We start from the raw sequence: 113,068 nt of genomic DNA, 5'->3' as shown, positions 1-113,068 counted from the left end.
CCACGTGGTCGATGATCAGATCTGAGATGCAACGCGGCGGCACTCTGAAATTGGGGAACAACTGATTTCAGCCAGTGGTTGTGGAAGAACCGCTAGGTGGTCGTTGGCCCCGATGAAGTTGGAAAAACGCTCGGCCGGGATGTCCCAGCCGAGCGTTCAGCGTTCTGGTCGCGGTGGGGGAGCGGTCAGCACTCGCCCTTGATGCCGGCGTCCACGCCACGCTGGAAGTCCTTCTGGTCCTGCTCGGACTTGGTTGCCCAGTCCGGCGCGGCCTTCGCGAGGTTGGCGAACTCGGTGCCGATGGCCTCCGGCGTACTGCCCTCGCCGGTGATGCCTGCGTCCTTCAGGGTCTTGATGTACTCGCGGATCCCGTTGCAGGTGTCGTGGTAGATGTCGCCGGTCGGCTGCGGCGACTCGCCGATCGCCAGCTCCTCGACCGTGCTGGCGGCGGCGGAGTCGCTCGTCTTCTCCTCGGTGTCAGAGCTGCAGCCGACGAGGAGGAAGGGCACGGCGGCGGCCGCGACGGCGGCGATCAGGGTTCGTTTCATGCCCGTATCAGTACCAGACGATCGGGTCGGCTCCGACAGCGCACTCCCGTTCCGGCCGATCCCGGATCCGTTGTCCCACAAGAGCTAGTCGGCTGGAGCGAGCTCGGCGATCAGGGCCTCGACTCGCGACCGGATCTCGTCGCGGATCGGGCGCACCTGCTCGACGCCCTGGCCCGCCGGATCCGCCAGCTGCCAGTCGCGGTAGCTCACGCCGGGGAACACCGGGCAGCTGTCCCCGCAGCCCATCGTGATGACCACGGTCGAGGACTCGACCGCGTCGGCGGTGAGGATCTTCGGAGACTGTGCGGAGATGTCGATGCCGAGCTCGGCCATCGCCTCGACTGCGGCAGAGTTGATGGTTTCCGCTGGGGCGCTGCCCGCGGAACGGACCTCGATCGCGTCGCCCGCGAGGTGGGAGAGGAATCCTGCGGCCATCTGGGATCGGCCGGCGTTGTGGACGCAGACGAACAGGACGCTGGGTGTGGTTGCCATGATCGGCCTTTCGTCAGGCGGGGAGGTCTGCGGAACGGAAGCGCCCGCGCAGCGCGAGTGAGACATAGACGAGTCCGACGAGGACCGGGACCTCGATCAGCGGTCCGACCACCCCGGCGAGTGCCTGCCCGGAGGCGGCGCCGTAGGTGGCGATGGCGACGGCGATGGCGAGCTCGAAGTTGTTGCCCGCCGCTGTGAACGCGAGGGTCGTGGTGCGTTCATAGCCCAATCCCATTGCGGCGCCGAGGGCGTAGCCGCCGCCCCACATCACCGCGAAGTACACCAGCAGCGGGATCGCGATGCGGACGACGTCGACGGGATGCGAGGTGATCTGGTCGCCCTGCAGGGCGAAGAGGATGACGATGGTGAACAGCAGGCCGTAGAGGGCCCACGGCCCGATCCGCGGGAGGAACCTGCGCTCGTACCACTCACGGCCCTTGGCCTTTTCGCCGTAGCGGCGGGTGAGGTACCCGGCGAGCAACGGGATGCCGAGGAAGATCAGCACCGACTTCGCTATCTGCCACGGCGAGGTGTCGATGGTGGTCTGTTCCAGGCCGAGCCAGCCGGGCAGCACGGAGAGGTAGAACCAGCCGAGGGCGGCGAACATGATGACCTGGAACACCGAGTTGATCGCGACCAGGACGGCGGCGGCCTCGCGATCCCCACAGGCCAGGTCGTTCCAGATGATGACCATGGCGATGCAGCGGGCAAGCCCGACGATGATCAGCCCGGTGCGGTACTCGGGGAGGTCCGGCAGGAAGAGCCAGGCGAGGGCGAACATCAGCGCCGGGCCGAGCACCCAGTTCAGCACCAGCGAGCTGATCAGGAGCCTGCGGTCGCCGGTGACGGTGTCGAGCCGGTCGTAGCGGACCTTCGCCAGCACCGGGTACATCATGATCAGCAGGCCGAGGGCGATCGGCAGCGAGACGCCGTCGATCTGCACCAGCTCGAGCGCGGAGCCGAGGCCCGGGATCCACCGTCCGAGCAGCAGCCCGACGACCATCGCGGCGCCGATCCACAACGGCAGGAAGCGGTCGAGTGTGGAGAGCTTGCCGACGACGCCGGGGTGGCCCGCGGTGGCCGGGGGCGCGCTCACGCGGTCACCGCGGTGGCGGGATCGGCGTCCGCGAGCGCCGACGAGAGTAGGTGCAGGGCGGCGGGGATCACCCGGTAGTAGACCCAGGTGCCGCGGCGTTCGGAATCCAGCAGACCCGCCTCGCGCAGCACCTTGAGGTGATGCGAGATCGTCGGCTGGGACAGATCGAAGGCGGGGGAGATGTCGCAGACGCATGCCTCGCCCCCGTCGTGGCTCGCGATCAGGCTCAGCAGGCGCAGGCGGACCGGGTCGCCGAGGGCCTTGAACGTCCGGGCGATCTCGTGTGCGCGGCCTTCGCTCAGCGGTTCGCGGACCAACGGCGAGCACCGCTCGGTGACGTCGGTGAGCGCCAACTCTTGATTCGACATGTGTCTATATTGACATCTGTCTATGCAAGGGCGCTACCCGCCGTGCGCGATCCGTACCCCAGCCGGGGTACGGATCGCGAAAGTTGCGGCTACGCCGCCTGCGCCGACTGCTCCTCGGCGGAGGTGATGGCCGACCGCAGCAGGTCCGCGACGTCGGACACCAACCGCACCTCGACGGACTCGAGGACGTCCGCGGGGACGTCGTCCAGGTCCGGCTCGTTGCGGGCGGGCAGGAACACCGTGCTCAGTCCCGCCCGCTGCGCCGCCAGCAGCTTCTGCTTGGCGCCGCCGATCGGCAGCACCCGCCCGTTCAGCGTGACCTCGCCGGTCATGCCGACGTCCGACCGCACCGGCCGGCCGAGGGCGAGGGACACCAGCGCCGTCACCATCGTCACCCCGGCGGACGGCCCGTCCTTGGGCACCGCCCCCGCGGGCACGTGGATGTGGATGCTCCGGTCCAGGGCGGCCGGGTCGACGCCCAGTTCCGCCGCGTGCGCGCGGACATAGGACAGCGCGATCTGCGCCGACTCCTTCATCACGTCGCCGAGCTGCCCGGTCAGGGTCAGTCCCGCCTTGCCGTCGGTGGCGTTCGCCTCGATGAACAGCACGTCGCCGCCGAGCCCCGTGACGGCGAGCCCGGTCGCGACGCCGGGAACCGAGGTCCGCTCGTGCGCCTCGGGGGTGAAGCGCGGCCGGCCGAGCAGGTCCTTGAGTTCGTCGACCCCGATCACCACCCGCTCGGGTGCGACGTCGCCCGCGAGCCGGGTCGCGGCCTTGCGGAGCGCCTTCGCCAGCAGCCGTTCGAGCTGACGGACCCCGGCCTCCCTCGTGTAGTCGGCCGCGAGCTCGCGCAGCGCGTCTTCGGTCACCTCGACCTCGTCCGCGGTGAGTGCCGCGCGTTCGAGCTGACGCGGCACCAGGAAGTCCCGCGCGATCGCCACCTTGTCGTCGGCGGTGTAGCCGTCGACGCTGACGAGCTCCATGCGGTCGAGCAGGGCGGCCGGGATCGACTCCACCACGTTGGCCGTCCCGATGAACACCACGTCGGACAGGTCGAGGTCGAGGTCGAGGTAGTGGTCGCGGAACGTGTGGTTCTGCGCCGGGTCCAGCACCTCGAGCAGGGCCGCCGCGGGGTCGCCGCGGTAGTCCGAGCCGACCTTGTCGATCTCGTCGAGCAGCACGACCGGGTTCATCGAGCCGGCCTCGTTGATCGCGCGGACGATCCGTCCAGGCAGCGCGCCCACGTAGGTGCGCCGGTGCCCGCGGATTTCCGCCTCGTCGCGGACCCCGCCGAGCGCGACGCGAACGAACTTGCGCCCCAACGCCCGTGCGACGCTCTCGCCGAGCGAGGTCTTGCCGACGCCGGGCGGACCGGCGAGCACCATGACCGCGCCCGAGCCGCGGCCGCCGACGACCTCGAGGCCCCGCTCCGCGCGGCGCGCGCGGACCGCCAGGTACTCCACGATCCGGTCCTTGACCTCCTCCAGGCCGTGGTGGTCGGCGTCGAGCACCGCGCGGGCGGCCACGACGTCGGTGCTGTCCGTGGTGCGGACCGTCCAGGGGAGTTCGAGCACCGTGTCGAGCCAGGTACGGACCCAGCCGGACTCGGGGCTCTGATCGCCCGCCCGCTCCAGCCGGCCGACCTCGCGTAATGCGGCCTCCCGCACGGAATCCGGCAGGTCGGCACCCTCGACGCGGGAGCGGTAGTCGTCGGCTCCGTCCGCCTCGCCCTCGCCGAGCTCCTTGCGGATCGCGGCGAGTTGCTGCCGCAGCAGGAACTCACGCTGGCTCTTCTCCATGCCCTCGCGGACGTCGTCGCCGATCTTGTCGGCCACCTCGACCTCGGCGAGATGCTCCTTCGTCCAGTCGATCAGCACGGTCAGGCGCTCTGTCGCCGAGGGGGTTTCGAGGAGCTGCCGCTTCTGCAGGTCGGTCAGGTAGGGGGCGTAACCGGCGGTGTCGGAGATCGCCGAGGGGTCGGTGAGCCGGTTGACCGAGTCGATGACCTGCCAGGCCTCGCGGCGCTGCAGGACCGCGACCACCAGGTTCTTGTACTCGTGGGCGAGTTCGGTGGTCCGGCCGTCGGGCGCGTAGTCCTCGACGAGCTCGGCCTCGACCCACAGCGCGGCGCCGGGCCCGGTGACGCCGGTGCCGATGCGGGCGCGCCTGCCTGCCTTGAGAACCGCGGCAGGTGCCCCGCCGCTGAGCCTGCCGATCTGTTCGATGGAGGCGACCACGCCGAACGCCGCGTACCGGTCCTCGAGGCGTGGGGCGAGCAGCACGCGGCCGTCGCTGCTGCTGCGGGCCGCGTCGATGGCGGCCTGTGCCGGTTCGTCGAGTTCGATGGGGACGACCATTCCTGGCAGCACCACCGGTTCCGCCACGAACAGCACGGGAAGACGTTCGGTTGTTGTCATGACCCTGCCCTTCTGAAGTTGAGCGTGTGATGCTCAACCTCGTCGGCAGGGGGCCTGTTCCCGCCGGTGCGGCGTTTCGCTGTGGGCGGATATCGCGACGGAGCGTGAGGTGAAGGGTCCCGGTTCCTCGACGGCTTCGCCCCCTTCCGCGTGGGTCACGAGGCGGTCGAATGCCGCCTGGTCGCGTACACCAGCGCGCCCGCGCCGAGCACGGCCAGCCCGCTGAGCACGGAGGCGAGGGGCAGCGCGAACCCCAGCGTCACGCAGCCGAGCGCACCGAGGATCGGGACACCCGGCCACGCCCGGCCCTCCTCGCGGGTCAGCGTCAGCGCCGCGCAGTTCGCGATCAGGTAGTAGGCGAGCACGGCGAACGAGGAGAACCCGATCGCGTGCCGCAGGTCCGCGACCGCGGCGAGCACCGCGACGACCGCACCCACCAGCAACTCCGCGCGGTGCGGCACGCCGAACCGTGGGTGCACGGCGGCCAGTCCGCGCGGCAGGTGGCCGTCGCGCGCCATGGCCAGGGTGGTGCGCGAGACCCCGAGGATCAGCGCGAGCAGGGAGCCGAGCGCGGCGAGTGCCGCACCGACCCGGACCAGCGGTTCCAGCCCGGGTGCGCCCGCGGCGCGCACCACCTGCGCCAGCGGATCGGTCGCCGTCGCCAGCCCGTGCGGGCCAAGGGTTTTCAGCGCCGCCGCCGCGACAAGGGCGTAGACGACCAGCGTGATCCCCAACGCGACGGGGATCGCCAGGCCGATGGTGCGGCGCGGGTCGCGCACCTCCTCGCCGAGGGTGGCGATCCGGGCGTAGCCGGCGAACGCGAAGAACAGCAGCCCCGCGGCCTGCAGCACGCCCACGGCGCCGCCCGCTCCGCCGTCCGCCCAGCGGCTCGGCTCCGCGGAACCCAGGCCGACGACGACCACGACCGCCAGCACGGCGAGCACCACCGCGACCAGGGCCCGGGTCAGCAGCGCCGACTTCTGCACTCCCACATAGTTGACCGCGGTCAGCGCGAGCACCGAGGCCACCGCGACGGCATGCGCGTGCTCGGGCCAGGCGTAGGCCCCGACGGTCAGGGCGATGGCGGCGCAGGACGCGGTCTTGCCGATCACGAACCCCCAGCCGGCCAGGTATCCCCAGAACTCGCCGAGTCGCTCGCGGCCGTACACATACGTCCCGCCCGAGCTCGGGTACCGGGCCGCGAGCCGGGCGGAGGAGGTGGCGTTGCAGTAGGCGACGACCCCGGCGACGGCAAGCGCGAGGGGCAGCGCCGTCCCGGCGGCATGCGCGGCCGGGGCAAGGGCGGCGAAGATCCCGGCCCCGATCATCGAGCCGAGGCCGATCAGCACGCTGTCGCGGACCCCGAGCGTGCGGGCGAGTTCGGGCACCGTCACACCGTATGGGCGGATACGGCGCGGTGCCACCGGAAACCGGTTGCCGCGCGGGGTCAGCTGTACTCGGTGCCGTTGCCCCGGCCGCCCTTGAGCCAGCGCCCGGGCAGCCGGCCCGCGAGGTCGCCGAGCGGGCCAACCGCCGCGCTGAGGACGCCGACCGTCTCGCGGAGCAGTTCGATGCTGTCGCCCATCTTCTCGAGGTTGGGTGCCAGGGACGCCAGCGTCTCGGAGAGGCTGACGATCTGGTCGAGCGGGCCGCCCTCCGCGATGATCCGCTCGAGCGCGCCGTCCTCGGCCAGCAGCGTCTCGAGGATGCCGCCTTCCTCGATCGCGCGGTCGATGAGTCCGCCTTCACGGGTGAGGGTTTCGAGTGGTCCTGCGGTGGCGGTGAGGCGTTCGAGCGGTCCCTCCTCGGCGGTGAGCCGGTCGAGCAGCCCGCCGGGGGCGAGCAGGCGTTCCACCGGTCCGTCCACGTCGAGCAGTCGGTCGACGGGGCCGCCGGTCGCGAGCACCCGCTCGAGCGGCCCGCCCGGTTCGATGATCCGTTCCAGGGTGCCGCCGGGTGCGGTGAGCCGGTCGACCACGCCGCCCGGTTCGAGGAGTCGGTCCAGCGGTCCGCCGGGGCGCATCGCCTGGCCGAGCGGCCTCTGGTCCGAGGCGAGTTCGGCGACCTGTTGCAGCAGTTTCAGCGGTCCGGAGGGGTTGGCCGCGGCGAACCCGCCGAGGCTCGCCGCCGCTCCGGGGGAGGTCGAGGCGGCGAGCATGACGCGGGCGGCCCCGAGCGCGGTTTCGGCAACTCCCAGCGCCGAGTCGGTGATCGCGAGGCTGGCCCGCACCGGGAGTGTGACCATCGCCACCAGGTTCATGGGATTACTGTAACCCTGAGGTGACGGGCAACACGCCCGGTCCGGGCGCGGCGGGCTGTCAGTGCAGGACCTTGAGTCCGATCACGCAGCCGACGATGCCGAGGATCAGCAGGATCTTCACGATCGACGACGACTCGGAGCCGGTGATCATCGCGTAGGCGACCGTCAGGGACGCGCCGATCCCGACCCACACCGCATACGAGGTGCCGATGGGGAGGGTGCGCATCGCGTAGGCGAGCCCGCCCATGCTGATCACGAGAGCGACGCCGAAGATGATCGACGGGTTGAGCTTCGAGAAACCCTCGGACTTGCCGAGGGCGGTGGCCCAGACGGCCTCGAAGATGCCGGAAATGACGAGCACAATCCATGCCATGGTGTGATTCTCCCAAGGCACCGTCTTGTCGCTGGCCGGGTACGGTGCTGCTCGTCCGGGTGTCATGTTGACGTCTTTACCGTAGCAAACGAAGTGCGTCGGTCGCGGGTGTGTTCGGTCACCCTCGGCCCGCAGGCGCAAGCGCTAGCTCTGCGGCGCCCGCGAGATCTGAACGATCGCAAGGCGATTGCCCAGGCCGCCCGGATACGGCGAGATGCGCAGGCTGGACAGCGCCCACTCGTCCTCGCCGGTCCGAAGCCGGGCCACCGCCTCGACGGGCTCGACGGACCCGGCATCGAACCGCCTGCGGGCCAGTTCCAGCACGCCCTGATCGTCCGGGTGGATGATCCTGTCGCCGCCCTCGATACCGCGCCAGTGCACCCACGGGGCGGCCTCCGCCAACCACATGGTCAGCACCCCCAGTTCGGTCTCGAACAGCGCGGTGTAGATCCCGGCCCCCCGCATCACCTCCTGCATGCCGAGCTCGGCGAGCGTCGGCCTGCGCGGCTCGACCGTGTCGGTGACGTCATGCCAGAGCAGACGCAGGCCGGCCTGCCCCGGCTCGGTCCTGGTCCGCGCCCAACAGTGCCACCGCATGATCCGGCCATCGACGTGCAGCACGCTCATGTCGGCGTCCCATCTGCCGCCCGGCTGCGGGTTGAAGGCCAGTGCGAACAGCGATTCCGACTCGTCGAACTTGACCGCCTTGGCGTAGTACTCGGCGGGCGTCCGCTCGGTCACGTGATCCTCCGGCCGGACCCCGGACATCATCGAGGCCTCGAGCGTCTGCGCGATCATCAGGCGCTCGAGCAACCAGGAGATTCCGGAGGCGATCCGCGGCGGGGACGGCTCGACGTCGGCGTCCCCGATCCACAGCTGGACGCCGTGGGCGTCGCCGGACGGACCGAGGACCGGGAAGGCCTCGAGGTGGTACCGCCTGCGTTCGCCCCGCTGGCTCTGCGCCTCGAGGATCTCTCGACGTCGGCCGGACCGCACTGCCTCGACCAGCGGTTCGACCCGGACGTCGGGGCGGGGCGACAGCCGGCCGGTGGAGGTCCACGCGCGCACGGTTCCGCCGGTGCTGACCACGGTCGGCGAGTCCTCGGTCAACGTCTCGATCAGGTGCCATTCGTTCACGGTGTGTCGACGCTCCCGGTCATCGCGATCGGACCAGGAGGGTGAAGCCGCGTGGCTTGAGGGTGACCGCCTCCTGGATGTCGAGCGTGTACGCCGGATCGCCGGTGAACTCGTACCGCCGCAGCAGTTCCGCCATCGTCAGCACGGCTTCGTGGAGCGCGAACTGGCGTCCGATACAGGAACGGGGGCCGGTCCCGAACGGCCGGTACGCGTCGCGGGGCCGCTTGCGGACCTGGTCCGGCAGGAACCGGTCCGGGTCGAAGCTCTCGGTGTCGTTGCCCCACACCGGGTCCCGATGCAGCTGTGGCAGCAGCACGAACACCCAGGATCCCAGCGGCATCGGGTACCGGCCGCCGAGCATCGTGTCCTTTCGGACCTTGCGGAAGTAGCCCGGCGCGGCGGGCCACAGGCGAAGGGTCTCGTCCACCACCCGGCGCAGGTATCGCAGTTTCCCGATCTGATCGAAGGAGAGCGGGCCGTCGCCGGGGGCAACGGCGTCGATCTCCGCCCGGGCGGCGGCCGCGATCTCCGGGTGCTGCGCCAGGTAGTAGAGGGCGAATCCGAGTGTCCCTGCGGTGGTCTCGTTGCCTGCGACCAGGAAGGTGAGTACCTGGTTGCGGATGTTCACCGGGTCGAGGGATTCCCCGCTGGCCGGGTCGACGGTGCCCAGCATCAGGTCGAGGAGGTCGTCGTGGCCACCCGGCTGACGGCTCCGCTCCGCGATCACGTCGTCGACGACCGAGCGCATCAGGGCGATGTCGGCCTTGTGCTGCGCTGCGGCCTTCCTGCCGAACAGCTTTCGGACGAACGGCAGGTCGTTCGAGGTGCGGTTGATGTGTGCCAGTGCCCGCGACATGGCCGTCACGAACGGGTCCTCTGGCACTGGTCGCTCCGCGGGCTCCGCTCCTGCCGATTTCGTGAAGGAGCCGAAGTCGTAGCCGAACCCGGCCAGTCCGATCACGTCGAGGGTGAGCCGGTTCATGTCCCGGGAGACATCGACCGGGTCGCCGGTGGCCGCGGCACCGTCCCAGGCCAACCGGAGGCCGTCGAGGGCTCGGAGCATCGAACCGTGATATCTCCGCAGCGCGGCCTGGCTGAAGCCCGGGGCCAGGATGTTGTGTGCCTTGGCCCAGTTCGGCTCGTTGTTGAATGCCGTGAACAGTCCGTCTTCCGCGATGCCGCGGAGTTTGCGGATCGGCTGGCCGAGGGACTTCGCCCAGGTCGATTCGTCGTTGACCTCCGACACCAGGTCGACCCCCGAGACGACCACGAGGCGCTGGCCGACGATCTTGCGCTCGAAGATCGGGCCCAGTTCGGCGGCCATCCGCATTTCCTTCTGCACGGGCTTGGCCGGGTCGACGCTCAGCAGATCGCCCAGCACCGGTAGCCGGTGGCGGGGTATCGGGATGACGGCTGCCGGTCCCGCAGGCGTGGCAGGCGCCGGGTCGGTCGCAGGCGACGGCCCGGCGATGGCGTGCGGGCACTTGTCGGCGGTCACACCCAGAGTCTGCCGCATCGCCTGGTGTGTCGATCCGCGGTGTCGGCGGATGCGCGCGGGTGGGTCGTCCGCCGGGCGAATCCCTGGTGGGACCGCCCGGCGGGCGCCTCGCGATCCGGACCCCTCGAGAATGCGTGAGCACCCGATTTCCGGATCGAGTCGGAGGACGGCACGAAGGGGACGCCGGACGGCGTGCGTCCGGTGCTGTGACCGTCGAGGTCGGCATGGCCCCGGAGGATCAGGCGGGCCACACCGTGAGTGCTGCATCCGGTTCCGACGTCGACAGGAACCGGGGAACCCCCGGAGGGGCGCAGGACAACTCTAGCGCACGGGTACCCGAGCGACTCACAGGAAGTTCACAGCCGATGGCCAGACTCCTGGCAGCGATCACGAACATGATGGGGGAGTGAGCGCCACCAGAACCGAGGCCAGGGTGTTGGTCGTCGACGACGAACCGACCATCGTCGAACTGCTGTCGGTGAGCCTGCGGTTCCAGGGCTTCGAGGTCGAGACCGCCGCCACCGGGCCGGAGGCCCTCGACAGGGCGCGCGGTTTCCGTCCGGACGCGGTGATCCTGGACGTGATGATGCCCGGCATGGACGGATTCGGGCTGCTGCGCAGGCTGCGGGCCGACGGCGTCGACGCGCCGGTGCTGTTCCTCACCGCGCGGGACGCGGTGGAGGACAAGGTCGCCGGGCTCACCCTCGGCGCCGACGACTACGTCACCAAACCGTTCAGCCTGGAGGAGGTCGTGGCCCGGCTGCGGGTGATCCTGCGGCGGGCGGCGGGCGGCGGGCCGTCCGCCGAGTCCGCGCGAATCCGGTTCGCGGACCTCGAGCTCGACGACGACACCCATGAGGTGTGGAAGGCGGGCGAGCCGGTCTCGTTGTCGCCGACCGAGTTCACGCTGCTGCGGTACTTCATGGTCAATGCCGGGGTGGTGCTGAGCAAGCCGCGGATCCTCGACCACGTGTGGCACTACGACTTCGGCGGCGAGGTCGGGGTGGTCGAGTCGTACGTGTCGTATCTGCGGCGCAAGGTCGATACAGGGGACCGGCGGCTGATCCACACGCTGCGGGGGGTCGGCTACGTGATGCGCGAGCCCAGGTAGCCGTGCCGATGCCCCGGATACACCGGATACCGCTGCGGTTCACCCTGGTGGCCGCGGTGCTCGTGCTGTCCGCGCTCGGACTGCTGGCGTCGGGCGTTGCGGTGACCTCGGCGCTGGAGAACACGCTGATGGACCGCACCGATGCCATGCTGCACGACGCGGCGCACGGCTGGGCCCGGCCGCGGGCGGACCGTCCGCTGCCCCCGCCCCCGACCGAGCCGGGTCCGTCCCGCCCGCCGACGCAGTTCTATGTCCGGGCAACGCCCTCAGGAGGGGAGCCCCGGGTGATGATCAACGACGGGCCCGGCGCACCGGACCTGCCCGCGGACCCGGAATCGGGCCCGATCACCGTCGGCTCGATCGGCGACCCCGACGAGCACTGGCGCGCGCTGACCACCACCGGTCCAGGCGGCACCGTCACCGTGGCCGTCAGCCTCTCCGACGTCGACGCGATCGTCGACCGGCTCGTCATCCTCCAGCTCGGCATCGGCGCCGCGGTGCTGATCGCCCTCGGGGTCGCGGGCTACGTCGTGGTGCGGCGCAGCCTGCGCCCGCTGGTCGAGGTGGAGCACACGGCCGCGGCCATCGCGGCGGGCGACCTGCACAGCCGGGTCCCCGAATACGGCGGCAGGACCGAGGTCGGCCGGCTGTCGGCGGCGCTCAACGGGATGCTCGCCCAGATCCAGACCGCGTTCGCCGCCACCGAGGCCTCCGAGGAATCGGCCCGCCGGTCCGAGCAGAAGATGCGCCGCTTCGTCGCCGACGCCAGCCACGAGCTGCGGACCCCGCTGACCACCATCCGCGGGTTCGCCGAGCTGTACCGGCAGGGCGCGATGACCGACACCGGGCTGTTGATGTCGCGGATCGAGGGCGAGGCCGCCCGGATGGGTCTGCTGGTCGAGGACCTGCTGATGCTGGCCCGGCTCGACGCGCAGCGCCCGCTCGAGCGCGCGCCCGTGGACCTGCTCACGGTCGCATCGGACGCGGTCCACGACGCCAGAGCCGTTGCCCCGCAACGCGAGATCGGGCTCGAGGTGCTCGGCGGGCCCGGGCAGGCCGAGGTGCTCGGCGACGAGGCGCGGCTTCGCCAGGTGCTCGGCAACCTGGTGGGCAACGCGCTCAGCCACACCCCGCCCGACGCCGCGGTCACTGTCCGGGTCGGGACCGAGGGGCCGGATGCCGTGCTGGAGGTCGCCGACACCGGGCCAGGCCTCGACGCGGAGGCGAAGGAGCGGGTCTTCGAGCGGTTCTACCGCGCGGACACCTCGCGCACCCGCGAGTCCGGCGGCAGCGGACTCGGCCTGTCCATCGTGTCGGCGCTGGTCGCCGCGCACGGCGGCACGGTCGCGGTGGAGTCGCCGGAGGGCGGCGGCGCGGTGTTCCGGGTACTGCTGCCGAGGGTCGAGCGACCCGACTAGCCCACCGGTCCGACGGCGGCCGGGTGCGGCCCCGCCGAGTGTGCACCTGCGCGCGCGCCCACTCGGCCTTTGCGACAGCAGGTGCACACTCGGCGGAACCCGCGGCGGGGTCAGTCCGGGACGTTCGCCCCGTGGCCGAGCTCGCGCAGCGTCGCCTTGATGGTGGCCTGGGCCTCGTCGAGGGACTCCGGCGACGGGTTCGGGTCGGCGCCCGAGATGTTGAAGTCGCCGAGGCTGAACGCGGGGAAGACGTGCAGGTGCAGGTGGGGCACCTCCAGCCCGGCGATCAGCAGTCCGGCGCGCGGGGCGTCGAAGCCCTTGCGGACCGCCTGCCCGATGATCTGCGCGACCTTCGTGCACTTGGCGAGCACCTCACCGTCGAGGTCCTGCCACTGGTCGATCTCGGCGCGGGGGACCACCAGCGTGTGCCCCTTGGTGATCGGGTTGATGGTCAGGAAGGCGACGACGTCGTCGTCCTCCCACACGAACCGGCCCGGGAGATCGCCGGCGATGATCATGCTGAACACGGATGCCATGCGCCCGATTATGCCGGGTGACCCTGTTCGGCGGCGCCCGATGCGGTGGCCGCCGACCGCAGATGCGCCTTGGCGTCGTCGTAGCCTGCGGGGCTCGCGGCCTCGGCGGAGGTGTAGATCAGGTGCAGCACCCCGGTGGTGAACGTCTGGGCGGAGATGAGGCGCAGGGGGATCGGCGCGCCCTCCTCGAACAGCCGCTTCCCGCTGCGCAGCGCGATGGGGTGCACGAGCAGATGCAGTTCGTCGATCAGCCCCGCTGCAAGCAGCTGCTGGACGATCGACGGGGAGCCGCTCATGGCGATACTCGTCGCGCCCGGTTGCCGCTTGAGCTCGGTGACGGCTTCCACCAGATCGCCCTCGAGCTGTTCGGAATTGCGCCAGGTGAATTCGAGATCCTGCCGGGAGACGACGATCTTGCGGGCATCGCCGAGGGCCTTGGCCATGCCGGCGTCCTCGCCGCCCGCGGCTTCCCGCTCCGGCCAGGCCCCGGCGAAGCTGTCGTAGGTCTCGCGGCCGAGCAGCAGGGTGTCGGCCGACGCGAGCTGTGCGCCGACGGCCGCGCCCATCTCGTCGTTGAAGTAGGGGAAGTGCCAGTCCTGAGGTTCTCCCACGACGCCGTCGAGCGAGATGAACAGGCCTGCGGTGATCTGGCGCATGGAGTGCTCCCGAGAGGTGCTGTGGGGTGGTTTCAGACGACGTACTGGTCTGTACCGGTGAGGAATTCACCGGCCGGTGGGGTGAGCAGTGCAATGTTCGGGTTGTGGCTCAGCTTGGCCAGTTCCACATGCTGAGCGTTGGGCAGCACGGCGGTGATCGCGCGAGCGGCGGTGCGCAGCAGATCGTCGCTCTTTCCTCCTGAGATCACCAGGGTGGGGACGGTGATGCCGGACCAATCCGCCGCGCGCAGCGGTTCACCGCGCATGTAGTCGCCCATGACGGCCCAATCATGAGCTGCCGCAGGGGCTGTTGCCTTCAGGTTCTTCCAGAACGGCGTGAATCGCATGACGGCGACGAAGGGTCGGGGCATGCCCATGGCGTGGGTCATGTAGAACTTGACGACCTCGCCGCGGCGGTCCTCGGCAATCAGCTTGTGCAGTGTCACATCGAGATTCGCGGCGGGAACGAAGTTCTCGTGGTTCACGACGAACGGCGGCTCGAAGGCGATCACCTTGGTGATGCCGGGCACCCGGTCCGAGGCGGCGGCCAGCAGGGCGAGTCCAGCTCCGGAGGACCAGCCGAACAGTGCGGCGGACCCACCGGTCGCCTCGACCAGCGCGGCGATGTCGTCGATCTCGTTCTCGACGTCGTACACGCCCGGCGAATCACTGCTGTCGCCCCGACCGCGACGGTCGTAGTTGATGACGGTGAGGTGGTATTCATCGGCCAGCTTCTGGGCCAGCTCCACCATCTTGGGGAACTTGCGGTAGCTGAATGCGCCACCGACGAGAATCACGGTTCCGGCTTCGCCGCCGACATAGCGGTCGAACGCGAGCGTGATACCGGCTGGGGTGGTGATCGATTCCATGATCGGAGACCTTTCGTCAAATTCTGTCGGCACCGTGCGGTGGGTTCAGCAATAGAGACGGCGGTCGGCTCCGGTATTCATCGCCCCATGCAATGTGATGTAGATCACATAGTCGCTCATGGGCCGATTTCATCGAGCCGCGGGTGGGGGCCGCCGGATCCGCCGGTCTCGTGAGTGGCCGTGGACATTGCGGTGACTCCGGCGGACGATTAGAGGGCATGAGCTTGCGCCGTCGCCGAACGACCGTGCGCTGCAGCAAGCGTGAGTGCAGAGCGCGCCGCGGGCGGCCGGGAGTCGATACTCCACGCATCGGGAGAGAACCATGGCCACGAACCACAAGGGCATGATCGCCATCGACATCCGGGATTCGGTTCCGGACTGGGAACCGTATCTTCCTCGGCACGCTCCCGATGGTGCACCGAACGTCCTGATGCTCGTGTGGGACGACGTCGGGTACGGGACGATGGATATCTACGGCGGTCCGGTCGAGACCCCCACCATGCGGCGGATCGCGGACATGGGCAGTCGGTATTCGAACTTCCACACCACCGCACTGTGCTCGCCAACCCGGGCGTCGCTGCTGACGGGGCGCAACGCCACCACCAACGGCATGGCCACCGTCACCGAGATGGGATCCGGGTTTCCCGGTATCTCGACTCACATCCCGTTCGAGAACGGCTTCATCTCCGAGGTCCTCGCCGAACGCGGCTGGAACACCTACTGCGTCGGGAAGTGGCACCTGACGCCGGGTGAGGAGGCGAACATGTCGGCGGTCAAGAGCCGCTGGCCGCTCGGTCGCGGATTCGAGCGCTTCTACGGCTACCTCGGCGGTGAGTCGAGCAGCTGGTATCCGGACCTCGTGTACGACAACCACCCGATCGACCCGCCCGCGACCCCCGAGGAGGGCTACCACCTGGCGAAGGACCTGGCGGACAAGTCGATCGAGTTCATCCGCGACGCCAAGATGGTCGATCCCGACAAGCCGTTCTTCCTCTACCTCGCACCGGAGGCCGGGCACGCGCCGCACCACGTCTTCACCGAGTGGGCCGACCGGTACCGGGGCAGATTCGACGAGGGTTACGAGGCCATCCGTGCAGGCATCCTGGCACGGCAGAAGGAGATCGGCCTGCTGCCGCCGGACACCGAGCTCTCTCCGATCAACCCGCACGGGGAACCGTCGGCCACCGGACCCGACGGGCAGCTGTGGCCCATGCTCGACACCGTGCGTCCCTGGGACTCGCTCACGGCCGACGAGCGGCAACTGTTCGTGCGGATGGCCGAGGTGTTCGCCGGGTACATCTCCTACACCGACGACCAGATCGGCCGGGTGATCGACTACCTGGACGAGTCGGGGCAGCTCGACAACACCATCGTCGTCGTCATCTCCGACAACGGTGCCAGTGGCGAGGGCGGACCGAACGGCTCGTTCAACGAGTGGCGGTTCTTCAACGGGGTGCCCGACACCACCGAGGAAACCCTGCCCCATCTCGACGAGCTGGGCGGCCCGAAGTCGTACAACCACTACAACACCGGCTGGGCCTGGGCGTTCGACACGCCCTTCCCGTACTGGAAGCGCTGGGCCGGCTACGAGGGCGGCATCTCGGACATGTGCATGGTGGCGTGGCCGGCGAAGCTGCCGCCACGCAGTGAGCCGCTGCACCAATACGTGCACGCGGTCGACGTCGTTCCCACGCTGTACGAGCTGCTCGACATCGAGCCGCCAGGGATCCTCAAGGGCTACACCCAGCACCCGATCGAGGGACAGAGCTTCGCGGCGTCGCTGACCGACCCCGACGCACCGGGGAAGGCGACGCAGTTCTACACGATGCTGGGTCAGCGTTCGATTTATCACGAGGGCTGGCTGGCGTGCTCGCTGCACCCGCCGCTGTCCGGGTGGGGACACTTCGACCACGACGTGTGGGAGCTGTACCACCTCGAGGAGGACCGCGCCCAGACGACGAATCTCGCGGAGCGGGAACCGGAACGGCTGGCGAGGTTGGAGAGCCTGTGGTTCTACTACGCCGGCATCTACAACGGCCTGCCGTTGGACGACCGAAACGCCCTCGAACAGGTGCTCGCGGAGCGTCCGCATGCGGGCAAGCGCCGCGACCGCTACGTGTACTACCCGAACAGCGCGGACGTCCCCGAGGCCGCCGGGGTCGCGATCGCAGGGCGCTCTTACACGATCGCCGCAGGCGTCCGAGTGGACGCCGACGACGCCCAGGGTGTCCTCTTCGCGCACGGTGGGGTGGGCGGCGGTCACAGCCTGTACATCAAGGATCACCGCCTGCACTACACCTTCAACTGGCTCGGAACCGAACAGCGGAATGTCGTCGCCGACCGCGATATCGCCCCTGGCTCGCACGTATGCACAGCCGAGTTCACCGCCGACGGCAAGAACTCCGATGCCGGGAAGCCGGGCTTCGCCGGGACCGTCACGCTCTACCTCGACGACGAGCAGGTCGCCACCGGTGACATCGTGACCCAACCCGGACCGTTCAACCTGGTGGGTGACGGCATCTGCATCGGCCGGGACAGTGGCTCGCCGGTGACCCCGGACTACAAGGCGCCCTTCGCGTTCACCGGAGGCTCGATCGACAAGGTCGTCGTCGACGTGTCCGGCGAACGGTATGTCGACCACGAGGCGCAGGTACGAGGATGGTTTGTCCTGGACTGAGCGGGGAGCGCCGGTGAGACGCTACGTCCGTGGGCCGGTGCGCGTCGCTACCGTCCGCGTCGCCTCGGGTCACCGCTCGAGGGCGAGCAGGGTCCTCACGATCGCGAAGATCGCCACGCCACCGAACACGGCCGGCCCGGCGATTCCCTGACAACGACAGCGGGAGACCGAGCGATCATCGCCTCGCGCTCGCAGGAAGTTGCCAGCTTCGGTCCAGGGACACCACAGGTTCGGCCACGAGGGTTGGCCGCATGACGAACTCACTGGTCCGGGGCGCGACGGTGCCGGAACCGCCACCGGGCACGAAGACCGTCGCGCTCGACGTGGTGATCCCGGTGTACAACGAGGAACGCGACCTCGAGCGGTGCGTGCGGCGGCTGCGTGCGCACCTCGACGCGTCGGTTCCGTATCCGAGCCGGATCACCGTCGCGGACAACGCGAGCACCGACGCGACCCTCGCCGTCGCGGCGCGGCTCGCCGTCGAGTTCGACGGGGTCCGCGTGGTGCACCTCGACGAGAAGGGCCGTGGCCGAGCGTTGCGCACGGTGTGGGGCTCCTCCGACGCCGAGGTCGTCGCGTACATGGACGTGGACCTGTCCACCGACCTGAACGCGCTGATGCCCCTGGTGGCGCCGCTGGTCTCCGGGCACTCCGACGTGGCGATCGGTTCCCGCCTGACCCGCTCGGCGCGGGTGGTCCGCGGGCCCAAACGGGAGTTGATCTCCCGCTGCTACAACCTGATCCTGCGCGGGGCGCTGCGCACCAAGTTCTCCGATGCCCAGTGCGGGTTCAAGGCGATCCGCACCGACGTGGCCCGCAGGCTACTGCCGCTGGTGCAGGACACCGGCTGGTTCTTCGACACGGAGCTGCTGGTCCTCGCCGAGCGGGTGGGCCTGCGGATCCACGAGGTGCCGGTGGACTGGGTCGACGACCCGGACAGCAAGGTCGACATCGTCGCCACCGCGATCGCGGACCTCAAGGGGGTGGTCCGGGTCGGTCGTGCACTGGCCACAGGAAAGTTGCCCGTCGCGGCGCTGCGCTCGAGCATCGGTCGCGAACCCCTCGTCCAGGGCGTCCCGCACGGAATGGTCGGGCAACTGATGCGGTTCGCCGTCGTCGGCGTCGCCTCCACCGTCGCCTATGCCCTGCTCTACCTGGCGCTGCATCCCGCGATCGGGGCTCAGGCGGCAAACCTGACGGCGCTGCTGATCACCGCCGTGCTCAACACCGCCGCCAACCGCGCATTCACCTTCGGGGTGCGCGGCACGGCGGGTGCCGCCAAGCATCAGGCCCAGGGCCTCGCGGTGTTCGCGTTCGGGTTGCTGCTCACCAGCGGATCCCTGTTCGTACTGCACCGATGGCTGCCCGACGCCTCCAAGCATCTCGAACTGGCGGTGCTCGTCGCCGCGAACCTCGTCGCCACCGTCACCCGGTTCGTCGCCCTGCGCTGGGTGTTCCGCAATCACCACGAAGGAGTCACGCAGTGACCACCACCACCGACGCACCGACGGCCGTGACGGCGTCCCCCGATCCCGCGCCGCCGCGCCGCATTCCGGAGCAGTGGCTGCTGGCGGCGCTGCTGATCGGGACCGCCGTCGCCTACCTCTGGGGACTGGGTGCCTCCGGTTGGGCCAACTCCTTCTACTCGGCCGCGGTGCAGGCGGGTTCGGTGTCCTGGAAGGCCTTCTTCTTCGGCTCGTCGGATGCGGCGAACTCGATCACCGTGGACAAGCCGCCCGCCTCGTTGTGGGTGATGGCGCTGTCGGTGCGCGCGTTCGGCCTCAGTTCGTGGAGCATCCTGGTGCCGCAGGCGCTGATGGGGGTGGCCACGGTCGCCCTGCTGTGGGCGACGGTGCGGCGGTACTTCGGCGCCGCGGCCGGGTTGCTCGCCGGCCTCGTGCTGGCGCTCACGCCGGTCGCCGCGCTGATGTTCCGGTTCAACAACCCGGACGCGCTGCTGGTGCTGCTCATGGTGGCCGCGGCCTGGGCGCTGCTGCGGGGCGTGTCCGACGGCCGCACCCGATGGCTGGTCCTCACCGGCATGTTCGTCGGGCTGGGCTTCCTCACCAAGCAGCTGCAGGTGATGCTGGTGGTGCCGCCGCTGGCGCTGACCTACCTGCTGTTCGGACCGCCGAAGCTGGGCAGGCGGGTGCTGCAGCTGTTCGCCGCGCTGGCCGCGATGGTCGTCGCCGCCGGCTGGTGGCTGCTGACCGTCGAGCTCTGGCCGGCCGACTCCCGGCCGTGGATCGGCGGCTCGCAGGACAACTCGATCCTCGAGCTCACCCTCGGGTACAACGGGCTCGGCCGACTCAACGGCAACGAGCGGGGCAGTGTCGTCCCGGGTGGCAGGGGCGGAGCCGAGGCGATGGCAGGCGGTCCCCCCGGCGGGGGCGGCGGGATGTGGGGGAGCACCGGCATCACCCGCATGTTCGACGCGGCCCAGGGCGGTCAGATCGCGTGGCTGATCCCGGCGGCGCTGGTCCTCGGGGTGCTCGGGATCGTGCTGCGCGGCAGGGCGTCCCGGCCCGACACCCAGCGCGCCGTCATGGTTCTCTTCGGTGTCTGGCTGCTCGTCACCGGGCTGGTGTTCAGCTTCATGGCCGGCATCTTCCACGCCTACTACACGGTCGCGCTGGCCCCGCAGATCGCGGCGCTGGTCGGGGCGGGCGCGGTGCTCGGCTGGCGTCGACGCGATGCCCTGTGGGTGCGGATCGTTCTCGCCGTCACGGTTGCGATGACTGCGGCCTGGTCGTGGGAGTTGCTCGGGCGCAGCCCGGAGTTCGCGGCATGGCTGCGCTGGGTGGTGCTGGTTGCCGGGATCGCGTCCGCGGCCGCGCTGCTCGCGCCCCGCCTGACCGGGAGGGTGGCCGCGGTGTCGGCGGGCGCCGCCCTGTTCGCGGGCCTCGCCGGGCCTGCCGCGTACGCGCTCGACACGATCGCCTCCCCGCATGTCGGGTCGATCGTCTCCGCGGGCCCGAACACGGGCGGAATGGGCGGCCCTGGCGGATTCATGATCCGGGGGGAGGGGCACGGTCCAGGGGGGTTCGCGGGTGGACGCGGCGGGATGCCGCCGACCGGCGTCATGCTGCCCGGTGGGGTCGCCGTGCCCGACGGGATGGTCCCGCCCGGCGGCATCGGTGAGGGCGGGGCGGCGGGGTCGCCGGGCGGGCTGCTGCGCGGCAGCGAGCCGAGCGCGGAGTCGATCGCGCTGCTCGAGGCCGACGCCGACCGCTACACCTGGGTCGCGGCCGCCGTCGGGTCCAACAGCGCCTCCGGGTACCAGCTGGCCACCGGGGATCCGGTGATGCCGATCGGCGGCTTCAACGGCAGCGACCCCTCGCCGAGCCTGGCGCAGTTCCAGCAGTACGTGGCCGAGGGGAGGATCCACTACTTCATCGGGGGCGGCGGCATGGGCCCCGGCGGCGCAGGCGGCAGCGGTGCGGAGATTTCCGAATGGGTCGCACAGAACTTCGCCGCAACCACGGTCGATGGCGCAACTATGTACGACCTGACCGCGCCGCGGGTACAGGCCGGGCCGTAGTCTGAGGCCCGTGCGCGTACTCGTTATCGGCTCCGGAGCCCGTGAACATGCCCTTCTTCTCGCCCTCGGGCGCGACCCGGGTGTGACGGCCCTGTTCGCCGCACCCGGCAACGCCGGGATCGCGAAGATCGCCGAGCAGCACCCCGTGGACGTCGCGTCCGGGGAGGCCGTGGTGGCGCTGGCGCAGAAGGTCGCCGCGGACCTGGTCGTGATCGGCCCCGAGGTGCCGCTGGTGGTCGGTGTCGCCGACGCCGTCCGCGCGGCAGGGATCGCGTGCTTCGGGCCGTCCGCCGACGCCGCCCGGATCGAGGGCTCCAAGGCGTTCGCGAAGGACGTGATGGCGGCGGCGGGCGTGCGGACCGCGCACAGCGAGATCGTCGACAGCCCGGCCAACCTGGACGAGGCCCTCGACCGCTTCGGTCCGCACTGGGTGGTCAAGGACGACGGGCTGGCGGCAGGCAAGGGCGTCGTCGTCACCACCGACCGCGGCGCGGCCCGCGATCACGCCGCCGAGCTGCTCGAGACCGGGCACCCGGTCCTGCTGGAGTCGTACCTCGACGGGCCGGAGGTGTCGCTGTTCTGCCTGGTCGATGGCGAGACGGTGGTCCCGCTGCTGCCCGCGCAGGACCACAAGCGGGTCGGCGACGGCGACACCGGGCCGAACACCGGCGGCATGGGTGCCTACACCCCGCTGCCGTGGCTGCCCGAGGAGACGGTGACCCAGATCGTCGACGAGGTCGTCGTCCCGGTGGCCGCGGAGCTGGTCAGGCGCGGCAGCGGCTTCTCGGGGCTGCTTTATGCCGGGCTCGCGATCGGCAAGGACGGCCCCGCCGTCGTCGAGTTCAACTGCCGCTTCGGCGACCCGGAGACCCAGGCCGTGCTGGCGCTGCTGGAGTCCCCGCTCGGTGAGTTGCTGAACGCCACCGCCACCGGCACCCTCGCCGAGGTGGCCCCGCTGCGCTGGCGCGACGGTGCCGCGGTGACCGTGGTGCTGGCCGCCGAGAACTACCCGGGACGCCCCCGCACGGGCGACGTGATCAACGGCTCGGATGCGGACGGTGTGCTGCACGCGGGCACCGGCCTGCGTGAGGACGGCGCCGTGGTGTCCTCCGGCGGCCGGGTGCTCAGCGTCGTCGGGGTCGGGACCGACCTGACGAGCGCCCGCGAGGACGCCTACGCCAAGCTCGCCGAGGTGCGGCTGCCCGGCGGGCACTTCCGCCGCGACATCGGGCTCGCCGCCGTCGAGGGCCGCATCAGCATCTAGGTGGACGCTGGTCCAGGTCGCTTTAGCGTAAAACCGTACCGGTGATCGTGTTCTCGCACAGGCGTTTCCGCGATCCGTTCCGGAGTGTGAGCGACGGCCGGATTACCGAACGGTAACGTGCAACATCTCTCGTATAACAGGTTCCAGTTTTGTTGGCCCTGACAGAGAGGTTCCGTTGAGCGAGTACCAGGCGTCGCGCGGCAAGGCAGCGACCACTTTCAATCCCCAGCTCTCCCGCAGGAAGTTCATGGCGGCAACGGGTCTCGCGGTGGGGGCCGCGGCGCTCTCCTCCTCGTGGACCGCCGCGGCGGCGTCGCCGCGGCGCGCCCTCAACACCGGTGACCGGGTGCCTGCCCTGATCATCGGCAGCGGGTACGGCGGCGCGGTGGCCGCGCTGCGGCTGACGCAGGCGGGTATCGACACCCACATCATCGAGATGGGACGGGCTTGGACGACGCCCGGCTCCGACGGCAAGATCTTCTCCCCGATGCTCACCCCGGATAAGCGGGCCTACTGGTTGAGGACCCGTACGGCGCAGCCGGTTTCGCACTTCTCGGGTGGCTCGGTGGACAAGGACATCGAGAAGTACACCGGCGTGCTCGACTGCGAGAACATGGGCGGGATCAACGTCTACCAGGGCCGCGGCGTCGGCGGCGGTTCGCTGGCCAACGGCGGCATGGCGGTGACGCCCAAGCGCGGGTACTTCGAGGAGATCCTGCCCTCGGTCGACTCCAACGAGATGTACGGGACCTTCTTCCCGAGAGCGAACGCAGGTCTCGGCGTGAACAACATCGACCAGGCCTGGTTCGAGTCCACCGACTACTACCAGTTCGCCCGGGTCGGCAGGAAGACCGCGCAGCGCTCCGGATTCCAGACGACCTTCGTGCCCAACGTCTACGACTTCGACTACATGAAGAAGGAGGACGCGGGTCAGGTCGCCAAGTCCGCGCTGGCGGGCGAGGTCATCTACGGCAACAACGCAGGCAAGAAGTCGCTGGACAAGACCTATCTGGCGCAGGCATCGGCCACCGGCAAGCTCACCATCACCACGCTGCACGAGGTGACCAAGGTGGCGCCTGCCGCCAGCGGCGGCGGGTACTCGGTCGAGATGAAGCAGATCGACGAGCAGGGCAACACCGTCGCGACCAAGACGGTCACCGCGGACAAGGTCTTCTTCGCGGCGGGCAGCGTCGGCACCAGCAAGCTGCTGGTGGCGATGAAGGCGCAGGGTCACCTGCCGAACCTCCCCGGCGCGGTCGGTCAGGGCTGGGGCAACAACGGCAACATCATGGTCGGCCGGGCCAACCAGGGCTGGGACCCGACCGGTGCCAAGCAGTCGTCGATCCCGACGATGGGCATCGACAACTGGGCCGACCCGGCCGGTCCGGTCTTTGCGGAGATCGCGCCGTTCCCTGCGGGCACCGAGCTGTGGGTCAGCCTGTACCTGGCGATCACCAAGAACCCGGAACGTGCCCAGTTCCAGTACAACTCGTCGACCGGCAAGGTCGGGCTGTCCTGGCAGGCCTCGCAGAACCAGCCCGGCATCAACATGGCCAAGCGGGTGTTCGACAAGATCAATTCCAAGGAGGGCACGATCTACCGCACCGACCTGTTCGGTGTCTACAAAACGTGGGGCGACGGGCTGACCTACCACCCCCTCGGCGGATGCATCCTGAACCAGGCGACCGACAACTTCGGGCGGCTGCCCGAGTACCCGGGCCTGTACGTGATGGACGGGTCGCTGGTGCCGGGCAATGTCGGCGTCAACCCGTTCGTCACCATCACCGCGCTCGCGGAGCGGAACATGGCCACGATCGTCGCGAACGATCTGCACTAGATCCGTCCGAATCGGTGAACGCGTTCTCGTGAGAACCGGGGGCGCCCCGCTGTGGTCTCGGCCTGCGCGGGGCGCCCCCGGCGCGGGAGAAACGTTGAACAGTACTGGTGATAACGCTGCGGCACAGGAATTTCGAATAATCGGATATGAGCTGTGGGTTCTCGATTTATTACCGGTCGGTATTGCGAATCTCGATGCTGTTACGGCTGTATAACGAGTTCTACTTTATTGGCTCGTGATCAGAGAGGTTCCGTTGACCGAACATCAGGCGTCGCGAAGCTTTACGGCGACCACGAAATCGCAGTTCTCCCGAAGAAGGTTCATGGCGGCGACGGGTCTGGCGGCAGGCGCCGTCGCCCTCGCGCCGACCCTGAGCGCGACCACCGCCGCGGCATCGCCGCGCCGCGCCCTCAACACCGGTGACCGGGTGCCCGCCCTGATCATCGGCAGCGGCTACGGCGGCGCGGTGACCGCACTGCGGCTGGCGCAGGCGGGCATCGACACCCACATCGTCGAGATGGGCCGGGACTGGGGCACGGCCACCTCGGGGGTCTTCACCTCCACCACCTCGCCGGACAAGCGTGGATTCTGGCTGAGGGATCGCACGGCGCAACCGGTCTCGCACTTCATGGGCGTCTCGATCGACAAGCCCATCGAGAAGTACGTCGGAATCCTCGACTGCGAGAACATGGGCGGGATCAACGTCTACCAGGGTCGCGGCGTCGGTGGCGGCTCCCTGGTCAACGGCGGCATGGCCGTGACGCCAAGGCGCGGCTACTTCGAGGAACTGCTTCCCTCGGTCGACTCCAACGAGATGTACAACGTCTTCTTCCCGCGGGCCAACACCGGTCTTGGGGTCAACAACATCGACCCGGCCTGGTTCGAGTCGACCGAGTGGTACAAGTTCGCGCGCACGGGTCGCAAGACCGCCGAACGGTCCGGCTTCAAGACGGTGTTCGTCCCGAATGTGTACGACATGAACTACATGAAGCAGGAGGCGGCGGGCTCGGTCCCCAAGTCCGCCCTCGCCGGCGAGGTCATCTTCGGTAACCACTATGGCAAGAAGTCGTTGCCCAAGACGTATCTTGCGCAGGCCGCGTCGACCGGCAAGGTCACCATCACCACGCTGCACCGCGTCACCAAGGTCGTGCCGAGCGGGGCCGGCTACTCCGTCGAGATGGAGCAGATCAACGAGCAGGGCGGTGTCGTCGCGACGAAGACGGTCACCGCGGACAAGGTGTTCTTCGCGGCGGGCAGCGTGGGCACCAGCAAGCTGCTGGTGGCGATGAAGGCGCAGGGGCACCTGCCGAACCTCTCGGGCGAGGTCGGTCAGGGCTGGGGCAACAACGGCAACGTCATGGTCGCCCGTGCCAACCACCTGTGGGACGCGACGGGCGGCAAGCAGTCGTCGATCCCGACGATGGGCATCGACAACTGGGACGACGCCGGGGGACCGGCGTTCGCGGAGATCGCGCCGTTCCCGGCCGGAGCCGACCTGTTCATCAGCCTCTACCTGGCGATCACCAAGAACCCGGAACGCGGCCAGTTCCAGTACAACTCGTCGACCGGCAAGGTCGGACTGTCGTGGCAGGCCTCGCAGAACCAGCCCGGCATCAACATGGCGAAGCGGATCTTCGACAAGATCAACTCCAAGGAGGGCACGATCTACCGCACCGACATGTTCGGTGGGTACAAGGTCTGGGGTGACGGGCTGACCTACCACCCCCTCGGCGGCGCCATCCTGAACAAGGCCACCGACAACTACGGCCGGCTGCACGGACACCCGGGCCTGTACGTGATGGACGGCGCGCTGGTTCCCGGAAACCTGGGCGTCAACCCGTTCGTCACCATCACTGCGCTCGCGGAGCGGAACATCGCCACGATCGTCGCGAGCGACATGCACTGATGGCGAGGACGATCGGTACCGAATAGCAACACCCCCCCCTGCCGACAGCGGCCCCGAGGATCTGTTCCTCGGGGCCGCTGTCGCGGTATCGCTCGGGCAAATCGCCCGGGCGCGCTAGCCTCGTCCCGGTGCGAGCAGAGTCCGAGCGATCCCAGGTCCCCACCTTCCATGTCATGGACGTCTGGAAGGCCGCCACCGAGCGGGCCCGAACCCACGGCGACGTCCTGACGCTGGCCGCGGGGCAGCCGTCCACCCAGGCGCCCGGCCCGGTGCTGCGTGCGGCGCGCGAGGCCCTCGACACCCAATTACTCGGCTACACCGAGACGTTCGGGATCCTGCCGCTGCGGGAGGCGATCGCCGGCTACCACAGCACGAAGTCGTCGATCGCGGTCGATCCCGATGACGTCGTGGTGACCACCGGCTCCTCCGGCGCCTTCACGCTGATCTTCCTCGCGGCCTTCGACGCAGGCGACACGGTGGTCGTGGCGCGGCCCGGCTACCCGGCGTACCGCAACACGCTGACCGCGCTCGGCTGTCGCGTGATCGAACTCGACTGCGGACCGGACACCCGCTTCCAGCCGACCGTCGCGATGCTCGAGGCGCTGGACGAGCCGCCGGCGGGCCTGGTCGTCGCCAGCCCGGCGAACCCGACCGGCACCGTCATCGACCCGGCCGAACTCGCCGCCCTCGCGCGCTGGTGCGAGGACCACGGCACCCTGCTGATCTCCGACGAGATCTACCACGGGATCGAGTTCGGTTCCGGCACCTCGGCGACCGCGTCGGCATGGGAGACCTCGCGCGAGGCGGTCGTGATCGGCTCGGTCTCCAAGTACTTCTCGATGACCGGCTGGCGGCTTGGCTGGATGCTGGTGCCCACCGGGCTGCGGCGGGCGCTGCAGCGGCTCGCGTCGAACATGACGGTGTGCCCGCCCGCGATCTCGCAGTACGCGGCGGTCGCGGCCTTCACCGACGAGTCCATGGCCGAGCTGGACGGGCACGTGCGGCGGTACGCGGCCAACCGCGACCTGGTGCTGGCCGCGCTGCCGCGGCTTGGCATCACGGACTTGGCCCCTGCCGACGGCGCGTTCTACGCCTACGCCGACATCGGACACCTGACCGACGATTCGACGTCGTGGTGCGCGGAACTGCTCCGGGAGACCGGGGTGGCGCTGGCGCCGGGCGTCGACTTCGACACGGTCCGCGGCGACCGGACCGTGCGGATCTCGTTCGCGGGCGCGACGGCCGATGTCGAAGAGGCGCTGGAGCGATTGGGGCGCAGTGCTGCACTCGGACACTGACGGGACGGCGGCCTCGCCCGCACCCGCTCCAGCGAAATCGACTCGGCGCAGCGCTTCCGCTGGCACGATGGGCCGGGTGTCTTCCGCGGCGACTCCCAAGGGCGAACGACGCCGGATGGCGCTCGTCGAGGCCGCGGCGGATCTGATGCTCGAGGGCGGGTTCGAGGCGGTCCGCCATCGGGCGGTGGCCCAGCGCGCCGGCCTGCCGCTGGCGTCGACGACGTACTACTTCGAGTCCCTCGACGACCTGATCGCGCGGGCCGTGGAGCTGAGCGGCAGCCGGGAGATGGACGCCATGCGCGCCCGGATCGACGAGATCACGCAGGCCGACCGCGACGCGGCGGCCGTCGTCGAACTGATCATCGAGCTGCTGGTCGGCCCGATCGAGGGCGCTGCGCGGGAACACCTCATCGCCCGGTACGAGTGCTTCATCGCCTCCGCGCGGCACCCCCAGCTGCAGGAGGTGCAGCGGCGGTTACGGATCCAGTTCGACGATGCCCTCGGTGAGGTGCTGCGCCGATCCGGGCGGCAGGTCCGGCAGGAGGGACTGCGCAGGCTGATCTGCGTGGTGGACGGGGCCGTCGTCGGGGCGCTGAGCGAGTCCGATCCCGACCCCGAGCAGTTGGCAAGGGAGATGCTGTCGGAGGTCATCGATGTGGCCGCGCCGCCGCTCCCGCCGGAGGAACCGGAGTCGTAGCCGCCCGCCCGGGGTGGCGCGGCTGCCGGTCCTGCGGGCGGCGGCCGTAAACTGGGCGCTCGTGAGCCGCATCCCCAACGTCCTTGCCAACCGATACGCCAGCCCCGACCTGAGGGAGCTGTGGTCGCCCGAGCACAAGATCGTGCTGGAGCGTCAGCTGTGGCTGGCGGTGCTGCGGGCGCAGGCCTCGCTCGGCATCGACGTGCCCGAGGATGCGCTCGCCGACTACGAGCGGGTCCTCGAGCAGGTGGACCTCGACTCCATCGCGGACCGGGAGCGGGTGACCCGGCACGACGTGAAGGCGCGGATCGAGGAGTTCAACGCCCTCGCCGGACACGAGCACGTGCACAAGGGCCTGACCAGTCGCGACCTCACCGAGAACGTCGAGCAGCTGCAGGTCTTCCGTTCGCTCGAGCACGTGTACGCGCACGGCGTCGCGGTCGCGGCGCGGCTCGCGGAGAAGGCCGCCGAGTACTCCTCGCTGGTGATGGCGGGCCGCAGCCACAACGTCGCCGCACAGGCCACCACCCTCGGCAAGCGTTTCGCCTCCGCAGCCGACGAGATGCTGGTCGCGCTGACCCGCCTGCGCGAGCTGATCGACCGGTACCCGCTGCGCGGCATCAAGGGCCCGATGGGCACCGCCCAGGACATGCTCGACCTGCTCGGTGGCGACACCGAGAAGCTCGACTTCCTCGAGGCGAAGGTCGCCGAGCACCTCGGCTTCGCGCACGTGCTGACCAGCGTTGGCCAGGTCTACCCGCGCTCGCTCGACCACGACGTGCTGTCCGCGCTGGTGCAGGTGGGTGCCGGTCCGTCCTCGTTCGCGCACACCATCCGCCTGATGGCGGGTCACGAGCTGGTCACCGAGGGCTTCCAGCCCGGCCAGGTCGGCTCGTCCGCGATGCCGCACAAGATGAACACCCGTTCGTGCGAGCGCGTCAACGGCCTGCAGGTCGTGCTGCGCGGCTACGCGTCGATGGCCGCGGAACTGGCCGGCGCGCAGTGGAACGAGGGCGACGTGTTCTGCTCGGTGGTCCGCCGGGTGGCGCTGCCCGACGCGTTCTTCGCGATCGACGGACAGATCGAGACCTTCCTGACCGTGCTCGACGAGTTCGGCGCGTACCCGGCGGTGATCGAGAAGGAGCTCACCCGCTACCTGCCGTTCCTGGCCACCACCCGGATGCTGATGGCCGCCGTGCGCGCGGGCACCGGCCGCGAGACCGCGCACGAGGTCATCAAGGAGCACGCCGTCGCCGTCGCGCTGGCGATGCGTGAGGACGGCCGCGAGCCGGACCTGCTCGACCGCTTGGCCGCCGACGACCGCTTCCCGCTGGACCGCGCGCAGCTGGACGCCGCGCTGGAAGACAAGTCCGCCTTCATCGGCGCGGCCGAGTCCCAGGTGGCCACGGTGGTGCGCCGGGTCGGCCTGCTCGTGGAGCAGAACCCCGAGGCGGCGGGCTACAAGCCCTCGCCCATCCTCTAGGCGGCTGCGCCGCCCGTGAGTCCTTGTGGCCCCCACTCGGGCCAGAAGGACTCACGGGCGCGTCAGCGCAATTTGTCGAGGATGCGGCGCAGCTCGGCGCGATCGTGCTCGTCCAACGGCGCGAAGAAGTCCTCGGCGTCGGCGGCGCGCGCGGTCTCGAGCTCGCCGATGATGCGGCGGCCGGCCTCGGTCAGGCGCACGCACGTGGCGCGCCGGTCGGCGGCGTCCGGGACCCGCTCACTGAGCCCGCGTTCCTCGAGCCTGTCGACGACCTCGGTCGCGGACCGCGGCGCGATGCGCAGCGCCTTCGCGACGTCGCCGAGCCGCGGTTGCCGGTCCGTGTCGCGGCCGATCACGTGGAGCGCGCGGTACTCGTGCGGGGACAGCTGCCACGGCTCCAGCGCGACGAACCAGCGTCGGCGCAGGGCGCGGGCGCTGGACATCACGAGGTCCCGGAGGGCGTCGGGGTGGCGCTGGTCCATGGTGACTCAGGCTACCTCACTTGACAGCTACCTCATAGTGAGGGAACCTCAGTATGTCTGACCCCGACATACGAGAGGGGTGGTTGTATGACAAGCCCCCGAAGCGGCGAGCCCGGACCGGGTCCCCGCTCACGCAAGATCGATCCCGCCGACCGCGCCCAGCTGGCCGAGTCGCCGGTGAGCCTGCGCCGGATCGGCGCCCTGTTCTCGCCCTACCGCCCGCAGATCGCGCTGGTCACCGTGCTGATCATCGCGGCATCCGCCGTCTCACTGGCCAACCCGTTCCTGGTCCGCGCCGTCATCGACAGGGCCATTCCCGACCAGGACGTCACGCTGTTGGTGTGGGCGGTGATCGGCATGCTCGCCGTGACCGTCGTCGGCTCGGTGCTCGGCGTCGTGCAGACCTGGATCTCCACCACGGTCGGCCAGCGCATCATGCACGGACTCCGGACCAAGGTGTTCGCCCACCTGCAGCGGCAGTCGCTCGGCTTCTTCACCCGCACCAGGGGAGGGGAGGTCCAGTCCCGCCTCACCAACGACATCGGCGGCATGCAGACAGTGGTCACCTCGACCGCCACCTCGATCGCCTCCAACGTCACCACCGTCGTCGGCACGTCCATCGCGATGGCCGTGCTGAGCTGGCGGCTCTCGCTGCTCTCGCTGATCGTGCTCCCGCCCGCGATCTGGTTGACCCGCAAGGTCGCCCGGATGCGACGGGAGATCACCGCGCAGCGCCAGCGCACCCTCGCCGACATGCAGACCCAGATCGAGGAGTCCCTGTCCATCAGCGGAATCCAGCTCGGCAAGACGCTGGGGGCGGGTCCGGCGATGTCGGAGCGCTTCGCGGACACCTCGCACCGCCTGGCCGATCTCGAGGTCAGGTCGCAGCTCTCCGGACGCTGGCGGATGGCCACGATGAACATCGTCTTCGCCGCCATCCCGGCGCTGCTCTACCTCGCGGCGGGACTGCCTGCCACCTCCGGCGGCATGACCATCGGCACCCTGGTGGCGTTCACCGGGCTGCAGGCGGCGCTGTTCCGGCCGCTGATGAGCCTGCTCGACGTCGGCGTCTCGGTGACCAGTTCGCTCGCCCTGTTCAGCCGCATCTTCGAGTACCTCGACCTCCCCGTCGAGATCGACGACCCCGAGCACCCCGTGCACCTGCGCCGCGAGGACGTGGCGGGCTCGGTTCGGCTGGCCGACATCGGCTTCCGCTACGAGGGAGCGGACCGGAACGCCCTCGACTCCGTCAGCATCGAGGTGCCCGCCGGTTCCTCGCTCGCGCTTGTCGGCGAAACCGGTTCGGGCAAGACCACTCTCGCGTCCCTGGTGGCCCGGCTCCACGACCCGAGCTCCGGTTCGGTGAGCATCGACGGGGTCGACCTGCGGTCGATCCGGCTCGCGGAACTGTCCGAACTGGTCGGCGTCGTGTCCCAGGAGACGTACCTGCTGCACGCCACCATCCGCGAGAACCTGCGGCACGCCAGGCCCGACGCCACCGACGCCGACATAGAGGCGGCGGCGCGCGACGCCCAGGTGCACGAGCTGATCGCCTCCCTGCCCGACGGCTACGACACCGTCGTCGGCGCGCGCGGTCACCGGTTCTCGGGTGGCGAGAAGCAGCGCATCGCGATCGCCCGCACCCTGCTGCGCGACCCGCGGGTGCTGATCCTCGACGAGGCGACCAGCGCGCTGGACAACGAGACCGAGCGGGCCGTGCAGGCCGCGCTCGACACCGTCAGCCGGGGACGCACCACCATCACCATCGCGCACCGGCTGTCCACGATCCGCGACGCGGACCAGATCGTCGTGCTCGATCGCGGACGCGTCGCCGAACGCGGCACCCACGCGGAGCTGGTCGAGCTCGGCGGTCGGTACGCGCGGTTGCTGGCGCGGGCGGCCGTGCCGTCCGACGCGCTGGCCCTCGCGCGCTGACCGATCGCCTCAGTCGGCCCTGGCGGCGGCGACCCCGGCCCGGCGGCCGAAGAAGGTTCCGTCGCCGAGCGAGGTCCCGCTGATGTAGCCCCACGAGTGCAGACCGGAGGTGGCCCGCCCGGCCCCGTACAGGCCGGGGATCGGGTCGCCGTCGAGGTCGAGAACGTGGCCGTCGACGGTGGTGCACAGACCGCCGATGGTGAACACCTCTGCGCCGCCGCGGCCCGCCTCGCCGTACTCCGGCGGGGCGATGCCGCGCTGGACGTCGATCGCGGCGAACGGCGACTGCAGCGGACGCAGCCACGTCGCGGACTTGTGGAAGTACGGGTCCTCGCCCTCGGCGGCGTGCCGGTTGTACTCGCCGACGGTGGTGACCAGCGAGCCCGGCGGCATGCCGATCTGCTGTTCCAGATCCTCGAGCGTCTCGGCCACGAAATGCGGTTGTACGCCCCAGCGTTCGTCGACCGGCACCTTCTCGTAGGCCTGCTCGTCGAGGATCACCCACACCTTCAGCCCGTGCCTGTACAGCGCCGCCTGCCCCACCAGTCCGGGGTAGACGTCCTCGTTGATGAAGCGCTGGCCGACGCTGTTGACGATCATGCCGCGCACCATCATCCCGGGGATCAGCGAGATGCCCACCTGCCCTGCGGACATGTGCTTGACGGCGGCGCCGACGGCCTGGGCCATCACGATGCCGCGGCCGTCGTCGCCGCCGTCGCTGTTGACACCGAGCCCCACCAGCTGCGGGGCGTGCTGCGCGACCATCTCCGCGTTGTCGGCGAACCCGCCGGTGGTGAGCACCACGCCGCGGCGCGCCCGGTAGGCGTACGTCTTGCCGTACTGACGGGCGACGACGCCGACCACCCGGCCGCCCTCGACGATCAGCCGGGTCGCGTAGGTGTCGGTGTGCACCGCCGCGTCGGTGGCCGCGACGGCCTCGGTCAGCTTCTGCATCAGGACCTTGCCGCCGAACCCGTCCGAGGTGACGCGGTGCCCGCGGGGCGCGGGCTTGGCGAGTTCCGCAAAGGGATAGGAGTTCTCGCCCATCCACATCAGGCCGTCGTCGGTCGGCGGCACCCAGGTGGGGGAGCTCCACAGCGACGGCTTGAACGGCACGCCGTGATCGACCAGCCATCGGTGGTGATCCACGCTGTCGCGGCTGTAGAGGCCGACCTTCTCCTTGTCGGCGTCGGGTCCGAGGGCGGCCAGCAGGAACGCCTCCATGTCCTGCGCGGTGTCCTCGAATCCGCAGGCCCGTTGGATCTCGGTACCGCCGCCGAGGTACATCTCGCCGCCGGACAGCGCCGACGATCCGCCGCCGCCGCTCGCCTTCTCCAGGATGACGACCTCGGCGCCCGCGGCGGTTGCCTCCAGGGCCGCGGCCGCGCCAGCGCAGCCGTAGCCGACGATCAGGACATCGGTTTCGTGATCGAAGTGTTCGGCGTCGCCCGCTTCGAGGGGCGCCACCGGATTGCGTGCGCTCATGTCACAACTCCCATCCACTGTCGGTGGGCACACGCTAGGACCGCCGCGGCGGCGCGAGAAGGGGATTGCCCGTCCACCGGGATGTCGATGGGGCCTATCATCAATCCCCATGAGCCACTGCATATTTTGTGCCATCATCGCGCGCGAGGCGGAGGCGAGCGTCGTGTACGAGGACGAGCACACCGTGGCGTTCATGGACATCCGCCCGTTCACCCCCGGCCACCTGCTGGTGGTCCCGAAGCGGCACGCGTCGGGGCTCGCGCAACTCGACCCGGAGGACGGCGGCCGGATCTTCGCCGTCGGCCAGCGATTGGCTGCCGCATTGCGGGACAACGGCACCGACGCAACGGGTCTGCCCGCAGACGGTCCGCGGGCCGACGGGGTGAACCTCTTCCTCGCCGACGGCGCCGTCGCCGGCCAGGAGGTCTTCCACGTGCACCTGCACGTCATCCCGCGCACCCCCGGCGACGGTTTCGGTCTCCGCGGCAGGCCCGTTGCCGCACGTCGGCCGGATCTCGACTATCTGGCAGGCGCGCTCCGCCGCCGGCTCGACTCGGTCTAGGCGCCCGCATGGACCAGACGACCGGCCCCGCGCTGCACCGGCTCTTCCCGGAGCTCGAGGCGACCCTCCCGTACCGCAGGCTCGGCTCCGGCCCGACTCCGATCGCCCACCTGGAGGGGCTCGGCCGGGCGGACCGGCTGTGGTGCAAGGACGAGGGCGTCTACGGCGCGGGCGGCTGGGGCGGCAACAAGGTACGCAAGCTGGAGTGGATCATCCCGGATGTCCTCGCCCGTGGTTCCCGGCAGATCTTCAGCGTCGGCGGCCAGGGCACCAACTGGGGGCTGGCGACGGCCCTGTACGCCCACGAGTTCGGCATCGACACGGCCCTGGCCCTGATCGATCAGCCGATGGACGAACACGTGCACGCGCAGCTCGAACGTCTGAGGCGCTCCGGTGCCGCACTGCATTTCACCCGGACGAAGGCCCGCACCATCGCGGCGGCGCCGTGGCTGATGGTGCGGCACACGCGCGGCGGGCACCTGCCCTACTTCCTGCCCGCCGGCGGATCCTCACCCCTCGGGACGCTCGGCTACGTGGAGGCCGCGCTGGAGCTGGCCGCGCAGGTCGAGGCGGGCGCGATGCCGGAACCGACGCACGTGGTGACGCCGGTGGGTTCGGGCGGCACCGCCGCCGGGCTGCTGCTCGGACTGCACCTGGCCGGCCTGCGTACCAGGGTGGTCGGGGTGGTCGTCAACGACACCCTGCCGCTGGCCGAGCGGGACCTGGTCGGGCTGGCACGCAAGACCGCGCGGCTGCTCACCCGGCGCGGGGCCGCGCTCGGCCCAGTCGAGTTCGAGCCGGGAGCGATCACGGTGACCCGCGACTGGCTCGGTCCCGGATACGGGTTCGGCACGCCGGAGGGATCGGCCGCGCTGCGGGTCGGCGCCGACCACGGGCTGACCCTCGACCCCGTCTACACCGCGAAGGCGCTCGCGGGCGCGCTCGCGATGGACGCGGACGGCACCCTGGGCGACGGGCCCGTGCTCGTGGTCGACACCTACGGCCCGCGGGGGGACTGAGCGATCAGCGGTCGCGCTTGCGGTCGGTGTGGCCCAGGTCGCGCTCCGGCGCCACCACGTCGCGCACCAACTGCTTGAGGGCCGCGATGTCGGGGAAACCGTTGTCCCTGGCGCGGTCCCACAGCAGCTCGTCGCCGATCTCGATCCGGAAAACGCCGCCGGTGCCCGGGATCAGGGCCACCTCGCCGAGGTCGGTGCCGAATGTGTTCAGCAGTTCCTGCGCCATCCAGCCGGCCCGGAGCAGCCAGTTGCACTGCGTGCAGTAGGTGACGGTGACGCGGGGCGCGGCTGGGGTCATGCCCCCAGGGTGTCAGAGTGACCGCCGCGCCCCGCTCCACTCGGTGACGGGCCTGCCCTCGACGAGGTGTTCGTCGACGAACCGTTGGACCCGGTCGGCGCGCAGTTCGGCGTACCACGAGTTGTCGGGATACACCGCCACGACCGGGGCCTGCGAGCACGGGAACAGGCAGCCGGTCTGGGTGACGAGGACGTCGTCGTCGCCCAGACCGCGGGCCTCGAGCGCGTTGTCCAGTGCCTGCGCGGTCTCCGGACCGCCGCGGGCCGAACACCGCGGACCCCGGCACACCAGGACGTGCCGGGCGAAGCCGGGGACCTCGTCCCACGCGGGGGAGGTCAGGGGAGCGGTGGTGCTGCGGGCCGCCGCGGTGGGGCGGGAGATCGCGGCGTCGAGCAGATCGGCGTACGTGTCGGTGTCGCTCAGCGGACCGGCGAGGCGGACGTCGGGCCCATCCGATCCGCGCTCGCGCAACCAGTGTCCGACGACCCGGCGGAACCACGCGTCGATCTTGCGGTCGAGCACCGTCTGGGCGCTCACGACCACGACCTCGGTCGCGCCTGCCGCGGCCGCCTCGTCGAGCGCGCCCGTGACGGATGTCCCGGTGCCGCCGAGCACCGCCGTCACGAAGACGGTGTCCGGGTGCTGGTCCCGCAGCACCCGCAGCGCCCCGAGCACCTGATCGCGGGGATCGTCGCCACGGTCGGTTGGTGCGGTGACGATCACCCACCTGCACTGCTGAATCATGGTCACGGCGTGGCTCTTTCGATGGTCTCGGTGGCGGTGCCGCACAGCACCACCAGCGGTCGTCCCGTCCGTGGATGAGGCTGCACCAGGGCGTCGAGCCCGTACACCTCCGCGAGCAGATCGGCGGTCAGCACCGACTCCGTCGGGCCCTCGGCGGTCACCCGGCCGTCGCACAGCACCACCAGGTGATCGCAGTACATCGCGGCCAGGTTCAGGTCGTGCATCGCGGCCACCGTGGTCAGGCCCCTCGCCCGGATCAGTTCCAGGAGCTCGAGCGAGGCCGAGACGTCGAGGTGGTTGGTCGGCTCGTCCAGCAGCAGCACGCAGGGCCGCTGCGCGAATGCCCGGGCCAGCTGGGTCTTCTGCTTCTCACCGCCGGACAGGCTCTGCCACAACCGGTGTCGCAGATGGGTGATCCCCGCCGTCGCGAGGCAGTCGGTGACGAGCTCGCCCGTGCCGAGCGCGGCGGGGCGGGCCCAGCCGCCGCGGTGCGGGATGGCCCCGAGTTCGACGATCTGTTCCACCGTCAGGTCCAGTTCGGTGGCCGAATGCTGTTCCACCAGTGCGACGGTGCGCGCGAACTCGCGGCGTTGCATCGTGGTCGTCGCGCCGTCGCCGAGCAGCACCCGTCCGCTGTCGGGACGCTCGAGCCGGGCGATGGTCGACAGCAGCGAGGTCTTGCCCGACCCGTTGGGTCCGATCAACCCGGTGACCCGCCCGGCCGGGGCCGTGCACGACACCCGGTCGAGGATCCGTCTGCCCCCCGCCGACCAGGAGACGTCCTCGACCCGGATGTCGGGAGAGTGGTGGGTCATGCGCGAACTCCCCGTCGTCGGAGCAGCCACACGAACACCGGGACCCCGACGATGGCGGTGACGATGCTGATCGGCAGTTCGCGCCCCGGCATGACGGTGCGGGCGGCGATGTCGGCCCACACCAGCAGCAGCGCACCCATCAGGGCGACCACCGGGAGCAGTCGCGCGTGCAGCGGCCCGACGAGCATGCGGGCCGCGTGCGGCACCACGAGCCCGACGAACCCGATGATGCCCGCCTGCGCGACCAATGCCGCCGTGCACAGCGACGCCACCGCGTACAGCACCCAGCGGGTGCGCTCGACGTTGGTGCCGAGGCTCGCGGCGGCGCGCTCACCGAACGCGAACGAGTCCAGCACCCGGCTGTAGGCCAGCACGATCGTCATCGTCACCGCGACGACGATCAGGATGCCGACCAGACCCGACCAGCGCACCCCGGCCACCGAGCCGAGGGTCCAGCTCAGCACCCGGTGGGCGGCGTCGCGGTCGCCGAACAGCACCAGCGCCGACGTGAGCGCCGCGGCCAGCTGCCCAACCGCTATCCCGGCGAGGACGAGCCGGCCGGGCATCAGCGCCCCGGACCGGGACGTCGCGATGACGAACACCAGCAGCAGGCTCCCGAGCGCGCCGAGGAACGCCGCCGACGAGACGGCACCGAACCCGAGGGCGCCCACCGCACTCGCACCGGTGGTGAGCACCAGGACCGCGCCCAACGACGCGCCCCCCGACATGCCGAGCAGGTAGGGGTCGGCCAGCGGGTTACCGGTCAGCGACTGCAGCACGGCGCCGCACAGGGCGAGACCGGCGCCGATCGCGGCGGCCGCCAGCACCCGCGGCATCCGCAGGTCGACGACGATGTGCGTGGTGAGCAGGTCGGTGCCGGGTCCGATACCGAGCCGTCCGGCGATCGACTCGACGACCGTGCCGATCGACAGGTCGGCCGCGCCGATCGCGACCCCGGCCGCGCAGCTCACCGCGAGCAGCGCGATCAGGATCGCCGACCAGGCGGGGCCTGCCGTCGCGGCTGCCCGGATCGGTGCCCGGGTGGACGCGGTCACGCCCCGTCGCCGCCCAGCTGCCCGGCGACAAGGCTCGCGCCCTCGATCGTGCGCGGACCCGGCGTGGTCGTCGAGAACGGGACCACGACGAACGCGTCCTCGCGCACCGCCTTCAGGTCCTTGAGCGCCGGGTCGCCGCGCAGGTAGGCCTTCTTCTCCTCGGCCGTGTCCCACGAGGCGTCGGCGAGGACGATGACGTCCGGGTTCGCTGCCAGCACCGTCTCCCAGCTGCCGTCCGCCCATGACCCGTCCGTGCCGGCGAAGATGTTGGTGCCGCCGACCGCGTCGATGATCAGCTGCGGCCCGCCCGCGTTGGCCCCGACGTACGGCGTCGTGGTCTTGCTGTCGTACCAGAAGATGCTCTTGCCCTTCGCAGGCGCGGCGGACTCGATGCCCGCCAGCGTCTCGCGCATCTGCGCGACCACAGCCGCGGCCTCGTCCTCGCGACCGAACATGATCCCGTAGTCGGTGATCTCGGCGCCGATCGAATCCCAGGCGACCGCGGGTCGCGTCGACTTGTCCTTGCAGCCGAAGGGGGAGACGTAGGTGGCGACACCGAGCTCGTCGAACGACTCGTGCGAACCGACGCCCTTGTCGTCGAACGTGCTCGAGTACGCCGCCGTCACCAGGTCGGGCTTGGCCTCGAGGAGGGCCTCGCGGCTGGGGTAGTCCTTCTCGTCGAGAGCAGGGACCTGCGCGTAGGCGGAGGCCCACTGCGGTGCGATGGCGTCGTCGAGATAGGCCGTTCCCACCATCCGATCCTGCGCGCCGATCGACAGCGCGGTCTCGGTGGCGCCCTGGTTGAGGGTGACACCGCGTTCGGCAGGCCCGTCGAGGGTCACGGTGCGGCCGCAGTTCTCGAGGGAGATGGTCGCGGTTCCCGACTCCGCGGAACCGGTGGTGCAGGCGGTAAGGGCGATGGCGGCGGCGACGGAGGCCGCGGCAGTGGAGAGAACGCGCGGTGACACCCGCGCGTGAACTCGAAGATCAACAGGGGTGCGCAAAGCGACCCGCCTTCCATGACTCGTGGAAAACGTGCAGGTATGTGTCACGGCCGGTCTCCTGGCTCGGCAGGGATGGCCGCCGGCTACGCCTTCCCGGACGCATGCGCATCCAGTGGCTGGGGTCGAACCCCTGGCAGTCGACGTACCTGCTCACAGTGGCGAGTACCGCGCCGGCTTTGCACCGGACTTCCCGAACACCGCGACAACGGTTGAAGGATAGACCAATGCCCGTGGTCGGCGGTCGCCCCCGAATCGGCCGGGGGGTGACCCGATAGGGTGCCCGTGTGCGCCCCTCACTCTCCGACTACGCCCACCTGGCCGGCGGCAAGGTCCGCGACCTCTACACGATCGACGACGAGCACCTGCTGCTGGTCGCGAGCGACCGGATCTCCGCCTACGACCACGTGCTGAGCACCCCGATCCCCGACAAGGGTCGCGTGCTCACCGCGATGAGCGTGTTCTTCTTCGAGGAACTCGGCGGCAGCAACCACCTGGCCGGTGCGCCCGACGACGAGCGGATCCCGGCCGAGGTGCTCGGTCGCGCCCTCGTGGTGCGCAAGCTGAACATGGTGCCGGTCGAGTGTGTGGCCCGTGGCTACCTCACCGGGTCCGGGCTCGCCGACTACCAGCGCACCGGCGCCGTCTGCGGCGTCGAGCTGCCCGAGGGTCTCGTCGAGGCCAGCAAGCTGCCCGAGCCGATCTTCACCCCGGCCACCAAGGCGGTGCTCGGCGAGCACGACGAGAACGTCGACTTCGCGACCGTGGTCGACCAGATCGGTCAGGAGCTGGCGGTCAAGCTTCGCGAGGACACCCTCGACATCTACTTCCGGGCGGCCAGCTTCGCCGCGGACCGGGGCATCATCCTGGCCGACACCAAGTTCGAGTTCGGCCTCGACGCCGACGGCAACCTCGTCCTCGCCGACGAGGTGCTCACCCCCGACTCCTCCCGGTACTGGCCCGCCGACGGCTACGAGCCGGGCCGGGTGCAGCCGAGCTTCGACAAGCAGTTCGTCCGCAATTGGCTCACCGGCCCCGAGTCCGGCTGGGACCGGGCGAGCGACACGCCCCCGCCGCCGCTGCCCCAGGAGATCGTCGACGCGACCCGGGCCCGGTACATCGAGGCCTACGAGCGCATCTCCGGGCTGTCCTTCGACGACTGGGTCCAGACCCCGGTGTAGCCGTCACGGCGCGGCACGCACCGCCTAGGCTGGCGGCATGACTTCGTCCGTCACCCCGGTCAGCAGCCCCATCGCAGCCCCGGTCGCCAAGAAGGTCCCCCTCGAGCGCACCCACCACGGCGACACCTTCGTCGACAACTACGAGTGGCTGCGCGAGAAGGACGACCCCGAGGTGCGCGCGTACCTCGAGGCGGAGAACGCCTACACGGAGCAGCAGACCGAGCACCTCGCGCCGTTGCGGGAAAAGATCTTCCAGGAGATCAAGTCCCGCACCCAGGAGACCGATCTGTCGGTGCCGTCCCGGATGGGCCAGTGGTGGTACTACTCGCGCAGCTTCGAGGGCAAGCAGTACGGCGTGCAGTGCCGGTGCCCGATCTCGGGCCCGGACGACTGGACCCCGCCGGTGCTCTCCACCGACACCGAGATCGAGGGCGAGCAGGTGCTGCTCGACAGCAACCTGCTCGCCGAGGGGCATGACTTCTTCTCGCTCGGTGCGTTCTCGATCACCCTCGACGGCGATCTGCTGGCGTACTCCGTGGACACCGCGGGCGACGAGCGGTACACCCTGCGGTTCAAGGACCTGCGCACCGGAGAGTTGCTCGCCGACGAGATCCCCGGCACCGCGCCAGGCGCCACCTGGTCCGTGGACAACGTGCACGTCTTCTACATGACGGTGGACGAGGCCTGGCGGCCCGACACCGTCTGGCGGCACAAGCTGGGCACCGCGCAGTCCGAGGACGTCAAGGTCTTCCACGAGCCCGACGAGCGATTCTGGGTCGGCTTCGGGTCCACCCGCAGCGAGAAGTACCTGATGATCTGGATCGGCTCCAAGATCACCTCGGAGATCCGCTGCCTCGAGTCGGACGACCCCGAGGGCGAGTTCCGGGTGGTGCTGCCCCGCGTCGACGGCGTCGAGTACAGCGTCGAGCACGCGGTCGTCGCGGGCGAGGACCGGTTCCTGATCCTGCACAACGGCGACGTCGACGGGGTGAAGGCGGAGAACTTCACCCTGGTCGACGCCCCGGTGGCCGACCCGACCGACCAGCGCACCCTGCTCGCGCCGCGCGAGGACGTCCGGCTCGAGGATGCCGAGGCGTTCGCCGGTCACCTGGTGCTGAGCTACCGGCGCGAGGCGCTGACCCGGCTCGCGGTGTGGCCGTTGACCGCCGACGGCTACGGCGAGCTGCGTGAGCTCGAGTTCGCCGAGGAGCTGTACTCGGTCGGCGCCGGGTCCAACCCGGAGTGGACGGGCCCGCTGCTGCGGCTGGGCTTCACCTCGTTCATCACGCCCAGCCGGGTTTACGACTACGACGTGGCGACCGGCGAGCTGATGCTGCGCAAGTCGCAGCCGGTGCTCGGCGGCTACGACCCCGACGACTATGAGCAGCACCGGGATTGGGCCACCGCGGCGGACGGGACCAAGATCCCGATCTCGATCGTGCAGCGCAAGGGTGTGACGGCGCCCGCGTCGATGCTGCTCTACGGCTACGGGTCCTACGAGTCCAGCATGGACCCGGGCTTCTCGGTGGCCCGGCTCTCGCTGCTCGACCGCGGCGTGGTGTTCGTGGTCGCGCACGTGCGCGGGGGAGGTGAGATGGGCAGGCACTGGTACGACAACGGCAAGATGCTGACGAAGAAGAACACCTTCACCGACTTCGTCGACTGCGCACGCCATCTCATCGACGCCGGCCGCACCACGCCGGCGCAGTTGGTCGCGGACGGCGGCAGCGCAGGCGGACTGCTGATGGGCGCGGTCGCGAACCTGGCGCCGGAGTTGTTCGCGGGCATCCTGGCGAACGTGCCGTTCGTGGACCCGCTCACCTCGATCCTCGACCCCTCGCTGCCGCTGACGGTGATCGAATGGGACGAGTGGGGGAACCCGTTGGCGGACAAGGACGTCTACGAGTACATGAGGTCCTACAGCCCCTACGAGAACGTCGCGGCCAAGGACTACCCGGCGATCCTCGCGATCACCAGCATCAACGACACCCGGGTGCTGTACGTCGAGCCGGCCAAGTGGGTGGCCGCGCTGCGGGCGACGAAGACCGGCGACGCGCCGCTGCTGCTCAAGACGGAGATGAGCGCCGGTCACGGCGGCGTCAGCGGTCGGTACGAGAAGTGGAAAGAGGTCGCGTTCGAGTACGCATGGGTGCTCGACACGGCTGGTGCTGCGGGGTAGTTCGCCGGCGTAAGGATTACCGTCATCCCATGACCGACGCAGTGACCCGCCACCACCGTGACCCGGTGCCGCGAGAGGAACGGGACGACTGGGTTCCGGTCGACCGCCGGATACTCGGCCTCGATCGCCGGACCCTGTTGCCCGCCATGGGAATTCTCGTGCTGGCGTTCGTGTATGCCACCGTCGTCCCGGCGATCGACCGATCGATCGCCTACGACGACCCGATAGCGGCGGGCGAGGTGCTGGTGCTCGCGGACGGGGTGACCGTCGACCCGCCGGACGGGTGGAATCTCGTGTCCGGCCTGCGCACGACCGACACCACCACGAGTGGCATCAAGGGCACCGACGCGGTGTTCGGCAGCGGGACGATGGTGCTCTCGATGCACGCCACCGGCTTCAGCGGGTCGGTCGACGCGCTGCTCGACGAGGCCGCCGGACGCAGCGAGGGGATGAATCGCGCGGAGGGGCTGCGGCTCACAGGGGACCGGCAGGAGATCTACTCGACCGCGGGCACGCGCGGCGTGATCGAGAAGTTCACCGAGCCCAACCGGGAGGGGTTCCTCGCGGCCTTCGTGGACGACGGGACCGCCGTCACGATCTCCGCGGCGGGACTCCCGGGCGACGTCATCGCCGACAACGTCGACGTCGAGGCGACGCTCGGCAGCATCCGGTTCGAGCGCCAGGAGGCCGGCGAATGACCGCAGTGACAGGTGACGCCATCCCTGATGTGGACAGGCAGCGCCAGCTGACCGCGATCGCGCGGTCCGGATACGGCCGCCCGTACCGGATCTACCAGCCGCGCAACCTCGCGTTCTGGGTGTACTGGCTGATCATGGCGGCCGGTGTGGTCCGGCTGCTGCAGAACCTGGTCCCCGGAGCGCCCGTGCTGACCACCGCGCTGGTCGCCGGGGTGATCGTGTTCTCCCTCTACACCGTGCCGTTCTGGCTGATCATCAGCCATGTCGACCGGTTCAGGAGCGTGCCCGTCAAGGTGCGCGTGCTGGCCTTCCTGTGGGGCGGCATCGGCGCGACCTTCGGCATGGTGATCGCCGCCAACGACCCGATCCGCGCGATCTACACCAAGCTCTACGGCCAGGCCTTCGCACTGGACTGGAGCGCCGCGCTGACCGCGCCGTTCACCGAGGAGATCGCGAAGGGCGCCGGGTTCGTGCTGATCCTGCTGCTCGCACCGCGGGTGGTGCGCACCGCCTTCGACGGGGCCATCATCGGCGCCTTCATCGGCCTCGGCTTCCAGGTCTTCGAGGACCTGCTCTACGCGGTCTCCACCGCGGCCGGGGCGTTCGGCGCGGAGCAGGGGCCCGCCGTCGTGCAGACGATCGTCATGCGCGCCGCCACCGGCATTGCCTCACACACCGTCTTCAGCGCGATCTTCTGCATGGGCCTGGTGTGGCTGATCGGCAGGCCGGACGAGCCCCGCCGCATCGGCCGCGGCCTGGCGCTCATGGTGGCGGCCATGGTGCTGCACGGAGCCTGGGACTGTGCGGCCGCGCTGGCGCACGGCACGCTCCTCGGCGTGATCGGCGTCTGGATCCTGGTGCCGATCGTGATGTTCACCCTGCTGGTGATCGGCCTGCGCCGGGCCGCCGAGCCCGAGCGCGCCTGGGTTCGCGCGATCCTCACCCCCGAGGTCGACCGTGGGGTCGTCACCGAACCCGAACTGGCCGCGGCGAGCGGCACCGGCCGCGAACGCAAGGCCTTCGTCAAGGCCGCGGGTGATCGCGCCGCGCGCAGGCGCGCCCGACACGTGCTGACCGCGGCGGGCGAACTCGCCGAACAGATCGCGGAGGACGGCGGGCGCGAGACCCCGGCCACCGAGTTCGCCCGATCCGAGGTCGCCAGGCTCCGCTGATCCTCTCGGGTCGTGCCTACGGCGTGGGTGGGCGACCGGCCACGCCGCCGAGCAGGATGTCCGGCATCCGCTGGGCGAGCGACTCGGCCGCGTCGTCGGCCATCAGCAGCCGCATCACCATGCTGCCGCCCACGATGAACAGCATGGTGGCCTGCGCGTCCAGTGCCGCGGGATCGCGCTCGCCGGGACCCCGGTCGTCCGCGCCGTCCTCGCGCATGATGTCGGCCAGCATCCCGACGCCGGGCCCACCGAAGTCGGTCCACAGCGCCGTCAGCAGGTCCTCGCGGTCGCGGAAGGCGGCCAACAGGCCGGGCAGCGCGGCCTTCACCTCCGGCCGGCCGAAGAGTTCGAGGGTGTAGGCGCAGGACCGGCGGATCCACTCCGCCGGATCGACGGCGTCGGCGACGGGCGGGGCGTCGTCCACCCAGCCGAAGATCGCCTCGAACACCAGGTGCGTCTTGGACGGCCAGCGGCGGTAGAGGGCGGGCTTGCCGACGCCGGCGCGCTCGGCGATCGCCACCATCGTGGTCTGGTCCCAGCCCGCCTCGGTCAGCAGCTCCCTGGCGGCCGCCAGCGCGGCATCGTCGATCGCCGGGTTCCGCGGCCGCCCGCGCCTGCGCTCGCCGTCCATTCCCGCTGTCTCTTTGTCAGAAGTCATTGTCATTAGCGTAACGCGATGTTACGTTCCAAAAATCGTAACTCGACGTTACGTAATGGTCTGGATCACACCGGAGGAAGCTGACATGGCGGAACTGTTGGAGGGCAAGACGGTCGTGGTCTCGGGGGTCGGCAACGGCCTCGGGCGGGAGATCGCGCTGGCCGCGTACCGCGACGGCGCGAACGTCGTGCTCGGCGCGCGGACCGAGGCGAACCTCAAGGCTGTCGCCGAGGAGGTCGACCCCACCGGGGAGCGGGTGGCCTACGCGGTCACCGACATCCTCGAGAAGGAGGCATGCGGGGAGCTGATCCGCACGGCCGCCGACCGTTTCGGGGGAGTGGACGCCCTGGTGAACGTGGCCGCGAAAGAGGACGTCTTCGGTGGGCTGGAGGGCGCCGACCTGGACGCGTGGAAGTCGATGCTCGACGCCAACGTGATCGGCACGCTCACCCTGACCCAGGCGGCGCTGCCGGAGCTGAAGAAGCGGGGCGGGTCGGTGGTGCTGATCGGTTCGCAGGCGATGTTCCATCCGCAGCTCCCGCAGTCCGCGTACGCCACGTCGAAGGGTGCGCTCCACGCGGCGATGTGGTCGCTGGCAAAGGAGCTCGGCCCGTACAAGATCCGGGTGAACACCGTCGTGCCCACCTGGATGTGGGGCCCGCCGATCGAGCTGTACGTCGCGCTGTCCGCCAAGCAGCGCGATGTCTCCGAGGAGACCGTGATCGGCGAGATCACCGCGAACATGCCACTCGGCGAGATGCCAGCCGACGGCGACGTGGCCAACTCGGTGGTGTTCTTCGCCTCCGATCGGGCCCGGATGCTCACCGGCCAGACCCTGTTCGTCAACGCAGGCGAGTACTTCCGCTGACGGGCGAAACCCGTTGATGCACATCAATCTCTGAGAGGTAGCAAGGCATGAAGCACAAGGTCATCGTCTGGGGCACCGGCGTCGTCGGCAAGCTGGTCATCCGCGAGCTGATCGACCACCCGGCCTTCGAACTCGTCGGCGTCATCGTGCACGACCCCGCCAAGGACGGCGTCGATGTCGGCACCCTGATCGGGGCGGACCCGGTGGGTCTCGCCGCCACCACGGACTGGGAGGCGGTCCTTCGGCTGGACGCCGACGCCGTCGCCTACTACGGCCCGACCGCCGAGTACGCGGTGCAGAACATCGACAACATGACCGCCGCGCTGCGGTCGGGCAAGCACGTGGTGTCGACCTCGATGACACCGCTGGTCTACCCCGAGCCGTGCCCGCCGGAGATGAAGGTCGCGCTCGAGCAGGCCTGCCAGGAGAGCGGAAAGTCCTGCTTCACCACCGGCATCGACCCCGGCTTCGCCAACGATCTGTTCCCGATGACCCTGATGGGCGTCTGCGGGCGGGTCGACAGCGTGCGGGTGCAGGAACTGTTGGACTACGCCACCTACGAGGGTGACTACGGTCCGACCATGGGGATCGGTGCGCCGATCGAGCAGGCGGCGGTGCTCGAGATCCCGGAGGTGCTGATCTTCGCGTGGGGCCACACCATCCCGATGATCGCCGATGCGGTGGGGGTGAAACTGGACCGGATCGACACCGTCTACGAGAAGTGGGCGGCCACCGAGCCGATCGAGTACAAGTTCGGCGTCATCGAGCCCGGCCACTGCGCCGCTGTGCGTTTCGAGATCCGTGGTTGGGTGGGCGACGAGGCGAAGATCGTCATCGAGCACGTCAACCGGATCACCAACGATGCCGCCACGCACTGGCCGCGGGCCACCTCGGTGGACAACGACGTGTACCGCGTGATCATCAAGGGCAGCCCGAACATCACCCAGGAGACCGTGTTCCGCGGCGAACTGGACGACAACCCGATCACCGGCGGCTGCCTGGCGACCGGGATGCGTGCCATCAACGCGATCCCGTTCCTCGGCGACGCCAAGCCCGGCCTGCTCTCCGCGCTCGACCTGCCGTTGATCGCCGGCCGGGGCACCATCCGGTCATGAACCTCCTGCTGACCGGCGCGTTCGGCAATATCGGCTCGCACGTGCTCGCCGAGTTGCTTAGCCGCGGTCACCGGGTGAGATGTCTGGCCCTCGACACCCCCGAGGACCGGCGCCGGGCGCGCGGGTTCGCGGGGGTGGACGCGGTGTGGGGTGACATCCGGGACGCCGAGGTGGTCGCGGCGGCCGTCGCCGGCGTCGAGGCGGTGCTGCATCTGGCGGCGATGATCCCGCCCGCGAGCGACGCCGATCCGGAACTGGCCAGGCAGATCAACGTGGACGGCACCCGCAATGTCGTCGACGCCTGCCTGGCTCAGCCGCGGCCACCGAAGCTGTTGTTCGCCTCGACCTTCGACGTGCACGGCCACACGCTGGACCGGGACCCGCCGCGGCGGGTGGACGACCCCCGGGTCGCCACCGATGCGTACACGGCGCACAAGATCGAGGGCGAGGACATGGTGCGGGAGTCCGGGCTCGACTGGTTCATCCCGCGCTTCGCGGACGTCCCGATCCTGGGTCTGCGCAAGCCGGACCCGATCATGTTCGAGATCGGCCTGGAGAACCGGATCGAGGTGCTGCACCCCGACGACGCCGCGGTCGCGGTCGCGAACGCCCTCGAGACCCCGGCGGTGTGGGGCCGGGTGTTGTTCCTCGGCGGCGGCGCGGGCTGTCAGATCACCTACCGGCAGTTCCTGACCGAGATGCTGGGCGCGATGGGCCTGGACATGCTGCCGGACGATGCGTTCAGCGGCAAGGTCTACGCCACCGACTGGGTGGACACGGCGGCCGGTCAGCGACTGCTGGGCTACCAGCGTCGCGTCTTCGACGACATCGTCTCGGACATCGCCGCGACCCTGGGGTGGCGGCGGCACCTGATGCCGCTCGCCAGGCCGTTCGCGCGGCGGGCCATGCTGCGGATGAGTCCCTATGCGGGCCCGACGCGGGTGCCCGCCGCGCGGCGGTGAGGGTCAGCGCCAGACGTAGCGCACCTGCGGCCGCCCCGCGCGCCCGTACTCCGTGTGCCGGTCCACCAGTCCGTCCTCGGCCATCCGCTCGAGGTACCGCCAGGCGGTGACCCTGGAGACGCCGGCGGCGTCCGCCGCCTGCGAGGCGTTCAGGCCGGCTTCCGAGGCGCGCACGGCGGAGGAGATCTCCTGCAGTGTCTGCGGTGCAACGCCTTTCGGGGCAGAGGTGCGCTCGTCGGTGCTCCGGAGGACGGCCATCGCGCGGTCCACGTCCCGCTGGCTGACCGCCTTCTCGCCGGTCGGCAGCGCCAGGCGGAACTCGAGGTACCGCTCGAGCTTGTCCCGGAAGGCGGCGAACGTGAACGGCTTGAGCAGGTACAGCACGACGCCCTGCGCCACGGCCGCGCGGACCATCGACAGGTCGCGGGCCGAGGTGATCGCGATGATGTCGGGGGTCGGCCGCACCCCACCGAGCGCGGCGGCGACGTCGAGGCCGCTGCCGTCCGGCAGCCCGAGGTCGAGCAGGATCAGGTCGATCGGCTGGTCGGTGGCGTTCGCCGCGGCGACCGCCCGGATCGCGGCGCTGCCGGTGTGCACCACCGAGTGCACGGTGAACCCGGGCACCCGGCCGACGTAGGTGCGGTGCGCCTCCGCGATGAGCGGTTCGTCCTCGACGACGAGCACGCGGATCATTCGGTGCCTCCGAGGGGGATGCGGACGAGGACGACCGAACCGTAGGTCATCTCGGCGGTGATGGTGCCGCCGTGTCGGGTGATTACCTGCATCACCAGCGCCAGACCGAGGCCGCGTTGATCGGACTTGGTCGAGTACCCCCGCGCGGTGGCCCGCTCCAGTGCCTCGGCCGACATCCCCGGTCCGCTGTCCGCGACCCGGACACTGAGCTCGGCGCCGTCGGAGCGCATCGTGACCTCCACCCACGGCCGCTCGTCCCCGGCGCCCGTGCTCGCCGCGTCGATGGCGTTGTCGACGAGATTGCCTACGAGCGTGACCAATTCGCGGGCGGTCAGCGGACCGGTGGTCGGCAGCGCGGTGTCGTCGGTGACCGTGAGGTCCACCCCCCGCTCGGCGGCCTGGTTCACCTTTCCGAGCAGCAGGGCAGCCAGGGCGGGCTCCGCGATGGCTGTGGTCAACCGGTCGATGAGGTGCTGGGACAGCGCGAGCTCCGCGGTCGCGAACGCGACGGCCTCCTCGGTGCGACCGAGTTCGACCATGGTGACGACCGTGTGCAGCCGGTTCGCCGACTCGTGCGCCTGGGAGCGGAGCGACTCGGTGAACACCCGTACGGAATCCAGTTCCCCTGTGATGCTCTGCAGTTCGGTGTGGTCGCGCAGGGTGGTCACGGTGCCGATCACCCGCCCCTCGAAGGAGACCGGATCCTGGTTCACCACGAGCACGCGGTCGCCCGTCAGGTGGACCTCGTCCTTCACCTGGCCCGGGCCGAGGGTCCGGAGCGACTCCGGCAGCTGCGCGCGGGTGATCGGGCCGTCCGGCAGGGCCAGCAGGCGTCGCGCCTCGTCGTTGACCACCTCGGCGACGTCGGAGCCCGCGTCGAAGACGAGCAGCCCCTCGCCGATCGAGTGCAGCACCGCGTCGTGGTGCTCGTAGAGGGTGCGCAGCTCGGCCGGTGCGAGGCCGAGCGTCTGCCTGCGCAGACGCCTGCTGAGCAGGACCGAGCCAAGGGCCGCGAGGACGAGGGCGACGGCCGTCACCGCGAGCAGCAGTGGTAGCCCGCGCAGGAACTGGTCGATGATCCGCTCCCTGGTGACGCCCGCCGCGACCAGGCCGACGATGCGGCCGTCGGAGTACACCGGTGTCACCGCGCGAATCGACGGGCCGAGCGATCCCGCGTAGGTCTCGGTGAAGGTCTCGCCCGCAAGCGCGCGGTCGATGTGGCCGCTGAACGGCTGCCCGATCAGCGCGGGATTGGTGTGCGTGTACCGGGTTCGGTCCGGCGCCATCACGACGATGAAGTCGATGCCGGTGGCCAGCCGGATCCGCTCGGTCTGGGGTTGCAGCGCCGCGGTCGGGTCGGGGGAGAGCAGGCCCGCCGCCGTCGAATCGGCCCAGGCGACCGACTCGGCGACCGCCGCCACCTCACGTTCGGTGGCCGCGTCGGCGTCGCGCCGCTCGTCGAGAACCGTCACCACGGTGCCGGTCAGCACCACCACGGCCAGCACCAGCAGCTGTAGCACCAATACCTGGCCTGCGAGACTCGCGCGCCGTCGGGACCTGATCACCCGTCCGTCCTCTCATGAACGAAATGCACGCAACCGTGACTGCAGTCGCGGCGCGCTCCACCATTCTTCATGAGGCGAAGTGATGCAGCTCACTTCCTTGAGAGGCAGTCAAGAGGACCAGTCATGACCATCGATTCGAAGCAGGACGATACGCCACCCCCGCCGGCCGCGGGCAAGCGTGACCGGACCCATTGGCTGTACCTGGGAGTGATCGTCGCCGTCGTCGCCGGTGTGCTCGTCGGCTGGCTCGCGCCGGAGCTGGGCAAGTCTCTCGGGGTGCTCGGCACCCTGTTCATCAGCCTGATCAAGATGATGATCAGCCCGGTCATCTTCTGCACGATCGTGCTCGGCATCGGCTCGGTGAAGGCGGCGGCCAGCGTCGGCAAGGTCGGTGGGCTGGCACTGGCCTACTTCCTGGGGATGTCCACGGTCGCGCTCGGGATCGGCCTGCTCGTCGGCAACCTGCTCGACCCGGGAAGCGGACTGGATCTGAGCGCCGCGACCTCCTCGGCCGGCGCCGACCTGGCGGAGAAGGCGCACGGCGCCGGCGGCACCATGGACTTCATCGCGGGGATCATCCCGACCTCGCTGCTGTCCTCCCTCACGGTCGGCAGCGTGTTGCAGACGCTGTTCGTGGCGCTGCTGGTCGGATTCGGGCTGCAGGCCATGGGCAAGCAGGGCGAGCCGATCCTGCGTGGGGTCGGCCACGTGCAGAAGCTGGTCTTCCGGATCCTGGCGATGATCCTGTGGCTCGCGCCCATCGGTGCCTTCGGTGCCATGGCGAACGTGGTCGGCCAGACCGGTCTCGGTGCCGTCGTGCAGCTGGGGACCCTGATGGTCGGCTTCTACATCACCTGCGCGATCTTCGTCTTCGGTGTGCTCGGCCTGATGCTGCGGGCGGTGTCGGGGTTCTCGATCTTCAAGCTGGTCCGCTACCTGGCCCGTGAGTACCTGCTGATCTTCGCGACCTCCTCCTCGGAGTCGGCGCTGCCGCGGCTGATCGCCAAGATGGAGCACGTCGGGGTGCAGCGCACCACCGTCGGCATCGTGGTGCCGACCGGGTACTCCTTCAACCTCGACGGCACCGCCATCTACCTGACGATGGCGTCTATCTTCATCGCCGACGCGATGGGGCAGCCGCTCGCGCTCCCCGAACAGCTGTCCCTGCTGGTGTTCATGATCATCGCCTCGAAGGGCGCGGCGGGCGTCAGCGGCGCCGGCCTTGCGACCCTCGCCGGTGGGCTGCAGAGCCATCGGCCGGAACTGCTCGACGGCGTCGGTCTGATCGTCGGCATCGATCGGTTCATGTCCGAGGCCCGCGCGGTCACCAACTTCTCCGGCAACGCGGTGGCGACCCTGCTGATCGGTACCTGGACGCGCACCGTCGACGCGTCGAGGGTGCGGACGGTGCTGGACGGGAAGCTGCCCTTCGACGAGACGACCATGGTGGACGACCACCTGCCCGAGGACGGACCGATCGCCGTCCCACACGATGGCAGCGAGAAGGTCAGCGCCGCACGAGTTCCCGTACCGTTGGCCTCATGACGAACCCCCTGAACATCGAGATCAACACCCTCGGCGGGTCCCCGACCTCGCTCGGTGCCTACGACGGAAACGCGATCCTGCTGGTCAATGTCGCGTCCAAGTGCGGGCTCACGCCGCAGTACACGGCGCTCGAGCAGCTGGCCAAGGACTACGCGGACCGCGGCCTCACCGTGGTCGGCGTGCCCTGCAACCAGTTCATGGGGCAGGAGCCCGGCACCGCCGAGGAGATCGAGACCTTCTGCTCGACGACCTACGGCGTCTCGTTCCCGCTGCTGGAGAAGATCGAGGTCAACGGCGAGGGCAGGCACCCGCTGTACGCCGAGGTCACCAAGGCCGCCGACGCCGAGGGTGCGGCGGGCGACGTGCAGTGGAACTTCGAGAAGTTCCTGCTCGCGCCGGACGGCACCGTGGCGAACCGATTCCGCCCGACGACCGTGCCGGATGCACCCGAGGTCGTCGCGGCCATCGAGGCCGTGCTGCCGAAGTAGCAACGCAATCGAACAGAGGCGGCCACGCACCTGGTGCGTGGCCGCCTTCTCGCGTTCATCCGAACAGTTCGGCGAGCTCGGCGATGCGCGCCGCCTCGTTGCCCGGGTCGAGGCGCTCCCCGCGGGTGAGCACGCACATTCCGTGCAGCGCGCTCCAGAAGACCTCCGCCCTGGTCCCGGACTCGCCGGTCGCCCTGCCTCCGAGCGCCGACGACAGCATCTCGAATCCCGCACGCAGTTCCGGTGGGGTCGATTCGTGGGCGAACCGAACCCCCAGCCGCATCGAGAACATGGCCTCATACGTCGCGGGATTGTCCGACGCGAATTCCAGGTAGGCGCGGATGAAGGCCGTCAGCCGTCCCGCATCGTCGATGCCATCGAGCGCCCGGCCCATGGTCAGGGTGAAGTCCCGGAATCCCGTCAGCGCGACCGCGCTGACGATGCCGTCCCTGCCCTCCGGGAAGTGCCCGTAGAGCACCGGAGGGCTGTACTCGATCTCATCGGCCAGGCGCCGCGTGGTCACGGCGGGCCATCCCTCGTTCTCGGCGATCCTCCGAGCGCACTCGACGATCTTGCGCTCGCGATCCTGCCGCTCCCTTTCCTTGCGTTCCCGAACTCCCATGCCAAAACTCTATCACCGATAGACTTTCATCCATTAATAAGTTAACGTTGGTAGAAGTACTACAAACGAAAGGCATGGCAATGCTGACCTGGATCGGACTCGTCATCAGCTGGATCGGTGCGCTCGGGATCATCGCGATCGGTGTGGCCTACCTGGGGAAGAATGCGAAGAACGCGGCCGGCTTCGGTCTGCCCACCAGCCCGGCGCCGGAAGCGCGCGGCTGGTGGCAGGTCAAGGGCGTCCGCGACATCGCCTCGGGCCTGCTGGTGATCGTCTTCAGCTTCGCCGCGCGCGACCAGCTCGCGCTCCTGATGCTGCTGCTCGCCGTCGTTCCCCTCGGCGACATGTGGGTGGTGCTGTCCAACGGCGGTGACCGCAAGGCCGCGTACGGAATCCACGGGGCCACCGCGGTCGCGATGCTCGCCGCTGCCGCGTTGCTGGCCGCATGACCGGGCAGGAGCGGGCGGTCTCGGCCCGGGCGGACCAGGCGGAGGTCGTGGGGAACGACAGGGCCTCGATGCATCTGCTGTACGACGCCTCCGACACGGCGGGCGCGCTGAGCTCGCTCGAGGTCCGGCTCGGGGTCGGGGCCGACGGAGCCGCCCCGCATTTCCACACCAGATCGTCGGAGTTGTTCTACGTCCTCGACGGCGAACTGCGCGTCATGGCGGGCGACGAGATCATGACCGTGGCGGCGGGCGGATCCCTCGTGGTGCCCAAGCTGATGCCGCACGCGTTCGGAGCGACGCCGGACTCCGGGGCCCGGGTCCTGATCGTGCTGACCCCCGGGGTGCAGCGGTTCGAGTACTTCCGGCTGCTCGCGAGGATCCAAGCGGGGGAGGCGTCGGTGGAGGAGCTCGCGCCCGCCCAGGAGGAGTACGACAACCACTTCGTCGACGCGCCGCAGTGGTGGCGGGACCGGAACGGGTCGGGCACCCGCCCGTAGTCGGTCCGGGCGGGCACGGGTTCTCGCCGAATGCTCACGTCGGCGTCAGCGGCCGTACATCTTGGGGTGCGACCCTGGGCGCATGGCCGGACAGCTGATCGTGTCGCTCTCGGGGATCCGGGCGGAGACCAGGGACCTCGCCGCCGACTTCGCGCGGGAGATGGACGGGCGCGGGGTGCCGCTCTCGTTGCTCGTCGCCCCGCGCCTGAAGGACAAGTACCGGCTGGTCCGCGACGAGGGAACCCAGGACTGGCTGCGGCGGCGGCAGTCGGGTGGCGACGCCATCGTGCTGCACGGATACGACCAGGCCGCCACCAAGAAGCGCCGCGCCGAGTTCGCGGCCCTGCCCGAGCACGAGGCCGCGCTGCGGTTGCTGGCCGCGGATCGGGTGATGGAGGAGACCGGGCTGCGCACGCGCGTGTTCGCCGCGCCCCGCTGGCTGGCCTCGCCCGGAGCGGTGTCCGCGTTGCCCCGCGCCGGGTTCCGGTTGCTCGCCGGGGCCGCCGGAATCCACGACCTCGAGCGCGGCACCGTGGTGCGGGCCCGCGTGCTCGGCGTCGGCGAGGGATTCCGGGCCGAGCCCTGGTGGTGCCGGGCGCTGGTGCTGGGTGCGGGGCGGACCGCCCGCCGCGGCGGGGTGGTGCGTCTCGCGATCTCCGCGAAGCAGCTCGGTCGGCCCGGCCCGCGGCAGGCACTGCTCGATGCCGTCGACCTGTCGCTGCACCACGGTGCGCAGCCGACCGGATACCGCTGGCAGGCCAAGGGGTCCGGGTCGCGGGTGGCCTGAGTTCCACGGCGCCCTGCGCACGAAAAGGGGCGCGACCCGATGGGTCGCGCCCCCTTTCACGTCGATCAGAGTCGGGTGACCGTCAGCCCGCCGTCGTGATAGTCGGCGCGCAGACGCTTCTTGTCGAACTTGCCGACGCTGGTCTTCGGGACCGCGTCGATCAGCGTCCAGTTCTCCGGCACCTGCCACTTGGCGACCTTGTCCGCCAGGTACTGCTGCAGTTCGGCGACGGTTGTCGTGGCGCCCTCGCGCAGCACCACCGCGACCAGGGGGCGTTCGTCCCACTTCTCGTCGGGCACGCCGATGACGGCGGCCTCGGCGACGGACGGGTGTCCCATCACGGCGTTCTCCAGGTCGACCGAGGAGATCCACTCGCCGCCCGACTTGATGATGTCCTTCGAGCGGTCCGAGAGGCTGAGGTAGCCGTCGGGCGTGATCGATCCGACGTCGCCGGTCCTGAGCCAGCCGTCGTCGAACTTGTCCGCCGCGTCGACCCCGTAGTAGGACGCGGTGATCCACGGCCCGCGGACCTCGAGCTCGCCGACGGAGGTGCCGTCGTTGGGGAGGACTGTGCCGTCATCGCCGACGAGTCGGGCCTGCACGGAGGCGGGGAACCGGCCCTGGGTGTAGCGGTACTTCCACATCTCGCCGCCGGTCGTGCCTGCGGGCGGGCGGGCCACCGAACCCAGCGGGGAGGTCTCGGTCATGCCCCAGGCGTGCAACACCGAGACGCTGTGCTCGTCCTCGAAGGTGTGCATGAGCGCGGGCGGCACCGCGGATCCGCCGATCAGGACCTCCCGCATCGAGGAGATGTCCTGCGGATGGTGCTCGAGGTGCAGGTGCAGGCCCTGCCAGATGGTGGGCACCGCGGCGGCGAGGGTGGGCTTCTCGGCGGCGATCAGCTCGGCGAGCGGGGCGGGCTGCAGGAAGCGGTCCGGCATGATCAGCGAGGCGCCGATCATGAACGCGGCGTAGGGCAGGCCCCAGGACATGGCGTGGAACTGCGGCACGACCGCAAGGGCGCGGTCGCCCTGGGCGAGGTTCGGGCCGTCGGACATGCACACCTGCATCGAATGCAGGTAGATCGAACGGTGGGAGTAGACAACACCTTTCGGGTCACCGGTGGTGCCGGAGGTGTAACACATCGCCGCGGCGCTTCGCTCGTCGACCTCGGGCCAGTCGAACTCGCCGGGCTGGCCGTCGAGCAGGCCCTCGTAGGTGTGGACCTGCACCCCCTCGGGGGCCTCGAGCCCGGCGGTGGAGGAGCCGGTGACGATCACGTGCTTGACGGTGGTCAGCTGCGGCAGCTGCGGCGCCAGCAGCGGGATGAGGGACGGGTCGACGATGATCACGTGGTCTTCGGCGTGGTTGGCCACGTGCACCAGCTGCTCGGGGAACAGCCGGATGTTCAGCGTGTGCAGGACCGCGCCCATCGACGGCACCGCCAGGTACGCCTCGAGGTGCTCGGAGTTGTTCCACATGAACGTCGCCACCCGCTGGTCGCCGGTGACACCGAGGCCGCGCAGGGCGTGCGCCAGCGCGGCGCACCGCCTGCCCACCTCGGCGTAGGAGGTGCGGCGGGGGCCCGACTCGGTCCACGTCACCACCTCCGCCGCGCCGTGCACCGTGCTCCCGTGCCGAAGCAGTTGGGCGATCGACAGCGGGGCGTCTTGCATCGTGCTCAGCATGGGTGACTCCTGTGTGACGGCGACTGATGACTGTGACCGTAGTCACCCTGCCGCGCCGGCGCTCGTCCGCCCCATGGTCGCCGCAGCGGGTCAGCTCACCTCGGTGCCGGACTCCGCCGGGAGCACCAGGAACTCGGTTCCCGCGGGCCCCATCTCGCGCAGCCGGCCGTAGTAGATACCGGTCGCGGGGTCGTTGATGATGCCCTGGTGGATCGGCACCGCGACCCGTGGCGCGACGGCTCGCAGGTAGTCGACGGTCTCGGAGATCTTCATCCACGGCGCGACGGCGGGGATCGCCAGGACGTCGATCGGCTGCTCTGGCACGAACAGGGAATCGCCAGGGTGCAGCAGCCGCGCGGGCCCGGCCGGATCGCCGAGGAGGTAGCCGGTGTTGTCGATCACCGGGATCTCCGGGTGGATCACCGCGTGCCGTCCGCCGACCCCGGTGACCTGGACGTCGCGGATGGCGAAGGAGTCGCCCGCGTGCACCGCCGTCCAGCGGCCGCCGAGCTGCGCCGCCGTCTGCGGGTCCGCGTACAACGCCGCGCCGGGGTTCGCCTCGACCAGGGCCGGCAGCCGCGCCGGGTCGGCGTGGTCGGGATGCTGGTGGGTGATGAGGATGGCATCCAGGCCGGTGATGCCCTCGAAGCCGTGCGAGAAGTTGCCGGGATCGAACAGGACGGTTGCGTCGTCGATCTCGGCGAGCACGCAGGAGTGGCCGAAGTGGGTCAGTCGCATGGGTTCGAGTATGCGCCGGTAAACTGCCTGTTGCCCGGCGGATCATTCCCGGGCGCACCGGAGCACCTAGCGAGGAGCAGCACGTGGCCCGTGTCGTTGTCGATGTCATGCCCAAGGCCGAGATTCTCGATCCCCAAGGGCAGGCAGTTGTCGGCGCCCTGCCCCGACTCGGGTTCACCGGAGTGTCGGATGTTCGCCAGGGCAAGCGTTTCGAGCTCGAGGTCGACGACAGCGTCGACGATGCCGAGCTGGAGAAGATCGCCGAGTCGCTGCTGTGCAACACGGTGATCGAGGACTGGAAGGTCACCCGAGTCCAGTGAGCGCCCGTATCGGAGTCATCACCTTCCCCGGCACCCTCGACGATGTCGACGCCGCCCGCGCGGTGAACCTGGCAGGCGGCGAGGCGGTCAGCCTCTGGCACGGCGATGCCGATCTCAAGGGCGTCGACGGGGTCATCGTGCCCGGCGGCTTCTCCTACGGCGACTACCTGCGCTGCGGCGCCATCGCCCGGTTTGCGCCGGTGATGGAAGAGGTCATCAAGGCCGCGGCGGGCGGCATGCCGGTGCTCGGCATCTGCAACGGCTTCCAGGTGCTGTGCGAGGCGGGACTGCTCCCCGGTGCCCTGACCCGCAACGAGGGCCTGCACTTCATCTGCCGGGACCAGTGGCTGAAGGTGGAGTCCACCTCGACGGCGTGGTCCTCGAGGTACGAGTCGGGCGCCGAGATCCTCATCCCGCTCAAGTCGGGCGAGGGCCGGTACCAGGCCTCGGAGAAGGTGCTCGACGAGCTCGAGGGCGAGGGCCGCGTGGTGTTCCGCTACTCCGGCGACAACCCGAACGGCTCGCAGCGCGCGATCGCGGGCATCGCCTCGGCCAACGGCCGGGTCGTCGGCCTGATGCCGCACCCCGAGCACGCGACCGAGTCGCTGACCGGACCGAGCGACGACGGCCTCGGCATGTTCTACTCGGCGCTGGACGCGGTCCTCACCGCCTGAGCAGAGTTCGAGTTGAATTCCGCATCAGGGCGGACCGGTCATCCGGTCCGCCCTTTTGCTACCGTCCGGCCATGATCTCGACGATCGTGTGGGGGACAGGGAACTTCGGGCGCGCGGCGATTCGCGCGGTCGACGCGCACCCGGGTCTGGAGCTGGCGGCCGTGCTCGTGCACGACCCCGGCAAGGTCGGGCGCGACGCGGGCGAGCTCGGCGGCCTCGACAGGGAGCTCGGGGTCGTGGCGAGCCGCGACGCCGCGGCGGTGCTGGCGGCGGGCCCGCGCGCGGTGGTGTACGCGGCCTCCGGCGACATCCGCTCGGCCGATGTGGTCGCCGACATCTGCGCGGCGCTCCTGGCAGGCGCCATCGTGGTGACCCCGTCGATCTACCCGCTGTACGACCATCGCGACGATCGGCAGGACCTGCGCGAGGAGATCCGTGCCGCGCTCGCCGATGGGACCGGCTCGCTGTTCGTGACCTGCGTCGACCCCGACTGGACGGACGAGATGCTGCCGCTGCTGCTCAGCGGGCTCGGTGCGGACGTCGATCGGATCCACTGCCAGGAGATCGTGGACTATTCCGGATACGACCAGCCCGATTCGGTGCGCTACCTGGTCGGCATGGGCGAGCCGCTGGACTATCTGGCGCCGATGATCGCGCCGAGGATGCCGACGACGGTGTGGGGCGGTCAGGTGCGGCTCATGGCCAGGGCGCTCGGTGTCGAACTCGACGAGATCCGCGAGAGCCTCGAACGGCGGCCGCTCGAGGCCTCGATCGAGACCGACACGATGGGCAAATTCGACGCCGGTGGGCAGGGTGCGCTGCGCTTGCAGGTGCAGGGCATCGTGGGCGGCGAGCCGCGCATCGTGATCGAGCACGTCAACCGCATCGACCCGACCTGCGCCCCGGACTGGCCGAGCCCGCCGGAGGGTCAGTCCTGCGCGCAGCGGGTGCTCGTCGAGGGTGGCCCGCGGATCGCGATGATCGTGGTTGGCGCCGCCCCCGACGCTGGCGAGGACGCGACGTCGGTCTCGCGGCTGGTCGGCGCCATCGACTGGCTCGCAGGCCAGGCGCCGGGGTTCTACGACGCGCTCGACGTCCCGCTGCGCCCGACGCGCGCACCGGAGTTGGCGGACGCCTCCGTCTGAGTCGGCCGAACGCCCACGAGAACGTGTTCCAGTTCGGTAGCGTCCCGGCCATGATCTCAACGGTGGTGTGGGGTACCGGAAATGTCGGACGGGCGGCCATCAGGGCGGTCGATGCGCACCCGGCGCTGAAGCTGACGAATGTGATCGTGAACAACCCCGACAAGGTCGGCCGCGACGCGGGCCACTTGGCCGGCCTCGACGCCGAGTTGGGGGTCGCCGCGACCGACGACATCGAGGCGGTGCTGGCCGCCAGCCCGGGGGCTGTGGTGTACGCGGCCTCCGGCGACATCCGGCCGGACGACGCCCTCGCGGACATCTGCCGGGCGATCCGCGCCGGGGCCGTCGTCGTCAGCCCCGCGCTGTACCCGCTCTACGACCCGACCAATGCCCCCGCGGAACTGCGGGACCCGGTGCTGGCCGCCATCGCGGAGGGTGGCGGCTCGATGTTCGCCTCGGGTGTCGACCCCGGCTGGGGCAACGATGTACTGCCGTTGCTGCTCAGCGGGCTCGGCAGCACCGTCGACGTGATCCGCTGTCAGGAGATCTTCGACTACTCCACCTACGACCAGCCCGACTCGGTGCGCTACCTGGTCGGCATGGGCCAGCCGATGGACTACCTGCCGCCGATGATCGCGCCGACGATCCCGACCATGGTGTGGGGCGGGCAGATCCGGATGATGGCGCGGGCCCTCGGCGTCGAACTCGAGGAGATCCGCGAGACACTCGACCGGCGCGCGCTCGACGAGACCGTCAGCACCAAGACGATGGGCGAGTTCGAGGCGGGCACCCAGGGCGCGGTGCGGTTCGAGGTGCAGGGCATCGTCGACGGCGAGCCCCGCATCGTCGTCGAACACGTCACCCGCATCCACCCGACCTGCGCCACCGACTGGCCGATGCCGCCGGACGGCGACGGCGCCCACCGGGTGATCATCGAGGGCCGCCCGCGCATCGAGGTATCGGTCGAGTGCACCGACGAGGACGGCAGCCGGTCCGCGGGCGGAAACGCCACCGCGGTCGGGCGACTGGTGAGCGCCATCGACTGGCTGGTGGCCGCGGAACCAGGAATCTACGACGCGCTCGACGTCCCGCTGCGCCCAGCAGTCGGCAAACTCGGAAAACGGTAGTCACGAAAGGACGAGCCATGCTCATCGACATTCCCGAAGACAAGGACCCGATCGGGTACGTGTGGGGCGAGATGGTCCCCGGCATCGGGATCGCGGCCTCGAAGTTCTCGCTGTCCGTGTACGAACACTCGACCATCGATCTGCGGGCGTTCGAGGCCGCACGGCTGCGGATCGCGCAGATCAACGGCTGCATCTTCTGCCAGGACTGGCGCACCGAGAGGGACGGCAAGAAGGTGGAGGCCGGTTTCGACGATGCGGTCGAGAACTGGCGCACCACCGACGTTTTCGACGATCGCACCCGGCTGGCCGCCGAGTACGCGGAGCGGTACGCGCTCGACCACCACGGACTGGACGACGAGTTCTGGACCCGGATGTTCGCGCACTACACCCAGACCGAGGTCGTCGAGCTCTCGATGAGCATCGGCGCCTGGCTGGCGTTCGGCCGGCTCAATCACGTGCTCGGCCTCGACAGCGTCTGCGTGCTGCCGGGGCACTGAGCTACTCGTCGACGACCAGGTCAGGGGAGTTGGCGATCGCATCGAGGAACGGCCCGGCGATCAGGCCGTAGATGAGCAGCAGGAACACGGTGTGCGTCAGGCAGAACAGTGCGAAATTGCCCACCGCGGCGCGGGAGTCGAAGTGTTCGCGGACCTTCGTCCACATGCGCCGCGGTGACCGCACGTCCCAGCTGTTGAGCCGCAGGTATCTGCCGAGGTAGATGCCCACCGACACCAGGGCGATGATGACGACGGCGGTGCTGCGCGCGGGCACACTCGCCAACGCGGCGTTCGAATCGCCGAACAGCATGACCGTGATCATCAGCTGAGCGGCCATCACGCCGAGGACGGTGTTGACCACACCCGACATGGCGAAGCTGAGCACCGCGATGATGTCGTACCAGAGCGGGACCTCCTCGTCCTCACGCCGATGGCTCTGGTTCAGCTCGGTGATCAGGTAGCCGGAGTTGGGCAGCGCCAGCAGCCAGACCGCGAATCCCGCCGTGCCCACGGCTATCCCGAGCGGGCGGGAGACGAATCCGACGGTCAGCACCAAGACGATCGCGACCGCGAGGAACACCGCCAGCGGCAGCACCGAGAGCATGAAGTTCTTCACCATCGGTCGGTAGACCGGGACCCGATAGAGCCACGATCGCAGGTAGATCAGCAGCAGCGCGTAGGCGTTGAGCCCGATCGCGAACAGCAGCAGGGTGTCGAGCGACATGGCCGAAACCTATCGGGTTTGCGGGCCCGGGGTCGGGATCACGACGGCGGCGCAGGCAGTGCGTCGAAGAAATCGGCGCTCGGGGTGAAGAACGCGGATCCGGTGACCGGGACCGAGAAGTCGAGCAGCCGATCGTGATTGCCGGGCGGATCGCCGAGGAACATGTTCTCGAGCATCCGCTCGGTGATCGCAGGCGTGCGGCAGTAACCGATGAAGTACGTGCCCATCTCGCCGTTGCCGACGCGGCCGAACGGCATGTTCGCGCGCAGGATCTCCAGGGATCGGCCGTCCTCGTCCTTGATCGCGTTCAGTGCGACGTGCGAGTTCGAGGGCTTGACGTCGTCGGTCATCTCGATGTCCTCGAGCTTGGTGCGCCCGATGACCCGTTCCTGCTCGGGGACCGGCAGCGCCTCCCAGGCCGACATGTCGTGCAGGTACTTCTGCACGTGTACGTACGAGCCACCCCCGAAGGCCGGGTCCTCGTCGCCAACCGTGACCGCCGCGACGGCGGCTCGCCCCGACGGGTTCTCGGTGCCGTCGACGAACCCGATCAGGTCGCGGTTCTCGAAGTACTGGAAGCCGTGCACCTCGTCGACGACGGTTGCCGCGCCCGCGAGCCGCTTGGCGATCTGGTGTGCGAGCTCGAAGCAGGCATCGAGGCTCATCGCCCGGATGTGGAAGAGCAGGTCGCCAGGGGTGGACGGGGCCTGGTGCCTCCCGCCGCGCAACGCAGGGAACGGGTGCAGCTGCGCCGGTCGTGGCCCGGCGAACAGTCGGTCCCAGGCATCCGAGCCGATGCTGACGATCAGTTCCAGGCCAGATCCGGGCACCCGCAACCCGGCCGCCCGACGGAGTCCTGCGGCGTCCGCGAGCAGTGAGCGGATGACCGCCTCGCCACCGGCATCGACGGTCGCGACGAGGAAGATCGCCGCGGGGGAGAGGGGGCTGGTCACCGTCTGGGACTCGGGAACCCGTGGCGGGTGGGGCGATTCGGTCATCGAGGGCTCCGGTCTCCGTGGTGAGCTGGGTCATCGGCGGTATCGACCCTGCGCCCCAACGGTAATCGACGGCAGGGCAACGGCCCCGGCGCCGCCTTGTGGATCCCCGCCCTCTGCGACGACCCTCGCGGTCAGCGACGCCCGAACGTTGTTGTGAGGATGCCGCCGAAGTCGATTCCGGATGGCTGGGCGAGCCACTCGAGTCCCTTCTCCATGTCGTCTGCGGCCGACACGTGACCGGACGCGCGAAGGAGTGGTTGGAATCGGTTCAGCATCGCGCCGAAGAACCGGTCTCCGGTGCCCCCGTCGCCGAGGAGGAACGGCACACCCGTGAGCGTGACGTCGCGTAGCCCGAGCTCGTGCATCGCTTCCGTTGCGCGCCGCCCATATCCGATGTCCGCGCCGAGGTGTGCGCGCATCGCTGCGGCGAGACTCGTCATCGCTGCACGAACGGGTGGAAACGGAGAGGACAGTCCCTCGCTGATGTCGAGACTTCCGAGACACAACCAACCTCCCGGGGCGAGCCACCCGGCCATGCGGCGCAAGATCTCGTCGCGCGCGGGAAGGTATTCGAGGACGAGCCGCGTGTGAACCAGATCGAACGAGGCGGGCGGGAAGTCATCGACGGTGATGTCGTGCGCTGTCGGCTTCAGGTTGTGGATATCGGTCGGCAAGAAGCGAACATCCACGTCGGTGGCGATGACGCTGCCGTCGGCCGCGCGGGAGGCGAGGCTGCGCGCGACCGATCCGGCTCCCGCGCCGACGTCGAGGCAGCGCCACGTCGATCCGACCTCGAGAGATTCCAGAACGGGCAACGTCACCGGATCTGTGAACGACTCGAGCAGTTGAAGTCGTTGGAGCTCGTCGGGCATGTCATGCCCCAGAACGCTCTGAGCGTAGTTGCGCATCTTCGCCTCGTTCGCCCTTTGGGTGCAACCCTTTCGCGGTCGGCACCACGACCCGAGCAGTCTCACAGATCGGGAAGGCAGGCGCGTGGAAAACTGGCTTTCGAGCCGGATGCGAGGCGCGGTGGGCGCGCACGACGGCCGCGCCGAATGTCGGTGCCCGGCGGTAGCGTTCGGTCATGACACTGACACTGGGCATGATCACCTTCGACAGCGCCGAACCGGGCCCCCTCGCCGCGTGGTGGGCGGAGCAGGTCGGAGGCCGGATCGAGCAGGAGAACGACGGCTGGTTCTACATGGTCGAGGTGCCGGGTGCCGCGCACAAGCTGGCCTTCCAGAAGGTGCCGGACCCCACGCCGGGCAAGAACCGGGTGCACCTCGACCTGATCACCGAGGACCTCGACGCCGAGGTGGCCCGGCTGACCGCTGCCGGTGCGCAGGAGTACGAGCGGCACGACATGGACGGCTTCCGGTGGGTCACGCTCACGGACCCCGACGGGAACAGGTTCTGCGTGTCGGGCAGCCACTGACGGGGTCGACCCGGTCACTAGGATCGACTCATGCCGCAGCTCACCGACGCCACCGCATCCGGGCTCTGCTCCTTCGTCGACGCGTCACCGTCGCCGTTCCACGTCTGCGAAACGGTCGCGGCCGAGCTGACCGCCGCGGGGTTCGTGCGGTTGCGCGAGGCCCAGGGCTGGCCGTCGGCGCCGGGTCGCTATTTCCTGGTGCGCGGCGGCTCGCTGGTCGCGTGGAGCACCGAGGCCAGCGGGCGGGAGGCGGCGCCGTTCCGGATCGTCGGCGGGCACACCGACAGCCCGAATCTGCGGGTCAAGCAGCACCCGGACCTCGAATCCGCCGGCTGGCAGCTGGTCGGCCTCGAGCCCTACGGCGGTGCGTGGCTGAACTCCTGGCTGGACCGTGATCTCGGCATCTCCGGCCGGCTGAGCATCCGCGAGGGAAACACGCTGCAGGAGAAGCTGATCCGGGTGGACCGGCCGATCCTGCGGGTGCCGCAGCTGGCGATCCACCTTTCGGAGGATCGCAAGGGGGTGCAGCTTGATCCGCAGCGGCACGTGAACGCGATCTGGGGTGTCGGCTCCTCGCCGCGGCGCTTCCTCGGCTTCCTCGCCCAGGAGGCGGGCGTCGATCCGGGCGCGGTGCTCGGCTGGGAACTGATGACCCACGACCTGGCGCCGAGCGCGGTGGTCGGGCTGCACGACGAGTTGGTCAGCGCGCCGCGCCTGGACAACCAGGGCACCTGCTACGCGGGCAGCAGGGCGCTGCTCGCCGCGGTGGAGAACCCGGCCGAGGCGATCCCGGTGCTGGTGCTGTTCGACCACGAGGAGGTCGGCAGCATGTCCGACCGCGGCGCCTTCTCCGACCTGCTGAACTCGGTGCTCGAGCGGATCGTGCTGGCGCGCGGCGGTGGCCGGGAGGACTTCTTGCGCGCGATGGCGGGCTCGGTGTGCGCGTCGGGGGACATGGCGCACGCGACCCACCCGAACTACCCGGACCGGCACGAGCCCGCGCACCGGATCGAGATCAACGGCGGTCCGGTGCTCAAGGTCAACCAGAACCTGCGCTACGCCACCGATGCGGCCGGAGCCGGCGCCTTCGCCCTCGCCTGCGATCAGGCGGGGGTGCCGCTGCAGCGCTACGTGCACCGCGCGGACCTGCCGTGCGGTTCCACCATCGGACCGATCACGGCGTCGCGGACCGGGCTGTCCACCGTGGACGTGGGGGCCGCGCAGCTCGCAATGCATTCGGCTCGGGAGCTGATGGGGGCGGCCGACGTGGCCGCGTACGCCGAGGCGCTCGCGGCCTTCCTGACGCCTGCGGACTAGGCCGCCCGGCGGACTTGTTTGTTGACGTTTAGTAACAATTGCCCCAACGGTCACCTCAGTAACAGTCCTCCCGTGTTTGGCTGGGCCGCGTTCATTTCCGCGCCCCCTGCAGAACCCCGAGAGGAACATCTCTGTGCGTGCGCTGAGTCGGTCTTGGTCATCGGTCCTGTCCGCGGCGGCGGTCGCGGTCGCCCTTGCGGCATCGGCGGTCTCGCCTGCCTCGGCGGCGGAGGGCGGCCCCTGCGGTCAGGGCGGATCGGGCAGTTCCGGCGGCAGCAGCGGTAGCAGCACCGGCTCGCTGGCCGGGTTGATGCCGTGGATCACCGGGCCCCCGGACGGCGGCGTCCCACAGTTGACCGGCAGGACCAAGGCGATCGAGATGGTCACCGGTCCCGGCAGCCCGAACAACACCATCTCGCGTTTCAACGTCTCGGGCACCGACCTCGGCATCATGTGGGACAACGGCAACGCCCTCGGCCGCCACGACGTCCTGATGGCGTTCGGCGACACCGTCGGCGACTGCGAGGCGGACGGCGACGACTGGCGGAGCAACGTCCTGTTCCGCAGTTCCGACAATGTGCTGTCCGACGGCATGCGGATCGACAGTTCGCCGCTGAGCGGTCCGAACAACTCCAAAGAGATCATCCCGGGCTTCGCGATCCCCGGCGAGTACACGACCATCCCGACCGCAGGCATCGCGGTGAACGGGGTGCAGTACGTCCGCTTCATGTCGGTGCGGTCCTGGGACACCCCTGGCAACTGGACCACGAACTACTCGGCCATCGCGTACTCGACGGACAACGGTGAGAACTGGACCGCGGACCCCGCGACCATCCGCACCAACATCGAGGGCATCGACGTCCCCGGCTTCCCTGCGGTCAGTCCGGGCAATTCGAAGTTCCAGCAGAGCGCCTTCGTCGACGGGAGGGACGGCTTCGTCTACGAGTACGGCACCGAGTCCGGCAGGCAGGGCACCGCGCTGCTCGCCCGCGTCCCGGCCGGTCAGATCCGCGACCTCAACGCGTACACGTACTGGAACGGCAGCACCTGGGGCGCCGATCTCGCGCAGGCGACGCCGGTGATCGGCTCGCCGGTCAGCGAGCTCGCGGTGCAGTGGAACGACTACCTGGGCAAGTACGTCGCGATGTACACCGATGCCACCAACTCGCTCGTGATCCGGCAGGCGGACCGGCTCGAGGGCCCGTGGAGCGGTAAGCAGACCATCCTCAGCGGGACGCTGGTGCCCGCGCTCTACGGCGGCTTCATGCACCCGTGGGCCACCGGCCAGTACCTGGAGTTCGTGGCCACCACCTGGGACCGCTACAACGTCATCTACATGCGCACCGACCTGAACGGTCTGCAGATGAAGGCCACGGATCAGGCCGACCGCCCCGACCCGGCGACCACGGGAGACGCGCGGCTGCTGCGGGTGGAGTACCCCGACGAGCAGTGACGGGTGCCGCGGTGGTGCGGGTGGCCACTACCAGTGCGGGGGCACGCTGTCCTGGCGGTTAGACTTTGCCCAGGCAGCGTGGCGCCAGCCGCGGCCGATTTGACTCCTCCAGGGAAGGGACCCGACTCCCCGTGTCTTCAGAGACGAGCACCGTGCAGGTCGACACCGTCACCAAGGCCGCAGCGACCCCGGATGTCGCCCAGCCCTTCAAGGAACTGGGACTCAAGGAAGACGAGTACGCCCGGATCAAGGAGATCCTCGGTCGGCGCCCGACCGATGCCGAGCTCGCGATGTACTCGGTGATGTGGAGCGAGCACTGCTCCTACAAGTCCTCCAAGGTGCACCTGCGCTACTTCGGCGAGACCACCACCGACGAGATGCGCTCCTCGATGCTCGCGGGCATCGGTGAGAACGCGGGCGTCGTCGACATCGGCGACGGCTGGGCGGTCACCTTCAAGGTCGAGTCGCACAACCACCCGTCCTACATCGAGCCCTACCAGGGCGCGGCGACCGGTGTCGGTGGCATCGTCCGCGACATCATGGCGATGGGCGCCCGCCCGATCGCGGTCATGGACCAGCTCCGCTTCGGCGCGGCGGACGCGCCCGACACCCGCCGGGTCGTCGACGGCGTCGTGCGCGGGATCGGCGGCTACGGCAACTCCCTCGGCCTGCCGAACGTCGGCGGCGAGACGGTCTTCGACGCCTCCTACGCGGGCAACCCGCTGGTGAACGCGCTGTGCGCCGGCGCGATGCGCGTAGAGGACCTGCACCTCGCCTTCGCCTCAGGCGCGGGCAACAAGATCATCCTGTTCGGCGCGAGGACCGGCCTCGACGGCATCGGTGGCGTCTCCGTGCTCGCCTCGGAGACCTTCGACGAGTCCTCCGGCGGCCGCCCCAAGAAGCTGCCTGCCGTGCAGGTCGGCGACCCGTTCACCGAGAAGGTGCTCATCGAGTGCTGCCTCGACCTGTACAAGGCGAAGCTGGTCGTCGGCATCCAGGACCTCGGCGGCGCCGGGCTGTCCTGTGCCACCTCCGAGCTCGCGGCGGCCGGCGACGGCGGCATGCACATCGACCTGGACAAGGTGCCCACCCGCGCGACCGGCATGACCGCAGCGGAGATCCTCTCCAGCGAGTCGCAGGAGCGGATGTGTGCCGTGGTCACCCCGGAGAACGTGGACGCGTTCATGGAGGTCTGCCGCAAGTGGGACGTGCTCGCCACCGTCATCGGTGAGGTCACCGAGGGCGACCGGCTCACCATCGACTGGCACGGCGAGAACGTCGTGGACGTCCCGCCGCGCACCGTCGCGCACGAGGGACCGGTCTACGAGCGTCCCGTGCAGCGGCCCGCGACCCAGGACGCGCTCGTCGCCGACACCACCGCCGCCCTCGCCCGTCCGACCACGCCGGACGAGCTGAAGACGACGCTGCTGAACATGGTGGCCTCGCCGCAGCTGTGCAGCCGCAAGTGGATCACCGAGCAGTACGACCGCTACGTGCGCGGCAACACCGTGCTCGCCGAGCAGGCCGACGCGGGCGTCATCCGGATCGACGAGGAGACCGGCCGCGGTATCGCGCTGGCCACCGACGCCTCCGGCCGCTACACCCTGCTCGACCCGTACGCAGGTGCCCAGCTCGCGCTGGCCGAGGCGTTCCGCAACGTCGCGGTCACCGGCGCGACCCCGAAGGCCGTCAGCAACTGCCTCAACTTCGGCTCGCCGGAGGACCCGGGCGTCATGTGGCAGTTCCAGCAGGCCGTGCGCGGCCTCGCGGACGGCTGCGCCGCCCTCGGCATCCCGGTCACCGGTGGCAACGTCAGCTTCTACAACCAGACCGGCTCGACGGCGATCCTGCCGACCCCGGTGGTCGCCGTGCTCGGCGTGATCGACGACGTGCACCGCCGCATCCCCACCGGGCTCGGCCTCGAGCCGGGCGAGACCCTGATCCTGTTGGGGGAGACTCGCGACGAGCTCGATGGCTCGATCTGGGCGCAGGTCGAGCACGATCACCTCGGTGGCGTGCCGCCGAAGGTCGACCTGGCGCGCGAGCAATTGCTCGCCGACATCCTGCTGGCCGGCTCGCGGGACGGGCTGATCAGCGCCGCGCACGACCTGTCCGAGGGCGGCCTCGCCCAGGCGGTCGTCGAGGCCGCGCTGGCGGGCGAGACCGGCTGCCGGATCCTGCTCCCCGAGGGCGCTGACCCGTTCGTCACGCTGTTCTCCGAGTCGGCCGGACGAGTCCTGGTCGCGGTCCCGCGCACCGAGGAGACCCGGTTCACCGGCATGTGCACCGCCCGCGGCCTGCCGTGGGTGCGCATCGGCGTCGTCGACGAGGGCTCGGACTCGATCGAGGTCCAGGGCCAGTTCTCGGTGACCATGGCCGAGCTGCGCGAACTGTCGGAGGCGACGCTCCCCGAACTCTTCGGCTGAGCCCTTGACCGGGGGAGAGGTCGAGACCAAGCAGACCGGGGGAGCGGCCGGGACGAAGCACGAGCAGTCCAGCTGGGTCGAGGTCCTCGCCTCTCCTGAGGAGCTGCGGCAGCGGCACCCCTTCGTGGGCTGGGCCTGGGGTCTGCTGCGGCTGGACTACACGGGCATCGCGTTCGCGGCGCTGTTCTTCTGCTGGTCGCTGACGCCGTCCCTGCTTCCCCGGGACTGGCTCTATCAGGGCCTGATCGGCGGCATCACCGCGGCCATCGGCTACGGCGTCGGAACCGCGGTCGGGTGGGCGGTCAACCGGTTCCTGCTGGCGCGGCTGCCCTGGTGGCCGCCGCCCGCGAAGGTCCAGCTGGCACTCAAGATCGCGGTGCCGACCCTGTCGCTGCTGGTGTCGATCGGCATGCTCATCGCCGCGGCCGCCTGGCAGCGGGAGCTGGCCGCGCTGACCGACGCCGAGGGCACCACCACCACCGGTTACCTGCGGACGCTGTTCCTGAGCATGCTGATCGCGGCGCTGCTGATCTCGTTGTGGCGGGTGCTGCGGGACCTGGTCAGGCTGATCGCCCGCTACCTCAACCGGTGGCTGAAGGTGCCGCGTTCCGCCGCGGCCCCGATCGGCGTGGTGCTGGTCGCGTTCCTCAGCTACACCATGGTGACGGACGTGCTGTTCGACGCCGCGTACGCGGCGATCAACTCCGCGTTCAGCCTGCAGAACAACACCACCCGCGAGGGTGTCGTACAACCGACCGAACCCGAGCGGTCCGGCAGTCCCGCCTCGTACGCGAGCTGGGAGTCGCTCGGCTTCGAGGGCCGCAACTTCGTCTCGCGGGGCATGCACGCCGACGAGCTGGCGGCCGTGAACGGTAAGCCGGCGCTCGAGCCGATCCGGGTCTACGCCGGGCTCGAGACTGCGGCGGACACCGACGCCCGACTGGACGTCGTGATCTCCGAGCTCGAGCGCACCGGGGCCTTCCAGCGCAGCGTCCTCGTGGTCATCCCGACCACCGGCACCGGCTGGGTCAACCCGACCGCGGCCGAGGCGATCGAGCTGGTGCACAACGGCGACAGTGCCCTCGTCGCCAGCCAGTACTCGTACCTGCCCAGCTGGATCTCCTTCCTCGCGGACCGGAACAAGGCCGCCGAGGCCGGACGCGCGCTGATCGGCCGCGTGCACGAGCGCTGGCTGCGCGAGCCCGCGGAGACCAGGCCCAAGCTGCTGATCTACGGCGAGAGCCTCGGCACGCAGGCAGGCGAGGCGGCGTTCGACGGCCTCTCGGACATCCGGGAGACCGTCGACGGGGTGCTGTGGGTGGGTCCGCCGAACTCGAACACCCTGTGGAGCCAGCTCGTCGCGCGGCGGGACCCCGGCACCCGGCAGGTCGAACCGGAGTACTCCGACGGTCTGGTGGTCCGTTTCGCCAACGACGCCGCCTCGATCGGGAGTCCGCCCTCGCCCTGGATGAAGCCGCGAGTGCTCTACATCCAGCACCCGTCGGACCCGGTGGTGTGGTGGAGCCCCGACCTGATCTTCAACCGCCCGGACTGGCTCTCGGAGGCGCCGGGCGCGGACCGGCTGCCGAGCATGCGGTGGTTCCCGTTCGTGACGTTCTGGCAGGTCGCCGCCGACCTCGCCAACGCCGCGGGGGTGCCAGACGGTCACGGCCACAACTACGGCACCACCGTGCTCGACGGCTGGGTCGCGGTGGCCGGTCCCGATGGCTGGACCGCCGGCGACACCGAACGCGTCCGCGCGGCGATCGAGGCGCGGGCGGGAACGCAGGGACCGGAGAAGTGACGCGGACAGAGGGGGAATAGTGACGGACCACTGGAGCGAGGCGCCGACACTGCGCGGGGAGTCCGTGTTGCTGCGTCCGACGACGATCGACGACGTCGACGGGCTCGCGAGGGCACACGATGATCCCGAGACGTTGCGGTACTTTCCGTATGGGATCGAGTCGGAGCCGCCGTCGGTGGCCTCGGTCGACCACGCGCTGCGGTCAGGGCGGCAGACACTGACGCAGGTGGACGCCGCGACCGGTGAGATCGTCGGTACCACCTCGATCTACAACATGAGCGAGTTGCACGGCCGGGTGACGATTGGCTACACATGGCTCGCCTCCCGGGTTCGGGGTACGGCGATCAATGCCGAGTCGAAACTGCTTGTGCTGGAACATGTTTTCGGCACTCTCGGGGCGCGCCGGGCGGAGCTGAACGTCGACGACGAGAACGTTCGCTCGCGCGCGGCCGTCGCTGCGATCGGCGCGACCGAAGAGGGTGCGCTCCGTCGGCACGCCCGTCGGCGTGACGGCACGGTGCGGACCACGATCGTCTACTCGGTGACGGACGAAGAATGGCCTGGGGTGCGGGCCGGCCTGCTCGCGCGGATCTCGCGCCGATCGGTGAACCGGCCTGCTGTTCGACCCGGTCCGGCCGCGGACCCGGCCGCCGCTGGGTCGGCGCGGTGACCGCACGCAAGAAGATCGACCCCGCCGACCTGAGGGCGGCGCTGCTCGAGGTCCGCGACTGGCTGGCCGACGCCGATGCTCCTGCGCCGAGCCGGGCCCAGCTCGCGGCCGCTGTCCGGCTCAGCGCCAGGACCCTCGAGAACACCGCGCCCGGTTCCTCGGTGGAGGTGCGGGTGCCGCCGTTCGTGGCGGTGCAGTGCGTCGCGGGACCGCGGCACACCAGGGGCACCCCGCCGAACGTGGTGGAGACCGATCCACGGAGCTGGCTGCTGCTGGTGACCGGGGGATTGACGTTCGACGCCGCATCGGCGACGGGCGCGCTGACGGCGTCGGGCACCAGGGCCCGCGAGATCGAGCACTGGCTGCCGTTGCTCCGCTTCTGAGGGCTGGAGGCCTGTGGTCAGTACACCCGCCGTTAACCCGTAGAATGACCTTGCCCCCCATCCCACCCCCTAGGGAGCAACCCCGGTGACTCAAGCCGAATTGTCGGTCAACAGCCCGAATCTTCTCGCACCCGCAGACCTGTCGGATCAGGACGAGCAGCCGCCCCGCGAGGAGTGTGGCGTCTTCGGCGTCTGGGCTCCCGGCGAGGATGTGGCGAAGCTCACCTATTACGGCCTCTACGCGCTGCAGCACCGTGGTCAGGAGGCGGCAGGCATCGCCGTCGCCGACGGTTCGCAGGTGCTGGTCTTCAAGGACCTCGGCCTGGTCAGTCAGGTGTTCGACGAGCAGACCCTCGGCGCGATGCCGGGGCACGTTGCCGTCGGGCACTGTCGGTACTCGACCACCGGGTCGACCACCTGGGAGAACGCGCAGCCGATCTTCCGGACCACGGCGGCAGGCACGGGCATCGCCCTCGGCCACAACGGCAACCTGGTCAACACGGCGGAGCTGGCCACCAGGGCGCGCGCGGCCGGGCTGATCAACGACAAGCGGCCGGGCGGCGCCACCTCGGACTCCGACATCGTCGGCGCGCTGCTGGCGCACGCGGCGGCCGACCGCACCATCGAGCAGGCCGCGATGGATCTGCTGCCGACCCTGCAAGGCGCGTTCTGCCTGACCTTCATGGACGAGCACACCCTGTATGCGGCCCGCGACCCGCACGGGGTGCGCCCGCTGTGCCTCGGCCGGCTCGACCGCGGCTGGGTCGTCGCCAGCGAGACCGCCGCGCTCGACATCGTCGGCGCCTCGTTCGTCCGCGAGATCGAACCCGGGGAGCTGCTCGCCATCGACGCCGACGGCGTCCGCTCTTCGCGTTTCGCCGCGCCGACGCCCAAGGGCTGCGTCTTCGAGTACGTCTACCTGGCCCGCCCGGACAGCACCATCAGCGGCCGGTCGGTGCACGCCACCCGCGTCGAGATCGGTCGCAGGCTGGCCAAGGAACACCCGATCGAGGGCGACCTGGTCATCCCCGTTCCCGAGTCCGGCACCCCGGCCGCGGTCGGCTACGCGCAGGGTTCCGGCATCCCCTACGGCCAGGGCCTGATGAAGAACGCCTACGTCGGCCGCACCTTCATCCAGCCGTCGCAGACCATCCGCCAGCTCGGCATCCGGCTCAAGCTCAACCCGCTCAAAGAGGTCATCCGCGGCAAGCGCCTGATCGTCGTGGACGACTCCATCGTCCGCGGCAACACCCAGCGCGCGCTGATCCGGATGCTCCGCGAGGCCGGCGCGCTGGAGATCCACGTGCGGATCGCCTCGCCGCCGGTCAAGTGGCCCTGCTTCTACGGCATCGACTTCGCCTCGCCCGCGGAGCTGATCGCCAACGGCGCGGGGGCAAGCGATGCCGACGGCGTGACCAGCCACAGCATGGACGAGATGCTCGAGGGCGTGCGCCGTTCGATCGGCGCCGACACCCTCGGCTACGTCTCGATCGAGGGCATGATCGCCGCCACCGAGCAGCCCGCGTCCCGACTGTGCTCGGCGTGTTTCGACGGTAATTACCCGATTGCGCTGCCGACCGAGACCTCGATGGGTAAGAACGTGCTCGAGGGAATGCTGGAGAGCACCGCGGGCGCCGCGGCGACGCAGGACAACGACAACGCGAGCGCGCTGAGTCGACCGTAGGCGCGTAGCGCCAACACGTAGATCACCATGCGGTGCCCCAAGGCGCCGCCGAGAAGATGGCTGGAGCAGCGAATCCGATGACCGACGACAACGACCGCCCCACCGGCGCCTCCTACGCGGCGGCGGGGGTGGACATCGAGGCCGGAGACCGGGCCGTCGAGCTGTTCGCCCCGCTGGCCAAGAAGGCGAGCCGCCCCGAGGTGATCGGCGGCCTCGGCGGGTTCGCCGGGCTGTTCGCGCTCAAGGGCGGGTACAAGGAGCCGCTGCTCGCGGCGTCCACCGACGGCGTCGGCACCAAGATCGCCGTTGCGCAGGCCATGGACAAGCACGACACCCTCGGCCTCGACCTGGTCGCGATGGTCGTCGACGACCTCGTGGTGTGTGGCGCCGAGCCGCTGTTCCTGCAGGACTACATCGCCGTGGGCCGGGTCGTGCCGGAGCGGGTCGCCGAGCTGGTCAAGGGCATCGCCGACGGCTGCATCATCGCAGGCTGTGCGCTGCTCGGCGGCGAGACCGCTGAGCACCCCGGGCTGATGGCGGACGGCGACTACGACCTCTCCGCCACCGGCGTCGGCGTCGTCGAGGCGGATGCCGTGCTCGGCCCGCAGCGCGTGCGCCCCGGCGACGTGGTGATCGGCATGGGCTCGTCGGGCCTGCACTCCAACGGTTACTCGCTGGCCCGCAAGGTGCTGCTCGAGATCGACCGCATGTCGCTCGGCGGCCACGTCGAGGAGTTCGGCCGGACCCTCGGTGAGGAGCTCCTCGAGCCGACCAAGATCTACGCCAAGGACTGCCTGGCCCTGATCGCCGAGACCGACGTGCGCACGTTCTGCCACGTCACCGGCGGCGGCCTGGCGAACAACCTGGCCCGGGTCATGCCGAAGGGGCTCGTCGCCGAGCTCGACCGCGGCACCTGGAGCCCGGCGCCGGTGTTCGCGATGATCGCGCAGCGCGGCCGGGTGGAGCGGGCCGAGATGGAGCAGACGTTCAACATGGGCGTCGGCATGGTCGCCATCGTGGCGCCCGAGGACGTCGACCGTGCGCTGGCGGTGCTGACCGCCCGCCACATCGACTGCTGGACGCTCGGCACCGTGGCCAAGGCATCGGACAAGCAGGACGGGACCGACCTGGTTCGCATGGTCGGGGACCACCCGCGCTTCTGATCCGACTGGACAAACGAACGGACCGTTGACCACCCTGGCGGGAGGTCAACGGTCCGTTCGTTTATGTGATCAGCAGATCGAGATTGCACGCCGACCGTACATGCCGAAATGCGGGGGAGCCGGTGGGCTACCCCGCATTCCTGTACTGCGCCGTGTCAGCGGCGCCAGTCGTCGTTTTCGTCGTCGTCCCAGCGCGACGCAGTGTCCTCGGAACGCTGGTCGGCGAGGACCCCGTTCCGGTGGGAGCTGGACGAACCTCCGGACAGTTCCTTTTGCAGGCTGTCGAAGTTCGTGGACGGCGAGCTGTACTTGAGCTCGCGTGCAACCTTGGTCTGCTTTGCCTTAGCCCGGCCGCGGCCCATGGCCAACCCCCTCGCGCTTCCGCGGGGCGGCCTGGGAATTTTTGGCGGCCCCGTTTGAGTGTGTATTTCTTCCTGACACACACTCTAGCCTGAGAACTCGGCGGGCGCTCCCACCCCAGGCCGGGTTGGGTGTCTGATTTATCTCAGAATGCCCGGAATCGCCCGGATCGTGCCCACCCGAACACCCCCACCCAGTACCGGTGGCGAGGCGAGTTCGGCCAGATCCTCGGTCCAGGCGACCCCGAGCCGGTGCAGCAACGCGGCCGTGAGCGGCAATCGGGCGCGTTCGCCGCCGTCGTCGATCTTGAGCGCGAAGGAGGTGCCGTCGGGCAGCGCGCCCGCGTGTACCCCGTCGGCGCCCACCTTGCAGAGCAGGCCCGGTACGGCGCTCATCAGCAGGAAGTCGTCGTGTCCGGTGCCGGACACCAGCCACGGTTGTTCGCGGACGGCATCGGCCACCGCCCGTTCCTGGCTGCCTGCGGCCGCGGTGACCAACGCGGCGAATCCGCGCGCGAGGGCGGTGAGCGAGAGCGGCACGATCGGAAGGCCGCAGCTGTCGATGCCCAGCTCGGAGTCCGTCTCGCCCGCCAGTTCGGTGATGGTGTCCACCACGGCCAGCTGGATGGGGTGTGCGGGCTCCAGATAGCTCTCCAGCGGCCAGTCGCGGGCCACGCAGGCCGCGAGCATCGCCGCGTGCTTTCCGGAGCAGTTCATGAAGATCCGCCGCGGTAGCGCCCCAGAGGCGAGCACGCGGGCCCGTGCGGTGTCGTTCGAGGGCAGCTCGGGCGGGCAGCGCAGCTGGTTCTCGGCGAGCCCGTTGCGGGTGAGCAGCCGGTGCACCACCGCCACGTGCTCGGGCTCACCCTCGTGGGAGCCGGCGGCGATCGCCAGTTCCCGGTTGTCGGCCGGGTCGAATCCGCTGCGCAGCAGGGCCACGGCCTGCATGAGTTTGTTCGACGAACGGGGGTAGATCGGGGTGTGCACCTCGCCGAGGGCCAGGATCACCTCGCCGTCCCGGTCCAGCACGACGACCGAACCGCGGTGCACGCACTCGCGGAAACCGGAGCGATCCACTTCGACCAGTTCGACGCTCAATACTCCACCTGCACCTTCCGTCCGGCGATCCGTCGGCGTGCCTTGTCTGCGACAGTAGGCGACAGGTCGGGCTGTTGCTCGAGCATTGCGGCCAGACCTTCCTGGTTCCGCCCGGTGAACAGGTCGCGCACGGTCACCCCGTGGGCCGGCACGTGCACGCGGTGGATCGCATCGCCGGCGGTGACCAGGCCGCCGCGGACCACCCGCAGGTAGGCGCCGGTGTCGGCGCGGTCGGCGAAGCGCTTGACCCAGCGGGGTTCGCCGGACCACACGCCGAAGGTGCCGCACGGGGTCCGCGGGCCGCTCACCTCCAGCTCGGCCGCGAGATCGCCGTCACCCAGTCGCCAGCGTTCGCCGATCACCGCGTCGCTCGCGGCGATCCCGCTGACCCGGAGGTTCTCGCCGAACCAGCCGGCGGGCAGCGGGCGCCCCAGCTCCGATTCCCATCGCTGCGCCTCGTCCTGCTGGTACGCGTACACCGCCTTGTACGTCCCGCCGTGGAACTCGGTGTCGCAGATGTGGTCCCCGGTCAGCCCCGCGGGCCCGATGCGTACCGGCCCGTCGACCGGGCGCTTGTCGATCGCGGTGCGCGGCACCCGCTTGGTGCCGCTGTCGCGCTCGGCGTGCACCACGCAGACGGCCTCGACGCGACCCGTGCCGCGTCCCGTGCCGCTCACCGGCCGCGCAACCGGTCGACGGCGGCCCTGCCCGCCTGCACGGCGTCGTAGCTGGGCACGGATTCGGCATCGATCGAGGCGGCCACCGAGCCGGCGAGCAGCGCGGTGTCGGCGGGCACGGTGCGCTTGATCAGGGCCAGTGCGATGGGGCCGAGCTCGTGGTGGTCGACGACGGTGCCCAGGTGCCCGACGGCCCTGCCGTCCGCGGTGACCGGGTCGCCCGGCTCCGGACGGGTGTCCGCGGAACCGTCGAGATGCAGCAGCACCAGGTGCCGGGGCGGCTTGCCGAGGTTGTGCACCCGGGCGACGGTCTCCTGCCCGCGGTAGCACCCCTTGTCCAGGTGCACGGCCCCGTGCTCGTCGATGCCGCCGATCCAGCGGGCCTCGTGCGGGATGGTGCGCTCGTCGGTGTCCACGCCGATCCGGGGGCGCACGGCGGCCACCCGCAGGGCCTCGAACGCCCAACTGCCCGCGGGCGCGGCGCCCGCGGCGGTCAGCGTCTCCCACCAGTGGGAGAGCCGCTCGCGGGGCACGATCAGATCGAAGGCGTGCTCGCCGGGCCACGGCATCGAGCGCAGGAAGCCGCCGCCGGGCAGCGCAACCGCCCCGTAGACGGGCGGAAGTGCGGCGATGCCGAGCGCGGCAAGGAGTTTCGGCCGGCGCACATCGGGTCCGAGCAGGCTCAGGACGGCCATCTCGGGCGCGGCGGCCGGCTCGGCCTTCGCCCAGAACACCATCTTCTGGAGGAAGGCCAGGAGTCCGGGGCCGTGGGTGGGCTCGGTGTCGATCCAGGTGACCCCGTCCAGATCGGTGAGCACGAAGTGCTCCTCGACCCGGCCGTTGAGGTCCAGGCTCAGATTCTCTGCGGAACCGCCGTCGGGCAGCTGCGCGATGTGCTGGCTGGAGATGGTGTGCAGCCAGGTCAGGCGCTCGGCACCGCCGATGGAGAGCACGAAGCGATTCGAGCGGTCCACGATGGCGGCGCCGGTCTCGGCGTTGCGTTGCTCGCGCAGCGGGTCGCCGTAGTGCCAGGCCACCCCGGCGTCGAGGGAATCGTCGGGACCGGCGACGGCGCCGGGGAGGGACAGCAGTGGACTTGGGGCGACGCTCGGCGACTCGGACACAGTTCCATAGTAGGAGCGTCCGGCCTCGGCCGGTCGGTCGTCCTAGGCTGTTGGCATGGCCCCGCGCGTACTGGTGACCCTCGACGGCAAGGTGCACGACCCCGATGTCCCGCTGCTCTACGCGGACGACCTGGCGGCCGTGCGTGGTGACGGAGTGTTCGAAACCGTGCTGGTGCGAGGCGGTTCCCCGTGCACCATCGAGCTGCATCTCGAACGGCTGAACTCCTCCGCGGCTGCGATGGACCTGCCGGAGCAGGACCTGGACCGCTGGCGCGCCGCCGTGAAGACCGCCCTCGCGGAGTGGGACGGCGACGGCGAGGGGCTGATGCGGCTGGTGCTCAGCCGCGGCCGCGAGATCGGCGGGGGGCCGACCGGCTACCTCACGATCGGCCCCATCGACGTGCGGGTCGCGGCCGCAAGGCGCGACGGGATCGCGGTGGTGACCCTGCCCCGAGGGTTCTCGGTGGACCTGGCGGCGCTCGCCCCCTGGCAGCTGCTCGGCGCGAAGACGCTGTCCTACGCGACCAACATGGCGGCGCTGCGGCACGCGAACTCGCTTGGCGCCGACGATGTCATCTTCACCAGCAGCGAGGGTCTCGTGCTCGAGGGCCCCCGCTCCACGGTCGTCATCGCGCGCGGACGCACCCTGATCACCCCGCCGATCGACCAGGGGATCCTGCCGGGAACCACCCAGCGGGCGCTGTTCGAGATCGCGGGCGAGCATCGGTTCCGCACCGAGGTGGCGCCGCTGCGGCCCGCGGATCTCATTCTGGCGGACGGTGTCTGGCTGCTCTCGAGTGTGACTCTCGCCGCACGGGTGCGGGCGCTGAACGGCCGGGTGACGGCGGTGCCGGAGATCGCCGAGGAGCTGTCGGCGCTGGTCGACCTGTCGGCGGAGACCGTAGGGGCGATGCCGGACGCCGTCTGAGCGCGGTCGGGGACGGCGTGGGCGACTTGACTCCGCTACTACTGTCGGTAGTAGATAAAGGCCTGCGGCAAGAGGTCGCAGGACGTACCTTTTGAAGCGGGACTGAGGCGTCAGCCCACGACTCGGCCCCGGTCACGCCTGTCCTACGGGCACTGCATGGGAGAAGCCATGGACGCACTGGACGTATCTCGGTGGCAATTCGGAATCACGACCGTCTACCACTTCATTCTCGTCCCGCTGACGATCGGGCTCGCCCCGCTCATCGCGATCATGCAGACGATGTGGGTGATCACCAAAAAGGATCACTGGTATCGGCTCACCAAGTTCTTCGGCAAGTTCTTCCTCATCAACTTCGCACTCGGCGTCGCGACCGGCATCGTGCAGGAGTTCCAGTTCGGCATGAACTGGAGCGAGTACTCGCGCTTCGTCGGTGACGTGTTCGGCGCACCGCTGGCCCTTGAGGGCCTGGTCGCCTTCTTCCTCGAATCCACCTTCCTCGGTCTGTGGATCTTCGGCTGGGGACGCTTGCCGAAACTCGTTCACCTGGCGACGATCTGGTTGGTCGCGATCGGCGTCAACGCGTCCGCGTTCTTCATCATCGCCGCGAACTCGTTCATGCAGCACCCGGTCGGCGCGCGGTACAACGAGGAGCGCGGTCGCGCCGAGCTGACGAGTATCTGGGAACTGCTCACCAACAACACGGCTTTGGCGGCCTTCCCCCACGTGGTGGCAGGCGCGCTCCTCACCGCGGGCACGTTCGTCGCGGGCATCGGCGGTTGGTCGATGGTGCGCAGCATGCGGAGGGCCAAGGAGGCCACCGATCCGGCGGTGGCGGCGGAGCACGAGAACACCGGCCGGACGATGTTCCGCCCGGTCACCATCCTCGCCCTGTGGGTGATGGTGGCCTCGGGTGTCGGCCTCGCGATCACCGGCGACATCCAGGCCAAGCTGATGTTCGAACAGCAGCCGATGAAGATGGCTTCCGCGGAATCGTTGTGCCACACCGAGACCGGCGCCGACTTCTCCATCCTGACGGTCGGAACGCAGAACAACTGCGAGAACATCACCCAGCTCATCAGCATCCCCGGTCTCACCTCGTTCCTGGCGAACGGCGACCCCAACTCCACCCTCCAGGGCGTCACCGAGCTCCAGGCCCAGTACGAGGAGCAGTTCGGACCGGGCAACTACAAGCCCAACCTGTTCGTCACCTACTGGACCTTCCGCGCGATGATCGGCTGGGCCGCGGGCTCTGCCGTGCTGGCGGTGGTCGGGCTGTGGATGACGCGCGGCGGCCGGGTCCCGGACAAGAAGTGGTTCGGCTGGTTGTCCCTCCTGGCCATCCCCACCCCGTTCCTCGGCAACAGCGCCGGCTGGATCTTCACCGAGATGGGCCGCCAGCCCTGGGTGGTGCACCCGAATCCGACCGGGGTGGACCAGATCCGGCTGACCGTCGACCAGGGCGTGTCGGATCACCCGACCAGCCTCGTGGTCTTCTCGCTGATCGTCTTCACCCTCGTCTACGCCGCTCTCGGCGTGGTGTGGTTCATGCTGATCCGGCGCTATGCGATCGCCGGACCGTCCGACCACGACAAGCATCCGCCGGGCGATGAGCAGGAGCCCGAGGAGCCGGGCGAGCCCAAACAACTGTCGTTCGCGTACTGAGGCGGGAGAAGACCATGGGACTTCAGGAATTCTGGTTCATCCTCATCGCGGTGCTCTTCGTCGGCTACTTCGTCCTCGAGGGCTTCGATTTCGGCGTCGGCATGCTGTTCCCGGTGCTCGGCCGCACCGATACCCGCAGGCGGGTCATGCTCAACACCATCGGTCCGGTGTGGGACGGCAACGAGGTCTGGCTGATCACCGGTGGCGGCGCGCTCTTCGCGGCGTTCCCGGAGTGGTACGCAACGCTGTTCTCGGGCTTCTACATCCCGCTGCTGCTGATCCTCGTCGCGCTGATCCTGCGGGTCTGTGCGATCGAGTGGCGCGGGAAGATCGACGACGACCGATGGCGGGCACGGGCAGACTGGGGCATCATGATCGGCTCGTGGGTCCCGGCGGTGCTGTGGGGCGTGGCCTTCGCGAACATCGTGCGCGGCGTCGCGATCGACGAGAACAAGCAGGTGACGTCCGGCTTCTTCGCGCTGCTCAACCCGTACGCCCTGCTCGGTGGGGCGACAACGGCCCTGGTCTTCGCGCTGCACGGGGCGGTGTTCCTCGCCCTCAAGACGGCGGACGAGGTTCGGGCTGATGCGGTGAAACTCGCTGCGCGGCTGTCCGTTCCGACGGTGGTGGTCGCAGGCGCCTTCGTGTTGTGGACCCAGATCGCCTACGGCAAGGGATGGACGTGGATCCTGGTCGCCGTCGCCGCGGCCGCCCTGCTCGGGGTGGTCGCGCTGACCGCGGCCGCGCGTGAGGGCTGGGCGTTCGTGCTCACCTCCGTCGCGGTGATCGCCACGGTGGTGCTGCTGTTCGGGTCCCTGTTCCCGAACGTGATGCCCTCGACGATCGACGAGGCGTACAGCCTCACCATCTACAACGCCTCCTCGAGCCCGTACACGCTGAAGGTGATGACCTGGGCCGCGGTGATCATGACGCCGGTGGTGCTGATCTACCAGGGCTGGACGTATTGGGTGTTCCGTCAGCGGATCTCGACCAAGCACATCCCGCCGTCGATCGGTCTGCCCCTGAAGACGCGCTAGATGTCGCTCGACGCACCGGCCGCGCCCGCGGAGCCCACTCGCAGGCGCGGTCCGGTGGACCCCCGGCTCTGGCACTACTCGAGGTCGGCCCGCGGCTACCTGCTGCTCACGGTGGCGTTGTCCCTGGTCACTGCGGGGACGGTCATCGTGTCGGCGCTGATGATCGGCACCGTGCTGGCCGGCGTGATCACCGACCCCGACGCGCGGACGCTCGGCGCGTGGGGGACCGAACTGGCGGTGCTGGCCGCCGCGGTCGCGGTGCGGACGGTGTCCACGTGGGCGCACGCCCGATTCGCGCATCGTTCGGCCTCGAGGGTCATCGGGGAGCTCCGGGGCGAGGTGCTCGCGGCGGCAGGCGAACTGCCGCCGCGTGAGCTGGACCCGCGGCGGGGTGAGCTCGCCACCGTCCTCACCCGCGGGATCGAGGGCCTGCGCGCGTATCTCACCGGCTACCTGCCCGCGCTGATGCTGGCGGTCACGGTCACGCCGCTCACCCTGCTGGTGATCCTGTTCGCCGATCGGACCTCCGCGGTCATCATCGCGCTCACGCTGCCGCTGGTGCCGGTCTTCATGATCCTGATCGGGCTGCTCACCAAGGGCAAGGCGGCCGCCTCGCTGACCACGATGACCGCGCTGTCCGCGCAGCTGCTCGACCTGCTCGCCGGCCTGCCGACGCTGCGGGCGCTCGGCCGCGAACGGGGCCCGGCGGCGCGGGTCCGCGCGCTCGGCGACGCGCACCGGCACACCACCATGTCGGCGCTGCGGATCGCGTTCCTGTCCGCGATGGTGCTCGAGCTGCTGGCCACGCTGTGCGTCGCGCTGGTCGCGGTCAGCATCGGCCTGCGACTCGTGTTCGGCGGCATGGAACTACGCGGCGGCGTTGTCGCGCTGATCCTCGCCGCCGAGGTGTACCTGCCGCTGCGGATGGTCGGCGCGCAGTTCCACGCGGCCGAGGACGGGATGGCGGCCGCGGAGAAGGCCTTCGGGGTACTGGACGACCGGGACCCGGGCGTCGCGGGGGAGGGCGATCGCGCCGTGCCCCACGGCCCGATCGTGCTGCGCGGGGTGGGGATGCGGGCCCGCGGGCAGTGGGCCCCGCGCGGGCTGGACGCGGTCCTGGAACCGGGCCGGGTCACCGTGCTCACGGGCGCCAACGGATCCGGCAAGTCCACAGCGCTGCACCTGATCCTCGGCCTCGCGGCCCCGGACGAGGGCGAGGTGTCGGTCGGCGGGGTGCCCGTTCGCGCACTCGGCGCCGAGCAGTGGTGGCGCCAGGTGGCGTGGCTGCCGCAACAGCCGGTGCTGATCCCCGGCACCCTGCGCGAGAACCTGGAACTCACCGGGCCGGTGGCCGCCGATGCCGGTGCCGTCGACAGGGCCTGCGTGGCAACGGGATTCGATCAGGTACTGGCCGACCTCCCGGACGGCTGGGAGACGCGGGTAGGGGTGGGGGGACTCGGTCTCTCGCTCGGGCAGCGGCAGCGGCTGGCGCTGACCCGGGTGCTGCTCTCCGACGCAACGGTGGTGCTGCTCGACGAGCCGACCGCGCATCTCGATCCCGCGACCGAGGCGACGGTACTCCGGTCGGTGTGCGGCCTCGCCGCCCGCGGCCGCACCGTGGTGATGGTCGGGCACCGTGACACGGTGCTCCGAGCCGGTGACGTGGTGGTGACGGTCGAGGGGACCGACGGTGTGGACCGGGACTCGGAGGTGCAGGCATGAACGGCGATCCGCTGCTGCGCGCCCTCCGGCTGCTGGAACTGCGGCCGGGCCGGGTCCTGTCCGCGGTCGCGGCCGGCGTCGCGACCCTCGGCAGCGCGCTCGCCCTGGCCGCGCTGTCCGCCTGGCTGATCACCAGGGCCTGGCAGATGCCGCCGGTGCTGGACCTCTCGGTGGCGGTGGTCTCGGTACGCGCCCTCGGCATCTCGCGCGGTGTGTTCCGCTACCTCGAACGACTCGCCACCCACGACGCGGCGCTGCGCGGCACCACCGCGGCCCGCGAACGGATCTACCGCCGGTTCTCCACCGGCGATCCCGCCGCACCGGCCGGGTTGCGCCGAGGGGACCTGCTCGCGCGCACCGGGGCGGACGTCGACACCCTCGGCGACGTGGTGGTCCGGGCGCTGATCCCGATGGCCGTCGCCGCGATACTGGCGGTCGCGGCGACCGTCGGGCTGGCGCTGATCTCGCCGGCCGCGGCGCTGGTACTGGCCGTCGCGCTCGTGGTCTCGGGGGTGCTGGCGCCGGTGCTGTCCGCGAGGGCCGCGCGGATGGCGGAGGCGGACGGTGCGGTCGCGTCGGCGCGCTTCAGCGAGACCGCGGTGCTGGCCCTCGACCACGCCGCCGAACTCCGCGTCGCGGGCAGGCTCGGCGAGACGGTCGGCGCCGCCAACGACTGGGAGGCCCGCGCGATCAGGGTCACCGACCGGTCCGCGGTCCCGTCAGCCTTCGCTGCGGCCGCGACGCCGCTCGCCATCGGGGCGAGTGTGCTGGGGTCGCTGCTGATCGGCATCTCGCTGTACGGCCCCGACGGCGGGGCCCCCGGCGAGATGACCCCGATGGCGTTGGCGATCCTGGTGCTGGTGCCGCTCGCCGCGTTCGAGGGGACGGCCGCGCTGCCGGCGGCGGCTGTCGCGCTGACCAGGGCGAGGCTCGCGTCGGCGCGCATCATGGACCTGCTCGACCGGGCGGGGGATCCGGTGCCGACCGGGGGCGAGCCCGTCGAGGGGCCGGTGCACCTGCGTACCGAGAACCTGCGCTGCGGGTGGCCAGGCGGCGCGGTGACCGAGCCGCTGGACCTGCACCTGGCGCCGGGCGCCCGGGTCGTGGTCGTCGGACCGAGCGGCGCGGGCAAGACCACGATGCTGATGACGCTGGCGGGGCTGCTCGCCCCCGTCGCCGGGTCCCTGACGGTGAACGGGACCCCGGCCGGCTCGGTCGACGCGGACTCGCTGCGTCGCGCGGTCGGGTTCTTCGCCGAGGACGCCCACCTGTTCGACACCTCACTGCTGGAGAACCTGCGCGTCGCGGACGGCGAGCTGGACGAGGAGGGCGCGCGGGCGGTGCTCGAGAAGGTCGGGCTGGGGGACTGGGTGTCGGGGCTCCCCGACGGCGTGCACACCTCGCTGGCGTCGGGGGGCCGGTCGGTGTCCGGCGGCCAGCGTCGGCGCCTGCTGCTGGCGCGGGCCATCGCATCGCCCGCGCGGGTGCTGTTGCTGGACGAGCCGACCGAGCACCTCGACGCGGAGGCGGGCGCGGCGCTGCTGCGGGGCCTGCTCGACCGCGACGCGGGCCTGGTTGACCCCGGTCGCACGGTGGTCGTTGTGACGCATCAGCTGCCGGCGGACACCGGGGCCGACCTGGTGATCGCGGTCGGGAGCGAGTCGGCATCCGCGCAGGAAGAGGCGACGATTTAATCGATTGCCAGGCCCTCGTGGCGGGCGTACCTTCGTCCGTACACGAGGAAGGAGGTGGTCTGAAGTTGAAGAACTACAGGACGCGTGAGGTGGCTGTCAGCTAGCCGCTACCGCTGACGGTGGGGTTCCATCAACCGCGCATCGCGGCTGGCGAATCCCAGGCAGCTACCCGGCCCCCGAGTCCCCGGTCGAGTCCGACCGGGATCCGTGCGACAAACGTCCGCGCACGGGTACGGCTCGGGGGCCGTTCTGCGCTCCGCGCCTGTGAGCGATTTTCACCCCACCAGGGGTACCGATCGCGCACAGTTCGGGCAGGGGTTGGTGCCCCGCCACCCGCTGCGTTCGAGCACCGTGCGCACCTCATCGGCCACGGCACAGGGGTCGTCGGTCACCTCTTCCCAGCCGTAGACGAGCTGGTCCGTCCCGGCCAGTGTCGCCGCGTTCGTGCGGCGACGATCGCGGCGGCGCACCTTTCGCGATGAATGCCACTTGTGTCCGTCAAGGCGAACAACCGTGTCCATCCCGGATAGGGAGTATGTGACGTCTTCGTAGAGCGTCACTCCATCGACGATCACCGGGCCTTGGCGCGTCGCGTCGGGAAGTCCGTGTGCCTGCTCGACGTCGACGGCGTAGTGGGACTCGAGCACCGACTGGATCCCGCCGGCGATCGCCACGCATGCGTCGTCGATCGCGCGGTTGAACCGTCGCGGTTTGCGTTCAGCGATCCGGGATCGCAAACGGGACAGCTGGATTCCGCCATTGGTGACACTGGCGATGACGGATCCATAGGCCTGCCGGGCGGTGGGCTGAGCGACAGCGAGGTCGATCGCGGTGTCGGCGAGGGAGGTACGGGGCGGATCGGTCGGAACCGAGATGTGGTCGTAGGCCCTGGAACGGTGCACGACCACGCCAGGATGCAGTGTGTCGCCGGTTCGCGGAACAGGCTCGTGTGGGCGGGTCGGACGTCGAATTGCGGTGGTCGACTGATGATGGGCGGAGCGCCCGTAGGGCACGGTGATGTGCGTTGGTGAATCGGGGGCGATGGGCAGAAAGCCCCATTCCTCGGCCGCGGTGTCATGGCTGAGGATCGCCGCCCCGCCCCCATAGAGCAGTGCCGCGCGCAGCGACATCGGTCTGGACAGGGGCCCGGTGGTGACCGCGTAGACACCAAACAGGAGGCGCTGCCACTGGCCCGACTCCACGAGGTACTGGACGTGTTTGCGGGTGTAGCCATGCGCGCAGGCCTGGGTGGCTGACAGGACTCCATGTTGGGCGTCGAGTAGTTGTCGCAGTGCAGGCTGGGTGGGATCGGTCATGCAACGGACGGTTGCCCGGACCAGTGACAGCGTGGCTGGGCGACACCGCGCACCGAGGCCTGGCTGTGGATGAATTCACTCCTGTGCACGACCAGGACTGTGAGCGAACTTCACCCCAGCTGGGGTATCGATCGCGCACGGGCGGCGAAGCCGCCGCTAGCCGATGTAGCGGGAGAGGCGGGCCGAGAGGTGCGGCTTCAGCGGACCGTCGGCGAGGATGCGCTCCTCGACGTAGGCGAGGTCGCCGCCCTCGACGATGCCGTACAGGCGCTTGGCGCCGCCGACAAGGGCGCCCTGCTTGCTGCGGATGACCACGTCGGTCGCGAGCTCCCAGCTGGACTGGGTCAGCGCCTGGCCGTAGTACAGCTCGACGACCCCGGAGCTGTGCGTGAGCAGCAGCTCGACGGTCTCCTCGTCGATGCTTCCCGGGATGCCGTCTCCCGCGACGCGCCAGTATCCGCTCTCGCGCAGGTCCGGCCGGACGTACTCACCGTCGGCGTCGAGAACCCAGGTCTGCGAATCCCAGTGCAGGTAGTTGCCGCCGTCGTGCGAGACCACGATCTGCTGACCGAAGCGGTACTCGCCGTCGGTCGGGTTGTTGGCCTCGCCCTCGCCGCGCCAGACGCCGACCAGGGGGAGCAGCGCGAGCATGCCGGGGTTCAGGTCGGGGCCGAGCCGCAGGTTGGCGGTGTCCTCGGGGATGGGGAGGCCGGGCAACACCGGGATGTTGCGCGCGCTGGTTTCCTTCGCGCGCTCCTCGGCGGCGGCTACGGCCCGATCGCCGCTGCCGCGCTGCACGTGCACCGCATCAGACGGCGCACCCTCGCCCGAGTGGGGCTGCGCACCGTCGTCAGGACCGGTCTGGCTCACGACTCGTCGGTCACCAGGCGGTACACGACGTACAGCGAGAACCAAGCAATCAGCACGGAGGCGAAGGCGAGTAGAACCTCGAAGAAGATGACCACGGGATCAGTGTAAACCGCTGCGTCGCAGCCGCATGCCGTGGGTGCCGACTGCATGGGAAACACCGAAGCGGCCCCGCTCCCTGGTGGGGGAGCGGGGCCGCGTGGCCGAACTGTGCACGCATTTCACCCCGGTTGGGGTGCGGAATCGCGCACGGGCGCCGGAGGCGCTTACTTCGAGACGGTGATGTCCACGTTGTGGACGCCGTTGCCCTCGGGGGTGACGGTGGTGTCGCCGTTGCCGGTGCTGGACAGCGCACGCACGGTCCAGGTGCCGGGGGCGGCGAAGAACCGGAAGTCGCCGGTGCCCGAGGCCACGACCTCGGCGGTGAACTCGCCGGTGCCGTCGAGCAGACGGACGAACGCGCCGCCGACCGGCTGGCCGTCAGCGGCCAGCACGCGGCCGGTGATGACGGTCTCCTTCTCGACGTCCACGCCCGCGGGCAGGGTCTGGCCCTGAACAGGTGCTCCACACATAACTAGGCTCCCAACTCGATCGGTGCACCCACGAGGGAGCCGTACTCAACCCAGCTGCCGTCGTAGTTCTTGACATTGTTCTTACCGAGGATCTCCTGCAGCACGAACCAGGTGTGGCTCGAGCGCTCGCCGATGCGGCAGTAGGCGATCGTTTCCTTGCTCTCGTCGAAGCCCTTCTCGGCGTAGAGCTTCGTCAGGTCCTCGTCGGACTTGAAGGTGCCGTCCTCGTTGGCGGTGGTGCTCCACGGGATGTTGATGGCGCCGGGGACGTGGCCACGCTGCTGCGCCTGCTCCTGCGGGAGGTGCGCGGGCGCGAGGATCTTGCCGGAGAACTCGTCGGGCGACCGCACGTCGACCAGGTTCTTGTTGCCGATGGCGTTGATGACCTCGTCGCGGAAGGCGCGGATGGAGGTGTCCGGCTCGCCGGCCTGGTAGGTGGTGGCCGGGCGGACGACCTCGTCCTTCGACAGCGGGCGGCCGTCGAGCTCCCACTTCTTGCGGCCGCCGTCGATCAGCTTGATGTCCTGGTGGCCGTACAGCTTGAAGTACCAGTACGCGTACGCGGCGAACCAGTTGTTGTTGCCGCCGTAGAGGACGACGGTGTCGTCGTTGGCGATGCCCTTGGCGGACAGCAGCGCGGAGAACTGCTCGCGGTTCAGGAAGTCACGACGGACGCCGTCCTGCAGGTCCTTGCGCCAGTCGAGCCGGACAGCACCCTCGATGTGGCCACCGTCGTAGGCCGAGGTGTCTTCGTCGACCTCGACGAAGACCGTCTTCGGTGCGGTGAGGTTCTGCTCGGCCCAGTCGGCAGAGACCAGGACGTCGGAGCGAGCCATGGTTTTCCTTTCGATACTTCTTGCGTGGGTATGAGGGGTGGTGCGGCCTAGACCGCGATCGAGGTCGAACTGCGGAAGCGGGCCACGAGCGGGTAGATCTGGCAGCCGAGGCAGAACGCGAAGGCCGCGTTCAGCAGTGCGGCGAAGAGGGCGAAGCCGGTGGCGACGGTGCCGACGACCGTGAGGCCGGTGAGGAAGCCGATCACGCCGACGACGGCGAAGGCGAGCCCGACGAACTGAGCGAACCGCAGCGGGGCGACCGGCTCTCGCTCGGTGACCGGGGACAGCCGCGGCGCGACGAACCGGGCGAACACGTGGCCGTACGGGCTGTTGCGGGGGCCGCGGGCCGCGCCGAGGCCGAAGACCACGGCCTGCGCCGCGAGCAGCAGGCCTGCCGCGACCAGGGAGAACGTCGACAGCACGAGCACGGCCACGAGGACACCGGTGGTGATCCAGGCCGCGAACCGCGGACCGCGGACATCGACCTGGTCGGCACTACCGGTGCGGGACCGGGAGGTGGTGGAGGTGGACATGGGAGAGAGCTCCTGCGCTTGAAACGGATGCCTTGACGTGCGGAGATGAACCGCGGGTATTCCGGATTGCGATCACGGCGCGATGCTCAGGCAGAAGGTGCCGGATGAGCGGAGAACGTCAGCCGTGTGATCAGCAGCAGGTACAGCAACAACCGCCGAGGCGGCACAGATCAACTGTGCGGCGTCGGGTGAGCATGAGCTCCTGGCTGGTTTGCACGAGGAGGAGCTTACCCGTTTTCGGGCTGGTGTGAATCCCCGGGTCCGCACAGGGGGAGCAGTGCGGCCCGCAGGTCGCCGGCGGTCGGGACCCCGGACACCCGATACCGCTGCGCCCCCGCGGCGTCGAAGATGAACGTGGTCGGCAGCGACAGGACGCCGAGTTCGGCTGCGAGCGCGGGGTTCTCGTCGATATCGACCTCGATCTCCACGGCCCGCGTCGTGCCCGGGTCGAGTTCCCCGTCGAGCGTCTCGAGGACCTGCCCGATCACCCGCCGGACGGCCGCGCACGGCCCGCACCAGTCGGCGGAGAAATGCAGGACCGCGGGGCCCGCACCCGCCACCCCGGCCTCGGCCAGCAGGGCGCGGCGGGCGTCGGAGCCGGAATCGGACGGGGTGGTGGCCCGCACCGCGCCCGATCGGGCCCGCAGCACCAGCCCCGCCGCTGCGGCCGCGACGAGGACAAGCGCGAGGACGAGCAGGCCGGTCACGGTGCCTGCAGATCGTCGAGGTTGATCACCACGTTCTCGCCCGAGCCCTCGATCACGACCTGCGATCCCTCCGCATAGACCTTCGTGGGCAGCACGCCGAAGGGCAGCTGCTGGGCCTCGACGGTGCGGGTGAACAGCCCGAGCACGGCCGGCTTGAACGGTGCGGGGACGGTGAAGTCCGCCTTGCCCTCGGGGCCGAAGTAGAGGTCGGTGGCGACGATCTTGACGTCCTCGCCGTCGAGCAGCAGGTCGGCCTGCACGCTGACGGCCGCAGACAGCGGCCCGATCGGAACCGTGCCGGTCAGCACCACGCCTCCGGACGTGGTCATCCCCGAACCGCCGGATCCGCCGGTGCCGTCGGACTTGTCCGCAGGCGGTGCGGACACCTGGAGGTCGGGGATCCCGAGGAACTGGCCGAGTGCGGTGGCGTCGATCAGGATCCGCCCGTCGAGCTGGTCGACGGGGACCGTCTTGACGCTGCCGTTCACCAGGTCGGACGCGGGAATGTTCACCCCACGCAGGTTCGCCTCGATGGTGACCTCGCCGAGAATCTGGCTGTCGACGCCCCGCGCGCGGATCTCGACATTGTCGTATTTGCCGTTCACGGCCTGGGTCAGGAAGGGGAAGCCGCCGATGGTCACGGCGGGGTCCGAGTTCAGCTGGCCGCCCTCGCGCAGGCTCCGCGAGACCCGGTACTCGGAGTAGGCGGCCGCGCCGAAGTCGACGACCACCGCGAGCGCCACGAGCAACACCAGGCTGAGAATCAGTTTCCGCACCGCACCATTGTTGCTGACCGGAACGGGGCTGCGTGGGGTGCCCGCCGGGCACGACACGTTAGTCTGTTCGAGTATCGCGTCACTGTCGGCCGTGCCCGGGCACATGAAACGGCGAGAAGGGGAGGCCGCGTGGAGCTGCTCCTGCTGACCTCGGACCCACACCCTGAGTCGGTGCTGCCTTCACTTGCGCTCCTGGCACATACCGTGCGACCTGCCCCGACCGAAGTCGCCTCGCTGCTCGAGGCCGGATCCGCGGACGTCGCGCTCGTCGACGCCAGGACCGATCTGGCTGCCGCGCGCGGCCTGTGTCGGCTGCTCGGCAGTACCGGGTCCGCGGTTCCCGTTGTGGCGGTTCTCACCGAGGGCGGACTGGTCGCGGTGAACGCGGACTGGGGTCTCGACGACATCCTGCTGCCCGGCACCGGGCCCGCCGAGCTCGACGCCCGGCTCCGGCTCCTCGTGGGGCGCAGCGGCGGCGTCGCCAGCCCGGAGAGCTCCGGCAAGATCACGCTCGGCGAGTTGGTCATCGACGAGGGCACCTACACGGCGCGGCTGCGTGGCCGCCCGCTCGACCTCACCTACAAGGAGTTCGAGCTCCTCAAGTACCTCGCGCAGCACGCGGGCCGCGTGTTCACCCGCGCGCAACTGCTGCAGGAGGTCTGGGGTTACGACTTCTTCGGCGGCACCCGCACGGTGGACGTGCACGTGCGACGGCTCCGCGCCAAGCTCGGCCCTGAGTACGAGGCCCTCATCGGCACCGTCCGCAACGTCGGCTACAAGGCCGTGCGGCCCAGCCGAAAGTCCGGCACCGTGCCCCAGCCCGCCGACGACCAGGGCGACGACGACGGTGGCGCGGTCGACGATTCGGAGCTGACGCCTGCCAACGGGACGGTCCTGTAGATGCCAGAGGCGGCCAGGAGCTGGTTCTATCTGCTCGACGACGACCAGGTCGCGCAGGTCCACGGTGTGCTGGACCGCGCGCTCGCTGCGGACGGGACCGCGCCGCTCTCCGAGCAGGCCGTGCACCACATAGCGGGTAAATCGGAACTGTCGCGGCACCTGCTGTGGACGCTCGACGATTCGATCGTCGGCTACGCGAGTCTCGAACCGCCCCACGGGGAGCACCCGGCGATGGTGGAGGTCGCCGTCGACCCGGCTCATCGGGGAACCAAGATCGGCCGGGGGCTGGTCAGGGAGGCCCTGGCGAAGGGCGGCGAGGGCGCCCGGGTCTGGGCCCACGGCGACCTGCCTGCCGCCCGTGCGGTCGCCGCGCATCTCGGCCTGCGTCCCGTCCGCGAGCTCTTGCAGCTGCGTCGACCGCTGGACCGGCCGGAACTCCCGGACGTCGCCGTTCCCGACGGCGTGATCCTGCGGACCTACGCGGGGCCCGAGGACGACGCCGAGTTGCTGCGGGTCAACGCCGCTGCCTTTGACTGGCATCCCGAGCAGGGATCGTGGACCGACAGGGAGATCGCCGAGCGGCGCGCCGAATCCTGGTTCGACCCCGAGGGCCTGTTCATCGCGGCCGACGCGGAGACCGGCGCCTTTCTGGGATTCCACTGGACCAAGGTGCACCCGGTGACGTCCGAATCGGACGAGCTCGGCGAGGTGTACGTGGTGGCGGTCGACCCGGCGGCGCAGGGCAGGGGCCTCGGTCGACTGCTCACCGTCGCGGGCTTGCGCTACCTGCGCGAGCGGGGCCTCGGGACCGTGCTGCTGTACACCGAGGCGGACAACGTCGCCGCGCTGCACACGTACGAGAGGCTCGGATTCGAGCGGTTTCACGTGGACGTCGCCTACGCCTGACGGGCTGTTTGCCGTGGCACGGGGTGAGATCTGCCTCACCCGGCCATGAGTTCACCCTCCGTTCACCATTCTGGGACGCTCTGTCCACCACCTGCCCCTACCTTTCTCGTTGGGCGGCGCCGTGCTGCCTGGTGCAGCGCTGACGCGGACTGCGCCACGGAACACCGCCCGATACGGGCGTGAAGTTGAGCCTCCCGGAGGAAATAGCGTGAACCTCAAGCGCAGTGCTGCGATGTTCGGTGTGCTGGCCGCAGGTGCCATGGCCCTGACCGCGTGCGGCAGCGACGACAACTCCGCCTCGGGCACGACGGTGGACACCTCCGCCTCGACTGCCGCCTGTGAGGGCAAGGACACGCTGTCCGCGGCCGGTTCCTCCGCGCAGAAGAACGCGATGGACGCCTTCACCTCCACCTACATCGCCGTGTGCAAGGACAAGGGCAAGACCGTCAACGTCGCCTACAACCCCAGCGGCTCCGGCGACGGGCGCACCCAGTTCATCGCCAAGCAGATCGACTTCGCCGGCTCCGACTCCGCCATCAAGGCCGAGCAGGCTGCCGCTGCCAAGGAGCGTTGCGCCGGCAACGACGCCTGGAACCTGCCGCTCGTCTTCGGCCCGGTCGCCCTCGCCTACAACATCGACGGCGTCGACAACCTCACGCTCAACGGCGAGGTCATCGCCAAGATCTTCAACGGCGGCATCAAGAAGTGGAACGACCCGGCCATCGCCGCGCTCAACAGCGGCGCCACCCTGCCGGACCAGGACATCACCGTGATCGTCCGCTCCGACTCCTCGGGCACCACCGACAACTTCCAGCAGTACCTGACCACCGCCTCGAAGGGCGCGTGGACCCAGGGCGCCGGCTCCGACTTCAAGGGCGGCATCGGTGAGGGCGCCAAGGGTTCGGCAGGCGTCGCGCAGGCCGTCGCGGGTGCGCCCGGCTCGATCACCTACGTCGAGAAGTCCTTCGCGGACCAGAACAAGCTCAAGGCCGCCCAGATCGACAGCGGCGCGGGCGCGGTTGCGCTGACCGAGGACTCGGCGAGCAAGGCGATCGAGGGCGCGGCCTTCAAGACCGAGGGCGTCGGCGACCTGACGCTCGACCTGAACTCGATCTACGGCACCACCGAGGCAGGCGCGTACCCGCTGGTCCTGGCCACCTACGAGATCGTCTGCTCCAAGGGCTACGACGCCGACACCTCCGCGGCCGTCAAGTCGTTCCTGACCAGCGCCGCCAACGAGGGCCAGTCGGAACTGTCCGCACAGGGCTACGTGCCGCTGCCCGCCACGGTCAAGGACAAGCTGAACGCGTCCATCTCGGCCATCGGCTGAGTGTTCCGACCGGTCCAGGCTCTATATTCAACGAAGAAGATTGCGAGCGCAGATGAGCGACGCGCCCACCCAATCGGCACCTCGCACCCCCACCCCCGGTGATGCCGGGGCCGGGGTGGGCGGTCCGCTCGGAACACCGGAGGCACCGATCACTCCAACACCTGCAGCCTCGTCCAAGACGGTGACGCGCCCGGGTGACCGGGTCTTCACCTCGATGGCGACCGGCTCGGCCGTGTTCATCTCGGTGCTGATCGCCGCGATCGGTGCGTTCCTGGTGTGGCGGGCGGTGCCCGCACTCGCCCGCAACGAGGTGAACTTCCTCACCAGCAGCGCGTGGGACACCGACAACATCAACAGCATGGCGTTCGGCGTCCTGGATCTGTTCCAGGTCACCGTGCTCGTGTCGGTGTTCGCCCTCGTGCTGGCCATGCCGGTGGCGCTCGGCATCGCGATCTTCCTCACCGAGTACTCGCCGAAGCAGCTCGCGCGGCCGCTGGCGTACGTGATCGACCTGCTGGCCGCCGTGCCGTCGATCGTGTACGGCCTGTGGGGCCTGCTGATCTTCGCCCCCGCGATCAAGCCGCTGGCCGTCTGGCTCAACGAGAACCTGTCGTGGATCCCGTTGTTCGCCACCGGCTCCGGCTCGATCGCGGGCGGCGGCACGATCTTCACCGCGGGCATCGTGCTCGCGGTGATGATCCTGCCGATCATCACCGCGGTCACCCGTGAGGTCTTCGTGCAGACCCCGACCTCCCAGATCGAGGCGGCGCTGGCGCTCGGCGCCACCAAGTGGGAGGTCGTCAAGACCACCATCATCCCGTTCGGGAAGTCCGGCTACATCAGCGGTTCCATGCTCGGCCTCGGCCGGGCGCTCGGCGAGACGATGGCGCTCTACATGATCCTGCGCACCACCTCGAAGGCGTTCGGATGGTCGCTGTTCGACAGCGGTTCCACCATCGCCTCGAAGATCGCGCTCGGCTACGCCGAGTTCAACAACGAGATCCAGGCCGGCGCCTACATCGCGGTCGGCCTCGTGCTGTTCATCCTGACCTTCGTGGTCAACGCAGCGGCCCGCGCCGCGATCGCCGGAAAGAGGGCCTGACATGACGGTGACCCTCGATCGACCCGTCAAGAAGCCGACCTTCCAGGGTGTCAGCGGGCGGCGACGCTTCGCCGACATGACGGCGGCGGTGCTCGTGACCCTCGCGGTGCTGGTCGCGCTGGTGCCGCTGGTGTGGGTGCTCTACACCGTGATCGTCCGCGGCCTGCCCGCGATGACCAGCGCGACCTGGTTCACCAACTCGTTCAGCGGCCTGTCCGCCTCCGCCACCGGCGGCGGCATCTACCACGCCTTGATCGGAACCCTGATCCAGGGACTGGTGTGCGCCGCGCTGTCGATCCCGCTCGGGCTGTTCGTCGCCATCTACCTGGTGGAGTACGCGGGCCCGTCGAAGCTGGGCCGGCTCACCACGTTCATGGTCGACATCCTCAGCGGTGTCCCCTCCATCGTGGCCGCGCTGTTCATCTACGCCCTGTGGATCGCGACCTTCGGCTTCCCCAAGTCCGCGTTCGCGGTGTCGCTGGCGCTGGTCCTGCTGATGGTCCCCGTGGTCGTCCGCAGCACCGAGGAGATGCTCCGCATCGTGCCGCAGGACCTGCGCGAGGCCTCCTACGCGCTCGGCGTGCCGAAGTGGAAGACGATCATGCGGATCGTCGTCCCCACCGCGCTGCCGGGCATCATCACCGGCGTCATGCTGGCCCTTGCCCGCGTGCTCGGCGAGACCGCGCCGCTGCTGATCCTGGTCGGCTACGCGCCCTTCATCAACTTCGACATGTTCAACGGCGAGATGGGATCGCTGCCCGGCGTCATGGTCGCCGAGATGAACAACCCGACCGACGCCGGCGCCAGCCGTATCTGGGGCGCGGCGCTCACGCTGATCATGCTGATCGCGGTGCTGAACATCGCGGCGAAGGCGATCGGTCACCTCTCCCGGGTCCGGAGCAAGTGACCACGATGAGGGCAGGAGCGAAGCCTGCGCAGCGACCGAATCTCAGTACAACGCTCACACAACCCCGAGGGAGCCACCATGGCCAAGCGTCTTGATCTCAAGGACGTCAACATCTACTACGGCAAGTTCCACGCCGTCGCGGATGTGGGTCTGTCCGTGCCCCCGCGCAACGTGACCGCCTTCATCGGCCCCTCCGGTTGCGGCAAGTCGACGGTGCTGCGCTCGCTCAACCGCATGCACGAGGTCACCCCCGGTGCTCGCGTCGAGGGCGCCATCCTGCTCGACGGCGAGGACATCTACGGCTCGCAGGTCGACCCGGTCGGTGTCCGCCGCACCATCGGCATGGTGTTCCAGCGTCCGAACCCGTTCCCCACCATGTCGATTCGCGACAACGTGGTGGCCGGGCTGAAGCTGCAGGGGGTGCGCAACAAGAAGCAGCTCGACGAGGTCGCCGAGCAGTCGCTGCGCGGCGCCAACCTGTGGAACGAGGTCAAGGACCGTCTCGACAAGCCCGGTGGCGGGCTCTCGGGCGGCCAGCAGCAGCGTCTGTGCATCGCCCGCGCGATCGCGGTCTCGCCCGACGTGCTGCTGATGGACGAGCCGTGCTCGGCGCTCGACCCGATCTCGACGCTGGCCATCGAGGACCTGATCACGGAGCTGAAGAAGGACTTCACCATCGTGATCGTCACGCACAACATGCAGCAGGCCGCCCGGGTCAGCGATCAGACCGCGTTCTTCAATCTCGAGGCCACCGGCAAACCGGGCCGGCTCGTCGAGATCGACGACACCGAGAAGATCTTCTCGAACCCGACGCAGAAGGCCACCGAGGACTACATCTCCGGCCGCTTCGGATAGGCGATCAGTCCGGCGACCTGACCAGCCGGACGTGGGTGACGGCGGGCGAGCTCACGAGTTCGGCGCACTCGTAGCCGTTCGCCCCACCGTCGAGCCGGTCGAAGAGCCGCTCGCCGCTCCCGAGCAGGATCGGCACGATCGCCAGGTGTAGCTCGTCGATCAGCCCGGCGCGCAGGTACTGCTGGATAGTGTCGGCTCCGCCGCCGATCCGTACATCCAGGCCTGCCGCCGCGTCGAACGCCCGCTCGAGCGCCGCCTCGATTCCGTCGGTCACGAAGTGGAACGTCGTCCCGCCCGCCATCTCGACGGACGGGCGCGGGTGATGGGTGAGCACGAAGGTGTCGTGATGGTAGGGCGGGTTGTCGCCCCACCATCCGGTCCACTCGCCGTCTCCCCAGCCGCCGCGGATCGGTCCGAACATGTGGCGCCCCATGATGGTCGCGCCGATCCCATCGTCGCCGCGGGCGAGGAAGGCGTCGTCGAGGCCCTCGTCACCGCCGTCCTCGCCGAGCATCCTGCGGCCGGTCCTGGTCGCGAACACCCACTCGTGGAGTCGCTCACCGCCGACCCCGAGCGGGTTGTCGGCACTCTGGTCCTGGCCCGCCGCGTATCCGTCGAGCGAGATCGCGAGGTTGTGTACGCGCAGCTTCGGCATGGCTGTCTCCCCATGGGTCGGTGGATCCTGTCGGTGGGTAGACCAGGTTCGGCTGCCGAACTCATCGCGGAGCAGACAGACGCCCCGACCGGGAACGGTCGGGGCGTCTGTGTCGGTGGTCGGGTGGGACCCGGTGTGGTCAGGACTCCAGCGAGGTGGTCTCGTCGGGGTCGACGGGCATCTTGCCGGTGACCAGGAAGATGACGCGCCGGGCGACCTCGACCGCGTGATCGGCGAAGCGCTCGTAGAACCGGCCGAGCAGGGTGACGTCGACGGCCGCGGCCACGCCGTGCTTCCACTCCCGGTCCATCAGGACGCTGAAGAGGTGGCGGTGCAGATCGTCCATCGCGTCGTCCTCCTCGCGGAGCTTCGCGGCCCGCTCGGGGTCGCGGGTCTCGAGGACCTCACGCGCGCCTGCCCCGAGTGCGACCGCGATCCGGCCCATCTCGGCGAAGTAGCCGTTGACCTCCTCGGGGAGCACGTGGTTCGGATGTCGGCGGCGCGCGATCTTGGCGACGTGCAGCGCCAACGCCCCCATCCGGTCGATGTCCGAGACGATCTGGATTCCGCTGACCACGGACCGGAGGTCGCCGGCAACCGGCGCCTGCAGCGCGAGCAGGGCGAACGCCCGCTCCTCGCAGGCGACGCTGAGCTCGGTGATCTGGTCGTGATCGCTGATGACCTGCTCGGCCAGCGACAGGTCGGCCTGGAGCAGCGACTGCGTCGCCCGCTCCATCGCCGCGCCAGCCAGGCCCGCCATCTCGCCGAGCATGTCGGCGAGCTCGGTCATCTGTTCGTTGTAAGCCACGCGCATGGAATCAAAGCCTACGGTGTGTGGGATACCAAGTCACGGTCATTGGGTTAACGCGGCATGAATGACGGTGCACGTCAGGGCGGTAAATGCCCGTTATGCGCAGGAATCGTCTGCCGCATTGGTGAACGCCAGATCGGGGGGCAGGGTGTCGGCGGCTGAGGCGCTCTTCGGGGCCAGCGTCGGGGTCAGCGGGGCGCCGACGGACTTGGGCTGGGCGACCTTCCCGGAGAAGCTCGACCCGAGCACCACCTCGACGATGCCGCCCAGTTCGGTGGACTCCTGCAGCACCGCACCTGGCAGGGAGGACGCCACCGTCGCGGCCTCCGCCTCGAGCCCGGGGGAGTAGCGGACCAGCGTGTTCGTGCTGGTGCCGCTGTAGTTCCCGACGCTGTAGATCTGGAATCCGTACGAGCCGAGGTCGTCGGCGGCGGTGGCGGCGAGTCCGGTGACACCGGACCCGTTGGACACCTGCAGCGAGACGTCCGTCGGGCTGACCGCCTCGAGCGCAGGCGGCGCGGGCGCGGCGGGCTTCGGGGCCGCGTGTGTGGAGGAGGGGGGCGCTTCCTTGCGCTCCTCGCCCGGCAGCGGCTCGTCGTCGATGATCGCCTGGAAGATCGCGTCGATGTCGTCCTGGCGGGGGATCTCGTTGCCCAGCTCGTTGGTGCCAGCGGTGGGGACGGTGAGGAAGGTGACCGCGCCCGCGTCGACGTTCTGCAGCGACCGGCCCAGCATCACGAGCGACTTGGTGTCGATGTTCTGGACGAACGTGTCGCGGGTGAAGGCGTTGATGAAGCCGTTGAGCTTGCCCGGGTCGAAGAGCACCTTGTTCGACAGCGCCCCGCGCAGCAGCGAGGAGAGGAACATCTGCTGGCGCTTGATCCGGCCGTAGTCTCCGTTGCCCTCGGCCTCGACCTTGCGGGCACGGACGTAGTTCAGCGCGGTGGCGCCGTCGATCGTCTGCTTGCCGGGGTTCGGCAGCACGGTTCCGAGCTCCCCGTCGATCAGGGGTGTGGTCGTGCAGACCTCCACCCCGCCGACCTGGTTGACCATCGACTCGAAACCGGAGAAGTCCATGGCCACGAAGTGGCCGATCTTGAGGCCCGACATCTTCTGGATAACCTTGACCAGGCACTTCGGCCCGCCGAACGCGTATGCCGAGTTGAGCTTGTCGTTGTCCGCCGCCGGATTCATCTCGGTCGAGTACTGGCCCGTGTCGCTGTTCCAGTCCGCGCAACTCGGCCGAGCGATGTCCAGGTCGCGGGGGAACGACACCGCCACGACCCGGCTGCGGTCCGCCGGGATGTTGACCAGGATCACCGTGTCGGCGCGGGCGCCCTCGGCATCGGCGACCGAACCGGCACCAACGCCGCCGTTCGCGCCCGCCCTGGTGTCGGTGCCCACGATCAGGTAGGTCTCGTCGCCGGTCTGCCCGCCCGGGTCGACGACGTCGGTGCTGTCGAGATCGAGCGCGGCCACCTGACTGAAGCCGTTGTCGGTGTTGCGCAGGTAGCCCCACGCGACGCCGGTGATCCCGACGGAGGCCGCCGCGGCCACTGCCACGGCGCTGCGGCCGAGTACCCGCCACCGTTTCTGCTTGCGGCTCTTGCTCGCGGCGAGCCGGGTCTCGCCCGGCGCGCCGACGCGGGCGGGCTCACCGACGGTGGGGCCGACGTGTTCGGGTTCCGCCCGGCGCAACCAGCCGGTGGTCGGCGAGGCAGGCGGGTCGGGCACTGGATCCTGCCGCGGGCGGGCGGGCGGTAACGGCGACATCGCGGGGGTCTTCATCCGGCCGCTGTCGCCCGGGGGCGGGCCGACGCGGTTCACCAGGTCGGAGACGGACAGCCGCTCGGTGTGCTCACCGGGTTCGCTGTGCCGGTGGCCGATCCGGCCGCTGTCGGTCCGCTGCTGGTCGGGCGGGCCGGATTCCGGCCGTTTCGGGGTGGGCGGCTGCTGCGACTCGGGCCGGTACTGGGGCCGGCTCACGTGTGAGAGCGGTCGTTCCCAGGGAGCGCGACCTTCAGGCACTGGGCCCGGAGTCTGATCGTCGCTCACCTACTTGAACCCTGCCTCTCACCTCTGCGCTCACCGCCACACCGGACGGTCACAACATGATACTTATCGGGACTCCTGGTTCCACGCAAGCTAGGGCGCCGCAGGATCGGTGCCTGCGCGGCGACCGGACTGCACTGGTCAGCCGCCCGAATGCATCAGATCGGCGCCGGCGGGCACCAGGCAGTCCTCCGGGTCGTCGAGCCAACCCTCGGGCAGGGAGACCTTGCCGGGCGACCCCTGGCGCCCGCGCGGACCCTCGGCGTCCTTGGGGAAGGGCACCGTCGGGTCGAGCTGGGCGAGCAGGTCGTCGAGCTCGGTGAGGGTGGACACCATCGCCATCGCCACCCGCATCTCCGACCCGGCGGGGAAGCCACGGAGATACCAGGCGACGTGCTTGCGCAGCTCCCGCAGGCCCTTGTCCTCGCCGTGGTGGTCAGCCAGGAGCTCTGCGTGCCGCCGGATGATGGACGCGACCTCGCCGAGGTTGGGCGGGGTCGGTTCGGGGGTGCCTGCGAGAGCGGCACTCAGCTCGGCGAACAGCCAGGGCCTGCCGAGGCAGCCGCGGCCGACGACGACGCCGTCGCAGCCGGTCTCCGCCATCATCCGGACCGCGTCCTCCGCGGCGAAGATGTCGCCGTTGCCGAGGACCGGGACGTCGGTGACGTGCTCCTTGAGCCGGGCGATCTCGTTCCAGTCCGCGGTGCCCGAATACCGCTGGGCGGCGGTGCGAGCGTGCAGGGCCACCGCGGCCGCGCCCTCGCCCGCGGCGATGCGTCCCGCGTCGAGGTGGGTGTGGTGCTCGTCGTCGATGCCGACCCGGAACTTCACGGTGACCGGGATGTCGGTGCCCTCCGTCGCGCGGACCGCGGCCGCGACGATCTGGCCGAACAGGGTGCGCTTGTACGGGAGGGCCGCGCCGCCGCCCTTGCTGGTCACCTTGGGAACCGGGCAGCCGAAGTTCATGTCGATGTGGTCGGCCATGTTCTCGTCGACGATCATCTTCGCGGCGGCGTAGGTGGTGGCCGGGTCCACGGTGTACAGCTGCAGCGACCGCGGCGTCTCGGTTGGCCCGAAGGTGGTCATGTGCAGGGTCGCGGGCTGGCGCTCGACCAGCGCCCGCGCGGTCACCATCTCGCAGACGTACAGGCCCGAGGTGCTGCCCGACCGCTCGAGTTCGAGCTCACGGCACAGGGTGCGGAACGCCACGTTCGTGATGCCCGCCATCGGGGCGAGCACGACGGGGCTGCGCAGCTCCAACGAGCCGATTCGGAGGTGCTGGCCGGCGGGTGATGACATTCGATACCTCGATAGAAAGGGCTGTGCCCGGTACCTGTTTCGGTACCGGGCACAGAATAGCTGGCGCTGTCAGGAAGCCTGCTGCTCGCGCTTGGCGGCCTCGCGGGCCAGCATGCGGTCGCGCTGCTCCTCGAACTTGACGGCCTGCGCCTCGAGGTTCTCGAGGAACTTGGCGAGGGACTCACGGGTCTGCTCGCCCTCGGCGGTGAAGTCGGTGCGCTCGAAGATGTTCCACTTGCGGAGCACCGGCATCACCACCTCCTCGAGGTGCTGACGGAGGTCGTAGATGCCGTGCTTGGCCATCAGCACGCCGTTGCGGCGGAAGTTGGGCATGCCTGCGCCGGGCATCTGGAAGTTCTGGACGATCTCGTTGATCGATCGCAGCGCCTGATCGGGCGCCAGGTCGAGGGCCGCACCGCAGATGTTGCGGTAGAAGATCATGTGCAGGTTCTCGTCCGCGGCGATGCGCTGCAGCATCTTGTCGGCGATGGGCTCGTTGCAGGCCTTGCCGGTGTTGCGGTGCGAGACGCGGGTCGCGAGTTCCTGGAAGGTCACGTAGGCGACGGAGTGCAGCAGGCCTGCGGCGCCGCCGTCGGGGAGCGACGAGTAGCCGTTGGTCATGTGCTCCATGCGGAAGCGCTCGAGCTCGACGGGGTCGACGGCGCGGGTCACGACGAGGTAGTCGCGCATCACGATGCCGTGCCGGTTCTCCTCGGCGGTCCAGCGACCGACCCAGGTGCCCCAGGCGTGATCCATCGAGAAGTTCTCGGCGATCTCGCGGTGGTAGGAGGGCAGGTTGTCCTCGGTGAGCAGGTTGGTGATCATGGCCGCGCGCGCGACCTCGTCGAGCTGCGACTGCTCGATGTCCCAGTCGTCGCCGCCCATCGCGGCGAAGTTGCGGCCCTCGTCCCACGGGACGTAGTCGTGGGGGTGCCATTCCTTGGCCATGGAGATATGGCGATTGACGTTCTCCTCAGCAACCTGCGCCAGCTCCTGAAGCAGTTCGAGTTGGGTCAGATCCCTGGCCATACGCATGCCCTCCAAGTGTCGTCCGAAATCGGCTCAACGTAGCCTACGGGACCGTAACCACGTTGTGAATCGTTTGAAAGGCTCACAGCCTGGGAATTTCCCGCCGGGCATGGGTCAGCCCCCTTCCGGCTCATCGGCCCCGTCGGGCGGTTCGTTACACGCGGGTCGGGGGAGATACCGCGCGGATTCCCGCCGCCGAGAACAGAGATGGCGGCGTCCCGACCGGGACGCCGCCATGTCGGCAGAGATCGTTGTCGACTACTTGCGTCCGCCGCCGAGGAGGCCGCCGAGCAGGTCGCCGAGGCCGCCGGCCGCGCCGCCGCCCGCCGCACCGCCCAGGATGCTGCCGAGGACGTTGCCGAGGCCGCCTGCGGACTGCCCGCCGCCGCCGAGCAGGCCGCCGAGCAGGTCGCCGATGCCGCCGCCGGACTGGGCCTGCGCGGGCGCCGCCGCGCCGCCGCCGGAGAACTGCTTGGCGATGAACGCCAGCACGATGGGGGCCAGGATCGGGAGCAGCTTGCCGACCAGGTTGCTGTCACCGGCGCCGCCCGTGTTGCCCAGCGCGCTGATCACCTGGTTCTTGTTGTCACCGAACACGTTGTTGACGATCTTCTCGCCGTCGGCCTCATCGACCTGGTCGATGTCGACGCCGCCGGTGAGCAGGGCCGGATCGGAGTGCTGCGCGAGAGCGGATTCCAGTGATGCGGCACCGGCCGGGTCCTGGGCGTTCGCCTCGAGGCCGCCGACAAGGGTCGGGATGGCCGTCTTCACCGCCGCGGTAGCGGTCTCCTCGTCGACCCCGAGCTTGGCAGCGATCTGGCTGATCGGGATCTGGGACAAAAGGTCGTCAAGTGATGCCATGAGTGCCCGCCTCTTCGTGGACGCTCTTTTATCGAGTGTCCGGGTGCGTCCGACCCTAGTGACCGTTCCGGCAGGTTGGGAGGAGCGGCGCGCGGACCGGCGCGTCGATTCAGACGGTCGCGGAGGCCTTTTCGCGCGGGACGAGGCACGCGAGCAGCGCCACGACGAGCCCGCCCGCAACGAGGTTGAGGCCCATCTGATTGCTCAGCAGGTTCGACGCATGGTCGCGGAAAGCGTCGCCGAAGCGTTCATTGACCCGAAAGAAGAACGCGGCCAGGGTGATCACACCGACGATGACGCCGGCCCAGCCGAGCGCCCTCGAGCCGACGAGCGCGCTGAGCAGGAGGAGCACCGCCGAGGCCACCAGCAGCATCGCCATCGACTTGTAGAACGTCACCGACTGATCGCCGAGCTGCTCGAGTGCCCAGCCTGAGGGGAATCCGTTTATCAGGTCGCGGATCTCGACCTCGGTTGGCGTGACTTCCTGCATGATCGGCAGGAACGCACCGATGCCGATCGCGATCCCGCACAGCAGCAGGACGAAGTGGACCCAGGTTCGCATGGCGCTCTCCCTCGGGATCGGATCGGGTGTCACGCGTGCTCGACTCACGGTAACAACACGCAGGGTTCGCCGCTGGCGGAACCCGATCGATGCGAGCAGGATTCACGCCAAGGGCGACAACATGCGACGTCTCGAGGAGGACGGTGCGACATGAGCGAGGAGAACGCCACCACCGGTGCTGCACCGGCCGGGAAGGCGGGAATGCCCGGCTGGGCGAGGAAGGTTGTCGCCGGGCTGATTCTCGCTGTCGTCCTGGTGATCACGTACTTCATCCTGGCCGCGTTCCTGCCTCGATGGTGGGCCCAGCAGGCCGGGGCATTGTCGTCGGGCAGCTTCACGCGGGGCATCGCATGGGGGCTGATGTACGGCGTGCTGTGCACGGTGGTGCCGCTGTTGCTGTTCTACCTGGCCTGGCGGGTCCGCGGCAGGAAGCACGGCCGCGTGGTGCAGGTGGTGGCGGTGATCCTGGGAATCGTTGCGGCGCTGCCGAACCTGCTGACCCTCACGGTGGTGTTCGGGGGGAACACCGCAGCCCACGCGGGGGAGCGGATCCTCGACGTGGACGCGCCCGGCTTCCGGGGTGCGTCGCTGGTCGGCGCGATCATCGGGGCGCTGGCCTTCGCGGTGTTCGTCGCCCGCAGCGTGTCCTACCGGCGCCGTGGGGCGGAGCTGGCCAGGATGCGCGGGGAGGAAAGGGCGCGCCGAGAGGCGGTCGCGACGGACGCGGAGGTCGCGTCGGGGCCGGACGAGCAGGGCTGAGTCCCGCGGCTCATGCTCGGCGGGCGACGAAGTCGCGAAAGCGCCGGACCGGCGGTGTGAGCGGGCGGTCCCGGACCCAGATCATGCCGATCTCGCGCGCCGCACGCGCGCCGCGGATCGGGATGACCACGATCCCGTCGGGCCAGCGGGCCCCCTGCGCGACCGGGACAAGCGCCACTCCCAGCCCGGCGGACACCAGGCCCGTCGTCGTGGCGAGTTCACTGCTCTCGAAGACGATCTCGGGCGTGAATCCGGCCCCCTCCGAGGCCTCGTCGAGGAGCCGTCGCATGCCGAAGTCGGGATGCATGGCGATGAACGGCTCGTCGGCGGCGTCACCAAGGCCGATGGCGGCGCGGCCGGCGAGGCGATGCCCGGCGGGAACCGCGAGCGCGAGGGGCTGGCGGCTCAGCAGCAGCCACTGCAGATCGGCGGCGTCCGGTCGGGGCGAGACCACGGCCAGATCGGCATCGCCGGACCTGACCCGTTCGCCGAGGAGCCCGGCCGCGCCCTGATGCAGGGCGAACCGGACCTGCGGCGCCTCGGCGCGGAAGCCCCGGATCAGATCGGGGATCAGCCAGGTGCCGAACGAGTGCAGGAAGTCGAGTCGCACGGTGCCTGCCGAGGGGCTGGTCATGGCGGCTATCCGCTCCTCGGCGCTTGTGAGTTCCCTCAGCGCACGCGAGGCGTGCTCGAACATCAAACGGCCGTGCTGGTTGAGGCGGAGACGGCGTCCGTGACGGTCGAACAGTTCCACGCCGAGCTGTCGCTCGAGCCGGGCCAACCGGCGGGACAACGTCGGTTGTGACAGTCGCAGTATGTCGGCCGCGGAGGTCACCTGACCCTCCTCGGCGAGGATCACGAACCAATTCAGGTCGGCGGAGAGCATGTCGGTCCGATCCCTTGACGACTACATATGTTCTATTCGCATATAGAACACCAAAAACTCTCATTATGTCGATAAGCGCGGACCGGTCAGGATGGACTTCGGAGGCCATCAGATGACCATGACGACGACACTCGCGGGGCGAGACGTACCGCACCGACGCGGATCCCCCGGCTACACCAGGACCACGCTCGCCCTGTTCGCGGCCGGGCTGACCACCTTCATCTCGATGTACTCGACGCAGGCGCTGCTGCCCGCGCTGGCAGAGGACTTCGCGGTGCCGCCTGGCACGGCCGCGCTCGCGGTCTCGGTGACCACCGGCGTGCTCGCGATTGCCGTCATCCCGGCGAGCGTGCTCTCCGAGCGGTTCGGACGCACCAGGGTGATGATCTGGTCGGCCGTGCTGTCCTGCGCCGTCGGGTTGGTGCTGCCCCTCAGCCCGACGATCGAATGGCTGCTTGTCGGTCGCGTGGTCCAGGGGGTTGCCCTGGCGGGCATCCCGGCCGTGGCGATGGCGTATCTCGCCGAGGAGGTACACGGCACGGATCTGGGGGCCGCGATGGGCCGGTATGTCGCAGGAACCACCATCGGTGGGCTGCTCGGCAGGCTGATCCCGTCCACGGTGCTCGACATGAGCACCTGGCGATGGGCGATGGAGGCGTCCGCGGTGGCCGCGTTGCTGCTGGCGGTCGTGATGGCCAAGGCGATGCCGGAATCGCGCTTCTTTCGGCCGAAGCCGGTGAGCTGGGGGACCGTCACGGCCAACCTCGTTCTGCACCTGCGCAACCCGGATCTCCGGGTGCTGTTCGCGCTCGGATTCATCCTGATGGGCGGTTTCGTCTCCGCCTACAATTTCCTCGGTTTCCGGCTGCTGGCCCCGCCGTTCGATCTGACGGAGGCGGCGGTCGGCGCGGTCTTCCTGCTCTACCTCGCGGGGACGGTCACCGCCGCGGTGGCCGGTCGACTGAGCGACCTGGTCGGCAGGCGGTGGGTGCTCCTGGCGGCGGTGTGTACGAGCGCGGTCGGTCTGGTGGTGACGCTGCCGGACGATCTCGCGCTGGTGCTGGTCGGCATGCTGCTGTTCACCGGCGGGTTCTTCGCTGCGCACTCGGTGGCCAGCGGCTGGGTGGGTGCGCTCGCCACCGAGCACCGTGCGGAGGCGTCCTCGCTGTACCTGTGTGCCTACTACCTCGGCTCGAGCCTGGCCGCCGCCGGTGCCGGCCTCGCCTTCGGGTGGGGCGGATGGACGGCGACCGTGGCCTACATCGGCGCGCTGCTGCTCGCCGCGATCTGGCTCTCCGTTGTGATGCTCCGGAGGGTCGAGGTCAGACGCGCTGACGCGCCCGCATGAGCGGCAGGCTGGCCTGCTGCCTGGCCGCGAGGCCGAGCGCGCCCGCCGCGGTCACGATCGCCCCCGCGGCCACGGACACGATCGCGGCCGCAGTCGTCCCGTTGGGGAAGTCCATCGCCAGCGGTGTGGCGAGCAGGAAGAGCCCGAGCGCGATGAGACCCCAATGGCTCGACCGTGATTCGGTGGTCATCGCCCACAGGCCTGCGGAGTAGGCGAGCAGGCCGAGGATGAGGATGGCGCCGGTGATCTGCCGGTAGCCGTGATCCGGCACCCACATGCTCAGGATCACGAGAGCGATCCCGGTCGCGACGACGACCATGTCGCGGCGTACCTCGCGGACGTGTTCGGAATCGCTCATCGCAGCCTCCCTGATGGTGCGCCGCCACGCTCACCGGCCTATCGGAGCGTGACGTCACTCGCTTCCGGTGTCCCCATTCTGGACCCGCTGTGGGTGGGTGTCGAGCCGTGAATCGGATTCGGGAGGCACTCAGTCCAGGCCGGCTTTGCCCGAGGCGGGGCTGCTGAACAGGGGTTGCGGCGGGGCGGGCGTCGACCCCGGCGTCGGGGCCGAGCCCGTGAGGCTGATGGTCTCGGGGTGGCTGAAGAGGGGGACCGGAGGATCGACCATGTGTTCCATTGGGTGAGCATGCGCCAATCCGGCGCGGAAGGCCATCGACGCGCCGAGACGAAACTGGCCCCGCCGGGCGATTGCCCGGCGGGGCCGGCGGTGCCCCCAGTAGGGCTCGAACCTACGACCTGCGGATTAAAAGTCCGTAGCTCTACCAACTGAGCTATAGGGGCGCGGTGCAGAAGTCTAGTGGCTTCGCCGGGTCGGCGAGGACAGGACCCCGGCAACGGTGACCGCGCCGATCTCGGCCGCGTCGACGCCCGTTCGCGGCCGGGTGCGCGATGATGGCGGGGAGGTCATGGGAGGGCTGATGGAGAAGCCGCGAATCGACCCGGTTCAGGTGTCGTGCGAAGTCCGAAACCGGCTCTACCGGAGGGCGGTACTGGCAGGTTCGGATCTTCCGCTGGACGAGATCGCCTCGTACCGGTCGGACGAGGACGCGCTCATCTGGGTCGATCTGCTCGCCCCGTCGGTCGGCGACATCGTCGCGCTGGCCCCGTTGATCGGAGGCGCGGTGGCGTTGCATCCGTTGGCCGTGGAGGGAGCGATCACCGGACACCAGCGCCCCCGGCTGGTCAGGTTCCGCGATCACAGCATGTTGCACACGCGTGCTGTGCGTTTCGATGCGAAGGCCGGTCGGCTCAGCACCACCGACATCTCGATCTTCATCCTCGACCGCGCACTGATCACCATCCGGTCCGACGACCGTTTCGCGATCGACCCGATCCTCGAGAGCTGGGATGACAACCCGGATCTCGCGGGATTCGGCGTCGGCTTCCTGCTGCACACGGTCCTCGACGAGATCGTGGACGGGTATTTCGTCGCCCTCGATGCCCTGGACGAGGAGATCCAGGGGCTCGAGGACGAGCTGCTGGTCTCGGACAGCGCACAGAGCGCGGGACGGTCGAGGAACGCGGTCCAGCTGCAGAGCTTCACGCTCCGCAAGGCGGTGGTGCAGCTGTCACGGTCGGTGCTCCCGATGAACGAGGCCTTCAGCGCGCTGCTCCGGCAGGGCGCGCACGTGCTCGACGCCGAGATGACGCCCTACTACCAGGACATCTACGACCATGCCCTGCGCGCCACCGAACGAATCGACGGGCTGCGTGACACCATCGAGTCGATTCTCGCGACCAACCTTGCCATGCAGGGCAATTCGCTCAACGAGATCATGAAGAAGCTCACCGCCTGGGCCGCGATCATCGCCATTCCCACCGGGGTGACGGGCTACTTCGGCCAGAACATCCCGTTTCCCGGCTTCGGCCAGACGGAGGGGTTCTGGCTGAGCGCGGTCCTGCTGGTCGGGCTCGCCTTCGGGCTGTGGCTGAGTTTCAAGCGCCGCGACTGGCTGTGAACGAGCGCCGAATCGCGTGGCGTGGAGAACACAAACGGCTCGGGTGCGCACCCCCTGCGCCGCACCCGAGCCAGCTGAATCGTACCACTCGGTGTGTTCTGCGGTCTGGATACCTTACCCGCAGGTAGGTGGAATCCGCATGCGGTTCCCCCGAAAAGGTCCAAATTAGGGATAAGGTGACAACGAGGTCGTCTGGTGGCCTGTCGGGGCACGGGATAGAGCTGCACGGTTTTCGGAGGCGACTGGCTCATATGGCACGTCAACAGGAACGCGCACGTCGGACGCGCGCGGCGATCGTGGAAGCCGCTGCGGTGGAGTTCGCCCGCAGGGGCTACGCCGCCGCGTCGGTGAACACGATCCTCGAGGGATCACACGCCACCAAGGGCGCGATGTATTTCCATTTCGAGTCGAAGGAAGAGCTGGCCCGGGCCGTTCTCGCCTCGGCGCTCGAGCACTACACGCAGACCAATGATCGCTGGAAGGCCGTCGACGCCGATCCGTTCCAGGTGCTGCACTCGATCATTGTGGAGCTGGCGGAGCGGTTCGCCAACGACGTCATCGTCCAGGCGGAGTTCCGGCTGATCGTCGAGCCCGAGTTCTACGCCGAGGTGCGGTCCGGTGGTTCTCAGGTGTGGGGACAGACGGCGTACGAACTCGTGCAGCGCGCGCAGGCCGAGGGGCAGCTCCGGCCTGGGGCCGACCCCGGCACGTTCACCCGCGTCCTCGGTGCGGCACTGGCCGGCCAGCGCTACATGCTCGACCTCACCACAGACAGCACGCCGCTGCGCGAACGCTTCGAGGAAGCGCTCGCGGTCGTACTCGAGGCGACGGCGTCGCAGGAGTGGCTCGAGGGCTGGCGTCGCACCGGCTGGCTGGACCTCCGCGCCGACACTGGGGTCGAAACCCCCGAAAATGGGCCAGAAACCGGCTCTGACCATACGATTTGAGTTTTTCCGAATCAGTGTCTTAAGCTATCCCAGCTCCCAACGGAAAGCCGTTGAGGGAATTGCCGGAGAGATTCGGCGGGCCCCCTTCGTCTAGCGGCCTAGGACGCCGCCCTTTCAAGGCGGTAGCGCGGGTTCGAATCCCGTAGGGGGTACAGTACGACCGGTAAGATCGAGTGTTGTTGACACCAACACTTTTGCAAGGCCCTGTGGCGCAGTTGGTTAGCGCGCCGCCCTGTCACGGCGGAGGTCGCGGGTTCGAGTCCCGTCAGGGTCGCAAAGTGCCGTAAGGCACAGCGCGATAGGCATTCGGTTCGGGTGCCGCCCGGCCAGGTAGCTCAGTTGGTACGAGCGTCCGCCTGAAAAGCGGAAGGTCGCCGGTTCGATCCCGGCCCTGGCCACCAGAGTGGTTTGATGAGACTCCGGCTTCGAGTTCGACTCGAGGTCGGAGTTTTTTCGTTTGTCCGTCCGGTCACCGGCTCCCGGGGCTGACGACTCCGTTGTCGAAGGCGTACACAATCGCGGCGGCCCGGTCACGAAGCCCGAGCTTGAGGAAGATGTGACCTACGTGACTCTTCACGGTGACCCCGGAAATCCCTAGCTCCCGACCGATCTCGGCGTTGGTGTGTCCACGCCCGATGAGGGTCAGCACGTCGAGCTCGCGCGCGGTCAGCTCGTCGAGGGTCGAGGCGCCGTTGCCAGGGGCCGGTGCGGACGTGCGGTAGGTGGCGAGGACCCGCTCGGTGACCGCCGGGTCGAGGCACGCACCGCCCTCGGCGATGGTCCGAATGGCGCGGATGAGCTCCTCGGCGGGCGAATCCTTGAGGATGAAGCCGGCGGCACCCGCGCGCAACGCGCCGGAGAGCAACTGGTCGTCATCGAAGGTGGTCAGCACCAGCACGGGCGGCGGGTGATCGGTCGATCGCAGCTGCCTCGTCGCCTCGATGCCGTCGACCTGCTTCATCCGCAGATCCATCACCACGACGTCGGGCGAGTGGAGCGCCACCGCGGCGGGCACCTCCGCGCCGTCGGCGCACTCGCCCGCGATGACGAAGCCGTCCTTGCGCCGCAGGATGCGTCGCAGTCCCGAGCGCACCAGCTCCTGGTCGTCGACCAGGAGCACCTTGACGTCGGGCGCGGTCACGAGAGCCCGGGGATCCTGCGCGAGAGCGCGCAGTTGCGGATCGCGGTCCCGAGCGGGAACTCGGCGCGCACCGACCACCCGTGCGCGTCCGGGCCCGCGACCAGCGAGCCGCCGAGGAGCTCGGCGCGCTGCCGCATCCCCCGCAGGCCGGACCCGGCGCCGGGCTCGGGTCGCGGCACCCGGTGGGTGCCGTTGACGATCGACACGACAACCGCATCCTCCGCCACCCGGAGCCGGACCTTCGCGGTCTCGCCGGGTGCGTGCTTGACGACGTTGGCCAGAGATTCCTGGGTGATCCGATACAGGCCGAGTCCGGTCGCCGCGGAAACGGCCTCCGGACTGCCGGACAGGTCGTACTTCACGTGAACCCCCGCGCGGACGAAGTCTGCGACGAGTTCCGGGATGTCGGTGATGTCGGGCTCGGGCGCGACCCTGGCGGGCCCGCCGTCGAGCAGGCCGACGGTCTGCCGGATGTCGGCCATTGCCTGCCTGCCAAGACGCTCCGCGTCGGTGAGGGCGTCGATCGCCTCGTCGACATCACGATCCTCCTGGAGTGCCCGGCGGGCACCGGTCAGGTGCAGCAGGGTGATGCTCAGCGAATGCGCGATGACGTCGTGAACCTCGCGGGCGATGCGCCGCCGTTCGTCGCTCGCGGCCTGCGCGGCACGGCGGGCCACCGCCTCACGCTCCCGCTGCACCAGGCGCAGCTGCGTCTGGAGCACGAATCCCACCATCCATGCGAGCACGACGCCGGTGAGATAGGGCGGCACCCCTTCGAGGTCACCGAGGGTGGCCGCGGCCACTATCGTCGCGGCCGCCGCGACGGCCACCGGGACGCTGACCCTCGGTCCCGTGGTCGCCGCGACCTGGGCGACGGCGACGATGAGGATGAACGGCGCGATGTCGTTGGGTACGGGATCCAGTAGCAGCAGTGCCGTTCCGGCAAAGGTGGTCACGATGATGGTCCATGGCACCAGCGAGGGGCGCGGCAGCGGCAGGCCGAGCATCAGCCACAGGCAGGCGCTCATCGCGATCAGCCCGCCGACCAGTGCCCATCCCGGTGGGACGAGGGCCCCGCGCTGCGCAACCGCGGCGGTGGCGGCGGCGATCAGGCAGAGATCCGCCGCGATCGGGATCGCGGGCGGGTAGTCGTAGGGCAGCACCGCGATGCGGCGGTGTAGGTACTCCGTTACCACCTTCACCCCGCCAGCCTAAGGGCTGATCCGGCCGGTGGCATCGTGCCACGGGCGGCCCCGGTCTCCACCCACGGTAGGAGACGAAGTCGCGACCCTGGCATGTCGAACCGGGCCCGACGGCTCCGTAGCGTCAGCGGTACCGACAGATACGGAGGTGAGTTCAGTGTCCTGGAATGACTTTCATGCACGCGGGGCCGTGCTTCAGCTGGTCATGGAGCGGGCTCGGGTCGACCCGGGCGATCCCGGGCTGTTCGTCGACCTGCCCGATATGGAGAAGCTGTTCGGGGGACCCGACGGCGTCCTGCTCGCGCTCGAGCATCGATGGACCACCCACCTCGCGGCCAAACTCGATCAGGCGATCGAGGACGGTGCCCCGCCGAACACCGCATGGAACGAGCTGACCGCCGAACAGCCGGTGCTGCGGGCGCTGCTCGATCGGTACGCAGGCGGATCACGATCACTACGGGAGGCCCAGCAGGCCGAGCGGGGCATGATCGGCGCTCATTTCAACGCCCAGGTCCATGCCGACGACAGCGGAGGGCTCGGCCGCGGCCGACCGGAGTCCGGTGCCGCCGCGGCCTCGCCGCCGGCGCGAGTGGTCAGCCGATGCTGAAGGGCTGCCCCCAGAGGGTGACGGTGCCCTTGACGTTCTCGGTGTCGACGGTGACGTTGACGTAGGAGCGGGCCTGGGCGTAGCCGGCGCAGCCCTCGACGCCCATGGTGGAGTCGGCCCAGGTGACGCTGCCGGAGGCGCCCTCGAAGGAGTGCTCACCGGAGTGCGACTCGCCACCGAAGTCGTCGGCTTCCTCGAGGTCGAGGACCGAGAAGCTGGCGGCCTCGCCGGGGCCGATGGAGATGTTGCCCGCGCTGTCGGCGGTCATCGCGGCGTCGCCGTCCTCGTTGGCCCAGGTGGTGCCGCCGCCGACGTTGTGGCCGGTCTCGCCGCCCAGGGTGAGCTGGCAGGCCACGATGTAGCCGGGCTCGATGTCGCCGCCCTCGGCGCCGGAGCCGCCGGAGATCTCGACCTTCGCCGAA

Annotated in this window: 109 protein-coding genes, 4 tRNA genes and 2 riboswitches (1 of these 115 only partly in view); of the genes, 60 read left to right on the top strand and 53 right to left on the bottom strand. The window is 69.7% G+C overall.

Translation table 11 applies throughout. From position 1 onward, the window contains the following. Window positions 1-25: the 3' end of a DUF6632 domain-containing protein gene (locus BR31_RS30240; protein WP_051637756.1), read on the top strand. The gene continues 410 nt to the left of window position 1, outside the view; 25 of the gene's 435 nt are visible here — the last part of the coding sequence; its start codon lies beyond the left edge, outside the window; it ends in the stop codon at window positions 23-25. Between the two features lie 160 nt (window positions 26-185). On the opposite strand, the gene BR31_RS0125795 is transcribed toward BR31_RS30240, so the two are convergent. From BR31_RS0125795 to BR31_RS30235, 10 genes are all read right to left on the bottom strand, one after another. Continuing rightward, on the bottom strand, window positions 186-548 hold the full coding sequence (locus BR31_RS0125795; RefSeq protein WP_027503465.1) for a hypothetical protein: 363 nt from the start codon (window positions 546-548) through the stop codon (window positions 186-188). Window positions 549-632: 84 nt separating this feature from the next. Then, a complete protein-coding gene (locus tag BR31_RS0125790) occupies window positions 633-1,040 on the bottom strand; it encodes an arsenate reductase ArsC (RefSeq protein WP_027503464.1) in 408 nt (135 codons plus the stop codon). 13 nt (window positions 1,041-1,053) lie between these two features. Continuing rightward, window positions 1,054-2,136, bottom strand: a complete 1,083-nt coding sequence (arsB, locus tag BR31_RS0125785; protein ID WP_027503463.1) for an ACR3 family arsenite efflux transporter — start codon at window positions 2,134-2,136, stop codon at window positions 1,054-1,056. Further along, window positions 2,133-2,504, bottom strand: a complete 372-nt coding sequence (locus BR31_RS0125780; protein WP_027503462.1) for an ArsR/SmtB family transcription factor — start codon at window positions 2,502-2,504, stop codon at window positions 2,133-2,135. Before BR31_RS0125780 ends, arsB begins: the two co-directional genes overlap by 4 nt. Before the next feature lie 89 nt (window positions 2,505-2,593). After that, the gene (gene lon, locus BR31_RS0125775) at window positions 2,594-4,921 is read right to left on the bottom strand and encodes an endopeptidase La (protein WP_027503461.1); all 2,328 of its coding nucleotides are present in this window, start codon (window positions 4,919-4,921) and stop codon (window positions 2,594-2,596) included. Window positions 4,922-5,076: 155 nt separating this feature from the next. After that, window positions 5,077-6,309 (bottom strand): APC family permease, encoded by a 1,233-nt coding sequence (locus BR31_RS0125770; protein ID WP_442970253.1) that lies wholly within the window; start codon window positions 6,307-6,309, stop codon window positions 5,077-5,079. 59 nt (window positions 6,310-6,368) lie between these two features. Next, window positions 6,369-7,181, bottom strand: coding sequence for a hypothetical protein (locus BR31_RS0125765; RefSeq protein WP_027503459.1), 813 nt, complete (start codon window positions 7,179-7,181; stop codon window positions 6,369-6,371). A gap of 58 nt (window positions 7,182-7,239) precedes the next feature. Beyond that, window positions 7,240-7,554, bottom strand: a complete 315-nt coding sequence (locus tag BR31_RS0125760; RefSeq protein WP_027503458.1) for a DMT family transporter — start codon at window positions 7,552-7,554, stop codon at window positions 7,240-7,242. 14 nt (window positions 7,555-7,568) lie between these two features. Next, window positions 7,569-7,631, bottom strand: a riboswitch (guanidine-III (ykkC-III) riboswitch). Window positions 7,632-7,698: 67 nt separating this feature from the next. Beyond that, window positions 7,699-8,691, bottom strand: a complete 993-nt coding sequence (locus BR31_RS0125755) for a GAF domain-containing protein (RefSeq protein WP_027503457.1) — start codon at window positions 8,689-8,691, stop codon at window positions 7,699-7,701. Window positions 8,692-8,710: 19 nt separating this feature from the next. After that, window positions 8,711-10,189, bottom strand: coding sequence for a cytochrome P450 (locus BR31_RS30235; RefSeq protein WP_442970252.1), 1,479 nt, complete (start codon window positions 10,187-10,189; stop codon window positions 8,711-8,713). A 406-nt stretch (window positions 10,190-10,595) separates the two neighbouring features. On the opposite strand from BR31_RS30235, the gene BR31_RS0125740 reads away from it, so the two are divergent. Next, window positions 10,596-11,300, top strand: coding sequence for a response regulator transcription factor (locus BR31_RS0125740; protein ID WP_027503455.1), 705 nt, complete (start codon window positions 10,596-10,598; stop codon window positions 11,298-11,300). An 8-nt stretch (window positions 11,301-11,308) separates the two neighbouring features. Further along, window positions 11,309-12,718 carry a sensor histidine kinase gene (locus tag BR31_RS0125735; protein ID WP_027503454.1) on the top strand — a complete coding sequence of 470 codons (1,410 nt, stop codon included), beginning with the start codon at window positions 11,309-11,311 and terminating at the stop codon, window positions 12,716-12,718. A gap of 110 nt (window positions 12,719-12,828) precedes the next feature. On the opposite strand, the gene BR31_RS0125730 is transcribed toward BR31_RS0125735, so the two are convergent. The 3 genes from BR31_RS0125730 to BR31_RS0125720 are packed head-to-tail and all read right to left on the bottom strand — an operon-like array spanning window position 12,829 to window position 14,779. Then, on the bottom strand, window positions 12,829-13,254 hold the full coding sequence (locus tag BR31_RS0125730) for an HIT family protein (RefSeq protein ID WP_027503453.1): 426 nt from the start codon (window positions 13,252-13,254) through the stop codon (window positions 12,829-12,831). An 8-nt stretch (window positions 13,255-13,262) separates the two neighbouring features. Beyond that, entirely contained in the window at window positions 13,263-13,910 is a 648-nt protein-coding gene (locus tag BR31_RS30230; protein ID WP_051637748.1) for a dihydrofolate reductase family protein, read from the bottom strand. 32 nt (window positions 13,911-13,942) lie between these two features. Continuing rightward, complete coding sequence (locus tag BR31_RS0125720) at window positions 13,943-14,779, bottom strand: alpha/beta fold hydrolase (protein ID WP_037178407.1); 837 nt, start codon at window positions 14,777-14,779, stop codon at window positions 13,943-13,945. Window positions 14,780-15,101: 322 nt separating this feature from the next. Between BR31_RS0125720 and BR31_RS0125715 the strand changes: the two genes are divergently transcribed. From BR31_RS0125715 to purB, 9 genes are all read left to right on the top strand, one after another. Then, window positions 15,102-17,456 carry an arylsulfatase gene (locus tag BR31_RS0125715; protein ID WP_027503451.1) on the top strand — a complete coding sequence of 785 codons (2,355 nt, stop codon included), beginning with the start codon at window positions 15,102-15,104 and terminating at the stop codon, window positions 17,454-17,456. Window positions 17,457-17,707: 251 nt separating this feature from the next. After that, window positions 17,708-18,943, top strand: a complete 1,236-nt coding sequence (locus BR31_RS0125710) for a bifunctional glycosyltransferase family 2/GtrA family protein (protein WP_027503450.1) — start codon at window positions 17,708-17,710, stop codon at window positions 18,941-18,943. Further along, complete coding sequence (locus BR31_RS0125705) at window positions 18,940-20,997, top strand: glycosyltransferase family 39 protein (protein ID WP_037178405.1); 2,058 nt, start codon at window positions 18,940-18,942, stop codon at window positions 20,995-20,997. Before BR31_RS0125710 ends, BR31_RS0125705 begins: the two co-directional genes overlap by 4 nt. A gap of 10 nt (window positions 20,998-21,007) precedes the next feature. Next, window positions 21,008-22,261 (top strand): phosphoribosylamine--glycine ligase, encoded by a 1,254-nt coding sequence (purD, locus tag BR31_RS0125700; protein ID WP_027503448.1) that lies wholly within the window; start codon window positions 21,008-21,010, stop codon window positions 22,259-22,261. A 247-nt stretch (window positions 22,262-22,508) separates the two neighbouring features. Continuing rightward, window positions 22,509-24,098, top strand: coding sequence for a GMC oxidoreductase (locus tag BR31_RS0125695; protein ID WP_197023720.1), 1,590 nt, complete (start codon window positions 22,509-22,511; stop codon window positions 24,096-24,098). A gap of 322 nt (window positions 24,099-24,420) precedes the next feature. Beyond that, entirely contained in the window at window positions 24,421-26,004 is a 1,584-nt protein-coding gene (locus BR31_RS0125690) for a GMC oxidoreductase (RefSeq protein ID WP_197023714.1), read from the top strand. A 128-nt stretch (window positions 26,005-26,132) separates the two neighbouring features. Further along, on the top strand, window positions 26,133-27,302 hold the full coding sequence (locus BR31_RS0125685) for a pyridoxal phosphate-dependent aminotransferase (protein ID WP_027503445.1): 1,170 nt from the start codon (window positions 26,133-26,135) through the stop codon (window positions 27,300-27,302). Between the two features lie 76 nt (window positions 27,303-27,378). After that, complete coding sequence (locus BR31_RS0125680; RefSeq protein ID WP_027503444.1) at window positions 27,379-27,999, top strand: TetR/AcrR family transcriptional regulator; 621 nt, start codon at window positions 27,379-27,381, stop codon at window positions 27,997-27,999. 61 nt (window positions 28,000-28,060) lie between these two features. Next, on the top strand, window positions 28,061-29,482 hold the full coding sequence (gene purB, locus BR31_RS0125675) for an adenylosuccinate lyase (protein WP_027503443.1): 1,422 nt from the start codon (window positions 28,061-28,063) through the stop codon (window positions 29,480-29,482). Window positions 29,483-29,544: 62 nt separating this feature from the next. On the opposite strand, the gene BR31_RS0125670 is transcribed toward purB, so the two are convergent. After that, the gene (locus tag BR31_RS0125670; RefSeq protein ID WP_027503442.1) at window positions 29,545-29,964 is read right to left on the bottom strand and encodes a MarR family winged helix-turn-helix transcriptional regulator; all 420 of its coding nucleotides are present in this window, start codon (window positions 29,962-29,964) and stop codon (window positions 29,545-29,547) included. 87 nt (window positions 29,965-30,051) lie between these two features. Between BR31_RS0125670 and BR31_RS0125665 the strand changes: the two genes are divergently transcribed. Next, window positions 30,052-31,899, top strand: a complete 1,848-nt coding sequence (locus BR31_RS0125665; protein ID WP_051637747.1) for an ABC transporter ATP-binding protein — start codon at window positions 30,052-30,054, stop codon at window positions 31,897-31,899. A 9-nt stretch (window positions 31,900-31,908) separates the two neighbouring features. Here the strand turns inward: BR31_RS0125665 and BR31_RS0125660 are convergent, their stop codons facing one another. Then, on the bottom strand, window positions 31,909-33,384 hold the full coding sequence (locus tag BR31_RS0125660; RefSeq protein WP_051637746.1) for an FAD-dependent oxidoreductase: 1,476 nt from the start codon (window positions 33,382-33,384) through the stop codon (window positions 31,909-31,911). A gap of 109 nt (window positions 33,385-33,493) precedes the next feature. Between BR31_RS0125660 and BR31_RS0125655 the strand changes: the two genes are divergently transcribed. Next, window positions 33,494-33,946 carry an HIT family protein gene (locus BR31_RS0125655; RefSeq protein WP_027503439.1) on the top strand — a complete coding sequence of 151 codons (453 nt, stop codon included), beginning with the start codon at window positions 33,494-33,496 and terminating at the stop codon, window positions 33,944-33,946. A gap of 8 nt (window positions 33,947-33,954) precedes the next feature. Continuing rightward, window positions 33,955-34,965 (top strand): 1-aminocyclopropane-1-carboxylate deaminase/D-cysteine desulfhydrase, encoded by a 1,011-nt coding sequence (locus BR31_RS0125650; RefSeq protein ID WP_027503438.1) that lies wholly within the window; start codon window positions 33,955-33,957, stop codon window positions 34,963-34,965. 4 nt (window positions 34,966-34,969) lie between these two features. Here BR31_RS0125650 and BR31_RS0125645 read toward each other — a convergent pair whose 3' ends face one another. From BR31_RS0125645 to BR31_RS0125625, 5 genes are read right to left on the bottom strand one after another with little or no spacing between them, the layout of a single operon-like run. Next, a complete protein-coding gene (locus BR31_RS0125645) occupies window positions 34,970-35,263 on the bottom strand; it encodes an Rdx family protein (protein WP_027503437.1) in 294 nt (97 codons plus the stop codon). A gap of 12 nt (window positions 35,264-35,275) precedes the next feature. Further along, window positions 35,276-36,007 carry a (2Fe-2S) ferredoxin domain-containing protein gene (locus BR31_RS0125640; RefSeq protein ID WP_037178448.1) on the bottom strand — a complete coding sequence of 244 codons (732 nt, stop codon included), beginning with the start codon at window positions 36,005-36,007 and terminating at the stop codon, window positions 35,276-35,278. A 2-nt stretch (window positions 36,008-36,009) separates the two neighbouring features. Further along, the gene (locus BR31_RS0125635) at window positions 36,010-36,822 is read right to left on the bottom strand and encodes an ABC transporter ATP-binding protein (protein WP_027503435.1); all 813 of its coding nucleotides are present in this window, start codon (window positions 36,820-36,822) and stop codon (window positions 36,010-36,012) included. Beyond that, complete coding sequence (locus BR31_RS0125630; protein ID WP_027503434.1) at window positions 36,819-37,877, bottom strand: FecCD family ABC transporter permease; 1,059 nt, start codon at window positions 37,875-37,877, stop codon at window positions 36,819-36,821. The genes BR31_RS0125635 and BR31_RS0125630 overlap by 4 nt, the downstream gene beginning before the upstream one ends. Next, on the bottom strand, window positions 37,874-38,845 hold the full coding sequence (locus tag BR31_RS0125625; protein ID WP_027503433.1) for an ABC transporter substrate-binding protein: 972 nt from the start codon (window positions 38,843-38,845) through the stop codon (window positions 37,874-37,876). Before BR31_RS0125625 ends, BR31_RS0125630 begins: the two co-directional genes overlap by 4 nt. Before the next feature lie 67 nt (window positions 38,846-38,912). After that, window positions 38,913-39,098: riboswitch (cobalamin riboswitch) on the bottom strand. A gap of 67 nt (window positions 39,099-39,165) precedes the next feature. On the opposite strand from BR31_RS0125625, the gene BR31_RS0125620 reads away from it, so the two are divergent. From BR31_RS0125620 to BR31_RS0125605, 4 genes are read left to right on the top strand one after another with little or no spacing between them, the layout of a single operon-like run. Further along, on the top strand, window positions 39,166-40,059 hold the full coding sequence (locus BR31_RS0125620; protein WP_027503432.1) for a phosphoribosylaminoimidazolesuccinocarboxamide synthase: 894 nt from the start codon (window positions 39,166-39,168) through the stop codon (window positions 40,057-40,059). Window positions 40,060-40,096: 37 nt separating this feature from the next. Then, window positions 40,097-42,238: a S9 family peptidase gene (locus tag BR31_RS0125615; RefSeq protein ID WP_037178402.1), complete on the top strand. Its 2,142-nt coding sequence runs from the start codon at window positions 40,097-40,099 to the stop codon at window positions 42,236-42,238. Window positions 42,239-42,267: 29 nt separating this feature from the next. After that, on the top strand, window positions 42,268-42,936 hold the full coding sequence (locus BR31_RS30845; RefSeq protein ID WP_051637745.1) for a hypothetical protein: 669 nt from the start codon (window positions 42,268-42,270) through the stop codon (window positions 42,934-42,936). Beyond that, window positions 42,933-44,108 (top strand): PrsW family intramembrane metalloprotease, encoded by a 1,176-nt coding sequence (locus BR31_RS0125605; protein ID WP_037178400.1) that lies wholly within the window; start codon window positions 42,933-42,935, stop codon window positions 44,106-44,108. Before BR31_RS30845 ends, BR31_RS0125605 begins: the two co-directional genes overlap by 4 nt. 16 nt (window positions 44,109-44,124) lie before the next feature. Here BR31_RS0125605 and BR31_RS0125600 read toward each other — a convergent pair whose 3' ends face one another. Further along, window positions 44,125-44,766, bottom strand: coding sequence for a TetR/AcrR family transcriptional regulator (locus tag BR31_RS0125600; RefSeq protein ID WP_231496704.1), 642 nt, complete (start codon window positions 44,764-44,766; stop codon window positions 44,125-44,127). A gap of 85 nt (window positions 44,767-44,851) precedes the next feature. Here BR31_RS0125600 and BR31_RS0125595 point away from each other — a divergent pair, with 85 nt between their 5' ends. Genes BR31_RS0125595 through BR31_RS0125585 form a run of 3 tightly spaced genes read left to right on the top strand, consistent with a single transcriptional unit; the run spans window position 44,852 to window position 47,711 of the window. Next, entirely contained in the window at window positions 44,852-45,634 is a 783-nt protein-coding gene (locus BR31_RS0125595) for an SDR family oxidoreductase (protein WP_027503428.1), read from the top strand. 47 nt (window positions 45,635-45,681) lie between these two features. After that, the gene (locus BR31_RS0125590) at window positions 45,682-46,749 is read left to right on the top strand and encodes an NAD(P)H-dependent amine dehydrogenase family protein (protein WP_027503427.1); all 1,068 of its coding nucleotides are present in this window, start codon (window positions 45,682-45,684) and stop codon (window positions 46,747-46,749) included. Beyond that, on the top strand, window positions 46,746-47,711 hold the full coding sequence (locus BR31_RS0125585; RefSeq protein WP_027503426.1) for an NAD-dependent epimerase/dehydratase family protein: 966 nt from the start codon (window positions 46,746-46,748) through the stop codon (window positions 47,709-47,711). Before BR31_RS0125590 ends, BR31_RS0125585 begins: the two co-directional genes overlap by 4 nt. A 3-nt stretch (window positions 47,712-47,714) precedes the next feature. Here the strand turns inward: BR31_RS0125585 and BR31_RS0125580 are convergent, their stop codons facing one another. Both BR31_RS0125580 and BR31_RS0125575 read right to left on the bottom strand, forming a co-directional pair. Further along, complete coding sequence (locus BR31_RS0125580) at window positions 47,715-48,404, bottom strand: response regulator (RefSeq protein ID WP_027503425.1); 690 nt, start codon at window positions 48,402-48,404, stop codon at window positions 47,715-47,717. Beyond that, entirely contained in the window at window positions 48,401-49,969 is a 1,569-nt protein-coding gene (locus BR31_RS0125575; RefSeq protein WP_027503424.1) for a sensor histidine kinase, read from the bottom strand. The genes BR31_RS0125580 and BR31_RS0125575 overlap by 4 nt, the downstream gene beginning before the upstream one ends. A gap of 123 nt (window positions 49,970-50,092) precedes the next feature. Here BR31_RS0125575 and BR31_RS0125570 point away from each other — a divergent pair, with 123 nt between their 5' ends. Together BR31_RS0125570 and BR31_RS0125565 are read left to right on the top strand one after the other, a co-directional pair. Next, window positions 50,093-51,514, top strand: a complete 1,422-nt coding sequence (locus BR31_RS0125570) for a cation:dicarboxylate symporter family transporter (RefSeq protein ID WP_027503423.1) — start codon at window positions 50,093-50,095, stop codon at window positions 51,512-51,514. Next, the gene (locus BR31_RS0125565) at window positions 51,511-52,002 is read left to right on the top strand and encodes a glutathione peroxidase (RefSeq protein ID WP_027503422.1); all 492 of its coding nucleotides are present in this window, start codon (window positions 51,511-51,513) and stop codon (window positions 52,000-52,002) included. The genes BR31_RS0125570 and BR31_RS0125565 overlap by 4 nt, the downstream gene beginning before the upstream one ends. Before the next feature lie 55 nt (window positions 52,003-52,057). On the opposite strand, the gene BR31_RS0125560 is transcribed toward BR31_RS0125565, so the two are convergent. Continuing rightward, the gene (locus tag BR31_RS0125560) at window positions 52,058-52,624 is read right to left on the bottom strand and encodes a TetR/AcrR family transcriptional regulator (RefSeq protein WP_027503421.1); all 567 of its coding nucleotides are present in this window, start codon (window positions 52,622-52,624) and stop codon (window positions 52,058-52,060) included. 74 nt (window positions 52,625-52,698) lie between these two features. Between BR31_RS0125560 and BR31_RS0125555 the strand changes: the two genes are divergently transcribed. From BR31_RS0125555 to BR31_RS0125545, 3 genes are all read left to right on the top strand, one after another. Continuing rightward, entirely contained in the window at window positions 52,699-53,073 is a 375-nt protein-coding gene (locus BR31_RS0125555; RefSeq protein ID WP_037178398.1) for a DUF4267 domain-containing protein, read from the top strand. 68 nt (window positions 53,074-53,141) lie between these two features. Next, window positions 53,142-53,570: a cupin domain-containing protein gene (locus BR31_RS0125550; RefSeq protein WP_197023719.1), complete on the top strand. Its 429-nt coding sequence runs from the start codon at window positions 53,142-53,144 to the stop codon at window positions 53,568-53,570. Between the two features lie 82 nt (window positions 53,571-53,652). Beyond that, the gene (locus BR31_RS0125545; RefSeq protein ID WP_027503418.1) at window positions 53,653-54,357 is read left to right on the top strand and encodes a DUF2334 domain-containing protein; all 705 of its coding nucleotides are present in this window, start codon (window positions 53,653-53,655) and stop codon (window positions 54,355-54,357) included. Between the two features lie 65 nt (window positions 54,358-54,422). On the opposite strand, the gene BR31_RS0125540 is transcribed toward BR31_RS0125545, so the two are convergent. Both BR31_RS0125540 and BR31_RS0125535 read right to left on the bottom strand, forming a co-directional pair. After that, entirely contained in the window at window positions 54,423-56,045 is a 1,623-nt protein-coding gene (locus tag BR31_RS0125540; protein WP_027503417.1) for a long-chain fatty acid--CoA ligase, read from the bottom strand. Window positions 56,046-56,135: 90 nt separating this feature from the next. Beyond that, window positions 56,136-56,783 (bottom strand): MBL fold metallo-hydrolase, encoded by a 648-nt coding sequence (locus tag BR31_RS0125535; protein WP_027503416.1) that lies wholly within the window; start codon window positions 56,781-56,783, stop codon window positions 56,136-56,138. Window positions 56,784-56,866: 83 nt separating this feature from the next. Here BR31_RS0125535 and purS point away from each other — a divergent pair, with 83 nt between their 5' ends. The 5 genes from purS to BR31_RS0125510 all read left to right on the top strand — a co-directional run bounded on the left by purS (window position 56,867) and on the right by BR31_RS0125510 (window position 60,543). Then, window positions 56,867-57,103 (top strand): phosphoribosylformylglycinamidine synthase subunit PurS, encoded by a 237-nt coding sequence (gene purS, locus BR31_RS0125530; RefSeq protein ID WP_027503415.1) that lies wholly within the window; start codon window positions 56,867-56,869, stop codon window positions 57,101-57,103. Further along, window positions 57,100-57,777 carry a phosphoribosylformylglycinamidine synthase subunit PurQ gene (gene purQ / locus BR31_RS0125525; RefSeq protein ID WP_027503414.1) on the top strand — a complete coding sequence of 226 codons (678 nt, stop codon included), beginning with the start codon at window positions 57,100-57,102 and terminating at the stop codon, window positions 57,775-57,777. Before purS ends, purQ begins: the two co-directional genes overlap by 4 nt. 71 nt (window positions 57,778-57,848) lie before the next feature. Beyond that, complete coding sequence (locus BR31_RS30220) at window positions 57,849-58,922, top strand: NAD(P)H-dependent amine dehydrogenase family protein (protein WP_051637743.1); 1,074 nt, start codon at window positions 57,849-57,851, stop codon at window positions 58,920-58,922. Between the two features lie 50 nt (window positions 58,923-58,972). After that, window positions 58,973-60,046 (top strand): NAD(P)H-dependent amine dehydrogenase family protein, encoded by a 1,074-nt coding sequence (locus BR31_RS0125515; protein WP_027503413.1) that lies wholly within the window; start codon window positions 58,973-58,975, stop codon window positions 60,044-60,046. A 17-nt stretch (window positions 60,047-60,063) separates the two neighbouring features. After that, window positions 60,064-60,543 carry a carboxymuconolactone decarboxylase family protein gene (locus tag BR31_RS0125510; protein ID WP_027503412.1) on the top strand — a complete coding sequence of 160 codons (480 nt, stop codon included), beginning with the start codon at window positions 60,064-60,066 and terminating at the stop codon, window positions 60,541-60,543. A 1-nt stretch (window position 60,544) separates the two neighbouring features. Here BR31_RS0125510 and BR31_RS30215 read toward each other — a convergent pair whose 3' ends face one another. The 3 genes from BR31_RS30215 to BR31_RS30840 form a co-directional block, all read right to left on the bottom strand. Next, window positions 60,545-61,267: a DUF1361 domain-containing protein gene (locus BR31_RS30215; RefSeq protein ID WP_051637742.1), complete on the bottom strand. Its 723-nt coding sequence runs from the start codon at window positions 61,265-61,267 to the stop codon at window positions 60,545-60,547. A 38-nt stretch (window positions 61,268-61,305) separates the two neighbouring features. Further along, on the bottom strand, window positions 61,306-62,265 hold the full coding sequence (locus tag BR31_RS0125500) for a Dyp-type peroxidase (RefSeq protein ID WP_037178396.1): 960 nt from the start codon (window positions 62,263-62,265) through the stop codon (window positions 61,306-61,308). 131 nt (window positions 62,266-62,396) lie between these two features. Further along, complete coding sequence (locus BR31_RS30840; RefSeq protein ID WP_051637741.1) at window positions 62,397-63,173, bottom strand: class I SAM-dependent methyltransferase; 777 nt, start codon at window positions 63,171-63,173, stop codon at window positions 62,397-62,399. 176 nt (window positions 63,174-63,349) lie between these two features. Here BR31_RS30840 and BR31_RS0125490 point away from each other — a divergent pair, with 176 nt between their 5' ends. From BR31_RS0125490 to purM, 9 genes are all read left to right on the top strand, one after another. Then, window positions 63,350-63,700 carry a VOC family protein gene (locus BR31_RS0125490; protein ID WP_027503410.1) on the top strand — a complete coding sequence of 117 codons (351 nt, stop codon included), beginning with the start codon at window positions 63,350-63,352 and terminating at the stop codon, window positions 63,698-63,700. Window positions 63,701-63,730: 30 nt separating this feature from the next. Continuing rightward, window positions 63,731-65,017: a M18 family aminopeptidase gene (locus BR31_RS0125485; RefSeq protein WP_027503409.1), complete on the top strand. Its 1,287-nt coding sequence runs from the start codon at window positions 63,731-63,733 to the stop codon at window positions 65,015-65,017. Between the two features lie 133 nt (window positions 65,018-65,150). Then, complete coding sequence (locus tag BR31_RS0125480) at window positions 65,151-66,470, top strand: DUF4185 domain-containing protein (protein WP_051637740.1); 1,320 nt, start codon at window positions 65,151-65,153, stop codon at window positions 66,468-66,470. A gap of 152 nt (window positions 66,471-66,622) precedes the next feature. Then, entirely contained in the window at window positions 66,623-68,896 is a 2,274-nt protein-coding gene (gene purL / locus BR31_RS30205; RefSeq protein WP_037178394.1) for a phosphoribosylformylglycinamidine synthase subunit PurL, read from the top strand. A 103-nt stretch (window positions 68,897-68,999) separates the two neighbouring features. Beyond that, window positions 69,000-70,700 (top strand): alpha/beta hydrolase, encoded by a 1,701-nt coding sequence (locus BR31_RS30200; RefSeq protein WP_051637755.1) that lies wholly within the window; start codon window positions 69,000-69,002, stop codon window positions 70,698-70,700. A gap of 19 nt (window positions 70,701-70,719) precedes the next feature. Further along, entirely contained in the window at window positions 70,720-71,370 is a 651-nt protein-coding gene (locus BR31_RS30195; RefSeq protein WP_051637739.1) for a GNAT family N-acetyltransferase, read from the top strand. Further along, the gene (locus BR31_RS0125460) at window positions 71,367-71,753 is read left to right on the top strand and encodes a sterol carrier family protein (RefSeq protein ID WP_027503407.1); all 387 of its coding nucleotides are present in this window, start codon (window positions 71,367-71,369) and stop codon (window positions 71,751-71,753) included. Before BR31_RS30195 ends, BR31_RS0125460 begins: the two co-directional genes overlap by 4 nt. An 85-nt stretch (window positions 71,754-71,838) precedes the next feature. Next, window positions 71,839-73,437 carry an amidophosphoribosyltransferase gene (gene purF, locus BR31_RS0125455; protein WP_027503406.1) on the top strand — a complete coding sequence of 533 codons (1,599 nt, stop codon included), beginning with the start codon at window positions 71,839-71,841 and terminating at the stop codon, window positions 73,435-73,437. A gap of 77 nt (window positions 73,438-73,514) precedes the next feature. Next, on the top strand, window positions 73,515-74,600 hold the full coding sequence (gene purM, locus BR31_RS0125450) for a phosphoribosylformylglycinamidine cyclo-ligase (protein ID WP_027503405.1): 1,086 nt from the start codon (window positions 73,515-73,517) through the stop codon (window positions 74,598-74,600). Between the two features lie 155 nt (window positions 74,601-74,755). On the opposite strand, the gene BR31_RS0125445 is transcribed toward purM, so the two are convergent. From BR31_RS0125445 to ygfZ, 4 genes are all read right to left on the bottom strand, one after another. Beyond that, window positions 74,756-74,962, bottom strand: a complete 207-nt coding sequence (locus BR31_RS0125445) for a DUF3073 domain-containing protein (protein WP_027503404.1) — start codon at window positions 74,960-74,962, stop codon at window positions 74,756-74,758. 138 nt (window positions 74,963-75,100) lie between these two features. Further along, entirely contained in the window at window positions 75,101-76,057 is a 957-nt protein-coding gene (locus tag BR31_RS0125440) for an asparaginase (protein ID WP_027503403.1), read from the bottom strand. Next, window positions 76,054-76,734, bottom strand: coding sequence for an MOSC domain-containing protein (locus BR31_RS0125435; protein WP_027503402.1), 681 nt, complete (start codon window positions 76,732-76,734; stop codon window positions 76,054-76,056). The genes BR31_RS0125440 and BR31_RS0125435 overlap by 4 nt, the downstream gene beginning before the upstream one ends. After that, window positions 76,731-77,858 carry a CAF17-like 4Fe-4S cluster assembly/insertion protein YgfZ gene (gene ygfZ / locus BR31_RS0125430; RefSeq protein ID WP_027503401.1) on the bottom strand — a complete coding sequence of 376 codons (1,128 nt, stop codon included), beginning with the start codon at window positions 77,856-77,858 and terminating at the stop codon, window positions 76,731-76,733. The genes BR31_RS0125435 and ygfZ overlap by 4 nt, the downstream gene beginning before the upstream one ends. 55 nt (window positions 77,859-77,913) lie before the next feature. Between ygfZ and BR31_RS0125425 the strand changes: the two genes are divergently transcribed. The 5 genes from BR31_RS0125425 to cydC all read left to right on the top strand — a co-directional run bounded on the left by BR31_RS0125425 (window position 77,914) and on the right by cydC (window position 84,901). Then, window positions 77,914-78,786, top strand: coding sequence for an aminodeoxychorismate lyase (locus tag BR31_RS0125425; protein WP_027503400.1), 873 nt, complete (start codon window positions 77,914-77,916; stop codon window positions 78,784-78,786). A gap of 168 nt (window positions 78,787-78,954) precedes the next feature. Then, on the top strand, window positions 78,955-80,448 hold the full coding sequence (locus tag BR31_RS0125420; RefSeq protein WP_027503399.1) for a cytochrome ubiquinol oxidase subunit I: 1,494 nt from the start codon (window positions 78,955-78,957) through the stop codon (window positions 80,446-80,448). A gap of 14 nt (window positions 80,449-80,462) precedes the next feature. Then, window positions 80,463-81,485: a cytochrome d ubiquinol oxidase subunit II gene (gene cydB, locus BR31_RS0125415; protein ID WP_027503398.1), complete on the top strand. Its 1,023-nt coding sequence runs from the start codon at window positions 80,463-80,465 to the stop codon at window positions 81,483-81,485. Next, a complete protein-coding gene (cydD, locus tag BR31_RS30190; protein ID WP_051637738.1) occupies window positions 81,486-83,207 on the top strand; it encodes a thiol reductant ABC exporter subunit CydD in 1,722 nt (573 codons plus the stop codon). Continuing rightward, window positions 83,204-84,901, top strand: coding sequence for a thiol reductant ABC exporter subunit CydC (gene cydC, locus BR31_RS0125405; RefSeq protein ID WP_027503397.1), 1,698 nt, complete (start codon window positions 83,204-83,206; stop codon window positions 84,899-84,901). The genes cydD and cydC overlap by 4 nt, the downstream gene beginning before the upstream one ends. A gap of 275 nt (window positions 84,902-85,176) precedes the next feature. Here cydC and BR31_RS0125400 read toward each other — a convergent pair whose 3' ends face one another. The 7 genes from BR31_RS0125400 to BR31_RS0125365 form a co-directional block, all read right to left on the bottom strand. Next, window positions 85,177-86,217 (bottom strand): type IV toxin-antitoxin system AbiEi family antitoxin domain-containing protein, encoded by a 1,041-nt coding sequence (locus BR31_RS0125400; RefSeq protein ID WP_027503396.1) that lies wholly within the window; start codon window positions 86,215-86,217, stop codon window positions 85,177-85,179. A gap of 156 nt (window positions 86,218-86,373) precedes the next feature. Further along, window positions 86,374-87,015, bottom strand: coding sequence for a heme-binding beta-barrel domain-containing protein (locus BR31_RS0125395; RefSeq protein ID WP_027503395.1), 642 nt, complete (start codon window positions 87,013-87,015; stop codon window positions 86,374-86,376). Window positions 87,016-87,350: 335 nt separating this feature from the next. Further along, window positions 87,351-87,656, bottom strand: a complete 306-nt coding sequence (locus BR31_RS0125385; RefSeq protein ID WP_027503393.1) for a DUF1416 domain-containing protein — start codon at window positions 87,654-87,656, stop codon at window positions 87,351-87,353. A 2-nt stretch (window positions 87,657-87,658) separates the two neighbouring features. Continuing rightward, the gene (locus BR31_RS0125380) at window positions 87,659-88,492 is read right to left on the bottom strand and encodes a sulfurtransferase (RefSeq protein WP_027503392.1); all 834 of its coding nucleotides are present in this window, start codon (window positions 88,490-88,492) and stop codon (window positions 87,659-87,661) included. Window positions 88,493-88,539: 47 nt separating this feature from the next. Beyond that, window positions 88,540-89,025 (bottom strand): DUF4395 domain-containing protein, encoded by a 486-nt coding sequence (locus BR31_RS0125375; protein WP_027503391.1) that lies wholly within the window; start codon window positions 89,023-89,025, stop codon window positions 88,540-88,542. A gap of 227 nt (window positions 89,026-89,252) precedes the next feature. Further along, a complete protein-coding gene (locus BR31_RS0125370) occupies window positions 89,253-89,732 on the bottom strand; it encodes a thioredoxin family protein (protein WP_027503390.1) in 480 nt (159 codons plus the stop codon). Beyond that, a complete protein-coding gene (locus tag BR31_RS0125365; protein WP_027503389.1) occupies window positions 89,729-90,508 on the bottom strand; it encodes an LmeA family phospholipid-binding protein in 780 nt (259 codons plus the stop codon). Before BR31_RS0125365 ends, BR31_RS0125370 begins: the two co-directional genes overlap by 4 nt. A 129-nt stretch (window positions 90,509-90,637) precedes the next feature. Between BR31_RS0125365 and BR31_RS0125360 the strand changes: the two genes are divergently transcribed. From BR31_RS0125360 to pstB, 6 genes are all read left to right on the top strand, one after another. Further along, window positions 90,638-91,408, top strand: a complete 771-nt coding sequence (locus BR31_RS0125360) for a winged helix-turn-helix transcriptional regulator (RefSeq protein ID WP_027503388.1) — start codon at window positions 90,638-90,640, stop codon at window positions 91,406-91,408. Beyond that, window positions 91,409-92,314 (top strand): mycothiol synthase, encoded by a 906-nt coding sequence (mshD, locus tag BR31_RS0125355; protein ID WP_027503387.1) that lies wholly within the window; start codon window positions 91,409-91,411, stop codon window positions 92,312-92,314. A 208-nt stretch (window positions 92,315-92,522) separates the two neighbouring features. After that, on the top strand, window positions 92,523-93,644 hold the full coding sequence (gene pstS, locus BR31_RS0125350) for a phosphate ABC transporter substrate-binding protein PstS (protein WP_027503386.1): 1,122 nt from the start codon (window positions 92,523-92,525) through the stop codon (window positions 93,642-93,644). A 52-nt stretch (window positions 93,645-93,696) separates the two neighbouring features. Continuing rightward, a complete protein-coding gene (gene pstC / locus BR31_RS0125345; protein ID WP_027503385.1) occupies window positions 93,697-94,746 on the top strand; it encodes a phosphate ABC transporter permease subunit PstC in 1,050 nt (349 codons plus the stop codon). A 1-nt stretch (window position 94,747) separates the two neighbouring features. Next, entirely contained in the window at window positions 94,748-95,653 is a 906-nt protein-coding gene (pstA, locus tag BR31_RS0125340) for a phosphate ABC transporter permease PstA (RefSeq protein WP_027503384.1), read from the top strand. 78 nt (window positions 95,654-95,731) lie between these two features. Further along, window positions 95,732-96,508, top strand: coding sequence for a phosphate ABC transporter ATP-binding protein PstB (gene pstB / locus BR31_RS0125335; RefSeq protein ID WP_027503383.1), 777 nt, complete (start codon window positions 95,732-95,734; stop codon window positions 96,506-96,508). A gap of 4 nt (window positions 96,509-96,512) precedes the next feature. On the opposite strand, the gene BR31_RS0125330 is transcribed toward pstB, so the two are convergent. The 7 genes from BR31_RS0125330 to BR31_RS0125300 form a co-directional block, all read right to left on the bottom strand. Next, entirely contained in the window at window positions 96,513-97,163 is a 651-nt protein-coding gene (locus BR31_RS0125330; RefSeq protein WP_027503382.1) for a dihydrofolate reductase family protein, read from the bottom strand. A gap of 139 nt (window positions 97,164-97,302) precedes the next feature. Then, window positions 97,303-97,977 (bottom strand): phosphate signaling complex protein PhoU, encoded by a 675-nt coding sequence (phoU, locus tag BR31_RS0125325; RefSeq protein ID WP_027503381.1) that lies wholly within the window; start codon window positions 97,975-97,977, stop codon window positions 97,303-97,305. A gap of 93 nt (window positions 97,978-98,070) precedes the next feature. Continuing rightward, the gene (locus tag BR31_RS0125320; protein ID WP_027503380.1) at window positions 98,071-100,029 is read right to left on the bottom strand and encodes an LCP family protein; all 1,959 of its coding nucleotides are present in this window, start codon (window positions 100,027-100,029) and stop codon (window positions 98,071-98,073) included. A 138-nt stretch (window positions 100,030-100,167) separates the two neighbouring features. Next, window positions 100,168-101,325, bottom strand: coding sequence for a tRNA dihydrouridine synthase DusB (gene dusB / locus BR31_RS0125315; RefSeq protein ID WP_027503379.1), 1,158 nt, complete (start codon window positions 101,323-101,325; stop codon window positions 100,168-100,170). 69 nt (window positions 101,326-101,394) lie between these two features. Further along, the gene (locus tag BR31_RS0125310; protein ID WP_027503378.1) at window positions 101,395-102,354 is read right to left on the bottom strand and encodes an acyl-ACP desaturase; all 960 of its coding nucleotides are present in this window, start codon (window positions 102,352-102,354) and stop codon (window positions 101,395-101,397) included. 258 nt (window positions 102,355-102,612) lie between these two features. Further along, window positions 102,613-103,215, bottom strand: a complete 603-nt coding sequence (locus BR31_RS0125305; RefSeq protein WP_027503377.1) for a DUF937 domain-containing protein — start codon at window positions 103,213-103,215, stop codon at window positions 102,613-102,615. A 109-nt stretch (window positions 103,216-103,324) separates the two neighbouring features. Continuing rightward, window positions 103,325-103,777 carry a hypothetical protein gene (locus tag BR31_RS0125300; protein ID WP_027503376.1) on the bottom strand — a complete coding sequence of 151 codons (453 nt, stop codon included), beginning with the start codon at window positions 103,775-103,777 and terminating at the stop codon, window positions 103,325-103,327. Window positions 103,778-103,927: 150 nt separating this feature from the next. Between BR31_RS0125300 and BR31_RS0125295 the strand changes: the two genes are divergently transcribed. Next, the gene (locus BR31_RS0125295; protein ID WP_027503375.1) at window positions 103,928-104,536 is read left to right on the top strand and encodes a hypothetical protein; all 609 of its coding nucleotides are present in this window, start codon (window positions 103,928-103,930) and stop codon (window positions 104,534-104,536) included. Window positions 104,537-104,546: 10 nt separating this feature from the next. On the opposite strand, the gene BR31_RS0125290 is transcribed toward BR31_RS0125295, so the two are convergent. Beyond that, window positions 104,547-105,422: a LysR family transcriptional regulator gene (locus tag BR31_RS0125290; protein WP_027503374.1), complete on the bottom strand. Its 876-nt coding sequence runs from the start codon at window positions 105,420-105,422 to the stop codon at window positions 104,547-104,549. Window positions 105,423-105,534: 112 nt separating this feature from the next. Here BR31_RS0125290 and BR31_RS0125285 point away from each other — a divergent pair, with 112 nt between their 5' ends. Continuing rightward, window positions 105,535-106,770 carry an MFS transporter gene (locus tag BR31_RS0125285; protein ID WP_027503373.1) on the top strand — a complete coding sequence of 412 codons (1,236 nt, stop codon included), beginning with the start codon at window positions 105,535-105,537 and terminating at the stop codon, window positions 106,768-106,770. Here BR31_RS0125285 and BR31_RS0125280 read toward each other — a convergent pair. Together BR31_RS0125280 and BR31_RS0125270 are read right to left on the bottom strand one after the other, a co-directional pair. Then, window positions 106,745-107,128, bottom strand: a complete 384-nt coding sequence (locus BR31_RS0125280) for an SPW repeat domain-containing protein (RefSeq protein WP_037178387.1) — start codon at window positions 107,126-107,128, stop codon at window positions 106,745-106,747. The genes BR31_RS0125285 and BR31_RS0125280 overlap by 26 nt on opposite strands. A gap of 370 nt (window positions 107,129-107,498) precedes the next feature. After that, a tRNA-Lys gene (locus BR31_RS0125270) sits at window positions 107,499-107,571 on the bottom strand. A gap of 56 nt (window positions 107,572-107,627) precedes the next feature. On the opposite strand from BR31_RS0125270, the gene BR31_RS0125265 reads away from it, so the two are divergent. The 5 genes from BR31_RS0125265 (at window position 107,628) to BR31_RS0125245 (ending at window position 110,097) form a co-directional block, all read left to right on the top strand. Then, on the top strand, window positions 107,628-108,749 hold the full coding sequence (locus BR31_RS0125265; RefSeq protein ID WP_231496702.1) for a magnesium transporter CorA family protein: 1,122 nt from the start codon (window positions 107,628-107,630) through the stop codon (window positions 108,747-108,749). Window positions 108,750-109,000: 251 nt separating this feature from the next. After that, complete coding sequence (locus tag BR31_RS0125260) at window positions 109,001-109,696, top strand: ScbR family autoregulator-binding transcription factor (protein ID WP_027503370.1); 696 nt, start codon at window positions 109,001-109,003, stop codon at window positions 109,694-109,696. 79 nt (window positions 109,697-109,775) lie between these two features. Continuing rightward, window positions 109,776-109,848, top strand: a tRNA-Glu gene (locus BR31_RS0125255). Window positions 109,849-109,896: 48 nt separating this feature from the next. Beyond that, window positions 109,897-109,970, top strand: a tRNA-Asp gene (locus BR31_RS0125250). 50 nt (window positions 109,971-110,020) lie between these two features. Beyond that, window positions 110,021-110,097, top strand: a tRNA-Phe gene (locus BR31_RS0125245). A 68-nt stretch (window positions 110,098-110,165) separates the two neighbouring features. On the opposite strand, the gene BR31_RS0125240 is transcribed toward BR31_RS0125245, so the two are convergent. Together BR31_RS0125240 and BR31_RS0125235 are read right to left on the bottom strand one after the other, a co-directional pair. Further along, complete coding sequence (locus BR31_RS0125240) at window positions 110,166-110,816, bottom strand: response regulator transcription factor (RefSeq protein ID WP_037178429.1); 651 nt, start codon at window positions 110,814-110,816, stop codon at window positions 110,166-110,168. A gap of 17 nt (window positions 110,817-110,833) precedes the next feature. Next, window positions 110,834-112,039: a sensor histidine kinase gene (locus BR31_RS0125235; RefSeq protein WP_231496701.1), complete on the bottom strand. Its 1,206-nt coding sequence runs from the start codon at window positions 112,037-112,039 to the stop codon at window positions 110,834-110,836. Between the two features lie 157 nt (window positions 112,040-112,196). Here BR31_RS0125235 and BR31_RS32030 point away from each other — a divergent pair, with 157 nt between their 5' ends. Next, complete coding sequence (locus tag BR31_RS32030) at window positions 112,197-112,646, top strand: hypothetical protein (RefSeq protein ID WP_197023712.1); 450 nt, start codon at window positions 112,197-112,199, stop codon at window positions 112,644-112,646. Here the strand turns inward: BR31_RS32030 and BR31_RS30180 are convergent. Continuing rightward, window positions 112,633-113,068 (bottom strand): MspA family porin (locus tag BR31_RS30180; protein ID WP_197023711.1); only part of this gene is annotated, 436 nt, incomplete at its 5' end. The genes BR31_RS32030 and BR31_RS30180 overlap by 14 nt on opposite strands.

Origin of the sequence: Rhodococcus sp. UNC363MFTsu5.1 (assembly GCF_000686785.1) — a bacterium.
In the GTDB taxonomy this organism is placed as follows: Bacteria; Actinomycetota; Actinomycetes; order Mycobacteriales; family Mycobacteriaceae; genus Rhodococcus_G; species Rhodococcus_G maanshanensis.
This window is presented reverse-complemented; position numbering and strand designations above follow the sequence as displayed.

Excerpts from the sequence above, each read along its gene's own strand:
- BR31_RS0125795 (WP_027503465.1), bottom strand. The coding sequence starts at position 548 with ATGAAACGAACCCTGATCGCCGCCGTCGCGGCCGCCGCCGTGCCCTTC.
- BR31_RS0125790 (WP_027503464.1), bottom strand. The coding sequence starts at position 1,040 with ATGGCAACCACACCCAGCGTCCTGTTCGTCTGCGTCCACAACGCCGGC.
- BR31_RS0125780 (WP_027503462.1), bottom strand. The coding sequence starts at position 2,504 with ATGTCGAATCAAGAGTTGGCGCTCACCGACGTCACCGAGCGGTGCTCG.
- lon (WP_027503461.1), bottom strand. The coding sequence starts at position 4,921 with ATGACAACAACCGAACGTCTTCCCGTGCTGTTCGTGGCGGAACCGGTG.
- BR31_RS0125765 (WP_027503459.1), bottom strand. The coding sequence starts at position 7,181 with ATGAACCTGGTGGCGATGGTCACACTCCCGGTGCGGGCCAGCCTCGCG.
- BR31_RS0125760 (WP_027503458.1), bottom strand. The coding sequence starts at position 7,554 with ATGGCATGGATTGTGCTCGTCATTTCCGGCATCTTCGAGGCCGTCTGG.
- BR31_RS0125735 (WP_027503454.1), top strand. The coding sequence starts at position 11,309 with ATGCCCCGGATACACCGGATACCGCTGCGGTTCACCCTGGTGGCCGCG.
- BR31_RS0125730 (WP_027503453.1), bottom strand. The coding sequence starts at position 13,254 with ATGGCATCCGTGTTCAGCATGATCATCGCCGGCGATCTCCCGGGCCGG.
- BR31_RS30230 (WP_051637748.1), bottom strand. The coding sequence starts at position 13,910 with ATGCGCCAGATCACCGCAGGCCTGTTCATCTCGCTCGACGGCGTCGTG.
- BR31_RS0125720 (WP_037178407.1), bottom strand. The coding sequence starts at position 14,779 with ATGGAATCGATCACCACCCCAGCCGGTATCACGCTCGCGTTCGACCGC.
- BR31_RS0125715 (WP_027503451.1), top strand. The coding sequence starts at position 15,102 with ATGGCCACGAACCACAAGGGCATGATCGCCATCGACATCCGGGATTCG.
- BR31_RS0125710 (WP_027503450.1), top strand. The coding sequence starts at position 17,708 with ATGACGAACTCACTGGTCCGGGGCGCGACGGTGCCGGAACCGCCACCG.
- BR31_RS0125695 (WP_197023720.1), top strand. The coding sequence starts at position 22,509 with ATGGCGGCAACGGGTCTCGCGGTGGGGGCCGCGGCGCTCTCCTCCTCG.
- BR31_RS0125690 (WP_197023714.1), top strand. The coding sequence starts at position 24,421 with ATGGCGGCGACGGGTCTGGCGGCAGGCGCCGTCGCCCTCGCGCCGACC.
- BR31_RS0125670 (WP_027503442.1), bottom strand. The coding sequence starts at position 29,964 with ATGGACCAGCGCCACCCCGACGCCCTCCGGGACCTCGTGATGTCCAGC.
- BR31_RS0125665 (WP_051637747.1), top strand. The coding sequence starts at position 30,052 with ATGACAAGCCCCCGAAGCGGCGAGCCCGGACCGGGTCCCCGCTCACGC.
- BR31_RS0125660 (WP_051637746.1), bottom strand. The coding sequence starts at position 33,384 with ATGAGCGCACGCAATCCGGTGGCGCCCCTCGAAGCGGGCGACGCCGAA.
- BR31_RS0125655 (WP_027503439.1), top strand. The coding sequence starts at position 33,494 with ATGAGCCACTGCATATTTTGTGCCATCATCGCGCGCGAGGCGGAGGCG.
- BR31_RS0125650 (WP_027503438.1), top strand. The coding sequence starts at position 33,955 with ATGGACCAGACGACCGGCCCCGCGCTGCACCGGCTCTTCCCGGAGCTC.
- BR31_RS0125645 (WP_027503437.1), bottom strand. The coding sequence starts at position 35,263 with ATGACCCCAGCCGCGCCCCGCGTCACCGTCACCTACTGCACGCAGTGC.
- BR31_RS0125640 (WP_037178448.1), bottom strand. The coding sequence starts at position 36,007 with ATGATTCAGCAGTGCAGGTGGGTGATCGTCACCGCACCAACCGACCGT.
- BR31_RS0125635 (WP_027503435.1), bottom strand. The coding sequence starts at position 36,822 with ATGACCCACCACTCTCCCGACATCCGGGTCGAGGACGTCTCCTGGTCG.
- BR31_RS0125615 (WP_037178402.1), top strand. The coding sequence starts at position 40,097 with ATGACTTCGTCCGTCACCCCGGTCAGCAGCCCCATCGCAGCCCCGGTC.
- BR31_RS30845 (WP_051637745.1), top strand. The coding sequence starts at position 42,268 with ATGACCGACGCAGTGACCCGCCACCACCGTGACCCGGTGCCGCGAGAG.
- BR31_RS0125605 (WP_037178400.1), top strand. The coding sequence starts at position 42,933 with ATGACCGCAGTGACAGGTGACGCCATCCCTGATGTGGACAGGCAGCGC.
- BR31_RS0125600 (WP_231496704.1), bottom strand. The coding sequence starts at position 44,766 with ATGACTTCTGACAAAGAGACAGCGGGAATGGACGGCGAGCGCAGGCGC.
- BR31_RS0125595 (WP_027503428.1), top strand. The coding sequence starts at position 44,852 with ATGGCGGAACTGTTGGAGGGCAAGACGGTCGTGGTCTCGGGGGTCGGC.
- BR31_RS0125590 (WP_027503427.1), top strand. The coding sequence starts at position 45,682 with ATGAAGCACAAGGTCATCGTCTGGGGCACCGGCGTCGTCGGCAAGCTG.
- BR31_RS0125585 (WP_027503426.1), top strand. The coding sequence starts at position 46,746 with ATGAACCTCCTGCTGACCGGCGCGTTCGGCAATATCGGCTCGCACGTG.
- BR31_RS0125580 (WP_027503425.1), bottom strand. The coding sequence starts at position 48,404 with ATGATCCGCGTGCTCGTCGTCGAGGACGAACCGCTCATCGCGGAGGCG.
- BR31_RS0125570 (WP_027503423.1), top strand. The coding sequence starts at position 50,093 with ATGACCATCGATTCGAAGCAGGACGATACGCCACCCCCGCCGGCCGCG.
- BR31_RS0125565 (WP_027503422.1), top strand. The coding sequence starts at position 51,511 with ATGACGAACCCCCTGAACATCGAGATCAACACCCTCGGCGGGTCCCCG.
- BR31_RS0125560 (WP_027503421.1), bottom strand. The coding sequence starts at position 52,624 with ATGGGAGTTCGGGAACGCAAGGAAAGGGAGCGGCAGGATCGCGAGCGC.
- BR31_RS0125555 (WP_037178398.1), top strand. The coding sequence starts at position 52,699 with ATGGCAATGCTGACCTGGATCGGACTCGTCATCAGCTGGATCGGTGCG.
- BR31_RS0125550 (WP_197023719.1), top strand. The coding sequence starts at position 53,142 with ATGCATCTGCTGTACGACGCCTCCGACACGGCGGGCGCGCTGAGCTCG.
- BR31_RS0125545 (WP_027503418.1), top strand. The coding sequence starts at position 53,653 with ATGGCCGGACAGCTGATCGTGTCGCTCTCGGGGATCCGGGCGGAGACC.
- BR31_RS0125540 (WP_027503417.1), bottom strand. The coding sequence starts at position 56,045 with ATGCTGAGCACGATGCAAGACGCCCCGCTGTCGATCGCCCAACTGCTT.
- BR31_RS0125535 (WP_027503416.1), bottom strand. The coding sequence starts at position 56,783 with ATGCGACTGACCCACTTCGGCCACTCCTGCGTGCTCGCCGAGATCGAC.
- BR31_RS30220 (WP_051637743.1), top strand. The coding sequence starts at position 57,849 with ATGATCTCGACGATCGTGTGGGGGACAGGGAACTTCGGGCGCGCGGCG.
- BR31_RS0125515 (WP_027503413.1), top strand. The coding sequence starts at position 58,973 with ATGATCTCAACGGTGGTGTGGGGTACCGGAAATGTCGGACGGGCGGCC.
- BR31_RS0125510 (WP_027503412.1), top strand. The coding sequence starts at position 60,064 with ATGCTCATCGACATTCCCGAAGACAAGGACCCGATCGGGTACGTGTGG.
- BR31_RS30215 (WP_051637742.1), bottom strand. The coding sequence starts at position 61,267 with ATGTCGCTCGACACCCTGCTGCTGTTCGCGATCGGGCTCAACGCCTAC.
- BR31_RS0125500 (WP_037178396.1), bottom strand. The coding sequence starts at position 62,265 with ATGACCGAATCGCCCCACCCGCCACGGGTTCCCGAGTCCCAGACGGTG.
- BR31_RS30840 (WP_051637741.1), bottom strand. The coding sequence starts at position 63,173 with ATGCGCAACTACGCTCAGAGCGTTCTGGGGCATGACATGCCCGACGAG.
- BR31_RS0125490 (WP_027503410.1), top strand. The coding sequence starts at position 63,350 with ATGACACTGACACTGGGCATGATCACCTTCGACAGCGCCGAACCGGGC.
- BR31_RS0125485 (WP_027503409.1), top strand. The coding sequence starts at position 63,731 with ATGCCGCAGCTCACCGACGCCACCGCATCCGGGCTCTGCTCCTTCGTC.
- purM (WP_027503405.1), top strand. The coding sequence starts at position 73,515 with ATGACCGACGACAACGACCGCCCCACCGGCGCCTCCTACGCGGCGGCG.
- BR31_RS0125445 (WP_027503404.1), bottom strand. The coding sequence starts at position 74,962 with ATGGGCCGCGGCCGGGCTAAGGCAAAGCAGACCAAGGTTGCACGCGAG.
- BR31_RS0125425 (WP_027503400.1), top strand. The coding sequence starts at position 77,914 with ATGGCCCCGCGCGTACTGGTGACCCTCGACGGCAAGGTGCACGACCCC.
- BR31_RS0125420 (WP_027503399.1), top strand. The coding sequence starts at position 78,955 with ATGGACGCACTGGACGTATCTCGGTGGCAATTCGGAATCACGACCGTC.
- cydB (WP_027503398.1), top strand. The coding sequence starts at position 80,463 with ATGGGACTTCAGGAATTCTGGTTCATCCTCATCGCGGTGCTCTTCGTC.
- cydD (WP_051637738.1), top strand. The coding sequence starts at position 81,486 with ATGTCGCTCGACGCACCGGCCGCGCCCGCGGAGCCCACTCGCAGGCGC.
- cydC (WP_027503397.1), top strand. The coding sequence starts at position 83,204 with ATGAACGGCGATCCGCTGCTGCGCGCCCTCCGGCTGCTGGAACTGCGG.
- BR31_RS0125400 (WP_027503396.1), bottom strand. The coding sequence starts at position 86,217 with ATGACCGATCCCACCCAGCCTGCACTGCGACAACTACTCGACGCCCAA.
- BR31_RS0125385 (WP_027503393.1), bottom strand. The coding sequence starts at position 87,656 with ATGTGTGGAGCACCTGTTCAGGGCCAGACCCTGCCCGCGGGCGTGGAC.
- BR31_RS0125380 (WP_027503392.1), bottom strand. The coding sequence starts at position 88,492 with ATGGCTCGCTCCGACGTCCTGGTCTCTGCCGACTGGGCCGAGCAGAAC.
- BR31_RS0125375 (WP_027503391.1), bottom strand. The coding sequence starts at position 89,025 with ATGTCCACCTCCACCACCTCCCGGTCCCGCACCGGTAGTGCCGACCAG.
- mshD (WP_027503387.1), top strand. The coding sequence starts at position 91,409 with ATGCCAGAGGCGGCCAGGAGCTGGTTCTATCTGCTCGACGACGACCAG.
- pstC (WP_027503385.1), top strand. The coding sequence starts at position 93,697 with ATGAGCGACGCGCCCACCCAATCGGCACCTCGCACCCCCACCCCCGGT.
- pstA (WP_027503384.1), top strand. The coding sequence starts at position 94,748 with ATGACGGTGACCCTCGATCGACCCGTCAAGAAGCCGACCTTCCAGGGT.
- pstB (WP_027503383.1), top strand. The coding sequence starts at position 95,732 with ATGGCCAAGCGTCTTGATCTCAAGGACGTCAACATCTACTACGGCAAG.
- BR31_RS0125330 (WP_027503382.1), bottom strand. The coding sequence starts at position 97,163 with ATGCCGAAGCTGCGCGTACACAACCTCGCGATCTCGCTCGACGGATAC.
- phoU (WP_027503381.1), bottom strand. The coding sequence starts at position 97,977 with ATGCGCGTGGCTTACAACGAACAGATGACCGAGCTCGCCGACATGCTC.
- dusB (WP_027503379.1), bottom strand. The coding sequence starts at position 101,325 with ATGTCATCACCCGCCGGCCAGCACCTCCGAATCGGCTCGTTGGAGCTG.
- BR31_RS0125310 (WP_027503378.1), bottom strand. The coding sequence starts at position 102,354 with ATGGCCAGGGATCTGACCCAACTCGAACTGCTTCAGGAGCTGGCGCAG.
- BR31_RS0125305 (WP_027503377.1), bottom strand. The coding sequence starts at position 103,215 with ATGGCATCACTTGACGACCTTTTGTCCCAGATCCCGATCAGCCAGATC.
- BR31_RS0125300 (WP_027503376.1), bottom strand. The coding sequence starts at position 103,777 with ATGCGAACCTGGGTCCACTTCGTCCTGCTGCTGTGCGGGATCGCGATC.
- BR31_RS0125295 (WP_027503375.1), top strand. The coding sequence starts at position 103,928 with ATGAGCGAGGAGAACGCCACCACCGGTGCTGCACCGGCCGGGAAGGCG.
- BR31_RS0125290 (WP_027503374.1), bottom strand. The coding sequence starts at position 105,422 with ATGCTCTCCGCCGACCTGAATTGGTTCGTGATCCTCGCCGAGGAGGGT.
- BR31_RS0125285 (WP_027503373.1), top strand. The coding sequence starts at position 105,535 with ATGACCATGACGACGACACTCGCGGGGCGAGACGTACCGCACCGACGC.
- BR31_RS0125280 (WP_037178387.1), bottom strand. The coding sequence starts at position 107,128 with ATGAGCGATTCCGAACACGTCCGCGAGGTACGCCGCGACATGGTCGTC.
- BR31_RS0125260 (WP_027503370.1), top strand. The coding sequence starts at position 109,001 with ATGGCACGTCAACAGGAACGCGCACGTCGGACGCGCGCGGCGATCGTG.